The organism is Streptomyces sp. NPDC059649 (assembly GCF_042734445.1).
In the GTDB taxonomy this organism is placed as follows: domain Bacteria; phylum Actinomycetota; class Actinomycetes; order Streptomycetales; family Streptomycetaceae; genus Streptomyces.
The window spans coordinates 57,672-173,014 of record NZ_JBHWDV010000005.1 but is presented as its reverse complement, the minus strand read 5'-3'; the positions used below and the strand labels follow the sequence as shown (position 1 = coordinate 173,014).

The following is a 115,343-nucleotide window of genomic DNA, read 5'->3' as shown; positions in this document are numbered from 1 at the left end:
ATGGCGAGGAGGACGACGACGGCGGGGCGCAGGGCCGGGGGGCACATCATTTCCGCGGAGCGCCAACGGGTCGGGCCGTCGACCAGGACCCGGTGCGGGTCGAGGAGTTTGACCTGGGCGCCGAGGCGGTTGAGGTCCGTGAGGTAGATCGCGCGGTTGTCGTAGACCCAGTCGTGGATCAGGGTCTGGCCCTGGGCGCTGGCCGCGATCGCCGCGAAGAAGGGGACGTTGTCGATGTTCAGGCCCGGGAAGGGCATCGGGTGGATCTTGTCCAGCGGGGCCTGGAGTTTGGACGGGCGTACGGTCAGGTCGATCAGCCGGGTGCGGCCGTTGTCGGCGGCGTACTCCGTGCTGCGTTCGTGGTCCAGGCCCATCTCCTCCAGGACCGCGAGCTCGATCTCCAGGAACTCCACCGGCACCCGGCGGATGGTGAGTTCGGACTCCGTGACGACCGCCGCGGCCAGCAGGCTCATCGCCTCGACCGGGTCCTCGGAGGGGGCATAGTCCACATCGCGCTCGATGTGTGCGATGCCGTGGACGGTGAGGGTGGTGGTGCCGATGCCGTCGACCCGGACGCCCAACTCCTCCAGGAAGAAGCAGAGATCCTGGACCATGTAGTTGGAGGAGGCGTTGCGGATGACCGTGACGCCGTCGTGCCGGGCCGCCGCCAGCAGGGCGTTCTCGGTGACGGTGTCCCCGCGCTCGGTCAGCACGATCGCGCGCTTGGGGACCACGCTGCGGTCGACCTCGCCGAGGTACATGCCATCGGTCGCGGTGATCTCCAGGCCGAAGTGCCGCAGCGCCGTCATGTGCGGGGTGACGGTCCGGGTGCCGAGGTCGCAGCCGCCCGCGTACGGCAGTTTGAAGTGGTCCATGCGGTGCAGCAGCGGACCGAGGAACATGATGACGCTGCGGGTGCGGCGGGCCGCCTCCAGGTCCATGGAATGCAGGTCGAGTTCCGCCGGCGGCACGATCTCCAGGTCGTTGCCGTCGTTGATCCAGCGGGTGCGTACGCCGATGCTGCCGAGCACTTCGAGGATGCGGTAGACCTCCTCAATGCGGGCCACCCGGCGCAGAGTTGTGCGCCCGGCGTTCAGCAGGGTGGCGCAGAGCAGCGCCACGCAGGCGTTCTTGCTCGTCTTCACATCGATGCTGCCGGACAGCCGGCGGCCACCGACCACCCGCAGATGCATCGGTCCGGCGTAGCCGAGCGAGACGATCTCGCTGTCCAATGCCTCGCCGATCCGGGCGATCATCTCAAGGCTGATGTTCTGGTTCCCGCGTTCGATGCGATTCACCGCACTCTGGCTCGTGCCGAGCGCCTCCGCGAGCTGCGTCTGCGTCCAGCCACGGTGTTGCCGGGCGTCACGGATGAGCCTGCCGATGCGTACGAGGTAGTCGTCTGCCATGGGGCGACCGTATCTCAGATATGAGATGGATACGCAATTGATGGTGGTTGAGTTGTTCTATTAGAATGCGAATAAGTAGGGGGTGATTGAGGGTGGGTCACCGTCGGTGCGTACGCGGTGTCGTGAGGCGTTGGCGTAACGGCTCTTATCGACTGCTACCCCCTATGGCGCACTGAATAGCTCCCAAATGGTACGCATCCAGCGAAGGGCGTGAAGGGTGTGAAGGGTGTGAAGCGCATGAAGGGTGCGTCGGGGGACGGGATCGGGACCGGGGCGCGGTCGCGTTCCGGTGCGGCGTCGAACGGGCCCCTGCGGGCCCTGATCGCCGCCTTCCCCTTCGTTGCCGCGCTCGTGACCGTGGTGCTCGTGTACGCGGTCGTCGCCGGCCGGCTGCCCCAACCGCTCGCGACCCACTTCGGCGAGGGAGGCCGGGCCGACGGCTACGGCACCGGCCAGGACCTTCTGACGATGGCTCTGGGGCTGCTCGCGGTGTTCGGCGCCGTCTTCGGTGCTCTCCTCCAGGCGCGTGCCTTCCGCTCCGCATCCTCCTGGCTGATCGCCGGTGGATACGCCACGGCCGCGGGGATCGCCTATCCCAGCTGCCTCACCCTGCTCCTCAACGACGGTGTCGCCGATGCCTCGGCCGTGCGGCTGCCGTTGTGGCATGTGCCCCTGATACTGGCGGCCGCCCTGGTCGCCGGTGTGCTGGGCCGGCTGCTGGCCGGCGCACCGCCCCGATCGCCGCACCCGGCGTCCGGTGGAGCGCCCCGGCTCGACCTCCCGGCCGGCACGGCCGCCGGCTGGTCACGCACCATCAGCTCACCCCTGCTGTGCGTCGTCGGCGGCGTGCTGTTCTGCGCCGGGCTCGTCCTCGGCCTCCTCGTCGACTGGCTGCCGAGCCTGAGCCTGATCCTCGGGGCGGCCCTGGTCCTCCCCTTCGCCTCCGTACGGGTGACCGTCGACCGCCGCGGTCTGACCGTCGCGCCCACCCTGCTGTCGTCGCGCCTGCACATCCGGCGGGTGCCCCTCGACCGCATCACGGAGGCCGCCGGCCGGCCGATCGCCGCGCTCAGGGAGTACGGCGGCTGGGGCTACCGCCTCCGCCCCGGTGGCAGCGGGCTCATACTGCGCTCGGGTGACGGGATCGTGGTGACGCTCACCGGCGGCCGGACGTTCGCCGTGACGGTCGACGACGCGGCCACCGCCGCCGCCCTGCTCAATACGTACGCCGACCGCGCGCGGTCACGGCAAGGAGGCTGAGGTGCTCTTCCGCGTTGATCCCGGCTCGTCCGTCCCGCTCGGCGACCAGATCGCGGCGTCGGTCCGCGGGGCGATCGCCGACGGCACCGTCAGCGCCGGGGAGCGGCTGCCGGCCGCCCGGGAACTCGCCGCGTCCCTCGGCGTGAACGTGCACACGGTCCTGCGCGGCTACCAGCGCCTCAAGGAAGAGGGGCTGATCGAACTCCGCCGCGGCCGCGGCGCGGTCGTCACCGGCACCACCTCGCCGGCCCGCGCCCGCCTCGGGGAGTCCGCCGCCCGCCTGATCGCCGAGGCCCGCCAACTGGGGCTCTCCGACGAGGAGATCGTGGGAGTGGTGCGGGTGGGGCTGAACGGGCAGTGAGGGGTGGAAGGGCCGGGTGGGCCGGGTGGCACGGAGCCGAGAGACCCGTCCGCCCGGCCGTCCGTGACGGCCACTCCCCGCGCTGCGCCGTACGGGTCACACTGCCGCCATGGAACCCACCCAGGCCCCGCGCACCGACGCCCTCCTCCAGCGTTTCCGCACCACCCTGCACACCCACCTGCCGCTGCGGGCCCTGTGGGCGCACGGGTCGCTCGCCGGCGGTGACTACCAGGAGGGCCGCAGCGACCTCGACCTGATCGCGGTCCTCGACCGGCCGTACACCGCGGAGGAGGAACGGCACATCGGCGCGCTGCACCGCACGCTGGACGCCACCGACCCGCTCGCCCCGCATCTGCACCGCAGCTATCTGGTCGCCGACGACACCACCGCCGACCCCGGGCGCACCCACCTCACCTGGGCTCACCGGGAACTGCTGCACCGCCCGGTGAGCCCCGTCACCCGACGCGAACTCCACACGTTCGGCCGCGTCCTCTCCGGTGACGCCCCCGGCGCGCTGCTCCCGCCGGTGACCGATACCGAGCTCGCCGCCTACGTCCGTGACGACCTGCGGAGTTACTGGCGCCCCGCCCTGGACCACCCGGCGCGCTGGCTCCAGGACGCCTGGGTCGACCTCGGACTGCTGACCCTCGCCCGCGCCACGGTGACCCTGCGCGACGGCACCCTGATCATCAAGGCCGGGGCGCTGACCGTCCTCGGCGAACTCGGCGCACCGGACGCCGTCGTCACCGACATCAGAAGCCGGCGGTACGGCCCCCGGCCCCCGGTCGTCCCCGCGGACCCGGAGCGCCCCGAGCCCTCGCCCTGGCTCCTCCACCGCGCCGACCTCACCCGGGCCTTCCTCGGCCCGGCGATCGACCGCACCCTCGCGACGTACCGCGACGGTGCGGACCGAGGTGGCAACTAACCCCTACCGGGCACAACTGCCTTTGATTTACGCCTAGTTGACAGGCGGGCGGGGTCGAAAGGGCATGGCCTCCCGGGGTCGGTGAAAGCGGGCAATTGCCGTGACCTAGATTGGGCCGGGTGACCACGCGCCTCTCCCGTGACGGAGCCCCGACGCCTTCGCAGACACCCACGCCCACGCCGACGTCGGCTCCCGGTCGTTCCCGGTCCCGCGCCCGCGTACGGGGGGTCGCGCTCGGTGTCGTGCCGCTGGTGGCGCTGCTCGCCGTCGCGGGGTTCGCGCCGCTGCCGTACTCCATTGCGCGGCCCGGGCAGACCACGAACGTGCTGGGGGAGGACGGCGGCGCGGAGGTCATCTCGATCAGCGGCGCTCCGGCGCGCAAGACCCGTGGCCAGTTGCGGATGGTGGCGATCCAGGCGACCGGGCCGCATGTCGACATCCATCTGGGCCAGGTGGTCGATGCCTGGTTCCGTACGGACCGGGCGGTGATGCCCAAGGATGCCGTCTTTCCTTCCGGAAAGTCCGATGCGCAGGTCGCGGAGCACAACCTCGCGGACATGAAGTCCTCCCAGCGGGCCGCCGTCGGCGCCGCGCTCGGGCTGCTGCACAAGGACCCGGACCGGGTGAAGGTGTCCTTGCGGCTCGACGATGTGGGCGGGCCCAGCGCCGGGCTGATGTTCTCGCTCGGCATCGTCGACAAGCTGGCCGGCGACGGCAGCGGCGGCGACCTCACCGGCGGTCGCACCATCGCCGGTACGGGGACGATCGACGCCGACGGCACGGTGGGTGCGGTCGGTGGCGCGGCACTCAAGACGCAGGCGGCGCGGCGGGACGGGGCGGGCGTCTTCCTCGTGCCGAAGGAGGAGTGCGCACAGGTGCAGCCCGCACCGGCGGGGCTGCGGCTGGTGCCCGTCACCACGCTCAAGAGCGCGGTGCGGGCACTGCGCGCACTGGCCCGGGGCGGCGCGGTCCCGCACTGCTGAGGCCGCCCACCCCGGCCCTCAAGTCACCGTCCTCTTTGGCCGGTTGACCTCACTCTCCTGCGGGCGCGTTCAGTCGGTGCTCCGGTGACCCTCCGTGTCATCGTCATCGCCCTCGTCATCGCCCTCGTCGAGGATGGTCAGGTCCAGTCGCCGCAGCCGCTCCAGGTCGGCGAGGATGTTGATCTCGACGATCTTGCCGTGCGCGACGGTGAAGTCCATGACGGAGAAGAGCCGGCCGTTGTGCACCGTGATCAGCCCGGGCGCGCCGTTGACCAGGGCCGGCCGGGAGGACAGCGACAACCGGGAGAACAGCAGGGCCTGTTCGACGACCGTCCGGGCGCCGCGGACGAGCTTCGAGATGCCGCCGGGCGCGGCACCGGCGTCCGCCCGCAGCACCACATCGGGGTCGAGCACCGCGAGCAGCGCGTCGAAGTCGCCGCCGCGCGAGGCGGCGAGGAAGGCGTCGACCACCTCCCGCTGGCGGGTGAGGTCGATCTCCGGCGCCGGCGCCGTGCCCCGGACCCGCCGCCGGGCGCGGCTGGCGAGCTGCCGGGCGGCGGCCGGCGTACGGTCGATGACCGGCGCGATCTCGTCGAAGGGCATCGCGAACATGTCGTGCAGCACGAAGGCCAGCCGCTCGGCGGGGGAGAGGGCCTCCAGGACGACCAGCAGCGCGAGCCCCACCGAGTCGGCCAGCAGCGCCTCCTGCTCCGGGTCGACGCGGTCCGGGTGGCTCACGATGGGCTCGGGGACGTGCGTGTCGAGGGAGTCCTCGCGGCGCGCCTTGCGCATCCGCAGCTGGTCCAGGCAGACCCGCCCCACGACCGTGGTCAGCCATCCGCCCAGGTTCTCCACCCCGTCCACGCCGGACCGGTTCAGCCGCAGCCAGGCCTCCTGAACGGCGTCTTCCGCCTCGCTGAGCGAGCCCAGCATCCGGTAGGCCACCGCCCGCAGATGCCCCCGGTTCTGCTCGAACTGCTCCGCCAGCCACTGAGTGTCGGTCATCGGTCTCCTGCCTCCCCGTCAAGGTGCGTCATGATGATGACGTAGTGGACCGGCACGATGTGACAGTTACATGACGTCACGTGGGTGTCACGCGCTGACCGGATGGTTGACATGGCTCCGGGCCGCGGCGAGGACGACCGGGTCGCCGTCTACGAGGTGATCGCCGACCCGGCCCGCCTTTCAGCAGCTCACCCTCGGGACCCCCGGAACCGTCACTACGCGGCCGGAGCGCGGGGAAGCAGCACAGGAAAGTCGGGGCATGACCGCGCCGCCCTGATGTACTAGAGTTATCTCGACATCGAGATATCTGCCGAGGCGCACCGCAGCCGCCACCCCGGTAAGGGTTACCTAACTAAGCCTTACCTTAGCGGATCGCAGGGGAGTCGTGGCGGCAGGATTGCGGAGAGCACGCGCACATTGATGAAGGAGACTGTCGTGTCGGCGAACAGCTTCGACGCCCGCAGCACGCTGCAGGTGGGCGACGAGTCGTACGAGATCTTCCGGCTGGACAAGGTCGAGGGCTCCGCCCGTCTGCCGTACAGCCTGAAGGTGCTGCTGGAGAACCTGCTCCGCACCGAGGACGGCGCGAACATCACCGCCGACCACATCCGGGCGCTCGGGAGCTGGGACTCGCAGGCCCACCCCAGCCAGGAGATCCAGTTCACGCCGGCCCGCGTGATCATGCAGGACTTCACCGGTGTGCCGTGCGTCGTGGACCTCGCGACCATGCGTGAGGCCGTGAAGGCACTGGGCGGCGACCCGGCCAAGATCAACCCGCTGGCCCCGGCCGAGCTGGTCATCGACCACTCCGTCATCGCCGACAAGTTCGGCACGAAGGAGGCCTTCGGCCAGAACGTCGAGCTGGAGTACGGCCGCAACAAGGAGCGCTACCAGTTCCTGCGCTGGGGCCAGAAGGCGTTCGACGAGTTCAAGGTCGTCCCGCCCGGCACCGGCATCGTCCACCAGGTCAACATCGAGCACCTGGCCCGCACCGTCATGGTCCGCGGCGGCCAGGCGTACCCCGACACCCTCGTCGGCACCGACTCGCACACCACGATGGTCAACGGCCTGGGCGTCCTGGGCTGGGGCGTCGGCGGCATCGAGGCCGAGGCCGCGATGCTCGGCCAGCCGGTCTCCATGCTCATCCCGCGCGTCGTCGGCTTCAAGCTGACCGGTGAGCTGCCCACCGGCACCACCGCCACCGACCTGGTCCTCACGATCACCGAGATGCTGCGCAAGCACGGTGTCGTCGGCAAGTTCGTCGAGTTCTACGGTGAGGGCGTCGCCGCCACCTCCCTGGCCAACCGCGCCACCATCGGCAACATGTCGCCCGAGTTCGGCTCCACCGCCGCGATCTTCCCGATCGACGGCGAGACGCTCAACTACCTGAAGCTGACCGGCCGTTCGGAGCAGCAGGTCGCGCTCGTCGAGGCGTACGCCAAGGAGCAGGGCCTCTGGCTGGACCCGAAGGCCGAGCCGGACTTCTCCGAGAAGCTGGAGCTGGACCTCTCCACCGTCGTCCCGTCGATCGCCGGCCCGAAGCGCCCGCAGGACCGCATCGTCCTGGCGGAGGCCGCCCAGCAGTTCGCCAAGGACGTCCTCAACTACGTCGAGGCCCCCGTCGCGCAGTCGCCGGCCGCCGCCGCGTCGCCGGTCGACGAGGCGAGCGCGGAGTCCTTCCCCGCCTCCGACGCCCCCGCCTACGGCAGCCAGGAGAACGGTGCCGGCGCGCCGCAGCACGCCGACGGCACCGGTGCCGCCGTCCCGTCCCACCCGGTCACCGTCACCGCCCCCGACGGCTCGACCTACACCCTCGACCACGGTGCGGTGACGGTCGCGGCCATCACCTCCTGCACCAACACCTCGAACCCGTACGTCATGGTCGCCGCGGCGCTGGTCGCCAAGAAGGCCGTCGAGAAGGGCCTGACCCGCAAGCCGTGGGTCAAGACCACCCTCGCCCCGGGCTCGAAGGTCGTCACCGACTACTTCGACAAGGCGGGCCTGACGCCGTACCTGGACAAGGTCGGCTTCAACCTCGTCGGCTACGGCTGCACCACCTGCATCGGCAACTCCGGCCCGCTGCCGGAGGAGGTCTCCAAGGCGGTCAACGACCACGACCTGGCCGTGACCTCGGTGCTCTCCGGCAACCGCAACTTCGAGGGCCGGATCAACCCCGACGTCAAGATGAACTACCTGGCCTCGCCGCCGCTGGTCGTGGCCTACGCGCTCGCCGGCTCGATGAAGGTGGACATCACGCGCGACGCCCTGGGCACCGACCAGGACGGCAACCCGGTCTACCTGAAGGACATCTGGCCGACCGAGTCCGAGGTGAACGACGTCGTCGCCAACGCCATCGGCGAGGACATGTTCTCCAAGTCCTACAGCGACGTCTTCGCGGGCGACGCCCAGTGGAACGCGCTCCAGGTCCCGACCGGCAACACCTTCGAGTGGGACCCGCAGTCCACCTACGTCCGCAAGCCCCCGTACTTCGAGGGCATGACGATGGAGACCACCCCGGTCTCCGACATCACGGGCGCCCGCGTGCTCGCCAAGCTGGGCGACTCGGTCACCACCGACCACATCTCCCCGGCCGGTGCGATCAAGGCCGACACCCCGGCCGGCCAGTACCTCACCGAGCACGGCGTCGAGCGTCGCGACTTCAACTCCTACGGCTCCCGCCGCGGTAACCACGAGGTCATGATCCGCGGCACCTTCGCCAACATCCGCCTGCGCAACCAGATCGCGCCGGGCACCGAGGGCGGCTACACCCGCGACTTCACCCGCGACGGCGGCCCGGTCTCCTTCATCTACGACGCGTCGCAGAACTACCAGGCCGCCGGCATCCCGCTGGTCGTCCTGGCCGGCAAGGAGTACGGCTCCGGCTCGTCCCGCGACTGGGCGGCCAAGGGCACCGCGCTGCTCGGCGTCAAGGCCGTCATCGCCGAGTCCTACGAGCGCATCCACCGCTCGAACCTCATCGGCATGGGCGTGCTGCCGCTGCAGTTCCCCGAGGGCCGGAACGCCGAGTCGCTCGGCCTGACCGGTGAGGAGAGCTTCTCCATCGCCGGCGTGACCGAGCTGAACGACGGCACCACGCCGCGCACGGTCAAGGTCACCACCGACACCGGTGTCGAGTTCGACGCGGTCGTCCGCATCGACACCCCCGGCGAGGCCGACTACTACCGCAACGGCGGCATCATGCAGTACGTGCTGCGGTCGCTGATCCGGAAGTAACCCACCGGCAGCCGCACCCGGCAGCAGCGCCACGACGGGCCGCACTCCCTCGACCGAGGGGGTGCGGCCCGTCCGCGTGCGCGCGGTGGTGTCACCGCCCGGGATCACCGGCCGTCCGGCGCTCCCAGCAGCTCGACCTCGGCGAGCGTGGCGGTGCCGTCGGGCACCAGCCGGTAGTGCCGGTAGTCCGCCGGGCGGGCGAGCGCGAAGACCCGGGTCTGGCGGTCCCAGGCGAACGACTCGGCCGAGCGCCGGTCCAGCTGTGTCCAGTGGCTGCCGTCCGCGGAGCCCTCCAGCCGCCAGCCGGTCGGCGCGCTGCCGCGGTCGGCCGAGGTGAGGGTGTACGAGGTGATCCGGGCCGGCCGGGGCAGGTCGATCGGCGCCGCGGTGAGCGGGGCCGCCGTGTCGGAGGTGTTGTCGAAGAGCGGGCCGGCGGACGGATCGGTGGAGTCCGCGGGTGGCACCGGCACCTTGTCGTCCTCGGTCAGGGACGTGGGCGCGGCGTGCGGGCCGGTGCCCCAGGAGGACGGCCGGTCGCCCATGGCGAATTCCAGGGTGCCGCCACGGGCCAGCAGCCGGTGCGGCAGCGCGGTGGAATTCCACGGCTTTCCGTTGAACCGGAGGCCCTGGACATAGACGTTGCGGGCATTGTTGCGCGGGGCGTTGACGACGAGGTCGCGGCCGTTCTCCAGATGGATCGTGGCCTTGGTGAACAGCGGCGAACCGACCGCGTATTCGCCCTGGCCCATCACCAGCGGATAGAAGCCGAGCGCGCTGAAGACGTACCACGCGGACATCTCGCCGTTGTCCTCGTCGCCCGGATATCCCTGGCCGATCTCACTGCCGAGGTAGAGCCGGGAGAGTGCCTCCCGGACCTTCTCCTGGGTCTTCCAGGGCTGCCCGGCCGCGTCGTAGAGATAGGCGATGTGGTGTGACGGCTGGTTGCTGTGGCCGTACATGCCCATCCGGGTGTCGCGGGCCTCGGTCATTTCGTGGATCACGTCGCCGTACGAGCCGGCGAATTCCTTCGCGGCGGTTTCCGGGGTGGCGAAGTAGGCGTCCAGCTTCTTCGCCAGCGCGGCGCGGCCGCCGTAGAGGTTGGCCAGGCCCCGGGTGTCCTGGGGCGCGGTGAAGGCGGCGGTCCAGGCGTTGGTCTCGGTGTAGTCGTGGCCCCAGACGCGGGGGTCGAACTTCTCCGGGGGCAACCGCCAGTGGCCCTCGGCGTCCTTGCCCTGGAAGAAGCCGATCCGGTCGTCGAAGAGCTTGACGTAATTCCGGGCGCGGCCCAGGAAATACTCGGATTCCTCCCGGTAGCGGGGCTTTTTCGTCTTCTCGTAGAGCGCCTGGCCCATACGGGCGATGCCGAAGTCGTTGAGACAGCCCTCCAGCGCCCAGGACAGGCCCTCACGGGTCTCGGTGCTCGTATAACCGAGGAAGGGCGCGGTGTTCATGCCCTTGCGGCCGACGCCGGAGCCGGGCGGGGCGACCGTGGCGTTCTTGACGGCGGCGGTATAGGCGGCCTCGGCGTCGAATTTCACGCCCTTGACGTAGGCGTCGGCGAAGGCCACATCGGAACTCGTACCGGTCATCAGGTCCGCGTATCCGGGCGACGACCACCGTGAGATCCAGCCGCCGTCCTTGTACTGCTGGACGAAACCGTCGACCATTTTCCCGGCCCGCCGCGGGGTGAGCAGCGAATAGGCCGGCCAGGTGGTCCGGTAGGTGTCCCAGAAGCCGTTGTTGACGTAGATCTCCCCGTCGACGATCTTCGATCCGGTGCGGGTCGGGGTGTCCGGGCCGGTCTGCGGGGAGAACGGGCTCGCGTAACGGCTGCGCGAACCGGCCTGCTCGAAGCCGGAGTTGGGGTAGAGGTAGAGCCGGTAGAGGTTCGAGTACAGGGTGGTCAGCCGGTCGCGGGTGGCGCCCTGGACCTCGATGCGGCCGAGCAGCGCGTCCCACTGCGCCTGCGCCCGCTGCTCGACGGTGCCGAAGGCCGTGCCGGCCGGGATCTCCCGGTTCAGGTTCGCCCTGGCCTGGTCCACGCTGATCAGGGAGGTGGCGATCCGCATCGTCACGGTCCGGTCGGCGCCCGGCCGGAAGCGGAGGTAGCCGGTGACGTCCTTGCCGCCCCCGCCGTCCAGCCTTCCCCCGCCGGTCACCGGAGCGTCGAAGACGCCGTAGACGAAGAGCCGGGTGGCGCCGACGGACAGCCCGCTGCGGACGTCCGAGAAGCCGGTGACCACACCGCGGTCGGTGTCCAGGCTCAGCCCGCCCTTGTTGTTGACGTTGTCGAAGATCAGGCTCGCCCGGTCGCCGGGGAAGGTGAAGCGCATCAGCGCGGCGTGGTCGGTCGGGGTGATCTCCGTCTTGAGGCCGTTGTCGAAGGTCACGCCGTAGTAGTGCGGCCGGGCGGTCTCGTTGCTGTGGTGGAACGGCAGCGCCCGGCCGGTGCGGGAGGCGTCCGGGGTGCCGTCCGCGACGGACGGCATCACCTGGAAGGTCTGCCGGTCGCCCATCCAGGGACTGGGTTCGTGGCTGGCGCTGAACGCCTGGAGGGTGGGCAGGTTGTCGGCGTTGTTCTTCCGCGCGTACTCGTAGAGCCAGTCCGCGGAGCCGGCGTTGGTCACCGGGGTCCAGAAGTTGAAGCCGTTGGGGACGGCGGTGGCCGGGAAGGTGTTGCCGCGCGAGAAGCTGCCGCTGGAGAGGGTGCCGCGGGTGGTGACGGCGTAGTCCGACAGATGGGCCGGCGGCTTCTCCGGCGGGGTGGGCCGCAGGGTGATGTCGTCGACCCAGCCCCGGAAGGCGGGCGCGGCCGAGGGGGCCTTGGGCGCGTCGTAGGCCACCAGGATCCGGTCGACGGTCTTGCCGGCGGCGACCGCGCCGATCCGCGAGGTGCGCTGGTTCCACTGGTTGACGTAGAGCATTTTGGACGCGGCCTGGCCCTGGGGGGTCAGCGGGGCGCCGTGCTGGTCGACCGCGGACAGCTCGCTGAGGTACGTGCCGTCGGTGAAGGCCAGATCGACCGCGACATGGGTCGCCGGGTAGGACAGATCGGTTCTGGCCATCTCCGGGAAGACCAGGTACGACAGCGAAGTCGACGCCGTGACCGGGACGTTGACGTCAAAGATCTTGTTGTACGCGTATCCGCGGCCGTCGGCGGTGTGGGTGCCGGCGTACCGCAGCGCATGCCCGCCGGTGAAGCCGGCGTGGGCCTTGGCGGTGGGGGAGTCGGCCGGCCCGGTGTCGGTACGGGTGCTCATACCGGGCGCCGCGGGGGTGGTCTCCGGGCTCACGCCGGAGGCCCTGGGCCTGCCGTCGGGCCCGGTCTCGGCGGTGTCGGTCCAGTCCGGTCCGGGCTGGCCGGATTCGAAGGAGGAGCTGAACTCCGCGTCCGCGCGGGGGGTGTGGGGCGGCGCGGCCCGGGCCGGGCCGGGGAGGGTGAGGACGAGCAGAACGGCCGCGGTGAGGGCGGCCGGGCGGGTGATGCCCCGCAGATGACGGTGCCGGTGTCGGATCCGCACGCGAGCCCTCTCAACCAGTGTGACATCGTTGTCAGTTGAATGGCGCCAAGATAAACAGAGATAAGTAACGTGCGTGCGGACTTTGGTGTCAAGGGTGTCGCTGTGATCGGGGTGCCGGTCGTGCCGCGAGGTGATCCGGACGGCCGCCGGCGCGGATTGGCCGCATGTCGGCGAGGTCTCAACTAGGGAAAGATGCCCGCCCAACCCTGCATTCGATCTTGCCCCTTCGGCTGGAAGTGGACTATACCTGTCGGCGTCCGACCGGCCGTACGACCAAGGCCGTGGATCCGGGGGGAAGGCGGGGAACGGATGAGTGACCCGCATTTTCCCAGCGAGCCCGATGCACATCCCGTACAACTCAGCTTCATCTGACCCGCGGTGCCGGGGTGGCTCCGGTACACCGCCTGAGTCCTGAAGAAGGCGAGGACTTGAGCATGGGATCCACCTCAGAATTCAATCGTCGTGATCTGGTCAAGCGAGCCGCAGCCCTGGGGATCGTCGCCGTACCGGCCATGAGCGTGCTGTCCGCCTGTGCCAGCGGTGGGGGCGGCGGCGAGGACAAGGTCGAAAAGGGCAAGAAGTCGGCGAAGAATCCGCTGGCGGTCAACGATTCGGCCGGCCTCGACGTGGTCATCTTCGACGGCGGATTCGGCGACAAATACGCCAAGGACGCCCAGGCCCTGTACGTCAAGTCCTTCCCGAAGGCCGACGGCAAGGTCAAGCTGTCCTCCACCCAGAAGATCCAGTCGACCCTGCAGCCGCGCTTCAACGGCGGAAACCCCCCGGACCTGGTCGACAACTCCGGTGCCGAGCAGATGGATTTCGGCACGCTGGTGGCCAAGGACCAGCTGACCGACCTCACCCCGCTCCTGGACGCCCCCTCCGTCGACGACCCGAACAAGAAGGTGCGCGACACCCTGCGCCCCGGTGTCGTCGAGATGGGGCAGTTCGGCGGCAAGGAGACCTGGATCCTCTACTACGCCTACACGGTGTACGGCGTGTGGTACTCCAGGAGCAATCTGCAGAAGCTCGACGCGGAATACCCCGAAACCTGGGACGACATGCTCGCGCTGTGCGCGAAGGCCAAGAAGAAGGGCGTCGCGGGCTGGACGTACCCCGGTAAGTACCCCTACTACCTGCCCTTCAGCCTCTATCCGTTCATCGCGAAGATCGGCGGCGAAGAGGTCCTGAAGAAGATCGACAATCTGGAGCCCAACGCCTGGAAGGACCCGGCGGTCAAGGCGGCCTTCGAGGCCTATTACGAGCTCTACCGCAAGGGATATGTGCTGAAGGGCTCGCCCGGCCTGGACCACCTCCAGTCGCAGAAGGCCTGGGCCGAGGGCAAGGCGCTGTTCATCCCCAACGGCTCGTGGGTGGAGAACGAGTCGGCCAAGCAGATCGCGAAGAACCCGAACTTCGACCTCGCGGTGGGCGCCCCCTCCAGCCTGTCCTCCTCCGACAAGATGCCGTACGGCACGATCTGGGCGTCCGGCGGCGAACCGTACATCGTCCCGAGGAAGGCGCGGAACGCCGAGGGCGGAATGGAATTGCTGCGCATCATGCTCAGCAAGCGGTCCGCCCAGAACTTCATCAAGCAGGTGTCCTCGCTGACCTCGCTCAACGGCGGAACGGAAGGACTGAAGCTGCCGCCGGGTCTGGCATCGGCGCAGGCGGTGCTGCAGAAGGCGGGCCAGAACATCGTCAATCCGCGGCTGCAGGACTGGTACGTGGCGCTGCAGAAGGAACGCATCGGCGTCGGTGCGCTGGGCGAGATGATGGCCGGCCGGATGACGCCCGACGAGGCCATCACCAAGATCCAGAAGTACGCGGACGAAACCCGCGATGATTCCAGCGTGAAGAAGTACAAGCGCTGACCGATACATCGTCCGACGCGTCACCGGCGGTGGGAACGCAGGCAGAGAGCGGGATCGGTAGTCATGAAGCACGGTAAGTACCGTTTCATCGCGGGGTTCTTGGTGCTCCCGCTGGCGATTTATGCGATCTTCGTGATCTCGCCATTCGTCCAGGCCATCTACTACTCCTTCACGGACTGGACCGGACTGAGTCCGGACCTGAAGGTGGTCGGCTTCGACAATTACGCCCGTCTCTTCCAGGACGAGGTGTTCTGGGCCGCGGTGGGCAACAGCGTCACGCTGTTGCTGCTGCTGCCGGTGGTGACGCTCTCGCTCGGCCTGTTCTTCGCGTTCATGCTCAACGTCGGTGGCCGCCGCCGGAAGAAGGCGGTCATCGGCGGAGTGCGCGGCTCGGGGGCTTACAAAATCCTCTACTTCTTCCCGCAGGTGCTGTCGGTCCCGATCGTGGCACTGCTGTTCCAGTTCGCCTACAACCCGGAGAGCGGCGCCCTGAACGCGTTCCTCCAGGCGATCGGGCTCGACAGCGTGCAGCCCGACTGGCTGGGAGATCCGCAGATCGCGCTGTGGTGCGTGATGGCCGCCATGGTGTGGGCCAATGTCGGTTTCTACGTCGTGCTGTTCTCGGCCGGGATGAGTTCCATTCCGAAGGACTTCTACGAGGCCGCGCTGCTGGACGGCGCGAACCGCTTCAACACCTTCTTCCGGATCACCCTGCCGCTGCTGTGGGACACCGTGCAGACCGGCTGGATCTACATGGGAATCCTCGCCCTGGACGTTTCGGCCTTCGCGTTCGTGCAAATCATGAGCGTCGGCCCGGGCGGCCCCGACTATTCGACCGAGGTCCTTCCGCTGTACGTGTACCAGAAGACGTTCCGCGACGGTCAGGCCGGCTATGCGACCGCCATCGGCGTTTCCCTGCTGATCGTGACCCTGATCTTCTCGGGCATCGTCATGCGGCTGGGACGCCGCGAGCGACTGGAGTTCTGATGAGCGCGCAGACCGACCCCGCGGACCTCCCGGGCGTCACCAAGGAGCAGGGGCCGCCCGGCGGGGCCACCTCGCCGGTGCCCGGACCGCGCGCCGGACGCGGCGGCACGGACGGTACGGCCGGCCGGAACGGCGGCGGCGAGGGCCGGGTCCTCAACGTCTTCTCGCACGGAGTCCTGGTCATCTGGGGCCTGTTGGTGACCATGCCGCTGCTCTGGGCGGTGGTCAGCTCCTTCAAGGACGACACCGAGATCTTCGGTTCGCCCTGGAGCCTGCCCTCGGTCCTGCACGTCGACAACTGGGCCCGCGCCTGGGACAAGGCGAACATGGGCCAGTACTTCCTCAACTCGCTGATCGTGGTGGGCGGTTCACTGATCGGCACGATGCTGCTCGGGTCGATGGCGGCCTATGTGTTGGCCCGCTTCGACTTCCCCGGCAACCGCTTCCTCTACTTCTTGTTCGTCGGCGGTATGGGCTTCCCGGTCATCCTGGCGCTGGTTCCGCTGTTCTTCGTCATGAAGAACATGACGCTGCTGGACAGCTACCACGGCCTGATCCTGGTCTACATCGCCTACTCGCTGCCGTTCACGGTGTTCTTCCTCAGCGGGTTCTTCCGGACGCTGCCCACCTCGGTGGCCGAGGCCGCGCTGATCGACGGCGCCTCGCACACCCGCACCTTCTTCCAGGTCATGCTGCCGATGGCCCGGCCCGGCCTGATCAGCGTCGGGATCTTCAACTTCCTCGGGCAGTGGAACCAGTACCTGCTGCCGACGGTGCTCAACGTCGGCGACCCCGACAAGAAGATGCTCACCCAGGGACTGGTGGCCCTCGCGGTGAGCCAGGGGTACAAGGGCGACTGGTCGGGGCTGTTCGCGGGTCTGACGATCGCGATGCTCCCCGTTCTCGCCGCGTACATCATCTTCCAGCGTCAGGTGGTGGCCGGGCTGACCGCCGGCGCGCTCAAGTAGTGCCTGATCAGACCGTGCCTCCCACCGGATTGCCGGTGGGAGGCCGGTGCGTTGTGCTGGTCTCAGGAGCGTTGAAGGACTTGACGGGAGGTGTCCCGGGCAGCTCAGCTTAGATTCACATGTTGGAGACAAGCCGGGCCCCGCTGCTGTGGTCCGGTCCGGCGGGCGGTCGTCGCGCTGTCCGCCCCAGGCGGGAGTGGATGAGTCGATGGAGACTCCGGGGTCGCAGTCCTCGCTGCACCGGGCCAATCTGGAGCGGGTGGTACGCGCCGTACGCATGGCGGGCTCGCTCACCCAGGCGGAGATCGCCCGGAGCACGGGGCTGTCCGCGGCCACCGTCTCCAACATCGTCCGGGAACTGAAGGACGGCGGCACCGTCGAGGTCACCCCCACCTCGGCGGGTGGCCGCCGGGCGCGCAGCGTCTCGCTCTCCGGCGACGCGGGCATCGTCGTGGGCGTCGACTTCGGCCACTCCCACCTGCGCGTGGCGGTCGGCAACCTGGCGCACCAGGTGCTCGCCGAGGAGGCCGAGCCGATCGATGTGGACGCCTCCGCCGCGGAGGGCTTCGACCGCGCGGAACAGCTGGTCAACCGGCTGATCGAGGCGACCGGAATCGGCGCCGACAAGGTCATCGGCGTCGGCCTGGGCGTGCCCGGACCGATCGACGTGGAATCCGGGACGCTGGGCTCGACCGCGATCCTGCCGGGCTGGACGGGGACGAACCCCAGGCAGGAGCTGTCCGGGCGGCTCGGCGTCCCCGTCTACGTCGACAACGACGCCAACCTCGGCGCGCTGGGCGAGCTGGTCTGGGGCGGTGGCCGCGGGGCCGCCGACCTCGCGTACATCAAGGTCGCCAGCGGTGTCGGTGCCGGGCTGGTGATCAGCGGGCAGATCTACCGCGGGCCGGGCGGTACCGCGGGCGAGATCGGGCACATCACGCTGGACGAGTCCGGGCCGGTCTGCCGTTGCGGCAACCGCGGCTGCCTGGAGACCTTCACCGCGGCCCGGTACGTGCTGCCGCTGCTGCAGCCGAGCCACGGGCCCGATCTGACCATGACGCGGGTGGTCCAGCTGGCCCGCGAGGGCGATCCGGGTTGCCGACGCGTCATTGCGGACGTAGGCCGCCATATCGGTAGTGGTGTGGCGAACTTGTGTAATCTGCTCAATCCCAGCCGAGTGGTACTCGGCGGCGATCTCGCCGACGCCGGTGAGCTGGTGCTGGCACCGATCCGCGAGTCCGTGTCGCGCTACGCAATTCCCAGCGCGGCACGGCAGTTGGGGATTGTCACGGGCACGCTCGGTGGCCGCGCCGAGGTGCTGGGCGCGCTCGCGCTGGTGCTGAGCGAGATGGGCGATTCGACACTGCTCGACGGTGCGCAGACCGTGGATGCGCCTGCCCTGGCATAAGCGCTCTGCGTTCACACTGCTAACGCATGGCACCGTTGCCATCTCGTTAAGGATTTACTTCTTGACGGTCGGCTGGCGGCCGAGTTGACTTCCAGCCACCTCGGCCGCAACGACGCGGCCACGTCAGGGAGGCAACCCCAATGAACGTTTGGACGCGTCGCGTCGTCATAGGTACCGCTGCCGTTTCGATGGCGCTCTCCGTGGCCGCCTGCGGCAAGGCCGGAGACGGCGCCAAGGGCGGCGGTGGCGACAACAAGACCATCGGCCTGCTTCTGCCGGAGAACAAGACCACGCGTTACGAGACCTTCGACCGCCCGATGATGGAGGCGAAGATCAAGGAACTGTGCAGCGACTGCACGGTCAAGTACAACAACGCGGCGCAGGAGACCGAGACCCAGAAGAAGCAGTTCGACGCGCTGATCACCCAGGGTGTGAAGGTGATCATCCTGGACGCGGTCGACTACAAGGCCACCCAGTCGTGGGTGAACCAGGCCGCCAAGAAGGGCGTCAAGGTCATCGCCTACGACCGTCTGGCCGAGGGCAACATTTCGGCCTATGTCTCCTACGACAACGAGAAGATCGGCCGCCTCCAGGGGCAGGCGCTGGTCAAGGCGCTCGGCGACAAGGCCAAGGACAGCAATGTCGTCATGATCAACGGCTCGCCGACCGACCCGAACATGCCGTTCTTCAAGAAGGGCGCGCACAGCGTCCTCGACAAGCAGGTCAAGAAGATCGCGTACGAGCAGGACATCCCGGACTGGTCGTCGGACGAGGCCAACAAGAAGATGAACGCGGCCCTCGACTCGCTGGGCAAGGACGGCATCCAGGGCGTCTACTCCGGCAACGACGGCATGGCCGGCGGCATCATCACCGCGCTCAAGCAGAAGGGCGTCAAGGTCCCGGTCGGTGGCCAGGACGCCGAGCTCGCGGGTCTGCAGCGGCTCCTCAAGGGCGACCAGGCGTTCACCATCTACAAGCAGATCAAGCCGCAGGCCGACTCCACGGCCGAGATCGCGGTCAAGCTGCTCAAGGGCGAGAAGATCGACTCCCTGACGTCCACCAAGGTGGACAGCCTCAGCGGCGCGGTCAAGGGCATCCCCGCCAAGCTCTACGACGCGCAGATCGTGACCAAGGACAACATCGCCTCCACGATCATCAAGGACAAGGTCTACAAGGCGAGCCAGATCTGCACCGGCGACGTCAAGAAGGCCTGCGAGGCGGCCGGCATCAAGTAGCCGGCAGCACCGCCGCGGCACCCCGTACCCGGTACCGCGTACTCGCTGTCAGGTAAGGCCCCCGGCCCTTGGCCCGGCCTTCGGCCCCGGCCCGCGCCGACCCGTTCCGGGCGCGGGCGGGGCCGCCCTCAGCATCCTCGGCTCGCAGAGCACCCCTCTTCGCACCACCATGCCCCCCCGCCGTTGTGACGGCGGCGAAGGAGATGATTCACGTGTCCGCTACGCCTGTGCTGGCGTTGCGCGGAATCTCCAAGCGGTTCGGCGCCGTCCAGGCACTCACGGACGTCACGCTGGAGATCCACCCCGGTGAGGTGGTCGCCCTCGTGGGCGACAACGGCGCCGGCAAGTCCACCCTGGTCAAGACCATCTCGGGCGTCCACCCGGTCGACGACGGCAGCATCGAGTGGGAGGGTGAGGCGGTCCGCATCAACAAGCCGCACGACGCCCAGGAGCTCGGCGTCGCCACCGTCTACCAGGACCTCGCGCTCTGCGACAACCTCGACGTCGTCGCCAACCTCTTCCTCGGCAACGAGCGCCGCACCGCCGGCGTCCTCGACGAGATCGCCATGGAGAAGCGCGCCAAGGAGCTGCTCGACACCCTCTCCATCCGCATCCCCAGCGTCCGTATCCCGGTCGCCGCGCTCTCCGGCGGTCAGCGGCAGGTCGTCGCCATCGCCCGTGCGCTGATCGGCGACCCGAAGGTCGTCATCCTCGACGAGCCCACCGCCGCGCTCGGCGTCGAGCAGACCGCGCAGGTCCTCGACCTCGTCGAGCGGCTGCGCGAGCGCGGGCTGGGCGTCATCCTCATCAGCCACAACATGGCGGACGTGCAGGCCGTCGCGGACCGGGTCGCGGTGCTGCGGCTGGGCCGCAACAACGGTGTCTTCGACGTCGAGGGCACCTCCCACGAAGAGATCATCGCCGCCATCACGGGTGCCTCGGACAACGCGGTGACCCGCCGCAAGGCGCGCACGGACCAGGGGAAGAAGGAGGTTGGGGCATGAGCGACCTCACCAAGGAGCCGGCCGGCGAGGCGACGGAGACCGCGGCCGACAGCGGGACGGACACCGTGACGGAGACCTCGGCCGACGCCACCACGGAGACCGAGACCGAGACCGCGCAGGCCGCGGCCGCCGACGCGCCCCAGCCCGCCGCCGTCGACCCCCGGCTGCTGGTCCGGGAAGCGGGCTTCGCCGGCTACCTCGCCGACTTCAAGCGCCGGGTGCGCGGCGGTGAGCTGGGCTCGCTGCCGGTCGTCATCGGCCTGATCGTCATCGCGATCGTCTTCCAGATCAAGAACAGCAGCTTCCTGTCGGCGGACAGCCTCGCCAACATCGGCGTCTACACCTCCGGCCTCGGCATCATGGCCGTCGGCATCGTCTTCGTCCTGCTGCTCGGTGAGATCGATCTCTCCGTCGGCTCGGTCGCCGGTGTCGGCGCGGCCGTCTGGGCGGTGCTCAGCGTCACTCATGGCGTCAACGACTGGCTCGCGGTCCTGATCGCCATCGCGACCGGTGTGGTCATCGGCGTCCTCCATGGCTTCTTTTTCGCCAAGATCGGCGTGCCGGCGTTCGTCGTCACCCTGGCCGGATTCCTCGGCTGGAGCGGTCTGCAGATCTGGATGATGGGCAAGGAAGGCTCGATCAACACGCCGAGCGGCAGCCTGGTCGAGAACCTCACCGGCTACTACTTCGAGGACAAGGGCGCCGCGTACGGCCTCGCGGTGGTCGCGGTCCTCGCCTACGCCGGCTCGCTGCTGCTGGACCGCAAGCGCCGTAAGGCCGCCGAGCTGCCGTCCCGGCCGCTCAGCGAGATCCTGCTGCGCACCGGTGTGGTCGCGGTGATGGCCTTCGTGGTCGCCTACGTCCTCAACGAGCCGGCCGGCGCCCGCGGGCTCCCGCTGGCCCTGGTGCTGTTCCTCGCCGTCCTGGTCCTCGCCGACTTCGTGGTGCGCCGTACCACCTACGGCCGGCAGATCTTCGCGGTCGGCGGCAACGCCGAGGCGGCCCGCCGGGCCGGTATCAACGTGAACAAGATCCGGATCAGCGTCTTCGCGATCTCCGGGATGCTCGCCGCCTTCGGCGGGCTCTTCATCGCCAGCCTTTCCGGTGGCGCCACGAAGAACCTCGGTTCCGGCAACACCCTGATGAACGTCATCGCGGCGGCGGTCATCGGCGGCACCAGCCTCTTCGGCGGCCGCGGAAAGATCTGGTCCGCGCTGCTGGGCATGCTGGTCATCCAGTCCATCCAGCAGGGCCTGAACCTGCTGGGCATGGCCAGCGAGATCCAGTACATGATCACCGGCGCGGTGCTGCTGGCCGCCGTCGTGATCGACTCGGTGTCGCGGCGGACCCAGAAGACCGCTGGGCGCACGTAACCGCGGGTTGTTCGCCCGGCTGCGGCAGCGCCGTCGGCGCACGTAACCGCGGGTTGTTCGCCCGGCTGCGGCAGCGCCGTCGGCGCACCTGACCCCACACCGCCGTCCCCGACGGCTGGTACCGGCCCCCACCGGGCGCAACCCGGTGGGGGCCGAATCGCGTTCCCACGGCCATTTCAGGGGCGGCCGAAAGTCGGCTTCACCCGAGTGACATACATCGCAAGGCCCGGGCGTCGCCGCAGCGGGCGCGACATTAGACTCATCTGATCGGCAAGCTCGATCGATCGACGGCAGCAGCAGCAAGCAGCAAGGAGGCAGGGGTGGCGTTGCTTTCCCGTATCAGGGGACCGCGCGATCTGGACCGACTGGGCCCGGAGCAGCTGGAGCAGCTGGCGGGGGAGATCCGTACCTTCCTTGTCGACGCGGTTTCCAAGACCGGCGGCCACCTCGGCCCGAATCTCGGTGTGGTCGAGCTGACCATCGCCCTGCACCGGGTCTTCGACTCACCCAAGGACCGGGTGCTCTTCGACACCGGCCACCAGTCGTACGTGCACAAGCTGCTCACCGGTCGTCAGGACTTCTCCAAGCTGCGCGTCAAGGGCGGTCTGTCGGGCTATCCGTCGCGGGCGGAGTCGGCGCACGACGTCATCGAGAACAGTCATGCCTCGACGGTCCTGGGCTGGGCGGACGGTCTGGCCAAGGCCAACCAGGTGCGCGGGAAGAAGGACCATGTCGTCGCGGTGATCGGCGACGGTGCGCTGACCGGCGGTATGGCCTGGGAGGCGCTGAACAACATCGCGGTCGCGAAGGACCGTCCGCTGGTCATCGTCGTCAACGACAACGAGCGTTCCTACGCGCCGACCATCGGCGGGCTGGCCAATCACCTGGCCACCCTGCGCACCACCGACGGCTATGAGCGTTTCCTGGCCCGCGGCAAGGACCTGCTGGAGCGCACCCCGGTCGTCGGCAAACCGCTCTACGAGACGCTGCACGGCGCCAAGAAGGGCCTGAAGGACTTCATCGCCCCGCAGGGCATGTTCGAGGACCTGGGCCTGAAGTACGTCGGCCCGATCGACGGCCACGACATCGAGGCCCTGGAGTCCGCGCTGCAGCGCGCCAAGCGGTTCGGCGGCCCGGTCATCGTGCACTGCCTCACCGAGAAGGGCCGCGGCTACAAGCCGGCCGAGCAGGACGAGGCGGACCGCTTCCACGGCATCGGCGTCATCCACCCCGACACCGGGCTGCCGGTGGCCTCCGGCGGCGCCAGCTGGACCTCCGTCTTCGGCGACGAGATGGTCAAGCTGGGCCGGGAGCGCGACGACATCGTGGCGATCACCGCGGCGATGCTGCAGCCGGTCGGCCTGGGCAAGTTCGCCGAGGCGTTCCCGGACCGGGTCTACGACGTGGGCATCGCCGAGCAGCACGCGGCCGTATCGGCGGCGGGCCTGGCCACCGGCGGTCTGCACCCGGTCTTCGCGGTCTACGCCACCTTCCTCAACCGCGCCTTCGACCAGGTCCTGATGGACGTCGCGCTGCACAAGTGCGGCGTCACCTTCGTCCTGGACCGGGCCGGCGTCACCGGCGACGACGGCGCCTCGCACAACGGCATGTGGGACATGTCCCTGCTCCAGGTCGTCCCGGGCCTGCGGATCGCCGCGCCGCGCGACGCCGACCAGGTGCGTGCGCAGCTGCGCGAGGCCGTCGAGGTCAAGGACGCGCCGACCGTCGTGCGCTACTCCAAGGGCAAGGTCGGCCCCGCCGTCGAGGCGGTGGGCCGGGTCGGTGGCATGGACGTGCTGCGCGAGCCCGCGGTCGGCGTCCAGCGGCCGGACGTGCTGCTGGTGTCCGTGGGCGCGCTCGCCCCGATGTGCCTGGAGATCGCCGACCTCCTCGACAAGCAGGGCATCTCCACGACCGTCGTGGACCCGCGGTGGGTCAAGCCGGTCGACGAGGCGCTGCCCGGCCTGGCCGCGCGGCACCGGGTCGTCATCACGGTCGAGGACAACTCCCGTAGCGGCGGCGTCGGTTCGGCGATCGCCCAGACACTGCGGGACGCCGGTGTGGACATGCCGCTGAGGGACTTCGGCATCCCCGAGCGGTTCCTCGACCACGCCTCCCGCAAGGAGGTCATGGCGGAGATCGGGCTCACCGCCCCCGACATCGCCCGCCAGGTGACCGGCCTGGTCGCCAAGATCGACAACCGCGACGAGGACGCCGCCGGCACCGCGTCGACCGAGGACGCGGAGCCCGCCGAGGTCGCCCGCGACTGAACCTCGTGCGCTGAACCTCGTGCGCTGAACCTCGTGCACTGAACCCGTGCACTGAACCCGTGCACTGGACGGCGATGGGCCGGCCGGTCATCCGTACGGATGTGCCGCCCGGCCCATCGGTATGACGGCAACCGCACCCCATCGGGTGAATCCCCACCGCCCGGGGGCCCGCCGAAGCTGACTGTTTCACGCCATTGCGGAGACTCGGTCAGTTCAGGAGAGTTGCCAGGGTCGTCCAGGCGGAGGTTCGCCCATGAGCACACAGCACGGACCACACATCGGACCACGACACACTGCACGGCGGGACAACGGCCTGTTCCGCACCAAGTCCGTCGAGCAGTCGATCCAGGACACCGAAGAGCCGGAACATACCCTCAAGAAGTCCCTCTCGGCGCTCGACCTGACCGTGTTCGGCGTCGGTGTCATCATCGGCACCGGCATTTTCGTCCTCACCGGAAAGATCGCCAAGGAGACGGCCGGACCCGCCGTCGCGGCGTCCTTCGTCGTCGCCGGCGTGGTCTGCGCGCTGGCGGCGCTGTGCTACGCGGAGTTCGCCTCCACCGTGCCGGTCGCCGGATCGGCCTACACCTTCTCCTACGCCTCGCTGGGCGAACTACCCGCCTGGATCATCGGCTGGGACCTGATCCTGGAGCTCGCCCTGGGCTGCGCGGTGGTCGCGGTCGGCTGGTCCGGGTACATCCGCTCCCTGCTGGACAGCGCCGGATGGCATCTGCCGCCCGGACTGGCCGGCACCCACGAGGGGCAATTCGGGTTCGACCTGCTCGCCTGCGTCCTCGTCCTGGTCCTGACCGGAATCCTGGTCCTCGGGATGAAGCTGTCCTCCCGGGTGACCGGCGTGGTCGTGGCGATCAAGGTGACCGTGGTCCTGCTGGTCATCATCGCCGGGGCCTTCCTGATCAGCGGCGCCAACTACGAGCCGTTCGTGCCGCCCAGCCAGCCGAGCCCGACCGGCGGCGGGGTGTCCGCACCGCTGGCCCAGCTCCTCTTCGGGTTCGCGCCGTCCAACTTCGGCACCATGGGCATCTTCGCCGGGGCGGCCGTGGTCTTCTTCGCGTTCATCGGCTTCGACGTCGTGGCCACCGCCGCGGAGGAGACCCGGCATCCCCAGCGGGACGTCCCCCGCGGCATCCTCGGCTCGCTGGCCATCTGCACCCTGCTGTACGTCGCGGTGTCGGTGGTGGTCACCGGCATGGAGAGGTACGACAAGCTCTCGGTCGACGCCCCGCTCGCGGACGCGTTCAAGGACCTCGGCAAGCCGTTCTTCGCCGATGTCATCAGCTTCGGCGCCGCGGTCGGCCTGACCTCGGTGTGCATGATCCTGCTGCTCGGCCAGAGCCGGGTGTTCTTCGCGATGAGCCGGGACGGGCTGCTGCCGCGGGTGTTCTCCCTCGCCCACCCGCGGTTCGGCACGCCCTACCGCTCGACCATCGCCCTGGGCGTCGTCGTCGCCGTCGTCTCCGGCTTCACCTCGATCGACGTGCTCGCCGAACTCGTCAACATCGGCACGCTGTTCGCGTTCGTCGTCGTCGCCATCGGCGTCGTCCTGCTCCGCCGCTCCCGCCCCGACCTGCCGCGCTCCTTCCGCACCCCGTGGGTTCCGGTGGTGCCCGTGCTGTCGGTCCTCGCCTCGCTGTGGCTGATGCTCAACCTGCCCGCCGAGACCTGGATCCGGTTCGCGATCTGGATGGCCATCGGTTTCGTCGTCTACTTCCTCTACGGCAGATCCCACAGCCGCCTCGGCCTGCGCAACCGGCAGAACAACGGCTAGCGGCCCGTCTCACGGATCACCCGGGCCGGCCGGGAGCCGACCGGACCTGCCCGGCCCGGGTGATCCGAGAGAACCACTGACGCACCGGCCCTACGCACCGGCCCCTACGCACCGGCCGCCGTCGGGTTGACCGTGCTCCAGTCCTCCTTGCCGCGGCCCTCGGCCAGTGCCGTGGCGAACAGGGACAGCACGCCGTCCAGGACCGGGTGCGGGAGCCCGCCGGCCATGCGGGCCGCGTACGCCAGGTCCTTGTGGGCCCACTCCGCCGAGAAGTTGACCGGCTCCGGCGGGGTCAGATAGCTGTTCCAGGCCAGTTCGGTGACCACACCGCCGGGGCGGTCCAGCAGCGCCGCGCCGACCTGCGCGGTGTCCAGCCCGGCCGCCCGGGCCAGCCGCAGCGCCTCCCCGAAGCCCGCCAGGTGGATCGCCTGGAGGGCGTTCAGCACGAGCTTGAAGCGGGTGCCGGCGCCGGCCGGCCCGAAGTGCTTGACCTCCTTGGCGACCGCGTCGAACACCGGCGTGAGCGGCGGCAGCGCCTGCTGGTCACCGCCGGCGAGCAGCACCAGGTTTCCGGTCCGGGCGCCGGCCGCGCCGCCGGTGAGCGGCATGTCGAAGAAGACGGACCCGCGGTCGGCGCACGCCGCGGCGAGCTCCTCCACCCACCCCACGGACAGCGTCGCCGAGGTGATCAGCACCGCCGACGCCGGGGCCCCCGCCAGGATGCCGTCGGCCGCCAGCCACACCTCCCGGGAGGAGCTGTCGTCGGCCGTCACCTCGAAGACCACCTCCGCGCGGGCGGCCGCGGCCGCCGGGCTCCCGGCCACCACGGCCCCGGCCGCCACCAGGTCCGCGGCCCGCTCCGGGGTGCGGTTCCAGACCACCACCTCGTGCCCGTTCTTCAGCAGGTTCTCGGCCATGCCCCGGCCCATGATGCCCAGGCCCACCACTGCGACGCTCGCCACTTCGACTCTCCCGTTCCGCCGTTCCGCCGACGCGGTCCGGCACCTCCTCGGTACGGAAGAAGTCTGGGCCGCAGGGCCCCGGACGTGGAGACCCGCCCAAGGGGGGCCCTCGCAGGGCCCCGCAACCGGACCTCGGGCCGGGGCATACTCAACGGGTGGAGAACAACACGGGGTTGGGAGAGTTCCTGCGCACCCGCCGGGCCCGGGTGGCGCCGCAGGACGCGGGTCTGCCGGGCACCACCGGCCGGCGCCGCACCGCGGGCCTGCGCCGGGAGGAGGTGGCGATGCTCGCCGGGGTGAGCATCGAGTACTACCGGCGCCTGGAGCAGGGCAAACAGAACCGTCCGAGCGCACCGGTCCTGGAGGCCATCGCGGGCGTGCTGCGCCTGGACGACGACGAGCGGGCGCATCTCTTCGCGCTCGCCCGTACGGCGTCCCCGGCCGCCGCCCCCGGCCCGTCCCGGGGCCCGGAGCCCCCGTCGCGCACCCTGCGTCCGGACGTCCTGCGGATGCTCGACATCGTCGCGCCCTGCCCGGCGTACGTACTGGGCCGCTCCAACGACCTGCTGGCCGCCAACACCGCCGGGATGCGGCTGCTGCCCGGCATCGAGGAGTGGCCGGTCCGGCAGCGCAACACCGCGCGCTACACCTTCCTGCACCCGCGGGCCCGCACCCTCTACGGCAACTGGGACGAGGTCGCCGCGGCCACGGTGGCCCATCTGCGGGCCGTCGCCGGCGCCCATCCGGACGCGCCCGACCTCACCGGCCTGATCGGTGAACTCACCGTCAAGAGCCCGGAGTTCGCCACCCTCTGGCAGCGCTACGACGTACGTTCGCGGACCAACGGCCGCAAGTGCTTCGCGGATTCCCCGGTCGGGCGGATGGACCTCAGCTACGAGGCGTACACGGTGGCCCGCACCGACGGCCACCGCCTCGTCGTCTACCAGGCCGAGCCCGGCACCCCGGACCACGACGCGATGCTCCTGCTGAGCCTCACGGCCGCACCGGCCGCCCCGTCGGCCCCCTGACCACGGCCGCGGGCGTCAGGCGCGGCCGCGTCCCCGGACCGCCCGCGGCCCGGTCACCCGGGCGCCCAGCGCCTGGACGCGGTCGCGCAGTCCACGGTCCGCGGTGACCACCAGGCAGTCCCGCCCGGCGCCCTCGTCCGCGACCAGTTCCACGATCCGGTCGTCGCCGCTGCCGGCCGCCGGAACCACCCGCACGCCCTCCACGGACGTCACCCCGCGCGCCGCGCCCTCGACCACGAGGACCAACTCCAGGGGCGGGTCGGCCAGTCCCGGCAGCCCGCCCGCGGCATAGGCCGGCAGGGAGTCGCGCAGCCGTTCCGCCGCGCCGTGCCGGTCCCGCCACCAGCCGTCGGGGACCGAGCCGACGACGTTCGCGGCATCGACGATGACCAAGGTATCCATGGCGCCACCCTGCCATGCCGGGGCGCCGACGGACCCCGCCCGGACATACGGCAGCGCGGGCCGGCTCCGCCGAGCCGGCCCGCGCCTTCGTACCGAGCCGCGTTACGCGGGCACGCTCGCCACGCCCGGGGCCAGGAACTTCTTGCCGGTCACCCGCTCGGAGACGCCCGCACGGTCCAGGTACGGCGTGATGCCGCCCAGGTGGAAGGGCCAGCCGGCACCGGTGATCAGGCACAGGTCGATGTCCTGGGCCTCGGCCACCACGCCCTCGTCGAGCATGATGCCGATCTCCTCGGCGACCGCGTCGAGCACCCGGTCGCGGACCTGGGCCTCGGTCAGCACCGAGTCGCCCTGCTTGAGCAGCGCGGCGACCTCGGGGTCCAGCTCCGGCTTGCCGCTGTCGTAGACGTAGAAGCCGCGCTTGCCGGCCTCGACGACCGCCTTGAGGTTCGGCGACACCTTGAAGCGCTCGGGGAAGGCGCCGTGCAGCGTCTCGGAGACGTGCAGACCGATCGCCGGGCCGACCAGCTCCAGCAGGACCAGCGGCGACATCGGCAGCCCGAGCGGCTCGATGGCCTTCTCGGCGACCTCGACCGGGGTGCCCTCGTCGATGACGTTCTGGATCTCGCCCATGAAGCGGGTCAGGATGCGGTTCACCACGAACGCCGGGGCGTCCTTGGTGAGGACCGCGGTCTTCTTCAGCTTCTTGGCGACAGCGAAGGCCGTGGCCAGCGCGGCGTCATCGGTCTTCTCACCGCGGACGATCTCCAGCAGCGGGAGGATCGCGACGGGGTTGAAGAAGTGGAAGCCGACGACCCGCTCGGGGTGCTGGAGCTTGGAGGCCATCTCCGTGACGGAGAGCGAGGAGGTGTTGGTGGCGAGGATCGCGTGCGCCGGCGCCACCGCCTCGACCTCGGCGAAGACCTGCTGCTTGACGCCGATCTCCTCGAAGACGGCCTCGATGATGAAGTCCGCGTCCGCGAAGCCCTCGGCCTTGTCCAGGACACCGGTCACCAGGGCCTTGAGGCGGTTGGCCTTGTCCTGGTTGATCCGGCCCTTGCCCAGCAGCTTGTCGATCTCGCCGTGGACGTAACCGACGCCCTTGTCGATGCGCTCCTGGTCGATGTCGGTGAGGACCACCGGCACCTCCAGGCGGCGCAGGAACAGCAGCGCCAGCTGAGAGGCCATCAGGCCGGCGCCGACCACGCCGACCTTGCTGACCGGGCGGGCCAGGCTCTTGTCCGGGGCGCCGGCGGGCCGCTTGGCGCGCTTCTGCACCAGGTTGAACGCGTAGATGCCGGCGCGGAGTTCGCCGCCCATGATGAGGTCGGCGAGCGCCTGGTCCTCGGCGTCGAAACCGGCCTGCAGGTCACCGCTCTTGGCGGCCGCGATGATGTCCAGCGCGCGGTACGCGGCCGGGGCGGCGCCGTGCACCTTGCCGTCGGCGATGAACCGGCCCTTGGCGACGGCCTGGTCCCAGGCCTCGCCGCGGTCGATCTCCGGACGCTCGACGCTGACGTCACCCTTGAGCACCTGCGCGGTCCAGATCAGCGACTGCTCCAGGAAGTCCGCGCCCTCGAAGATCGCGTCCGCGATGCCGAGGTCGAAGACCTGCTGGCCCTTGAGCTGCTTGTTCTGGTTGAGCGAGTTCTCGATGATGACCGAGACGGCCTTGTCCGCACCGATGAGGTTCGGCAGCAGGGCGCAGCCGCCCCAGCCGGGGACCAGACCGAGGAAGACCTCGGGCAGCGAGAAGGCCGGCAGGGCCTTGGAGACCGTGCGGTACGAGCAGTGCAGACCGACCTCGACGCCACCGCCCATCGCGGCGCCGTTGTAGTACGCGAAGGTCGGCACGGCCAGCCCGGAGAGCCGCTTGAAGACCTCGTGGCCGCCCTTGCCGATGGCCAGCGCGTCCTCGTGCCGCTTCAGCAGCTCGACGCCCTTGAGGTCGGCGCCGACCGCGAAGATGAACGGCTTGCCGGTGATGCCGGCGCCGACGATCTCGCCGTCCGCGGCCTCCTTCTCGACCTGGTCGAGCGCCGCGTTGAGGTTCGCGAGCGAGGCCGGGCCGAAGGTGGTCGGCTTGGTGTGGTCGAAGCCGTTGTCCAGCGTGATGAGGGCGAACCGGCCCGCACCGAACGGCAGGTCGAGGTGGCGCACGTGCGCCGACGTCACGACCTCGTCCGGGAACAGCTCGGCCGCGCCCTTGAGCAGCTCGGCGGTGGTGGTGGTGCTCACTTGCTGCCTCCGGCGTCCTTGTGGTTCGGGTTCTCCCAGATGACCGTCGCGCCCATGCCGAAGCCGACGCACATGGTGGTCAGGCCGTAACGGACCTTGGGCTGCTCCTCGAACTGGCGGGCCAGCTGGGTCATCAGCCGGACACCGGAGGAGGCCAGCGGGTGGCCGAAGGCGATCGCGCCGCCGTACTGGTTGACGCGCTCGTCGTCGTCCGCGATGCCGTAGTGGTCGAGGAAGGCGAGGACCTGGACGGCGAACGCCTCGTTGATCTCGAACAGGCCGATGTCGCCGATGCCCAGGCCCGCCTTGGCGAGCGCCTTCTCCGTCGCCGGGATCGGGCCGTAGCCCATGACCTCGGGCTCGACGCCCACGAAGGCGTAGGAGACCAGGCGCATCTTCACCGGGAGGTCGTGCTCCCGGGCGAAGTCCTCGGAGGCGATGATCGAGGCGGTGGCGCCGTCGTTGAGACCGGCGGCGTTACCGGCGGTGACCCGGCCGTGGGTGCGGAACGGGGTCTTGAGGCCCGCGAGGTTCTCCAGGGTGGTGCCCGGGCGCATCGGCTCGTCGGCGGTCACCAGGCCCCAACCGGTCTCGCCCACCTCGGCGTTGGTGTTGCGCACCGAGATCGGGACCAGGTCCTGCTGGATCTTCCCGTTGGCGTACGCCTTCGCGGCCTTCTCCTGCGAGCGCACCGCGTAGGCGTCGGTGCGCTCCTTGGTCAGCTGCGGGTAGCGGTCGTGGAGGTTCTCCGCGGTCATGCCCATGAACAGCGCGGACTCGTCGACCAGCTTCTCGCTGACGAAGCGGGGGTTGGGGTCGACCGCCTCGCCCATGGGGTGACGGCCCATGTGCTCGACACCGCCGGCGATGACGGCGTCGTAGGCGCCGAAGGCGATGGAGCCCGCGGTGGTCGTGACGGCCGTCAGCGCACCGGCACACATACGGTCGATGGAGTAGCCGGGCACCGACTGCGGGAGGCCCGCGAGGATGCCGGCGGTGCGGCCGAGGGTCAGGCCCTGGTCGCCGATCTGGGTGGTGGCGGCGATGGCGACCTCGTCGATCTTCGCCGGGTCGAGACCGGGGTTGCGGCGCAGCAGCTCCCGGATCGACTTCACGACCAGGTCGTCGGCGCGGGTCTCGTGGTAGATGCCCTTCGGGCCCGCCTTGCCGAACGGGGTGCGGACGCCGTCGACGAAGACGACGTCCCTAGCGGTACGAGGCACGTTGGCTCTCCTCCAGGTGCGGGATGGCACTGCTGCGGGCGCGCCCCAGGGACGCTTCCCACCGACATGCTACTTACGGGTAACCAGCCTGCCCACCCCCACCGCCGGGAGCGGTGAAGGTCACACCGGATGGAGGTGCGGGGCGCCCGCCGCGGCGCGCCGCCCAGGGGGAATCGCGCGACCGAAACCGATGATCGAAAACGACCGGATGCCGTCGGGTCCTGGCGCAAATAGCACTACATCCCACCTAAAGTGACCGTATGGACACAAAGAGGAGTGCGGTGCTCTGTATCGCCGTCGCCCTGGGCGGCGCCCTGCTGACGGGCTGCGGAAACGGGAGCACCAACGGCACCGGGACGCCCGGCCGGGACAGCGCGGCCCCGTCCCGGGCGGTGCCCGCCTCGGTCCCCGGCTCACCGGGCACCACGCTCACCGCGGACCAGACCGAACGGAAGGCGCTGATCCCCGCCGCCAAGGTGGACTACGAGCGGGCGCTGCGCGCGGCGGTCGCCGCGGTCCCGGCCTCGGAGCCGATCGCGGCGGAACTCAAGGGCACGCCGAAGAGCCCCTACTGGCAGACGGCGGTCGCGACGTCCGACGGGACCGCGCACTCGGTCCGCGTCAACGCGGTTTCCGGCAAGGCCGATCCGCCGCGCACCGAGTCGGACGACGTCGACGACAAGAAGCAACTGGCCGCCCGGCTCGCCGAGGCCACCGTCACCGCCCAGCAGGCGGTCGAGACGGCCACCGCGAAGACGAAGGGCACGGTCACCGCACTGGAGCTGGGCGAGGCCGACAACGGCGGCAAGCAGGCGGCCTGGTCCGTCGACGTGGTCACCACCGACGACTGGAACAAGACCACCTACGACATCGACGCGACCAACCGCAAGGTGCTCCGGATGCACGTCGACCAGGACTGATCCCCTGGACCGGTCCTGGTCGACCTGGTGGCGGAGCGGGCGGCTCAGCCGTTCTCGGCGTCCGCCAGCAGGGCCTCGGTGAGGATCGGGGCGACCTGTTCGATCTGCCAGGGGCGGGCGCCGTAGCCGGTGAGGATCTCGACGACCGCCTCGCGGCTGGGCACGGCGGGCGGCTCCCAGCACAGCCGGCGCACCGTGTCCGGCGTGATGAGGTTCTCCTGCGGCAGGTTGAGCTCCTCGGCCAGCGCGCTGACCGCGGCGCGGGCGGCCGCCAGCCGGGCCGCCGCGGCCGGGTCCTTGTCGGCCCAGGAGCGGGGCGGCGGGGGGCCGTTGAGCGGCTGACCGGGCTGCGGCAGCTCGCTCTCCGGGAGCGCGCGGGCACGGTCGACGGCCGCCTGCCACTGCTCAAGCTGGCGCCGGCCCATGCGGTGGCCGAAGCCGGGCAGCGCGGCCAGTGCGTGGCTGTTGGGCGGGAGGTTCAGCGCCGCCTCCACGATCGCGGCGTCACCCAGCACCTTGCCGGGGGAGACGTCGCGCCGCTGGGCGACCTGGTCGCGGGCCGTCCACAACTCCCGTACGACCGCCATCTGGCGGCGCCGGCGGACCTTGTGCATCCCGGACGTGCGGCGCCAGGGGTCCTTGCGGGGCGGCGCCGGGGGAGCGGCGGCGATCGCCGCGAACTCCTGGCGGGCCCACTCCAGCTTCCCCTGCCGGGTCAGCTCCTCCTCCAGCGCGTCGCGCAGGTCCACCAGCAGCTCCACGTCGAGCGCGGCGTAGCGCAGCCAGGGCTCCGGCAGCGGGCGGGTGGACCAGTCGACCGCGGAGTGGCCCTTCTCCAGCGCGAAGCCGAGGACCTTCTCGACCATCGCGCCCAGCCCGACCCGGGCGAAGCCGGCCAGCCGCCCGGCCAGCTCGGTGTCGAAGAGCCGGGTGGGGACCATCCCTATGTCGCGCAGACACGGCAGGTCCTGGGTGGCGGCGTGCAGCACCCACTCGGTGTCGCCGATCGCCTCGCCCAGGGCCGAGAGGTCGGGACAGCCGACCGGGTCGATCAACGCGCTGCCGGCGCCCTCGCGGCGCAGCTGCACGAGATAGGCGCGCTGGCCGTAGCGGTAGCCCGAGGCGCGCTCGGCGTCGACGGCCACCGGACCGGTGCCGGCCGCGAAGGCCGCCACCACCTCGGCGAGCGCCTCGTCCGTCGCGACCACCGGGGGGATGCCCTCACGGGGCTCCAGGAGAGGGACCGGCGCCGGTCGGGTATCCGGAGGGGAGTCTCCGGGGGCTCGCAGTGTCGTGTCTGCTGCGGTCTTTTGGGCGTCGGTCACCAGTCAAGGGTATCTGTGTATGCACGTCGCCCGTCGAGGGGACGTTCCCTCGACGGGCGAGCGGGTCGTGTGAACGGGTCAGTGGATGATGCCGGTGCGCAGCGCGACCGCGACCATTCCGGCCCGGTCGCCGGTGCCGAGCTTGCGGGCGATCCGGGCGAGGTGGCTCTTGACGGTGAGGGCGGACAGCCCCATCGACACGCCGATGGCCTTGTTGGACTGGCCCTCCGCCACCAGCCGCAACACCTCGACCTCACGGCCCGACAGCTCCCGGTAGCCGCCCGGGTGCCCGGGCGCGCCCGGTGGACGGCGCTGCATACGGGCCGCGTTGGCGCCGATCGGAGAGGTGCCCGGACGGCCCGGGATGCCCAGGTTGGTACGGGTGCCGGTGACGACGTAGCCCTTGACGCCGCCGGCCAGGGCGTTGCGGACGGCGCCGATGTCGTCGGCGGCGGAGAGGGCGAGGCCGTTGGGCCAGCCGGCGGCCCGGGTCTCGGACAGCAGGGTGAGGCCGGAGCCGTCGGGAAGGTGGACGTCGGCAACGCAGATGTCACGCGGGTTGCCGACGCGGGGGCGCGCCTCCGCGATGGACGACGCCTCGATCACGTCACGTACTCCGAGCGCCCACAGGTGGCGGGTGACGGTGGAGCGGACGCGGGGGTCGGCCACGACGACCATGGCCGTCGGCTTGTTCGGGCGGTAGGCGACCAGGCTCGAAGGTTGCTCAAGGAGAACAGACACCGGGCCTCCTGGGGGAGTGGCGGGGACGGAAGCCGACTGGGGGGAGCCGGAATGATCCGTGTTTGAAGGGTCACTGACCTCTTCGGCAGCAATACGGCGGGACTTTAGACTTTGATCACGATTTAGTTAGGGGCAATTCGGGCAAATCGGATGCGTGATCGATCAGGTGGGCACCCACTGCATACCGAGGTGATCAGAGCCGGCGCGAACGTGATCAATACGGCCGGTGCGCGGCCGGCCGCCACGACGCTCAGCGGGGATGGGCACCGCGGCGCTGCGGCAACGGGACGACCCCGCCGCGCGGCCCCGCGTCCGGCGCGGCCGGCGGCAACCCCGCGACCTGCGCCAGCAGATCGCACCACGCCACCAGGTGCGCGCCCAGGTCCACCGCCCCGCCGGGCCCCTCGGCCGGCGTCCAGGACGCCCGGATCTCGATCTGGGTCGCCGGCTCCCGCGACGCGAGTCCGCCGAAGTAGTGCGAGCCGGCCCGGGTCACCGTGCCGCTCGGGGCGCCGTACCGCACCCCCCGGGCCTCCAGCGCACCCGTCAGCCAGGACCAGGACACCTCCGGCAACAGCGGATCGGCGCCCATCTCCGGCTCCAGTTCCGCCCGTACCAGCGTCACCAGACGGAACGTGCCCTGCCAGGTGTCCTCGCCGGCCGGATTGTGCAGCAGCACCAGCCGGCCGTCCGCCAGGTCCCGGTCCTCGGCGCCCGGCGCCGACGTCCGCTCGACGACCGCCGCTTCCAGTGCGTACGCGTACGGGGCGAGCCGCTTCGGCGCGGGTGCCGGGTCGATCTCGATCTCCGGCCGCAGTCGTGTCGCGCGGAGCGCCTCGACCGCCTGCCGGAAGGGGATCGGGGCCTCGTCCGCGCCGTCCGCGAGGTGTTCGTGAGCCGCAGCCATGCCCGGAAGATTAGGCGGAACCGGGCCCGCATACGCGGAGGACACCCGGTACACGCGTCGCCCGTTCGGAGGCGCCCCGGAGCCCATGCGAAGATTTGGGGCGTGAGCGCCAACCAGACCCCCTCGGGCCAGCAGCAGACCGGTACCCACGACTCGGCCTTCCTCCGGGCCTGCCGGCGCGAGCCGGTACCGCACACGCCGGTGTGGTTCATGCGGCAGGCCGGGCGCTCGCTGCCCGAGTACCTCAAGGTGCGCGAGGGCATCCCGATGCTGGAGTCGTGCACGCGGCCCGAGCTGGTCGCCGAGATCACCCTGCAGCCGGTGCGCCGGCACAACGTCGACGCGGCCATCTACTACAGCGACATCGTCGTGCCGCTCAAGGCCATCGGCGTCGACCTCGACATCAAGCCCGGTGTCGGCCCGGTCGTCGCGAACCCGATCCGTTCGCGCGCGGACCTGGCCCAGCTGCGCGACCTGACCCCGGACGACGTCTCCTACGTCACCGAGGCCATCGGCCTGCTCACCGCCGAGCTCGGCTCCACGCCGCTCATCGGCTTCGCGGGCGCGCCGTTCACGCTGGCCAGCTACCTCGTGGAGGGCGGCCCGTCCCGCAACCACGAGAACACCAAGGCCCTGATGTACGGGGACCCGCAGCTGTGGGCCGATCTGCTCGACCGGCTCGCCGAGATCACCTCCGCGTTCCTCAAGGTGCAGATCGAAGCGGGCGCGAGCGCCGTGCAGCTCTTCGACTCGTGGGTGGGCGCGCTCTCCCCGGCCGACTACCGGCGCTCCGTGATGCCCGCATCCGAGAAGGTCTTCACGTCGGTCGCGTCGTACGGCGTCCCGCGCATCCACTTCGGTGCGGGCACCGGCGAACTCCTCGGCCTGCTGGGCGAGGCGGGCGCGGACGTGGTCGGCGTCGACTGGCGGGTGCCGCTCGACGAGGCGGCCCGCCGGGTCGGCCCCGGCAAGGCGCTCCAGGGCAACCTCGACCCGGCCGTCCTCTTCGCCCCGCGCGAGGCCGTCGAGACCAAGGCCGACGAGGTCCTGGACGCCGCCGCCGGTCTCGAAGGCCATGTCTTCAACCTCGGCCACGGCGTCCTGCCGACCACCGACCCGGACGCGCTCACCCACCTCGTCGAGTACGTCCACACCCGGACGGCACGCTGACCGGCCGCACGCCGACCGGTACGTGAGCGGTGCGCCGCGCCGCGGTCAGGCACCCGCGGCCCGTACCGCGCCCGCGGCCTTGCGGGCGGCCACCAGGATCGGGTCCCAGACCGGGGAGAACGGCGGGGCGTAGCCGAGGTCGAGGGCGGTCATCCGCTCCACGGTCATCCCGGCGGTGAGCGCGACCGCGGCGATGTCCACGCGCTTGCCGGCGCCCTCCCGGCCGACGATCTGCACGCCCAGCAGCCGGCCGGTCCGGAGCTCGGCGAGCATCTTGACGTGCATCGGCCGGGTGCCGGGGTAGTAGCCGGCACGGCTGGTGGCCTCGACGGTGACCGCGACGAACCGCAGTCCGGCGGCGTGCGCCTGGCTCTCCAGCAGCCCGGTCCGGGCGATCTCCAGATCGCAGACCTTGCTGACCGCCGTGCCGACCACACCCGGGAAGGTCGCATAACCACCGGCCACATTGGCGCCGATGACCTGGCCGTGCTTGTTGGCGTGGGTGCCCAGCGCGATATGGCGGGTGCGGCCCGAGACCAGGTCCAGGACCTCGACGCAGTCGCCGCCGGCCCACACGGTGTCGTGACCGCGCACCCGCATCGCCAGATCGGTGAGCAGCCCGCCGGACTCGCCCAGCGGCAGCCCGGCCGCCTCGGCCAGTGTCGTCTCCGGCCGTACGCCCAGCCCCAGAATCACCACGTCCGCCGGGTACTCGGCGTCCTCGGTGGTGACCGCGCCGACCCGGCCGTCCTCATCGGTCGATACGCCGGTGACGGTGGCGCCGAGCACCGTCTCGATGCCCATCCGGCACATCGCCTCGTGGACCAGCGCACCCATGTCCGGGTCGAGGGTCGACATCGGCTGGTCGGCCTGCTCCAGGACGGTGACCTCGTAACCACGGTGGATCAGCGCCTCGGCCATCTCCACGCCGATGTAGCCCGCCCCGACGACCACGGCCCGCCGGCCCGCGGACTTCTCCAGCGTGTCCAGCAGCGCCTGGCCGTCGTCCAGGGTCTGCACCCCGTGCACGCCGGGGGCGTCGATGCCCGGCAGCGGGGGCCGCTTGGGTGTCGCGCCGGTCGCCAGCACCAGCTTGTCGAAGCCGGTCCAGGTCTCCCGCCCGCCGTTGTCCAGCTCCCGGCTGCGCACCCGCCCCCGGTCCAGGTCGAGTTCGGTGACCTCGGTGCGCATCCGCAGATCGATGTCCCGGGCCCGGTGCTCCTTCGCCGTACGGGCGATCAGCGCGTCCGGTCCGTCGACCTGGCCGCCCACCCAGTACGGGATGCCGCAGGCGGAGTAGGACGTGAAGTGGCTGCGCTCGAACGCGGTGATCGCGAGCTCCTCGGGCTTCTTCAGCCGGCGCGCCTGCGACGCGGCCGCCATCCCCGCCGCATCGCCCCCGACGATCACCAGCCGCTCGGCCGTCGCCATGCCATGTCCCTTCGCCGGATGTGCCTGATGTGTGTGATGTTCCTGATGTATCTGATGTGCCGGTCTGTGTCCCTGCTGGATACCCGGTCGTCCCCCGCGTCTACCGCGTGCCCGTGCGAGCACGCCGGATCCGCCCGGGGCGGGCCGTGTTCCGCCGCGACGGGGGAGGGGGCGGAGGGGGCGGCGATGCGCCCGTGGGGCGATGGGCGGCACTGCTGACGGCCTGTTGGCTCGCGCTGCTGGCCTGGGGGGCGTTGGTGGGCGGGCTGGCGTACGCCCACCAACGGCGCTGGGCGGGCACCTGAGGCGGGCGGCCGGCCCGCCGTCAGGGCGGTCCCGGCACCGTTCCGGACGGTGCCGCTCCGGCTACCGCTCCAGTACGAGCGCCAGGCCCTGGCCCACGCCGATGCACAGGGCGGCCAGACCGGTGCCCGAGCCCGCGGCGGCGAGCTGGTGGGCGACCGCGCCGGCCAGCCGGGCGCCGGAGGCGCCGAGGGGATGGCCGATGGAGATCGCACCGCCGCGCGGGTTCACCACGGACGGGTCGAGGTCCGGCCACTGGCCCAGGCAGCCCAGCGCCTGGGCCGCGAACGCCTCGTTCAGCTCGAACGTGGTGAGGTCGGCGAAGCCGCGCCCGGACCGGTCCAGCGCGCGCCGGACCGCCTCCACCGGGCCCAGCCCGAACAGCTGGGGCTCGATACCGGTCACCGCGCTCGCCCGGACCCGGGCCAGCGGCTCCCGCCCGGTGGCGCGCAGCCCCTCCTCGTCGACCAACAGGAGCGCGGCCGCACCGTCGTTGAGCGGGGAGGAGTTGCCGGCGGTGACCGTGCCCCCGGCCGTCCGGAACACCGGCTTCAGCTTGGACAGCGCCTCCAGGGAGGAGCCCTCGCGGATCGTCTCGTCACGGACCAGATCGACGCCCGGGAGCGGGACCACCTCGGCGTCGTAACCGCCCTCCCGCCAGGACCGTACCGCCTTCTGGTGACTGGCCAGTGCGAACACGTCCTGCTGTTCCCGGGTGATGCCTTGCGCGTCGGCGATCAGCTCGGCGCCCTCGCCCAGTGCCACCGTCCACTCCGGGCGCATCTCCGGATTGACCATCCGCCAGCCCAGCGTCGAGGAGAACATCTCCTGATGGCCGGCGGGGAAGGCCCGTTCGGGCTTGCGCAGGACGTACGGCGCGCGGCTCATCGACTCCACCCCGCCCGCCACCACGACCTGCGCATCGCCGTGCGCGATCGCCCGGGCCCCCTGGATGACCGCTTCCAGACCGGAGCCGCACAGACGGTTGACGGTCACGCCGGGCACGGTCACCGGCAGCCCGGCGAGCAGCACGGCCATCCGCGCGACGTTGCGGTTGTCCTCGCCGGCGCCGTTCGCGTCGCCGAAACAGACGTCGTCGATCCGCGCCGGATCGAGGTCCGGGGTGCGGTCGACCAGGGACCGCACCACATGGGCGGCCAGGTCGTCGGGCCGGATGCCGGCCAGCGCGCCGCCGTATTTGCCGACGGGGGTCCGTACGGCGTCGACGATGTAGACATCCCGCAGGCGTGGCTCGGTCATCAGGCGCTGTCCTCGCTGTCCCGGCTCTCGAACGGTCGGCGGACGGTACGAAGATCGCCGCCGCCGAACCGAGTCTTTGCCCGCCGCCGCCCGCTGTCAACGGGGTCCTCGGTCACCCTCCCCGGCCGGTACGGTCCGCCCGGGGTCCTGCGGGTCGTCCGCCGTCCCGTCGGCCGGGGCGCGCTCCCCCTCGCCCGGTCCCGGTGCGTCCCGGGTGTCCGCGGCCCGGGGCCGGCGCCGGAACGCCGACGGCAGCCGGCCGCGCACCAGCCGCCCCAGGCCGTACAGCAGCCCCACGGCCACCGCGAACGGCAGCACCGCGCCGAGCGCCACCAGCAGCCACTTCACGGCCGCCAGGAAGGCGTGCCAGCCGCCGGACAGCGCGTCCCCGAAGGACCTCGCGTCGTCGTCGGACGCGCCGTCGGGGGCGGCGTCCGGCTGCCGCAGCAGCAGCGTGACGGTGGCCATCGCGGTCCGGTCCTTGAGCGACTTCAGCTGCGCCTCCAGGGACTCCAGATCCGCCTGGCGGCTGCTGAGTTCGGACTCCAGCGAGACGATGTCGCCGATCGACGTCGCCTTCTCCATCAGCGCCCGGACCCGCGCCACGCTCGCCCGCTGCGTCCGGACCCGGCTGTCGATGTCCACCACCTGAGCGGTGACGTCCTTCGCCGAGGCCTCACGGGACACCACGGTGCCCAGGCGGGCCAGCCGCCCCAGGACGGCGTCGTACTCCGCCGGCGGCACCCGCAGCACCAGCCGCGACCGCTCATGGCCCTCCGGGTCCCGGTCGGTGGACTCGGCGGCCGGGTAGCCGCCCGCGCCGTCCACGACCGCCCGCGCCCTGGCCAGCGCCCCGGAGACGTCCTCGGTCCGCACGGTGAGCGTCGCGGTCCGGACGATCTGCGCCGCCGCTGCCCCGGGCACTTTGGCGAGCCGGCCACCCGGGCGGGCGGCGGCGCCCTCCGCGGGGCCCCGGGCACCGGTCCGGCCGTCGGCCGCCGCCCGGTTCGGCGCCCCCTTGCCGGGCAGCGCCGCCTCCGTCGTGCTCGGGCCGGTCGCGGCGCCGCACCCGGCAGTCGTGAGGGCGACGGTGAGCAGCAGCCCCGCCGTCGCCGTTCGCCCCGCTCGTGCTGTTCGCCGCATCTGCGCTCCCACCAAGTGACGTGCCGGTGGCGCTTCTTCGACCGGCGCTTCTTCGACGGGGGCGCCCGGGGAGGGGTTGCGCTTTCCCGGGTCGCGATCCGGTCACGGCGTTGTCGGTGCCCTTTGAGACAGTGGAGCCATGAGCGCAGCGCACACGAGTACGGCCCCCGGTCCCGGCGACGCCGGGCATGTCGTCGTCATCGGCGGCGGCATCTCCGGACTGGCGGCCGCCCACCGGCTGCTCGAAGGCGGCGCCCGGGTGACCGTCCTGGAGGCGTCGGACCGGCTCGGCGGCAAGCTGCGGGCGGGCGAGATCGCCGGCGTCCCGGTCGACCTCGGTGCCGAATCGATGCTGGCCAGGCGGCCGGAGGCGGTGGAGCTCGCGCGCGCCGTCGGGATCGGCGACCGGCTCCGGCCGCCCACGACGGCCACCGCGTCCCTCTGGACCCGCGGTGCGCTGCGGCCCATGCCCAAGGGCCATGTCATGGGCGTCCCCGGGGACCTCGCCCCGCTCGCCGCCTCCGGTGTCGTCTCCCCGGAGGGCCTCGCCCGCATCGAGCAGGACACCGAGCTGCCCCGGACGGAGATCGGCGCGGACGTCGCGGTCGGGGAGTACGTCGCCCGGCGCCTGGGCCGCGAGGTGGTCGACCGCCTGGTGGAGCCGCTGCTGGGCGGGGTGTACGCCGGCGATGCGTACCAGATCTCCATGCGGGCCGCCGTACCGCAGCTGTTCGAGGCCGCGCGGAGCAGCCGTTCGCTGCTGGAGGGGGTCCGCGGCATCCAGGCCCAGGCCGCCGCCGCGATGCACCAGATCGGCCCGGCGGCCGGTGGTGGCGGCCCGGGCGCCCCGGTGTTCATGGGGATCGAGGGCGGGATCGGGACGCTGCCCGGCGCGGTCGCCGAGGCCGTCCGGGCCAAGGGCGGCGAGATCCGGACGGGCACACCGGTCGGCGCGGTCCGGCGGTCCGCCGACGGCTGGCGGATCGAGCTCGACGGCGCGGCGCTCACCGCCGACGCGGTCGTCCTCGCCACCCCCGCGCCGGACACCGCCCGGCTGCTCGCCCAGGACTGCGCGCCCGCCGCCCGCGAACTGGCCACCGTCGAATACGCCTCGATGGCCCTGGTCACCATGGCCTTCCGCCGCTCCGAGCTGGCGCGGCAGCCCACCGGCAGCGGCTTCCTCGTCCCGCCCGTGGACGGCCGCAAGATCAAGGCCGCCACCTTCGCCGGCAACAAGTGGGGCTGGATCGACCGCGCCGACCCGGACCTCTTCGTGCTCCGCACCTCCCTCGGCCGCTACGGCGACGAGGCGGACCTGGCGCGCGAGGACGCCGAACTGACCACCCTGGCCCGCGCCGACCTGCGCGCGGCGATCGGGCTGACCGCCGCGCCGGTCGCCGCCCGGATCACCCGCTGGGAGGGCGGCCTGCCCCAGTACCCGGTCGGCCATCTGGAGCGGGTGGCCCGCATCCGGGAGGCCGTCGGCCAGCTGCCGGGCCTGCGGGTCTGCGGTGCGCTCTACGACGGCGTCGGCATCCCCGCGTGCATCGCCTCGGCCCGCACGGCCGCCGAGGACATCCTCGGCACCCTGCGGCCGGCCGGCCTGCCCGGCGAGCGAGAATGGACGACATGACAGACGCTTCCACCCCCGCTTCCGCACCGCAGACCCCTGCGGCGCCCGACAAGGCACCGAACGCCGGCAAGAAGGCCAAGGACCTCAACGAGGTCATCCGCTACACCCTCTGGTCGGTGTTCAAGCTGCGTGACGTCCTCCCCGAGGACCGCACCGGCTACGCCGACGAGGTCGAGGAGCTGTTCGCGCAGCTCGCCGCCAAGGACGTGGTGGTCCGCGGCACCTACGACGTCTCCGGCCTGCGCGCCGACGCCGACGTCATGATCTGGTGGCACTCCGAGAGCTCGGACGCCCTCCAGGACGCCTACAACCTCTTCCGCCGCACCCGGCTCGGCCGCGCGCTCGACCCGGTGTGGTCCAACATGGCGCTGCACCGCCCCGCCGAGTTCAACAAGTCGCACATCCCGGCCTTCCTGGCCGACGAGCGTCCCCGCGCCTATGTGAGCGTCTACCCCTTCGTGCGCTCCTACGAGTGGTACCTCCTCCCCGACGAGGACCGTCGCCGGATGCTCGCCGACCACGGCAAGATGGCCCGCGGCTTCCCGGACGTCCGCGCCAACACCGTGCCGTCCTTCTCGCTCGGTGACTACGAGTGGGTGCTCGCCTTCGAGGCCGACGAGCTCTACCGCATCGTCGACCTGATGCGTCATCTGCGCGGCTCCGAGGCGCGGATGCACGTCCGCGAGGAGATCCCGTTCTACACCGGCCGTCGCAAGGCGGTCGCCGAGCTGGTCGCCGGGCTGGCCTGACCTCCCTGCACGGACGAGCGGGCCGCCCCTGCCCCGGGGCGGCCCGCTCGTCGGTCGTGCTGGTTACTTCCCCGGGAGGGCGTGCTGGGCCCGGGTCGTCTGCTGGCCCGGCACCGGCTCCGCGCGCGGCGCGCAGTACACCTTGTGCGCCGGGATCTTCCCGCGCAGCAGATACGCCTCGGCGTAACGGGTCACACAGTCGTTCTCGCCGAAGCCGATGCCGTGGGTGCCCGCACCGTTCTCGGTGACCAGCGACGAGCCGGGCAGCCGGCGCTGCAGCTCCAGCGCGCCCCGGTACGGCGTGGCGGCGTCCCGTTCGGCCGCCAGCAGCAGCACCGGCGGCAGCGCACCGGGCTCGGTGTGGACGTCGAGCGGGAGGCGCCGGCCGTGCAGCGCACCGTCCAGCTCGGTGGCGGCGGCATGGCCGGCGGCGTCCGTCAGCTCCTGGCCCGACCCGTGCTCCGCCCGGTGGGCCGCCGCCTCGACCCCGGCCGCCGCGGACTGCGTCCGCTCCGGCCAGTACGCGCACGGCAGGTTCATCCAGGCGTTGTCCCAGGTCTCGAACGGTGCGATCTCGGCGACGTCGGTGTTGTCCCGGTCCCAGGTCCGCCACGACCGCGGCCAGGGCGCGTCATTGCACTCCACGGCCGTGTAGACGGCATTGGCGTTCTCCGCGTCCTTGGCGCCGGTCTGCTGGGGCAGGGCCTGGGCGATCAGCGGTTTGGGATCGCCGTGCAGATAGCTCGCGAGCGCCTCGGCGCGCAGCGGCCAGAAGCCGTCGTTGTAGCCCGTCTTGAGGAAGGCGGCCTGCAGCTCACCGGCGCCGATCTTGCCGTTGACCGGGTGGCGGCGCAGCTTCCCGGCGGCCGTGTCGTACGCCTGCTGCACGGCCTTCTTGGTCTTGCCGAGGTGGTAGTGGTCGTCGTGCTTGGCGACCCAGCGCAGCCAGTCGCCCCAGCGGCGCTCGAAGGCGATGTCCTGGTCGAGGTTGTTGCGGTACCAGATCTGCCGGGGCTCGGGATTGACCACGCTGTCGAAGATCATCCGCCGTACGTGGCCCGGGTAGAGCGTCGCGTAGACCGCGCCGAAGTACGTCCCGTACGAGGCGCCGATGAAGGTCAGCTTCTTCTCGCCGAGGGCGGCCCGCAGCATGTCCAGGTCCCGGGCGTTGTTGACCGAGTTGTAGAACGGCAGGTCGGCGCCGGCCCGCCGGGCGCAGCCGCGGGCGTACGCCCTGGCCTGCTCCCGCTTCTTGCGCTTGAACGCCGCGTCGGGGTACATCCGGCTGTCGGTGGGCGCCTTGCCGAACTCCTTGGGGTCCTGGCACGACAGCGGCGCCGAACGGCCGACCCCGCGCGGGGCATAGCCGACGAAGTCGTAGGCCCGGGCCAGCCGGGTCCACTTGGGCAGCGCGCCGTAGAGCGGGAATTCCAGGCTGGAGGCGCCGGGGCCGCCCGGATTGAACACCAGCGAGCCCTGCCGCTCACGGTGTGCGGTGGCCCGCGCCCGGCTGACCGTGAGCTGGATCTTCTTGCCGTCGGGGCGCGCGTAGTCGAGGGGGACGGTGAGCTTGCCGCACTCGACGGACGACGGCAGATGCTCCACCGGCGCGCACCGGCCGAAGTCGATGCGGTGCGCGACGGGCGCGGGCGGTGCCCCGGCCGCCTGCGTGGTGCCGCCCGCCGGGGCAGTGGCGAGGGCGGTCACGATCAGCGACCCGATGGTGCCGTACAACGCAAGTGCTCTCACTGGCCGTCCCTTCGTGTGTGCATACAAAAGGGATAGTTGGGGCGGTGATTGGCGATGTAAAGCACCGGGCACCGGTGTCGGACGCTATGCCCCGGAAGAGTGGAGCGCGGCGCGAAGGGCGGGATCGGTGAGGGCGGTGGGGCCGTGCAGGGCAAGGGAGAGAAGGGAGGTGAGGGGTGCCAGGGGGCCGGAGGAGGGCCGTGAGTCAGACCGTTCGGCGCTCCCGGGAAGGCGCTGTTCGCCCGCCTCGGTGGCCCAGTCGCGGTACGGGTGGAGCTCGAAGCGGGCCACGGCCAGGGTCCCCAGACAGAGCACCAGCGGCAGCGAGAACCACCCCAGGAGCAACGCGGTGTTCGCGTGGGGCGGTGCCATCCAGTAGGCCGCGGCGGCGGCCAGTACGACCAGGAGGGCGGCGGCCCACACCTGGCGGACGCCGCTGCGGATGCCCGGGCGGGCCGCGGCCGGCAGCGCCAGCCCGTCGGCCACCAGCTTGTCGGCCACCGCCCGCACCGCCTCGTCGGCCACCAGGGCCTCCCGCACCGCGGGTATCGGGCGCTGTCCGTCCGGCCCTATCGCGCTGAGCGTCGCCCGCTCGAACGGGTCCTGCGCGACCGGCTCGACGACGGTGGCCCAGCCGGTGTGGGCGAGCAGCAGCCGCCGCTTCTGGGCCATCAGCACCAGGACCACATCGGCGAGCCGCTGCGGCCCGCCGGAGAGGTAGGCCATCTCGTAGAGGGTCAGTCCGGGCGCGGGCCCGTCGTCACCGGCCGGATCCGGGACGGGCGCGGAGACCGGCGGCCGGGCCGGCCGTCCGGTCCGGGCCGCGGCGACCGCGGCCCGGCACACCCGCGCACAGGAAAACACCGCCACCACCGCGGCGACGAGGAGGAAGAGGAGCCACATAGCCCATTTTCTACGGGAAGGTCCATGACAATGGCCATTAATTTTCCTCTTGTGTGGATCACATCACGCCCCTTCCTTGCCTGCTCAGGGCCGGTGCGGCCAATTTCCGGGACCGGGACTCCGCCGCCCGTGGCGGCGTCTTCCCGGGCAGGCCGGCAGCAGGGCGACACCCCGGCGGCGGCCGCCGCTCAGCTGCTGCCGCAGCCGCCGCCCCCGCCGCAGGACGAGCCGCCGCCGCACGAGGACCCGCCGCCACAGGACGAGCCGCCACCGCACGACGAGCCGGAACCGCAGGACGAACCGCCGCTGCCGCAGCCCGAGCCCGTGCCCGAGCCGCCGTCGGACGAGCCGCACCAGAAGGAGCTGTCGCCGCCCGCGTCGCCCCCGGAGTCATAGCCGGACGCCGCACTGCCGGACGACGACGAGCCGCCGGCGGTGGCCAGTGCGGTGGTCCGCTGCGCCTCCTCGAACTGCTGCCGGAGCAGCTCGTCCGCTATCAGCGCCGTACCGCCGAGCGCCACCACCAGGCCGGCGGCCTGCCATGCGCCGCCCGCGCCGCCCTGGGAGTGGGCGGCCTGCGCGGAGCGCAGCGCGCGGGCACCCGCCTTGGTGACGCGGTTGCGGAAGGCCGACCGGCACAGCGCGGCCACGATCAGGGCGCCGGCCAGCGCAGGTATGACCGTGACCACCACCGGCGGGCCGAACCCCTCGCCCAGGCCGTCGTCGTTGCCGGCGTCCGCGACCGAGAGCAGCACCCCGAGGGCGAACAGCACGACCACTGCCGCCATCTGCGTGCTCGCCAGCTGGCGCCAGCCGTGCCCCCGCCGCGGATGACGCATCAGTCCGCGGGCCGCCAGCCGGTCGCCGATGCCCTGGACCGCGGGGCTGCGCATGGCCTCGGCGCGCACCGCGGCCAGCGCCCCGCCGGGCGTCCGGGCGACCGCGTCCAGGACGGCGGTCTCGACGTCGTCCTGTGCGGTGGCCTGACGAACCGTCACCACACCCGGGCCGCCCACCGCCAGCCGGCCGTCCTCGCACATCCCGGCGAGCGCGGCGTCCACCACCCGGCCGGGGCCGCCGGCGAGGAACGCCATCTCCCACACGTCGCGGGCCTGCGCCTCCGCTCCGCGCACGGACGGGGTGCCGCGCCGCACCAGGACCGTGCCGAGCAGCAGCACCAGCGAGGAGGCACCGAGGCCCACGTACACCCACTGCGTGAAGGACATCACCGCCACCATCCCTTCAGCGCCCGGCGGACGGTGTGGACGGCGCGGGCGAGGCGGGCCGCGGGCCCGGCGGACGGCGGGGTGGGGCCCGCGCGGTCCCGCCACCAGCGGGTCAGTCGCTGCCGGGCGGCGGGGTCCACGGGACGGCCCTGCGCCAGCAGATGCGCCGCGAAGTCCAGGGCGTCCTGGCGGTAACCGCCGCGCATCGGCCGGTTGCGGGCATAGCCGGCGAACGCCGGACGGTAGTCGGCACCGAGGATCTCGGCCAGCTCGGGCGCGACCTTGGCGACCACCGCGGACCGCTTGGCGGTCAGCGCCCGGCTCTGCACGCCCAGCCGGGTGCGGTCGAAGCCCTCCGGCGCCGGGGTGCCGGCGACCAGCGCGGAGAGCAGCGCGGTCTGCGCCAGGGCCAGCCGCTGCCGCGCCGCGTCGGTGCCGCTGCCGGGCGCGGTGGCGCGGGCCGTGCCGGCCACGGTGGTGCGGCCGCCGGTGGCGGGGGAGTCGACGGCGGGGGAGCCGGCGCCCGGCTCCCGTACGGGCTCAAGCAGCCTGGACATGGCGGGCCTCCTTCAGGACGGTGCGGATCGCGTCGAGTTCCCCGGCCAGCTCGCCGGCCTCGGGGAAGTCGTCATCGCGCTCCAGCAGCACACCGGGCGGGGTGATACGGGCACACAGCTCGGCGAGCACGTCCAGCACCGGGCGGGTCACCGGGTGGGCGTGGCTGTCGTGCCAGACCCCGTCCCGCTCGACCCCGCCCGCCACATGGACGTAGGCGATCGCCTCGACCGGCAGCTCGTCCAGCGCCACGGCCGGGTCCTCACCGCGGTTGACGTGGTTGGTGTGGAGATTGGCGACGTCGATCAGCAGCCGCACCCCCGTCCGCTCGACCAGCTCGGCCAGGAACTGACCCTCGGTCAGCTCCTCGTCCGGCCAGTTGATCAGGGCCGCGATGTTCTCCAGAGCCAGCGGCACCGGGAGCGCGTCCTGGGCGATGCGGACGTTCTCGCAGAGCACGTCCAGCGCGTCGCGGGTGCGCGGGACCGGCAGCAGATGCCCGGCCTCCATCAGCGGCGAGGCGGTCAGCGGCCCGCCGGCCCGGACGAACGCGATGTGCTCGGTGACCAGCGGGGCGTCCAGCATTCCGGCGCGCTCGGCGAGGGCGGCCAGCCGGCCGGCGTCCGGACGGTCGGCGCCGCCGAGGCCGAGCGAGACGCCGTGCGGGACGACGGTCGTCCCGCGTTCGCGCAACTCCCGCAGGGCGTCCGGCAGATGGCCGGGGCAGATGTTCTCCGCCACCACCTCGACCCAGTCCACACCGGGCAGCCCGGCGATCTCCGCGGCGATTTCCGGCCGCCAGCCGATGCCCGTCCCCAGGCGCTCGATGTCCGTTCCCGGACGCTCCATGGTTCCCCCTCTCGCTCCGTGGTCGCGGTACTCATGGCCCCGTCATGACGGCCCGAATCCTGCACCTGCCGAGTTCAGAGCTTCATTTGAGCTTCCCGGCCAGGGCCCCCGCCCCCGGGCCCCGCCGCCCTACGGGACCCGTCGGCCACCCCCGCCGGTCAGCGCGCGGTCTCGAACCCCACCGCGGCACCGAGCGCCAGCAGCACCCCACCGGTGGCCTGATCCAGCCGCCGCCGTATGCGCGGCCGTTGGAAGACGGCCCGCGCGCGGTGCACCGCCAAGGCGACACCGCCGAGCCACAGCACGCCCAGCGCGGCATGAACGGCGACCAGCAGCAGCGTCGCCGCGATCACCGGCGCACCGTGCGGCACGAACTGCGGCAGCAGCGACATGTAGACCACCCCGACCTTGGGGTTGAGGACATTGGTCAACAGCCCCGTCCGCAACGCCCGCAACGGGCTCGCCGGCCGGGCACCTTCGCCGCCACCGGACCGCTCCCGCACCGCGGCGGGCACCTCGGCCCCGGGCGCGCCGGCGGCGGTCCCGGCGGGCGGCTCGGCCTCCGCGGCTCCAGCGGTCCGTATGCGCCGGGCGCTGCGCAGCGCCTGTATCCCGAGCCACATCAGATACAGCGCGCCGGCCACCCGCAGGACGTCGTACGCCGTCCTCGACGCGGCGAGCATCGCCGTCAGCCCGACCGCACCGGCCAGCCCCCACACGAAACATCCGGCGGCTATGCCCAGCGCACTGCACAGCGCGGCGCGGCGCCCCGAGCCGAGCGCGGTCCGCAGGACCACCGCGAAATCGGGGCCGGGCGAAATGGTCAACAGCGCGGCCACCACCGTGAAGCCGAGCAGGGACGTCAGCACGGCCGCCTCACCGCCCCCGCGCCGATGCGCCGCGCAGCGCCGGGTGGTCCGCGACGACCGTGCAGGATCCCGGCGCGATCTCCGTGAACCCGGCATCGCGCACCACCGGCAGTCCGCTGCGGGTCAGCGCCTCCCAACGCGCGGGATCCGCGGACCGGATGGCCAGGGGGAAGCCGGCCGCGCGCCAGGCCGCCCGTTCCTCCTCGGACAGCTCCCACCACGCCAACTGCGCGGCGTGGCCGGCCTGCGCCATCTCCTTGCCCGCCGACATCTCCAGCGCCGGATTCAGCCACAGCACGGGCACACCGTCGGCGGGCGGGCCGGGCGGCTCGGGGTCGTCCAGCTCCGTGCCGGAAACCTGGAGCTTCACCAGCTCCTTGGGCCAGCCGTCCAGCGGCACCGGGGGATAGACCCGCACCTCGGCGCGGCGCCCGGTGACCGTGATCCCGGGCAGCGCCTCGGCCCGCCGCCACTCCGCGCCGCGCGCCCGCCGCACCACCTTCCGGATCCGGGCGTCCTGCCAGTCCCGCACCGCCGCCGCCCACGCGCCGTCCCCGGCCGACCGCTCGTCCGACAGCAACACCAGCACCGCCCGGGCCGCCGTCTCCAGCGCGTCCGTACGCGCCGGAGGCTCGGCCCGCTCCAGCCGCACGACGAGCGGCAGCACGAACTGCGGAGCCGCGTCCCGGTCGCTCTCGTCGGGCCGGAACGGGCTGGTGGAATCGTTGCCGGACTGTCCGGCGGTCTCGGTCCTGGTCACATCGATCAGTCTGCCAGCCGCCACTGACAACGCCCCTGGCGACCGCCTGTGCCAAGGCCCACGCCCGCCCGCCCCGACCTGTCCGCCCCGACCTATCCGCGTCGGCCTGTCCGCCCCGGCCGGTCTGCGCAGGCCCGTTCGCGCAGGTCCGCCCGGTCAGGCCCGGTCCGCGCCCACCTGCGCACGCGGCCCCGCCCGCGCGGACCCTTCCCCGCGTGGCTCCGGCCGCCCCGCCCCACCCCACTCCGCAAGGCCCGCAGTGCTCCACCGGCGTTGCGCTCGCCGCGTCCCCGAGCGGGCATCGGGCGGACGGGCCCGCTACCGTCGGGCTCGGTGGGCGGACCGAGGCCGCACGGCGGTGGGCCGAGGACGTACGCCAACGGGCGTGCCGGCAAGGCCGCGACGCGCCGGACCGGGCAGTGCGGGGGAGACGGGGAGGCAGCGGGTGCCGGAGCGGATGCGGCTGGACGGGGTGGGACGACGCTACGGGGTTCGTGGCCCCTGGGTGCTGCGCGAGGTCGATCTCACGGTGCCGGCAGGCGCGTTGGTGCGCATCGAGGGGACCAACGGCACCGGGAAGTCCACCCTGCTGCGGCTGCTCGCCGGGATCGACCGGCCCAGTACCGGACGCATCACCGGCCGGCCGCGCCGCGCCTACGTCCCCGAACGCTTCCCCGCCGCCATGCCGTTCACGGCCGCCGGCTACCTCACCCACCTCGGCCGCGTCCACGGCCTGACCGGCGCGGAAGCGGCCCGGCGCGCCGCCGAGTGGCTGGCACGCTTCGGCGCGGCCGGGCACGCCCGTACCCGGCTGGCCGAGCTGTCCAAGGGGACCAGCCAGAAGGTCGCGGTCGCCCAGGCGCTGCTCGCCGAGCCCGAACTCCTCGTCCTGGACGAGGCGTGGACCGGCTTGGACCGCGGCGCCCGTGAGGTGCTCGACCGCGCGGTCGCCGAACGGGTCGCGGACGGCGGCACCGTGGTGTTCGTCGACCACGACCCGCAGCGGCTGGCCGGCGTGGCCGACGCCCGCTACCGGGTCGCGGACGGGCGGCTGCTGGCCCAGGAGGAGCGGCCCGGTACGCCCCTGGATCCGGGCGCCGCGACCGGCCCCCGGGTGACCATCGAGGCCGAGGGCCCACCGGGCGCCGCCCCGCCGACCGGGCAACCGGGTACGGCCGGCGGCCCCGCGCGGCTGCCCGGCAACCCGGGTACGGCCGGCGCCGCCGCGCCGCTGCCCGGCAACCCGGAGATCACGCCCGGCCCGGACGGCACGTTCCGGCTCACGGTCCTCGCCGCCCACTCCGACGCGCTGCTCCGCGCCCTGCTCACCGTCCGCCCGCCGTGGCACATCCGCGCCGTGACCACCGCCCCGGGACCGGCCGTACCACCGGGTCCGGCAAGCCCGCCCACCCCCGACCCCGACCCCGACGAGGCTCCTCTCCCGTGACCGCTCTCCTCCGCTATCAGGTGGCGCTGCTCGTCGGCTCGCACCGCTGGCTGCCGCCGGTCATCCTCTACGCGGCCTTCCTGGCCATCGGCATCCAGGGCGGCGGCCCGATCCTCGACGCGTTCGGCTACGCCGCGGTCGGTGTACTGCCGGTCGCGGTCTGGCTGACCCGGATCTGCGTCACCAACGAGCCGCCGGGCGCCCGTAGTTGCGCGGCGGCTGCCGCCGGGCCCGGCCGGGCGCACCTCGCCGGTGTGCTGACCGCGGCCGGTGCCGCGCTGCTGCTCGGGCTGCTCGGTACGGCCCTGGTCGTACTGCTGTCGGATCCGCACTCCGCCGACCACCAGGTGGCGGTGCCCGTCCTGCCCGCGACCGGCGCCGGCCTGTGCGCCGTGCTGACCTGTCTGCTGACGGGCGTGGCGCTCGGCGCGCTGTGCACCTGGCCGGTGCTGCGTACGCCCGGCTGGGGCATTCCGGCCGGGCTGCTCGGCTCACTGCTGCTGCTCGTCCTGGGCGGCTCGCCCGCCAACGCCGCGATGACGGGCCTGGTCACCGGCTCCCTGCACGGCACGATCACCGTCCCCTGGATCCCGGTCGCCGCGGCCGCCCTGCTCGCGGCCGCCGCCACCGCCGCCGCCTGCGCCCTGGCCTCCCGCCGCGGCTGAACCACGGACGGTGGGCGGGGGCCCGGGCCGGGCCGCAGGGCCCCGGCGAGGACGCCCGAGCCCCGGGATCGGCGCCCCCGGTACGGCCGGGCGTACGCTCGGTCTCATGCCGAACACGCCCGCCACTGCCGGTCCCGGCCCCGCCGCCACCGAAGCCCCCACCCCCGAACCCGCCCTCGCCGACTGCCTGCACTGCGGCCGGCCCACCGAGTACCCGGTCGACCGGCCGGGGATCGTGCTCTGCCCGGTGTGCGAATGGCAGGAGGCGCAGCGGACCGCGTGCTCCGGCTGACCCGGAGGGCGGGGCGGACGCGGCAGGCGGCCGTCAGTGGGGCCAGGGCCCGGTCACCGCGAACTCGTGCCCGGTGTCCAGCAGTTGAGGCCGTGCCGTCGCAGTTGCTGGGCGCCTTGCCCCCGCCGGAGTGCGGTGGATCGCCCTCCCGGGAGGGGATCCGATAAAGGAAGCCCTCGGGGGGCGAGCAGGCCGCTTGTGTGTCCCGCGCACCGCTCGCCCGGGAACCAGGCGGACCGATGGCCCCGGGAGGCCCCTTGACGGACCTTGGCTAGCGGACCTCGCCGGTCACCAGGGACTTCGCGTCGCGCGCCAGGGCCGTCAGCCGGGAGATCGCCCGGAAGTACTTCTTGCGGTAGCCGCCGCGCAGCATCTCCTCGCTGAACAGCTCGTCGAAGGGCTTGCCGGAGGCCAGCACCGGCACCTCGCGGTCGTAGAGCCGGTCCGCGAGGACCACCAGGCGCAGCGCGGTGGATTGGTCGGGCACCGCCTGGACGTCGGTCAGGCAGACCGCCTCGATGCCGTCGCACATCGCGCCGTACCGGCTGGGGTGCACCTTCGACAGGTGGTCCAGGAGGGAGGGGAAGTCGTCGAGCGAGGCCCCGGGCGTGCGGTACGCGGTGCGGGTGACCGTCTCGTCGTCGAACGGCGCGGGTGCCTCCGGCAGACCGCGGTGGCGGTAGTCCTCGCCGTCGATCCGCAGCGGGCGGAAGTGGGCGCTCAGGCCCTGGATCTCGCGCAGGAAGTCGGCGGCGGCGAACCGGCCCTCGCCGAGCTTGCCGGGCAGCGTGTTGGACGTGGCGGCCAGCGCCACACCGGCCTCCACCAGCTTGCCGAGCAGCGTGGAGACCAGCACCGTGTCGCCGGGGTCGTCCAGCTCGAACTCGTCGATGCACAGCAGCTTGTGCTCGCCGAGCGTGCGGACGGTCTGCTGGAAGCCGAGCGCGCCCACCAGGTTCGTCAGCTCGACGAAGGTGCCGAAGGCCTTCTGTTCGGCTGGCGCCGGGGCGGCGTGCCACAGGGAGGCGAGCAGGTGGGTCTTGCCGACGCCGTAGCCGCCGTCCAGATAGACACCGCGCGGGCCCTTGGGGGCGGAGGCCTTCTTGGGGCTCCTGGCGAACCAGCGGCGCTTGCCGCCACCGGTGTCCGCGCCGGCGCCGATGCCGTCCGCGAAGTCGCCCAGGACCTGCACCGCCTCGGCCTGGCTGGGCTGCTTCGGGTCCGGGATGTACGTGTCGAACCGGGCGTCCTGGAAGCGCGGCGGCGGCACCATCTCGGCGACCAGGCGGTCGGCGGGGACGTGCGGGGCGCGGGCGGTGAGCGCGGCGGGGGCCGCGTCGCCCGGGTCGGCTGCGTCGGCCGGGTCGGCCGACGGTCCGGCTATCGGGTCGGGCTGCGGCGCGGAGGGCTGGGAAGGTGACACAGCTGTCCAGCCTATCTCCTTCGCCCGAGGGCCCGGACCGTGCCGCGAGGCATGTCACACTGCCGCCATGCGACGCCTGTTCCCCCTCCCCGCCCCGCCCGCCTCCGCCACCGGCGGCGCGGCCGCCGCGCCCGCGGTGACCGGTGCCGACGACCGTGAGTGGACGCTGGACGAACTGGCCGACGCCTACGCCTACCCGGCGGCGGACGACCCGGCGCGCGCGGGCCGCCCCGGCTGGCTGCGCGCCAACATGGTGTCCTCCATGGACGGCGCGGCCCACCACGAGGGGCACTCGCAGCCGCTCTCCAGCGACGCCGACATGCGGATCTTCGGGGTGCTGCGGGCCGTCGCCGACGTCGTGGTGGTGGGCGCGGAAACGGTGCGCCAGGAGGGCTACCGGCCGGCCCGCGCCCGGGAGGCGTTCGCCGCCCGCCGGGCCGCCGCCGGACAGTCCCCGGCGCCCGCCATCGCGGTGGTCACCGCCGGGCTCGGGCTGGACTTCGGGCTGCCCCTGTTCACCGAGGCGCTGGCGCCGACCGTCGTCCTGACCGGCGCGGGCGCCCCCGCCGACCGGGTGACCAAGGCCCGGGCGGCCGGCGTGGAGGTGCTGTTCGCCGGCGAGGGGCTGGGCGTCGACCCGGCGCGGGTGGCCGGTGTCCTGGCCGAACGCGGTCACACCCGGCTGCTCACCGAGGGCGGACCGATGCTGCTGGGGCAGTTCGCGGCGGCCGGTGCGCTGGACGAAATGTGTCTGACGCTCGCTCCTGTGGTAACGGTCGGAGACGCACCGAGGATCATGAAGGGGCCGGCCGTCGAGGTTCCCGAGCGGTTCACCCTGGCATCCGTATTGGAGGAGGCCGGGTTCCTGTTCACTCGCTACCGTCGGTCCTGACAAACAGCGGAATTATCTGTTCCGCTTAGCTTCCTTTGGGCACACTAAAAGCCAACAGGTCCCGCGTGGCGACGGGGCAGGATGGTGTCTGTCGGGCTCCGCACAATGCGGCCTGAGGAGAAGAAGGGCGTCCGTCGTGTTCACGAGCGTATTGATGATCGAGAAACCTCTGACGCCCGCCGACGTGGAGTTCGTGACCACCCTGCACGGCGACGACCAGGTCTCCTTCGTCGTGCTCATGCAGCCCCGCGGCAAGCAGGACGTCCTGCTGCGGGCCATCGACGACGTGGCCCTCGGCGAGTTCGACGACGCCGTGCGCGAGGGCGCCGAACCGGCCGGGGCACAGGCCGAGCCCCCCGCCGAGGTCGGGCTCGCGCACACCCTCAAGGCACTGCGCGAGTCCGGTGCCCAGGCCGTCGGACAGGTGGTCGAGGACCATCCGCTGGACCTGCTGCGCTCCGTCGTGGACGAGACCGGGGCGGACGAGGTGATCGTGCTGACCGCCCCGCACTTCGTCGAGGAGTTCTTCCACCGCGACTGGGCCTCCCGCGCCCGCCACAAGGTCGGCGTCCCGGTCCTCAAGCTCTTCTCGCACGCCGCCGACGACCAGCCCCAGGGGACGCCCGGGGGCTGACCGCACCCGGGGGACGCCCGGGGCTGAGCGCGCCTCGGGGGCCGATCGCCGGCGTGGTCACAGCCGGGCGGCCGGGCGGGGCCGCAGCCGCCCGTCCTGCACCTCCGCGATCTTGTCCGCCACGTCCAGATGGCTGTGGTCGTGGGTGACCAGCACCGTCGCCGTCGCCCGCTGATGGGTCAGGGTCAGCAGCAGCTCCAGCACCGCGGCGCCCCGCTCGTGGTCCAGGGCGCTGGTCGGCTCGTCCACCAGCAGCACCGCGGGGTCGTTCATCAGCGCCCGGGCGATGTTGATCCGCTGCCGCTGACCGCCCGACAGCTGGTGCGGCCGCCGGCCGGCCAGCCCCTCCAGACCGACCGCCGCCAGCAGCTCCCGCGCCCGGGCGCGGGCCTTGCGCGGCGAGCGGCCGTCCAGATGGGCCATCACCTCCAGCTGTTCGGCGGCGGTCAGGGACGGCAGCAGGTTCGGCTGCTGGAAGACCATGCCGAGGGCCGTCCGGCGCAGCGCGGTCAGCTCGGCGCGGCCGAGGCCCGTGGTGTCCGTGCCGTCGACCACCACCCGCCCGCGGTCCGGGCGGATCAGCGTGGCGGCGACCGCCAGCAGGCTGGACTTCCCCGAGCCGGACGGCCCGATCACCGCGGTCAGACAGCCGGCGGGCACGGTCAGCGAGACCGCGTCCAGCGCGGTCAGCCGGTCCTCGCCGTCGGGGTAGGTCAGGGTCACTTCGGTCAGTTCGAGGCTCATCGGGCACTTCCCAGGGCGGTCAGCGGGTCGACGGACGTGATGCGGCGGATCGAGAGCGCGGCCCCGGCGGCGCCGAGCGCGATCATGACCAGGGCCGGGACCAGCACCGTCGGCGGATCGAGTACGAACGGCACCGCGCCGCCGATCCCCGCCCCCACCCCCGCCGCCACGACGGTGCCCAGGCCCGTCCCGATCACCAGCAGGACGACGGCCTGCCCGAGCGCGTCCCGCAGCAGATAGCGGGTCGAGGCGCCCAGCGCCTTCAGCACCGCGACATCACCGCTGCGCTGGATCGTCCACACCGTGAAGAACGCGCCGATCACCAGCGCGGAGATCGCGAACAGAAAGCCGCGCATCAACTGGAGCGAGCCGTTCTCGGCGGTGTACGAGCCGATGGCCTGCAAGGCGTCGTCGAGGGGCACCGTCTTCGTGCCGAGCCGCCCGTCGGCGGCGGCGAGGCCCTGCGTCCCCGTGGTGGAGAGCGCCAGCACCGTCGCGCCGGGGGAGGAGCCGCCGCCCCCGGCGCCGCCCGTCATCCCCCGCCAGTCGGCGAGCGACGTCCAGACCACCGGGGTGTGGCTGTACATCCCCGCTCCGGACACCGCCGTCACCCGGAACGTGCGCCCGCCCAGCGACACCGAGCCGCCGGCCCGTACCCCGAGCGAGGCCGCGGCCTTCTCCGAGAGCACCACCGCGCCGTCCCCGGCCCGCCCCTGCGCCGGGGCCAGCGGCGACCCGGGACGGACCCCGAACGCCGACACCGCGGCCGCCCGGTCGCCCGCCTCCGCCTTCGTCGTGGCGATCCCCAGCGGCTCGGCCCGCCGTACGCCCGGCACCCGGGCCCACTCCCGTACGGCGTGCTCGGTCAGCCGGGAGTCGGTGAAGGCGACCGCACGGCCCTCCAGGGGCGCCGAGAACACCAGGTGGTCGGCGGGCAGGCCGGTGATCGCCGAGGTGTTCTCCCGGCCCAGGCCCGCCGTCAGGCCCGACAACAGACCCACCAGCACGGTGATCAGCACCACGACGGTGCCCATCAGGGCGAACCGCCCCTTGGCGAATCTCAGATCTCTCCAGGCGACGAACACAGGCTCGGCCATCCTCCGGGTAACGGCGCCGGACCCACTGCCCGGCGGCCGGACCCCACCGTCGCCCGCCGAAGGGGCCCGCGGCATCGCGCCGCGGAGTGGTCCGCGGAGATCGAAAGGTGAGCCTCGGCATCAACCCTTCGGTTGATGCCGGGGGCCGGACCCGCCCGTAGCCTGAAGAGGCCGTGACCGAAGAAGCCGTGACCGCCCACTCCCTCACCCCCGTCCTGCGGGTCCTGCGCAGCTGCCTCCATCTGATGGTGGCCGCGCTGCTCGGGCTCGCCGCCGTCCGCGCGGTCGCCGATCACCGCGCGCACGCGCCCGCGGTCCTCGCCACCGCCGTCGTACTGTTCGCGCTCTACGTCACCGGCCCCCGGCTGCCCCGACTGCGCGCCTCCACCGGCGCCGCCGCCCTCTGGCTCACCGCCGTCGGGCTGGTCTGGCTGGTGCTGCTGGCCCTCACCCCGGACGGCGTCTGGCTGGCCTTCCCGCTCTTCTTCGTCCAGCTGCACCTGCTGCCCCTGCGCTGGGCGCTGCCCGCCGTCGCGGCCACCACCCTCGCCGCCGTCGCCGGCTTCGGATGGCACACCCACACCCTCAGTGTCGGCACGGTCCTCGGCCCCGCCCTCGGGGCGGCGGTCGCGGTCGCCGTCGTCCTCGGATACCAGGCCCTCTACCGCGAGAGCGAACAGCGCCGCCGGCTCATCGAGGAGCTGACCGCGGCCCGCAGCGAGCTGGCCGCCGCGGAGCACGCCGCCGGGGTCCTCGCCGAACGGGAGCGGCTGGCCCGCGAGATCCACGACACCCTCGCCCAGGGCCTGTCCAGCATCCAGCTGCTGCTGCGCGCCGCCGAACGCGCCCTGCCCGAACGGCCCGGGGCGGCGCTCGGGCACGTCCGGCAGGCCCGTACGGCCGCGGTCGACAACCTCGCCGAGGCCCGCCGGTTCGTCCGCGCGCTCAGCCCGCCCGACCTGGAGACCGGATCGCTGCCCGCCGCCCTGGAGCGGCTGTGCGCCACCACGGCGCGCACCTCCGGCCTGGCCGTGCACTGCCAGGTCTCCGGCGCGCCCACCGCGCTGCCCACCCCGCACGAGGTCGCCCTGCTGCGCATCGCCCAGTCCGCGCTCGCCAACACCGTCCGGCACGCCGCGGCCGGCCGGGTCGAGCTGACCCTCAGCTACATGGACACCGAGGTCGCCCTGGACGTCGTCGACGACGGCACCGGATTCGTCCCGGCGGAGGTGCCCGCACCGGGCTCCGCGGCGGCCTCCGGCACCGGCTTCGGGCTCGCCGCGATGCGCGCCCGGGCCCGCGCCCTCCAGGGCACCCTCGCCGTCGAGTCCGCCCCAGGGGAGGGCACCGCCATCGCCGTCACCCTGCCCTGCCCGGCAGCGCCCGCCACCCCGGAGGCCGCCCCGTGACCAGCCCCGCAACCCCCATCCGGCTGTTGCTCGCCGACGATCACCCCGTCGTACGGGCCGGGCTGCGCGCCGTCCTGGAGACCGAACCGGGCTTCGAGGTCGTGGCGGACGTGCCCACCGCCGAGCAGGCCGTCGAGCTCGCCGGCCGGTGCGAGGTGGACGTGGTCCTCATGGACCTCCAGTTCGGCGGGCGGATGCTGGGCTCCCAGGCCACCGCCGCGATCACCGCCCGGCCCGCCGCCCCCCGCGTCCTGGTCCTGACCACGTACGACACCGATGCCGACATCCTCGCCGCCATCGAGGCCGGCGCCACCGGCTATCTCCTCAAGGACGCCCCGCCCGAGGAACTGGCCGCCGCGGTGCGCACCGCCGCGGCCGGGAAGTCCGCGCTCGCGCCCACCATCGCGCTGCGCCTGATGGACCGGATGCGGACGCCCGCCACCGCGCTCTCCCGCCGCGAGACCGAGGTGCTCCAGCTCGTCGCGGACGGCCTGTCGAACGCCGCGATCAGCAAACGGCTCTTCCTCAGCCAGGCGACCGTCAAATCCCACCTTGTCCACATCTACTCAAAGCTGGGGGTGGACTCCCGTACGTCCGCGGTCGCCGCGGCCACCGCGAAGGGCCTGATCCGCCGCTGACCTGGCCGGCGGTCGACTGCTGACCCGCCGGCCGATGACCGTCGGCGGCTGACCGCCGGCCGCTGACCGTCGGCGACTGACCGTCGGGGCGAGACCGGGCACCATGGGTCCGCAGCGGTCGGGGGCCGTCCGCGGCCGTCCGGGGTCGTCCGTGGCCGACGTCCGGGGTCCGCGGACGGGCGCTGTCAGTGCCGGGTGCGACAATCTTCGGCAGCAGGGCAGCCGTACCGGCAGCATGACCGCCGGCACCGGCAGCCCGACCGCAGAACCGCACGACAGCAGAACCGCACCACCGCACCACCACCGCAGAACCGCACCACCGCTCGCGATGATCGACGATCAGGGAGACCCGCCCATGGCACCCGCCATCCCAGCCTCGATGGACCGACCGCACTTCATCGGTATCGGCGGAGCCGGCATGTCGGGCATCGCCAAGATCCTCGCCCAGCGCGGCGCCCGGGTGGCCGGCAGCGACGCCAAGGACTCCCCGACCGCCGAGGCCCTGCGCGCCCTCGGCGTCACCGTTCACCTCGGTCACGCCGCCGAGCACCTCGCCGCCGACGCCACCAGCGTCGTGGTCTCCTCCGCGATCCGCGCCGACAACCCCGAGCTGGCAGCCGCTCATGAGCGCGGCATCCCCGTCGTGCACCGCTCCGACGCGCTCGCCGCCCTCATGGAGGGCCTGCGCCCGATCGCCGTGGCCGGCACGCACGGCAAGACGACGACCACCTCCATGCTCGCCGTCTCCCTGGGCGCCCTCGGCCTCAAGCCGTCCTACGCCATCGGCGGCGACCTCGACGCCCCCGGCTCCAACGCCGAGCACGGCGCCGGCGAGATCTTCGTCGCCGAGGCCGACGAGAGCGACCGCAGCTTCCACAAGTACGCCCCCGAGGTCGCCATCGTCCTCAACGTCGAGCTGGACCACCACGCCAACTACGCCTCGATGGACGAGATCTACGAGTCCTTCGAGACCTTCGTCGGCCGCATCCGCCCCGGCGGCACCCTGGTCATCGCCGCCGACCACCCCGGCGCCCGCGAGCTGACCGCCCGGGTCTCCGGCCGCGAGGACCTCGAGATCGTCACCTACGGCGAGTCCAAGGACGCCGACGTCCGCATCCTCCAGATCACCCCGCACGGTCTGACCAGCGACGTCACCGTCAGCCTCACCAGCGGCAAGATCCTCACCTTCACCGTCTCCGTGCCCGGCCGGCACTACGCCCACAACGCCGTCGCCGCCCTCGCCGCCGGGGTCGCCCTCGACCTGCCGCCGCACAACCTCTCCACCGCCCTCGGCAAGTACACCGGCGTCAAGCGCCGCCTCCAGCTCAAGGGCGAGGCGGCCGGCGTCCAGGTCATCGACTCCTACGCCCACCACCCGACGGAGATGACCGCCGACCTCGAAGCGATCCGAGGCGCCGCCGAGGGCTCCCGCGTGCTGGTCGTCTTCCAGCCGCACCTCTTCTCCCGCACCCAGGAGCTCGGCACGGAAATGGGCCAGGCGCTGGCCCTCGCCGACGCGTCCGTCGTGCTGGACATCTACCCGGCCCGCGAGGACCCGATCCCGGGCGTCACCAGCGCCTTGATCATCGACGCCGCACGCGCCGCCGGCGCCGAGGTCACCGCCGAGAACGACAAGTCCGCCGTCCCGGACGTCATCGCAGGAATGGCCAGGCCCGGTGACCTTGTTCTCACCATGGGCGCGGGCGATGTCACCGACCTCGGCCCCGCCATCCTGACCCGCCTGGGCAGCTGAGCCGGAGGAGGCCCCCAGATGCCGTACGAGATCGACAAGCCCGACGAGCAGTGGCGCGCCGAGCTGACCCCCGCCGAATACCAGGTGCTCCGCCAGGCCGGCACCGAGCCCGCCTTCGTCGGCGAATACACCGACACCAAGACGGCGGGCATCTACTCCTGCCGCGCCTGCGGCGCCGAGCTCTTCCGCTCCGACACCAAGTTCGAGAGCCACTGCGGCTGGCCGTCCTTCTACGACCCCAAGGACTCCGACGCCGTAGAGCTCCTGGCGGACCGCTCCCACGGCATGGTCCGCACCGAAGTGCGCTGCGCCCGCTGCGGATCCCACCTCGGCCATGTCTTCGAGGGCGAGGGATACCCGACGCCTACGGACCAGCGGTACTGCATCAACTCGATCTCCTTGCGGCTGACCCCCGACGAGGGCTGATCCCCGCGACTCGCGTCGCTGCGCTCGCGGAACGCGGCGGCGTGGAATGCGGAGGCGTGGAACACGGCGTTCCCGCCTGCCCTGGCTACCGCTCGGCGGTAGCCAGGGCAGGCGGCAACGGCGCCAGTAGACTGGCCACGACAATCGAATGGGCGGGGCTGGGGGGCTGCGCGATGGTCAGATACGAGGGCGCGGGCGGCTGGGTCGAGATCGGGCCGGCGTCGCTCACCGTATGCCGGACGGACCAGCGGCCGAGTCCCCTTCCTCCGCGTGTCCTGCCCCTCCAGGCGCTGTCCGGCGTTGAGTTGAAGGACGCGACGAGGCTGCGGCGCGGGCACCTCCACCTGTGGTTCGGCGGTGGCGTCCTGGTTCCGGTGGGGTCCGACGAGGACCCCAACACGATTGGATTCACGTACGGGCAGCGGGAGACGTTCCGCGGCCTCCACGAGTATCTGTGGAACGTCGTGAGCACGAACGAAGCCCAGGACATCGACGTCGCCGCCGCCTATGAGGCCGCGAACGACCCCCTGGTCGCCTGGCTGGCCCACCGAGAACGCGCCTTGGAACGGGCCGCGGAGGACCGGGCCGCACGCGAACACGCTGCGGAGCAGCAGCACATCGACCGACTCGCTCGCAAGGTCGGCCCCGAGGCCGCCGCCCGCGAGGACATCATGGCCGCCGGGCTCGCCTCGGCAACGGGGGACCGCTGCTGGCTGGTCCTCAAGCGGTTACCCGGCCTCCTCCTCGGCGGGGAGCAGGTCTTCGTCGTGGCGGAGTGCTTCCTGGGCAGCGACCTGGGCACGGTCGTCCTCACGAACCAGCGGCTCATGTTCGTCAATACCAAGTTCTCCGGGCCGGAGCTGAACACGCTGCACCTCGGGGAGATCAGGGCGGTGGCGGGGACCCAAAAGGTGACCCAGGGCGTTCTGCGGGTGGAGACCCTGCGAGGTCTCGTCGTCGAGTTCGGAGGCCTCAAGGGCGAGGACCTGGCACGGCTCGACGAGGCGTTGCGCCTGGCCGTGGGCTCCCTCGGGCGGACCGCCCCAGCTCCGTCCGCCGCCCCCGCCGTACCCTCGGCCCCGTCCCAGGGTGTCCTTGACCAGATAGCCAAGCTCGGTGAGCTGCACGCGGCCGGCGTCCTCACCACCGCCGAATTCGAGCAGAAGAAACGGCAGTTGCTCGACCGGCTATGACGAGGCGTCCGTTCTGACCTGGCCCCGGGTGGTCACGCACCGCTGATCGCTGCCCCTCCCCTCGTAGCCTCTGGCGGCAAAATTCTCGAGAAATGCGTTTCGGTGCGGCAGCTGCCATTCGGTCAGTGTTGGCCGATTTCGGTTTGAAAGTTGCCTGGTGCGCCAGGTGTACATACTGTGTGCGCTGCAGCTACGGGGGGCTGGCCGGGAAGGCCAGTTGGTTGCGTCGATGCGCATTTCCCCGTGGTGTGAAGCAGAGGCTTTGGATCTCTGCGCCAGACATGGGGGTGGAAAATGCGTAACAAAATCAAGCGCCTTGCTGTCATAGCCATCGGCGGCGCCTTCGTAGTAGGGGTTGCCCCAGCTCAGGCAGCGGAGCTTTACGCCAGCACCTATGGGTCTTCCGGGTGGGTGAGCTTGCAACACGTCTATGCCTACGCGAAGGACAAGAAGGCGGACGGTGATCCCGTCTACAGCCAGTACGGCCGGGAAGGCCTTGGGGATTACTACCTCCACAACAAGAGCGGCGAGGGTACGACCGCCACGAGCAATGCCGGAAAGTACATCTATACCCTCAGGACGTGCGTCTCGGTGGACTGGCAGCCCGACCCGTGCACCGACGCCAACTAAATCCTTCCCCAGTTGACCCTGGTGCTCGGTGGCCAGGGTGCTCACTACTGACGGCCCGGCAGCAGCGCTGCCGGGCCGCAGCGGCATCCAGCGAGGCAGAACAGCATGGTTCAGACGAACGCAGCCACTCAACCGATTCTCAGACTGACAGATTTGCGATTCGGCATCCGTGACCGCCAGTTGCTCAACGGCGTCAACCTCGCACTGGCAGCTGGCGAGTCCGCCGCGATTACCGGCCCGAGTGGCAGCGGAAAGAGCACGCTGCTGTCACTGATCCTGGGGCTCATTCCCGCAGACAAGGGACAGGTATGGGTTGCCGGCCGCGACATGTCCGCGCTACGCGGCAAGCGCCTTGCGCGACACCGCGCCCGGCACCTGAGCATGGTCTTCCAATTCGGGGAGTTGCTTCCGGAGCTGACTCCCACGGAGAACGTGGCACTTGCAGGGCTGCTCGCCGGTGAGTCCCGGCAGGCTGCCCATGAGCGGGCGGCGGAGCTTCTGCACGAGATGGGCGTCACCGGCACCACGGCCACGACGGGCGAGCTGTCGGGTGGGGAGCGCCAGCGCACGGCGCTGGCCCGCGCGTTGATGAACAAACCGTCACTGATCCTGGCCGACGAGCCCACCGGCTCACTGGACGACACCAACCGCAGCCTCGTGGCCGACCGGTTGTTCTCGCTGCCGCAACGCCGGGGCTGTGCCCTCCTGGTGGTCACCCACGACGGCGGCCTGGCCGCACGCGCCGACCGTCAATTCAGCCTCATTGACGGGGCTCTGCGCATCGCGGAGGTCACCACATGACCGGGGCACGGCGCGGCAGTGCTCTCGCCACGGCCTGGCAGATGCTGCGGATCGGACGAGCAGCTCGGCGCGGCCGGTCCGGGGGCGCGAACCGTTTCGCGGCGCTGGTGTTCGCGACAGCCTCCTTGTGTGTGGCCCTCACGGCGATAGTGGCGGTCTTCGCGGGCTACGCGGGCACTGAACAGCGCTCCGCGGCCCGCAGTCCTCAACGCGTGTCCGGGAGCCACGCCACGGCGCTGGGCCGCTACCTGCTCGCGAACGACACCTTGAGCGACGCCCGTTCCTACACCGTTGCCTACATCGAACCGACCAGCCCCGACATCGCTCCGCCGCCTGGCCTGAGCAGGTGGCCCGCACCCGGTGCGGCGGTGCTCTCCCCAGCCCTGCTCAAGGCGGGTGCTGACGAAGGCATCGCCGAGCGGTACGGGAAGCTCGCAGGCACGATCAGCCCACAGGGACTTGCGTCTCCCGGTGAACGCTACGCGTACGTCCGGCCGGCGCACACCATGCGCGGTATCACCGAGGCCCGCCCCATTCACGGCTTCGGTGCCGAGCCGGAGTGGGGTAACGGAGACTTCACTCATCAGCGGCCCCTCTGGAACCTGCTGCTCGTCATCGTCGGCTTCGTGCTGGTGCCGGCGGCCGCCTGCCTGGTACTCGCCGCCCGCATGGGGGCTGACGAGCGGGACCGTCGCACCGCCCTGGTCACCGCCCTGGGGGCCCTGCCGGTCCATCGCCGCCTCATCGTGCTGGGCGAAGCGGTCCTGCCTGTGACGCTGGGTGCGGTGCTCGGGGCGTTGCCGGCCGCCGGGGGTTGCCTGTTCGACGTACCGATTCCCCTTGCGCATTTCACCCTCCACGCCCCGGACCTGCGGGAACGTGCCCCGTGGCTTGTCGCCGCCGCCATTCTGGCGGGGCTCTTGGCGCTCGCCGCGGTGTCGGTCCTGCATCGTCACCGTCGATCAGCTGCGGCCACCCGGCCTCGGGTATCGCGCGGAGCGCTGTCCAGGCTCGCCTGCTGGGCCTGCCCGGTGTTGCTGTTGATCGCCTCCTACGGGCCCGGACTCGCACCGTCCCCCGCACTGCGAGTGCTGCTGCAGGTTGGCGGCACGCTTGGTGGCTTCGCCACGTTGCCGGCGCTCATCGCAGCGGCCTGCACCGCCGCCGGCGCGGCGCTGGCCGAAGCATCCCGACGCTGGGGCGGGCCCGCCGCACTGATCGCCGGACGGTGGATGACCGCGTCCGCGGCTACCACCGCGCGGCTGGTGTGCGCGGTGGTGATCGCCATCGGACTCACCGGCGAGGCGCAACTGTGGATGTCACGCATGGCCGAGCCGGTACGACAGGCCACCGCCGCACACGATCTCGTAGGGGACAGCCTCCTGACGGTGAAAAGCCCAAGGGAGATCACGCCCCAGTTCGGGACGGCGTTGCCGCCCCACGCATTCCTGCTCTCCGTGCGCGAGGGACAGGACGGCGTGCACCTCTCCGGCACATGCACCGACCTCAGGGCCGTACGCCTCCCGTGCCGATCAGCAGCGACCACATCGACACACCGAGCAGATCAACGCCTGCAGTACGCCCTCGGCCACGATGCACGCATCGTCATCGAAGTCACCACACCTTCGGAGCGCACCGGCAAGGCCGCGCTCGTCCTCACCCGTGACGGGACCGCACTTGACGTCTCTACGATCAAGCGCACGGCCGGTCACACACTCGCACCCGGAACCCGTGTCAGTTCCCTGGGCGCCGGATGGATCAGTGGAGGGAAGGTCCTCAGCGACCAGTCCGGCTGGCTGCTGTTCTTCGGCCTGCTGGGCAGCGCCGTCCTCGCCGTCGGCTTCGCACTCAACGCTCAGGCCGAGTTCCTGCGCCGAGGCCACGCTGCCGCGCCTTTGACAGTGCTCTGCGGCCGTCGCACGCTTTTCTACGGGCTCAGCGGGTGGGGCCTGCTCGCCCCCCTCGTCGTTTCCGGAGCCATCGGAGTTCTCGTCCATACCTGGCTGGCCAGGCCCTTGGTCGCAGATGGATACGCGAGCATCTCCCCGGCACTGGTGCTCGCCGCTCTCGCAGGGAGCACCGTGCTGGGCCTTGTGCTGTGGATCTGCGGAGGAGCCAGCGCTGCCCGAATCTCCCGCCGCTGGCGCCCCACTGCCGACTGACTGCTCACGGAATTCTGCTGACAGGCGCCGACTGCCGGGACGGTCCCCTCATGCGGTGAGGCGCGCGCGGATCACGAGTCGGTCCGCTGCCGCTCAGCGCACCGCGCGAGGTCGGTGCCCCCGGGAAGCGTGGTTCCCGGGGGCATCGGTGGGGCGCGCCCGGCGGGGGGTCGGTTCAGGCCGGCATGGTGATGGACGTGACCACCAGGCCCTCCTCGACCAGCCAGCGGCCGGTGAATTCGGTGAGTTCGGTGCCGTTGACGAGTGGGCCGGGCACGAGCAGGCGGGCGGTGAACGTGGCGTCGGTGGGGTCGAGGGTGAGCAGTGCGTCCTCGAAGCCGAGCCAGCGGTGGGCGAGCGGGTACCACGCCTTGTAAACGCTCTCCTTCGCGCTGAAGATCAGGCGGTCCCAGGCGATCTCCGGTTCCAGGTCGGCCAGATGGCGGAGCTGGGCGCGTTCCTCGGGGAGGGTGACGAGGTCCATGACGCCGGGGTCGGAGACCGGGAGGTTGGGCTCGGCGTCCAGGCCGACGGTGAGCACGTCCCGTTGGCGGGCCACCGCAGCGGCGCGGTAACCGGTGCAGTGCGTCATCGCGCCGACGATGCCGGCCGGCCACTCCGGCGCCCGGTCGCGGCCGGGGAGCAGCGGCGCCGGGGCGATGCCCAGCCGGGACAGCGCGGCCCGGGCACAGCCCCGTACCGTGCCGAACTCCCGCTGGCGCTTGGGCACGGCGCCGGCCACGAGCGCCCATTCCTCGGGGAACATCTCGGACAGCGGGGCGTCCTCGAAGGCCTCGGCGGTCACGATCGGCGCCGGCAGCAGCTTGTCGATCATGTCCGGACCCCCGTGGTGCCGGAGCCGACGGTGGCCGGGACCGGCAGGATCTGCACCGGACGGCCCGGTGTGCCGGAGCGGCGCCGCCACTCCCGGGGATAGCCCAGCGAGACCTCCTGGTGCGGAACGCCGTCGCAGATCAGCAGGCGGGGGATGTGCAGATGGCCGTAGACGACGGTGGCGGCGCGGAACCGGCGCGGCCAGTCGGCGGTCGCCTCCGTACCGCACCACAGCGCGAAGTCCGGGTACCACAGCGGGTCGGTGGGTTCCCGGACCACCGGCCAGTGGTTGACCAGGATGGTCGGCAGGTGGTCCGGCAGGGCCGCGAGCCGGGCCTCGGTGGCCGCCACCCGCGCCCGGCACCAGTCCTCGCGGGTCGGATACGGGTCCGGGTGCAGATGGAACTCGTCCGTGCAGACCACCCCGGCGCGTTCGGCCCGGGCGAGCGCCTCCTCCTTGGACGTCACGCCCGGCTGCCGGAAGGTGTAGTCGTAGAGCAGGAACAGCGGGGCGAGGACGACCGGGCCGCCGGCCCCCTCCCAGACCGGGTACGGGTCCTCGGGCGTCAGGACGCCCAACTCCCGGCAGATCTCCACCAGATGCTCGTACCGCGCCACCCCGCGCAGCTGCACCGGATCGTCGGCGGGGGTCCACAGCTCGTGGTTGCCCGGCACCCACACCACCTTGGCGAAGCGTTCGCTGAGCAGGCCGAGTGCCCAGCGGATGTCGGCGACGTACTCGCCCACGTCGCCGGCGACCAGCAGCCAGTCGTCGGCGGACTCCGGTCTTAATTGCTCGACGATCTCGCGGTTCTCGGCATAGCGGACGTGCAGATCGCTGACCGCGACCAGCGTGCCGGGGCCGCCGGCAGGTGCGGTGGGCGGGGACGGGGCGGGGACCGGGGGCGGTGTGTCGGTGCCCGCGGCGGGGGTGCGGATCTCGTAGGTCACCCTCGCAGTAAAGACGGTGCGCACAGCAGAGTGAAGGGCGGGCCGGGGGACGGGCGGTGCGTCACCGGTCCGGGCGTGCCGGGGGCGGCGCGGCGGCGGTCCGGCCGGCGGACCCGGGGGAGGGCGCGCCGCCGCGGCGGATACGGGTGGCCAGCCACAGGTCGAAGCGGTCGTCCGGGTCGTCCAGTCGACGCCCCGTCAGATCCATGGCCTTGTCGAGGCGGTTGCGCACGGTGTGCCGGTGTACGCCGAGCCGGCGGCTGGTGGCGTCCCAGGCGCCACCGGTCTCCAGCCAGGCCGCCAGGGTGGCGATCAGCTCCTCGCCGTGGTCCGCGAGGTCGAGCGGCCCGAGCACGGTGTCGGCGTAGCCCTGCAGCGTGCGGCGGTCGCCGAGGTCGAGCAGCAGCCGGCTGGCCTGGCTCTGCCGGGCCTCGGCCGGCTCGCCCGACGCCCGGCTGACGGCCAGCAGACCGGCCGCCTGCCGCAGCGACACCCGCACCGCTTCCGGGGCGGTGACCGGCCCGATACCGGCCGGCCGGTGCGGGGCGAAGCGGGCGAGTACATCCCGGATGTCCAGGTCCTCGCCGACCACCGCCTCGACCATCCGGCCGGCCGGCCCGCCCGGGGTGCCGCCCGGTGCGCCGGCCGGTGCATTGGCCGTGCTACCCCCCGGGGTGCCGCCCGGAGCGCCGCTCACCACCCGGACCAGCCCGCCCGGCATCGCCAGCGCGAGATCGGCGGCCATCTCCTGGGCGGCGGACTCGGCGGCCCCGTCCGCGGTCCCGGGCGCCACCGCGCCGGACCCGGCTCCCGCCGCCCGCCGGCGCGCGTCCTCCCCGCCCACCGCCTCCACCACCACGCCGCGCACCCGCTCGGTCGTCAGCCCCACCGAGTGCAGCATGTCGCGGGCCCGGCCGGGTGCCGGATGCTCCTCGGCCAGCAGCTCCGAGAGCAGCGCCGACCGGCGCCGGCGCTCCGGCTCGTCGCGCAGATGGCGGCGCTCCAGCTCCAGCGAGAGCAGCGAGACCAGACCGGGGACCACCGACCGGGCGGCGTCGTCCGGCCGGCCGGTGAGCAGCAGCAGTCCGCGCAGCCGCCGCGCGCCCAGCGGCTGCACCTCCAGCTGCTGCCCGCCGGCCGTACTGGACGCGCTGCCGCGCAATCCGCGCGCGGCGACCCGGTCGAGCAGATCGCGGGCCCGGTCCAGCGGGGTGCGTGGCTCCCGCTCGCCCGCCGCCAGCAGTCGCCCGAGCGGATCGAGCACCGCGGCGCCCACCCCGGTGGCGGCCGTCCACTCCTCCAGCATCGGCCGCAGCCCGTCGCCGGCCGCCGCCGCGGTCAGCCGCCGCTGGGTGGCGAACGCCCGGTGCAGCGCCTCGCGCTGCTCGGTGGCCCGGGCGTCGAAGACCGCCTTGGTGACCGCGATGAACGGCACCTCGTCCGGCACCGTCAGCAGCGGCAGCCCGGCCTCCTCGGCCGCGGTGACCAGCGGCTCCGGCGCCTCCTGGTACGGCAGGCCCTGCCCCAGCCCGAGCGCCAGGCAGGCCGCCCCGCCCTCGGCGACATCGCGGACGTACGCCCGGCAGGCGGCCGGCTCCATGGGCAGCAGCAGGCCGATGGTCATCAGCAGTTCGCCGCCCTGCAGCCACTTGCCGGGCGCCGGCAGGTCCGAGACGGTCGCGGCCTCGATCGTGCGGGCCAGCAGGTGCGGCGGCACGTCGTAGGTGACCGAGAGATGGAGATCGGGCCGGGCGAGCAGGTCCGAGAGATGCAACGGCATAGACGTAGTGTCCATCACATACCTCTTGGATGGACGATCGGGCGATCGGGCGACCGGGGGATCGGGCGACCGGAAGCTCGGACGATCGGGCGACCGGCGGGATCGAGGGATCGGGCGATCGGGTCCCGATGGCGGGGCACCCCGAGCCGGCTCACGGCCCCAGGATCACCACCGACTCCGGTGGCAGACGGAGGATGCCGTCCGCCCCCGGCAGCCGGGCCGCCGGCCAGCCCGCCAGGGCCTCGAACGCCGGTCGCCGGCCGCCGTCCCCCTCCGGGAGCGGCACCGCGGCCGTCGCCTCCGGTGACAGATTGACCGCCACCCGCAGCGGACCGCGGCACAGCAGCAGCCAGCGCGCCTCCTCGTCGAAGCGGACCGAGGTGTGCCGGGGGTCCGGATCGGTCAGCGCGGGCAGTTCACGGCGCAGCGTCAGCAGGGTGCGGTACCAGGCCAGCAGCCCGGCGTGCGGGGCCACGGCCGGCTCGGACCAGTCCAGGACGCAGCGGTCGCGGGTGGCCGGATCCTGCGGGTCGGGCCACTCGGCGCTGTCGCCCGCCCAGGCGTGTTCGGCGAACTCCCGCCGCCGGCCGGCCCGTACCGCCTCCGCCAGCTCGGGATCGGTGTGGTCGGTGAAGTACTGCCAGGGCGTGCGCGCCCCCCACTCCTCGCCCATGAACAGCATCGGCGTGAACGGCGCACACAGCACCAGCGCACCGGCGCAGGCCAGCAGGCCCGGGGAGAGGCCGGCGGCGAGCCGGTCGCCGAGCGCCCGGTTGCCGATCTGGTCGTGCGTCTGGGCGTACGCCAGCAGCCGGTACGCCGGGGTCACCCGCAGGTCCAACGGGGCGCCGTGCGGCCGGCCGCGGAAGCTGGAGTACGTACCGTCGTGGAAGAAGCCGCTGGTCAGGGTCTTGGCGAGGGCGGCGAGCGGGGCCCGCGCGAAGTCCGTGTAGTAGCCCTGGGACTCACCGGTGAGCGCGGTGTGCAGGGCGTGGTGGAAGTCGTCGTTCCACTGGGCGTGCAGCCCCTGGCCGCCGCTGCTGCGCGGTGCGGTGGTGCGCGGGTCGTTGAGGTCGGACTCGGCGATCAGGAACAGCGGGCGGTGCAGCCGGCCGGCCAGCGCGTCCACGGCGGCGGACAACTGCGCCAGGAAGTGCGGGGTCCGGTCGTCGTGCAGTGCGTGCACGGCGTCCAGCCGCAGCCCGTCGAGCCGGTAGTCGCGCAGCCAGGACAGCGCACTCCCCAGGAAGTAGGCGCGCACCTCGTCGGAACCGGGTGCGTCGAGGTTGACCGCCGCGCCCCACGGCGTGCGGTGGGTCTCGGTGAAGTACGGGCCGAATTCCGGGAGATGGTTGCCGGACGGGCCGAGGTGGTTGTGCACCACGTCCAGGACCACACCCAGGCCGTGGCCGTGCGCCGCGTCCACGAACCGCTTCAGCCCCTCCGGCCCGCCGTACGGCTCGTGCACCGCCCAGGGCGCGATCCCGTCGTAACCCCATCCGTGGACGCCCGGGAAGGGGCAGACCGGCATCAGTTCGACGTGGGTGATGCCCAGGTCGGCCAGGTGCCGCAGGCGCGCGGCGGCGGCGTCGAACGTGCCCTCCGGGGTGTACGTCCCGATGTGCAGCTCGTACAGGACCGCGCCGGGCAGCGGGCGGCCGGACCACGGATGGCGCCAGCCGAACCGGTCGTGCTCGACGACCGCGGCCGGGCCGTCGGGCCCCTCCGGCAGCCGGGCGGCACGGGGGTCGGGCAGCGGCGGCCCGTCGTCGAGCCGGAAGGCGTAGCGGTCGCCGTCGCGGGCCGGCGCCTCGGTGCGCCACCAGCCGGCGCGGGCGTCGTCCGGCTCCATCGGAATCTCCGGTTCCGTCGCCCGGTCGCCCGCCCACCGGAGAGCCACCCGCCCGGCACGCGGCGCCCACACCTCGAACAGCACGGCCGTCCTCCTTCGTTCGCACCCGGTCCGGACGACCCAAGCATGCCCGCGCGCCGCCGGACAGCCCGACGTGGCGGCACGGGCCCACATCGCGCCACCGCGCTGGTCCGTTCCGGCGAGGTGACGGGCCGTCCGGTGCCGCCCGAGCCGCCCGCTGCCGCGCACCGGCCTCGCCTGGACAGCGGCTCGTGGGAGTCCGACAATCACGGCATGACATCGCTGGAGTTCCCCGCGCGTCCGGCGCGGCCGTCGGACGCCGACCGGGAACGCGCCCTTGACCTGCTGCGGGACGGCGCGGCACAGGGGCGGCTGTCCCAGGACACCTTCCTGCGGCGGCTGGAACTCGTCCTCACCGCCCAGGAGAACGCCGAACTCGACCTGCTGACCGCCGACTTGGCCGGCCGCGGCAAGGTCCAGGGCGGCCTGCTGCGGATGGTCGGCCGGGTCTCGGCGTTCCACCTCCGGGTGCGCCGGGCCTGGCGGATGGAGCGGCTGCCCAAGCTGCTGCTGCCCGAACCGAGCCCGTTCCCGCTGGTCATAGGGCGGGCACCGGGCGTCGGCCTGCGACTCAACCACGAGACGGTCTCCCGCGCGCACGCCGAGCTGCGCAGCGCCGGCAAGGGCTGGGTGCTGCGCGACCTCGGCTCCACCAACGGCACCTGCGTCAACGGCCGCCGGGTGGTCGGCGAGGTCCCGGTCGGCCCCGGCGACCACATCACCTTCGGCCACGTCGACTACGTCCTGACGGAGCGCTGAACCCCCGCCTCCGGAACGTCGGAGCGCACCGGACGGTCCCCCGACGGGCTGGACGTCCACACTCCCTCGCCGCGCGTCAGCCCCGGCAACTCCCGCTGGATCTCCGGCACATGGCGGGCCGCGAGGGCCCCGCTGATCAGCCAGGACCGCCGCCCGCCGGTGGTCTCCGCGAGCTCCGCGCCGAGCGCCGCCAGCCGGGCGGTCACCGCGGCCAGCGCATCCACCGGAACCTCGGCCTCGAAGGCGTGGTACGGCTCGTAGACCCGCGTACCGGCCCGGTCGAGCGCCCGCAGCAGGACGCCCGGGGTGACCGCCCGGAAGTCCCCGGCCGTGCTCAGCGGGCCGATGAACCCGGACCGGGTCAGCACGACCCGGCAGTCCGTCACCGCCCGGCCGCGCGGACCGCTGTGCAGGGTGGCCAGCACGGTCTCCTCGATGGCCTGGTGGAAGCCGAGCGGCAGGGCGCCCAGTTCCGTCTCGTAGGTGAAGACCGGGCCGGAGCCGCGGGCGCCCGGCTCGACCCGCAGTCCGACCGTGGCCCACGGCCCGGTGTGCCCGCGCCGGGCGATCTCCGCCAACGCCTCGCCGACCCCGCAGGGCCGTTCCACGCACACCACCCGGCTCGGCGCGAAGTCCGCCTCGATGCCGTACTCCTGACGCAGCGTCGCCGCCAGTACCTCCTTCTGCACCTCGCCGTGCAGCAGCACCGACGTCGCGCCGTCCGGCGCCGGGCGGACCGCCAGCAGCGGGTCCTGGTCGGCCAGCGTCAGCAGCGCGGCGCGCAGGGCCGCGGCGCGCTCCGGATCACGGGCGTGCACCACGGATTCCAGGGTGGGGGAGGGGAAGTGGGCGGAGCCGTCCGCGGTGTCGCCGGGCGGGCCCAGCCGGTCGCCGGTCCGGACGCCGGGCAGTCCGCGGACCACCGCGATGTTGCCGGCGGTCAGCGGCCCGTCGTCCCCGGGCGGCCGTCCGACGACATCGAGCGCGGTGATCCGCCCGGTGAGCGGTCCGCCGCCGGCGCGGTGCAGCTCGATCCGCTGCCGGGCCCGCAGCTCGCCCGAGAACAACCGGAGGTACGCGGTCCGTTCGCCCCGCGGCGGCTGGTGCACGGCGAAGACCGTGCCGCGCGGCGGACCGCCCGGCGGCACCGGAGCCGGCGGAATCAGCCGGACCATGCCGTCGACCAGCGCCCGGACGCCCTGACCGCCGAGCGCCGAACCGAAGAACAGCGGATGCAGCGACCCGTCGGCCGTCCGGGCGGACAGCGCCGCCCGCACCCGCTCCGCGTCCGGCGGCGTCCCCTCGACGAGCTGGGCCAGCACCGACTCGTCCACCTCCGCCACGGACTCCGCGATCCGCTCGCGGACCTCCGGATCCGTCAGGGCGTACGGCACCGCGCGGGCCTCGGGGGTGCCGAGCCCGGTCACGGACGTCAGGGGCACGACGGCCGGGGTCAGCAGCCGGCGGATGTCCGCCACCAGCTCCTCCCCACGGGCGCCCCGCCGGTCGATCTTGTTGACGAAGAGCAGGGTGGGCATCCGCAGCCGCCGCAGCGTCCGCATCAGCACCCGGGTCCTGGCCTGCACGCCCTCCACCGCGGACAGCAGCAGCACGGCGCCGTCGAGCACGCCGAGGGCCCGCTCGACCTCGGCGATGAAGTCCGAGTGGCCGGGGGTGTCGATCAGATTGACCTGGACGTCGCCGACGGTGAAGGAGGCGACCGCCGAGCGGATCGTGATGCCGCGCTGCCGCTCCAGCTCGCCGGTGTCGGTCCGGGTGTCACCGGCGTCCACACTGCCGAGCCGGTCGATGGCGCCGGTGTCGAACAGCAGCCGCTCGGTGAGGCTGGTCTTACCCGCGTCGACGTGGGCGAGAATCCCGATGTTCAGGGTGTGCGAAAGGTGCATGGAAGGGGGTGTCCTCGAAGACGGTCGTCCGGATGGGGCGATGAGTCGATCCGAGGAATCCGCGCATTCCGTTGCTCCTGTTCAGTCATGCCTGCGTACCGGGCCATGGTGACAGCCGTGTGCCGGACCGCAACCGAATTAAGCGGGCGGCCCGGCGCACGGGTGCCGGCGCTCAGTGCTGGTGCAGCCCCCGCCCGGCCAGCGTCAGGAACGTCTCGCCGACCGCCTCCGACAGCGTCGGATGCGCGTGCACGAGCTGCGCCACATCGGACGGTTCGGCGTCCCAGGCCACGATCAGCTGGCCCTCCGCGATCATCTCCGAGACGTGCGGACCCACGAGGTGCACGCCCAGCACCGCCCCGGTGGCCGCACCCGCCGCCCCCTCGGCCGCCGCGATCACCTTCACCATGCCGCCCTTGCCGTGCACCATGCCCTTCGCGGTGGCGGTCAGCGGCAGGGTGTTGACCTGGACCGCCAGCCCCCGGGCGCGCGCCTCCTCCTCCGTCAGGCCGACCGAGGCGGTCTGCGGCGAGGAGTACGTCACCCGCGGCACCGTCGCGTAGTCCACCGGCCGGGACGGCACCCCCGCCAGCGTCTCGGCCACCAACAGCCCCTCGGCGAACGAGGCATGGGCCAGCCCCAAGGACGGCGGCGGCAGCAGGTCCCCCACCACATGGATGCCCGGGACCGCGGTCTCCAGCCGCGACCAGTCCGCCGGCACCACGAACCCCCGCTCATCGGTGGCCAGTCCGGCCGCCTCCAGCCCCAGCCCGTCCGTCACCGGGGCCCGCCCCACCGCCACCAGCAGCCGCTCCGCCTCGACCACCGCCTCCTCCCCCTTGGCGGACCGCACGGTCGCCCGGACACCCGCCGCGGACAACTCCGTACCGACGACCACCGCACCCGTCCGTACCGCGATACCGCGCTTCTTCAGCCCCCGCGCCAGATGGCGGCCCACATCGGCGTCATCCAACGGCAGCAGCCGCTCGGCCGCCTCGACGAGCGTGACCTCGGCCCCCATGGACCGGTGGAACGAGGCGTACTCGACACCGATCGCGCCCCCGCCCAGTACCAGCACCGACCCCGGAAGGTCCTCGGCGAACAGCGCGTCATCACTGGTCACGACGGTCCGCCCGTCCGCCACCAGCCCCGGCAGCAGCCGCGGCCGGGACCCGGTGGCCAGTACGATGCCGCGCCCGGCCGTGAACTCCCCGACGCCCTCCACCCGCACGGTCCGCGGCCCGGTCAGCCGGGCGCTGCCCCGCAGCACCCGCACCCCCGCGGATCGCAGATGCCCCTCCACGCCCTGGTGGTTACGCGACACGATGCCGTCCCTGGTGGCCACCAGCGCCGGCCAGTCCAGCGCGTCGACACTGGCCTTGACGCCCCATCGCTCGCGGGCCTCCGCGATCCCGTCCACCAGCTCCGCGGCGTGCAGCATCGCCTTGCTGGGGATGCAGCCGCGGTGCAGACAGGTGCCGCCGATCAGCTCTCGCTCGGCCAGCACCACCCGCAGCCCCAGAGAAGCGGCCCGCAGCGCCGTGCTGTACCCGCCGGTGCCCCCGCCGATCACGATGACGTCGGTGAAATGCTCCCTCTCACTCATGCAGCCACCCTCCGCCCACCTGCACTCATGAGTCCAAGGCAATGTTTTTATGGACCTGATGAACACCCGTCATACCCGGACCCCTGAGGTGCGGCCCACCTGCTTCTCCTGAACCGCGAGGCTCCGCCATGACCCTGCGCCAGATGGAATACCTCGTAGCCGTGGTGGAGGAAGAGTCCTTCACCCGCGCCGCCGAGGCCCTGCACGTCACCCAGTCCGCCCTCTCGCACCAGATCAAGGCCCTGGAACGGGAGGTCGGCGGCCCGCTGCTGGAGCGGATGCCGCGCGGCGTACGGCTGACCGCGATGGGCCGCGCCTACTTCCCGCACGCCGAACTCGCCGTGCGCAGTGCCCGGCAGGCCCGGCGCGCCGCACTCGCCGCCGGCGGCGCCCGGACCGGAGAACTCCACATCGCCACGGTGCACGCGCACGCCCTCGGAGTGCTGCCGGAGGTCTGCGCCCGCTGGGCCGGGTCCCGCCCCGGCGTACGCCTGGTGCTGCACGAATACGCCACCACCGAGGAACTGGAGGAGCAGATGGCGCGCGGGGTGGCCGACATGGCGCTGGGGCCCCGCCCCAAGGACTGGCCGGGCCCGGTCACCGTCGTCGGGCGCGAGCGCATGGTGCTCGTGGTCCCGCACGGCGATCCGCTCGCCGCCCGGCCCTCGGTGCGACTGGCGGACCTGGCGGACCGACCCTGGGTGCGCTGCAGCCTGGAGCCGGTGGTCGACGGCCGGCGCTGGCTGGACCTGGAGTGCGAACGGGTCGGCTTCACCCCGCGCACCGCGGTCCGCACCCAGCACACCTCGACCGCCGTCCGGATGGCCTCGGCGGGCGTCGGAGTGCTGCTCACCGCCGCCCATGAACTGACCGGCCTGGACTGCGCCTCGGTGCCCACCGACCCCCCGTGGCGCCGCGACATCACGGTCTTCTCGCGTGTCCAACTGACCGGCGCCGCCGCGGAGTTCACCGAACTCCTGCGCACGACCGGCCCCGCGGCCACCGACCCGGCGGACACTCCTTAGGGACCGCTCACTCCCGTACGAACAACCCCACCGGCGACCGGGACAGCAGCTCGCTCAGCCCCACCACCTCGCCGCCCGGCAACGCCCGCCCGGTCCGTCCGGTCAGCGCATCGCGCCAGGGGCCGCCGGGCGGCATCCGCAGCCCGGTGTCCCACCAGCCGCCGGTCTCCACCAGGCGGAGCGACAGCCGGGTCACCACCGTCAGCACCCGCCCACCACGGCAGAAGGCGACACAGTGCTCGGCCGCCGGCCCCTCCGCGTACACCGGGGTGTACGAGCCGGCCGCGCCGAACCACTCCGGATGCGCCCGCCGCAGCCGCAGCGCCGCGACGGTCAGCCGCAGCTTCTCACCGGCGAGATCGAGCGGCCCACCGCCGCCGCCCGGCCCGCCGTCCGCCCACGCGCCCACTCCGCCGTCCGCCCCGCCGTCCAGCTCGGCGAGCAGCTCGGGCCGGAAGGTGGCCGGCCGCCGGTTGTCGGGGTCGACCAGTGCGGAGTAGGTGAGTTCGGTCCCTTGGTAGAGGTCCGGGACGCCCGGCATCGTCAGATGCAGCAGCGCCGCGCCCAGGATGTTGGCGCGGATGTACGGCGCGAGCTGCGCCGCCAGCGCGGCCAGCGGTGCGGCCGTGGCGCCGCACGGCCCGGTCCGTACGAACTCCGTCACCGCCTCCTCGTACTGCGCGTTCGGCTCCGTCCACGAGGTGCGCAGCCCGGCCTCCCGCACCGCCTTGAGGACCGCGGGCGCCACCCTCCCCCAACTGTCACCGGGGGGTGCCCCCATGGCCGCGGCCCCGTCGGCGGGCGTGCCCAGCCCGAACGCGGTCTGCCAGGCCAGCCAGGAGACCATCGGATCGGCCGGCCCGGCACCGGGCAGCAACGCCGCCCCGGCGCCGCACACCGCGTCCTCGCCGATCCCGGCCAGCACGTCCCGCCACCGGTCCGGGCACTCCGACAGCACCGCGATCCGCGCCCGGACGTCGGCGCTGCGCTTGGTGTCGTGCGTGGAGAGCACCGTGCCGGTCGCCGGCCAGTCCCGCTGGATGCGGGCGCAGTACGCATGGAACGCCTCCGGGCCGAGCGCCGGCTCCCCGGGATCGCCGCCCACCTCACAGGCCGACAGCAGCACCGGATAGCGGTAGAAGGCGGTGTCCTCCACGGACTTGGCGTGCAGCGCGGACGCGGTCTGCGCGAACCGGGCGGCGAAGTCGGCCCGGTCGCGACGGTCGGCCCGGTCGGGATCGTCGGGGTCGGGGTCGTCGGCCCGGTCGGGACCGTCGGCAGGGCCCGCGGCCTCCGCGAGCGCGGCGTCACCGTCCGCGCAGATCCCCAGCGCCAGATCGTGCACCAGATCCACCGCCCGGGCCTCCTCCGGCACCCGGAAAGCGGTGCGCGCCCCGACCGCGGCCCGGCCCAGCATCGCCGCGTCCTGCACCGCCCGCGTGGCATCAGCGGCGTACGGCCGGTAGACCGGCAGCCGGACCAGCAGTTCCTGGATCGCGTGCCGCAGCGCCCACGACGCATGGTCGCCCGGCCGCGGATCGCGCGCACTGATCCGCGCCGCGGTGCGCACCAGCCGCTCCACCTCGGCGGCCAGATCATGGCTGACCACCTCGTAGGCGGCCCGGCGCACCGTCTCCTCCCAGTCGCCGCCCTCGTCGGCCAGCGGCGTGACGAAGTCCCGGTAATGGGAGAAGAGCCGGCCGGCGCCCTGCGGGCAGACGAACAGGCCGTCGATATGGCGCAGCGCGTCATAGCCGGTGGTGCCCGCGCAGGCCCAGCTGCCGGGCAGCCGCTCCTCGCCGGTGAGGATCTTCTCGACGACCGTCCAGCGCCCGCCGGTGGCCTCGGCCAGCCGCGCCAGATAGCCGGTGGGATCGGCCAGCCCGTCCGGGTGGTCGATGCGCAGCCCGTCGATGACGCCCTCGCGGATCAGCCGCAGCACCGTCGCGTGCGTGGCCTCGAAGACCGCCGGCTCCTCGACGCGCACCCCGATGAGGTCCGAAATGGTGAAGAAGCGGCGGTAGTTCAGCTCGGTACGGGCCAGCCGCCACCAGGCGAGGCGGTACCACTGCGCCTCCAACAGGCGCGGCAGCGGCAGTTCCTCGGTACCGGGGCGCAGCGGGAAGGCCTTGTCGTGGTAGCGGAGCACCCCGTCCTCCGGTTCGACGCGGAGGTGCCGTGTCTCCTCGCCGATCCGCCCGCCCAGCACCGGCAGCAGCAGCCGGCTGCCGTGCCCGCCGTCCCAGTCGACGTCGAACCAGCGGGCGTACGGGGAGGCCGGGCCGTCCCGCAGCACCTCCCACAGCGGCGTGTTCAGGAACGTCGGCCCCGGCACCGCCATGTGGTTCGGCACGATGTCGACGACCAGCCCGAGGCCGTGCGCCCGGGCCGTCGCCGCCAGCGCCCGCAGGCCCGGTTCACCGCCCAGTTCGGCCCGTACCTCCGCGTGGTCGACGACGTCGTAGCCGTGCGTGGACCCCGGCACCGCCTCCAGCACCGGGGACAGGTGCAGATGGGAGACGCCCAGCGCGGCCAGATGGGGGACCACCCGCTCGGCGGCGGAGAACGGGAAGTCCGGCTGGAGCTGCAGCCGGTAGGTGGCGGTCGGCGACGGAGATGAGGGCTGCGTCATGGGAACACCCGTACCCCGCCGGGCGCCCGTTCTGTCATCGCTGCGCGGCATTCGCGTCGTCGCTTTCTCCCCTGTGGTGGGCGGCCAGGCGCTCTCCCCGGCCGCCTCCGGCGCCACCGGGACCCGGCCCCGGCGGCCGCGGCCGCTACGCGGGCCGCTGCAGCACCAGCAGGCTCCGGTCGGTGAGCGTCAGCCGGTCGCCCGCCTTGACCTTCGCGCCGCCGCCGTCCGCCACCGTCCGCGGCCGGTCGGTGTCCACCACGACCTGCCACTGCCGGCCGAGGTGCTCAGGAACGGTGAACTCCTTCTCCTGGTCGTGGGCGTTGAACATCAGCAGGAACGAGTCGTCGGTGACCGGCTCACCGCGGGGCCCCGGCTCCGAGATCGAGCTGCCGTTGAGGAAGACGGTCAGCGACTTGGCGTGCGCCGACTGCCAGTCCCGCGGCCCCATCTCCCGGCCGCCCGCGGTGAACCAGGCGATGTCCGACAGCTCGTCGTGGGTGCCCTCGATCGGGTGACCCTGGAAGAACCGCCGGCGCCGGAAGACCGGATGGTCGCGGCGCAGCCACACCATCTGCCGGACGAACTCCAGCAGCTCCAGCTGGTCCTCGTCGCTCCACTCCGCCGCCGTCGCCTCCGCCTCGTCCGGCCCCTCCTCGTTCTCCCCGCTCTCCCCGTCCTCCCCGTTCTCCTCCTCCGCATCGTCCGCCTCGTCCGTCCCGTAGGTGTCCTCCTCCGGGCCCGCGGACTCCGGCCAGTGCACCCACGACAGCTCGTTGTCCTGGCAGTACGCGTTGTTGTTGCCGCCCTGGCTGCGACCGAACTCGTCGCCGTGGCTGAGCATCGGGACGCCCTGCGACAACATCAGCGTGGCGATGAAGTTCCGCATCTGCCGGGCCCGCAGCCGCCGCACCCCGGGGTCGTCGGTCGGCCCCTCGGCACCGCAGTTCCAGGACCGGTTGTAGCGCTCCCCGTCGCGGTTGTCCTCGCCGTTGGCCTGGTTGTGCTTGTCGTTGTACGAGACCAGATCGCGCAGGGTGAAGCCGTCGTGGCAGGTCACGAAGTTGACCGAGGCCAGCGGGCGGCGGCCGTCCTCCTGATAGAGGTCCGACGAGCCCGTCAGCCGGGACCCGAACTCCGCGAGGGTGCGCGGCTCGCCCCGCCACAGGTCCCGCACGGTGTCGCGGTACTTCCCGTTCCACTCGGTCCACAGCGGCGGGAAGTTCCCCACCTGATAGCCGCCCTCGCCGACGTCCCACGGCTCGGCGATCAGCTTCACCTGGCTGACGACCGGATCCTGGTGCACCAGGTCGAAGAACGACGACAGCCGGTCCACCTCGTGGAACTGGCGGGCCAGCGTCGCCGCCAGATCGAAACGGAAGCCGTCCACCCGCATCTCCTGCACCCAGTAGCGCAGCGAGTCCATCACCAGCTGGAGCACATGCGGACTGCGCATCAGCAGGGAATTCCCGGTGCCGGTGGTGTCCATGTAGTACTGCCGGTCGTCACAGAGCCGGTAGTACGACGCATTGTCCAGCCCCCGGAACGACAGCGTCGGCCCCAGATGGCTGCCCTCGGCCGTGTGGTTGTAGACCACGTCGAGGATCACCTCGATACCGGCCTGGTGCAGCGCCCGCACCGCCGTCTTGAACTCCAGCACCTGCTGCCCCCGGTCGCCCCAGGAGGCGTAGGCGTTGTGCGGGGCGAAGAAGCCGATGGTGTTGTAACCCCAGTAGTTCGTCAGCCCGGCGTCCACCAGCCGGTGGTCCTGCACGAACTGGTGCACCGGCATCAGCTCCAGGGCGGTCACCCCGAGCTTCGTCAGGTGCTCGATGATCGCCGGATGCGCCAGCGCGGCATAGCTGCCGCGCAGCTCCTCGGGGAGCTCCGGATGACACATCGTCAGGCCCTTCACATGGGCCTCGTAGAGCACGGTCTCGTGGTAGGCGGTCCGCGGCGGACGGTCGTCGCCCCAGTCGAAGTACGGGTTGACCACCACGGAGGCCATGGTGTGCGGCGCCGAGTCCAGGTCGTTGCGGACCTCGGGCCGCCCGAAGTGGTAGCCGTAGACCGCCTCGTCCCAGTCGATCACCCCGCTCATGGCCCGGGCGTACGGGTCGAGCAGCAGTTTCGCGGAGTTGCAGCGGAGCCCCCGCTGCGGTTCGTAGGGACCGTGCGCCCGGAATCCGTAGCGCTGTCCCGGCATCACCCCCGGAAGATAGGCGTGCCGCACAAAGGCGTCACTCTCGCGCAGCTCGACGGCGGTCTCCGAGCCGTCGTCGTGCAGCAGACACAGTTCGATGCGGTTCGCGGCTTCGGAGAACACCGCGAAGTTGGTGCCCGCCCCGTCATAGGTGGCACCCAGCGGATACATCTGTCCCGGCCAGACCTGCATGCGTAGACTCTTCCACTTTCTCGTCGGGCGCTGCGGCGACTCCACGACACACGTCCGCGGACCGAGGGGAATTCCTTCCCCAACTTGTCGCAACTTGTCCCTCACAGAGGGATTTTCGCGAGATTCCCGCTGAATGGTGGCAACCCGTCGGGATGTCGGATCGTCCTAATGGTCGTCCTACTGGAGGACCGACGGGGGACCGCTACCGCATGTCACGGACGTGACAACAGGGGGGAACCGTGCACCGACTGTTGCACCGCCACCTCGGGAAGGCCGTCGCGGGCGCCGCCCTGGCGCTGACCGGCACCGCCGTCATGACCGCCGTCACCCTGCCCGCCGGCGCCGACGCCACCGGCCCCACGGACACCCGGCCCGCCGCGGCCGGCGCCTTCGCCCCCGGACGGGATCCGGGCGCGCCGCCGCCGGGCGTCGTCGAGCCGGCCGGCACCCAGGGCGAACGCGGCCACGGCCGCGACCCGCTCACCGATGCCGAGCTCCGGCGCGCCCAGGACCTGGCGCGGCCGCGCGCCCTGCGCACCGCCGCCAGGAACGTCACCGGCCGCCGGGGGCCCGAACCGCTCCTCACCGATCTGGCCGAAGCCCGTCCCTCGGAAGCCGGCCTGGCCGACCCGCCGCGCCGCGCCCTGGTCTCGTTCTACGACTACGCGACCGACGGCTACGTCACCACGACGGTCAATCTGACCACCTCCCAGGTCGAGGCCACCGACACCCAGCACGGCGTCCAGCCGCCGCCCAGCCACGCCGAGGCCCTCGAGGCGGCCCGGCTGCTGATCGCCGACCCGCTCGGCGCCGGACTGCGGCAGGACTACCGCCACGCCACCGGCCACGGCCTCACCGGGCCCGACCCGCTCGCGGTCACCGGCTTCGTCTACCGCGGCCGCGCCGAAGGCGACGCCCCGGGCGCCCTGGCCGCCTGCGGACGGCACCGTTGCGTCCGCCTCTTCACCAAGGTCAAAAACGGCCCGTGGATCGACACCCGCCGTCTGGTGATCGACCTCAGCGCCCGCACCGTCGCCCGCCTCGGCTGACCGCCCCCGCCACCCCTCTTCACCCGGAGCCGCCTCCATGCCCGGACGACGCACCGTCGGCGCCCGCCTCCGCCGCCGCACCGCCGCCCTCGCCGCCGCCCCCGTACTGCTCGCCGCGACCGCCCTGCTGACCGCCCCGGCCGTCCAGGCCGCCCCCGAAGCCGCACGTGTCCCCGCCGCCCGCGCCGCCGCGGCCGGCCCGCCCTGCTCCGCCGCGTTCCGTATCACCCGGACGCTGGACGGCGGCACCACCTGGCGGATGTGCTGGCACTACGAGGGCAACGCCGGCCTGGTCCTGGACGACGTCTCGTACCAGCCCAAGGGCGAGCCCGCCCCGGTCAAGGTGCTCACCAGCGCCCGGCTCGGCCAGATCCACGTCCCCTACGACGACGGCAGGAACGAGTACGACGACCTCACCGGCCAGGGCTTCGCCCAGGGCCTGCAGAAACTCACCCCCGCCGAATGCCCCGGCGGCACCGTCAAGACCGTCCGGGTGCCCGGCGCCTACGACCCCGCCCACCCCGACGTCAGCGGACTGTGCACCACCACCCGCGCCCGCGGCCACGCCTACCGCATGGGCCCCTACCCCGGCGAGGACGCCCCGACCTACCAGCTCCAGGGTCAGGACCTGCTGGTCTACACCGTCAACAAGGTCGGCTGGTACGAGTACCTCACCGAATGGCGGTTCGCCGGCGACGGCACCATGACGTTCCAGGTCGGCGCCACCGGCACCGTCTCACCCGGCGACTACGACGCCGGCGACGGCCGCGGCATGCCGCTCGGCAAGGGCGCCAAGGACTACGCCACCAGCCACAGCCACAACGTCTTCTGGCGCCTCGACTTCGGCCTGGACGGATCCACCGCCAACAAGGTCGAGCAGTTCGATTCGGCCACCACCACCCGCCCCGGCGGCAACACACCCACCATTCGCACCACCCGTACCCCCGTCACCCGGGAACTGGCCGGCGACGCCGGACCGCTGCGCTGGTGGCGCGTGGTCAGCCCCAACGGCCGCAACAAGGACGGTCATCCGCGCTCGTACGAGATCGTGCCGGGCCACACCAGCAAGTACACCGGCCGCGGTTACACCCGGCACGATGTCTACTTCACCGACTACAACACCTGCGAGCGGTTCGCCAGCAACAACCTGGCCAACTGCGGGCAGCACGCCGGGCGGAGCGTGGACACCTGGGTCAACGGGCAGCCGCTGAAACACCCCATCGCGTGGGTCAACATCGGGTTCCACCACATCGCCAGGGATGAGGACCAGGAGCCGATGCCCGTGCACTGGCAGGGCTTCCAGCTGGTCCCGCGCGACGTCACGGCTATGAATCCGCTCACTCCGCCCGCCCTGTCGGGTCACAACGGGCACTATGGATAAGGGGAGTTGGTAGACGACTCGACCCATCCTGCTGCACCGCCTCCCGCACCGCAGTAGTCTGCCTTGATCGTTGGCACGGGGGTTCGGAAGGCGGTGGCAGGTGAGCGGCGGGCTGGAGTTGCCCCCTGGTGACGAGAGTCACGAGGGGCATGAAGGCGGCTCCGTCGACGCACCACCCGGCGCGGTGTCCCTGGCACGACCGCTGGAGATCGGGGCGGAACTGGACTGGGGCCCCGAGGCATGGAGCGAGGTGCGCACCCGTGCCCGCCGGGCCGGACGTGCCTACATCTGGCTGAATCTCGTCGAGCAGCGGCTGCGGGCCGTGGTGGCGGCCGTGCTGCGGCCCATCTACGAGCCGGTGCACGGCGACGAATGGGTGATCGCCGCGGCCGGGCCCGCCGGTCACGAATGGGTACAGCGGGCGGTCGCGGTCCGCGAGGTCAGCCGCCGCAAGGGCTACCTCCTCGACCCCGCGGACGACAACATCGTCAGCTTCCTGACCCTGCCGCAACTCCGCGAACTGATGGTCCAGCACTGGCCCTGCTTCGCACCGTACTTCGACGACCGCCGCGAGGTCGAGCTGGCGCTCGACGAGCTGGAGGTCGCCCGCAACATCGTCTCCCGCAACCGCGCGCTGTCCGAGACCGTCCTCGCCCAGGCCGAGCGCGCCTCCGCCCGGCTGCTGGACATACTCGGCTCCGGTGCCGGCACCCGTATCTCCGGGCGGCTGCCCATCGACGCCGTCGAGGACCTCGTCGGGGACCGCTACGCCGACGTCATCGGCGTCCACCCCGACCGGGTCCGCCTCCAGCGCCAGCTGCCCGCCGAGGACCTCTTCGGCGGCGCCCGCCGGCTCGACGCCGTCGGCATCGGGCTCAACCTCCTCGTCCAGAACTACTCCGGCCGCCGCCTGGTCCGGCTCGCCGAATCCGGCTGCCGGGTCCGGCTGCTCTTCCTCAACCCGGCGAGCAGCGCGGTCCGCCGCCGGGAGCGGGAAATCGGCCTGAAGAAGGGCGAGATGAGCCGTTCCATCGAGATGAACATCCTGCACATGCGACGGGTGCGCGCCCGGCTGCGCGACCCCGGCGCCTTCGAGATCCAGGTCTTCGACGAGACCCCGCGGTTCACCGCCTACCTCGTCGACGGCGACGGGGCGGACGGCCTGGCCGTCGTCCAGCCGTACCTCCGCAAGAGCCGCGGCATGGAGTCCCCGGTCTTCGTGCTGCGCGGCGGCTCCCGGGACATCGTCCGCCAGGACACCCGGGAGGGACGCGACGGCGACCACGGGCTGTTCGAGACCTACCGGGAGGAGTTCGAGGGCATCTGGGCGGACTCGCGGCCGGTTTCCTGACGCACCTCGTACGGTTGTGCGTATGCACTTCCGCGTACTGGGCCCTCTGGACGTGCGGTCCGCCGACGGCCGCCCCGCCCCCGTCCCGGAGAAGAAGGTACGGGCCCTGCTCGCCGCTCTCCTGGCGCACCACGGCCGTCCGGTGTCCGCCGGCCGGCTCGTCGAGCACCTCTGGGGCCCGCGGCCGCCCGCCCACCCCACCGCGTCCCTCCAGAGCAAGGTCTCCCAGCTCCGTCGCGCCCTGGACACCGCCGAACCCGGTGCCCGCCGACTGGTGGCCACCGCCCCGCCCGGCTACCGGTTGGACATCACCGCCGACGCCCTCGACGCCGGCCGCTTCACCGCGCTCACCACCCGCGCACGCGCCGCCCGTTCCGCGGCGGACCGGGCCGGGCTGCTCGCCGAGGCCCTCGACCTGTGGCAGGGCCCGGCGTTCGCCGGCTGCGCGGACGACGACCTGATCCGCCCGGTGGCCGAGGGCCTGGAGGAACAGCGGCTGACCGGCCTGGAGGAGCACGCCGCCGCCCGCCTGGAACTGGGCGAACACACCGCGCTGACCGCCGAACTGGCCGCCCTCGTGGCCCGGCACCCGCTGCGCGAACGGCTGCGCGCGCTCCAGCTGACCGCCTTGTACCGCTCCGGCCGCCAGAGCGAGGCGCTGGCCGCGTACGACGAGATCCGTACCCGGCTGGCCGAGGAACTGGGCGTCGACCCCGGCGCCGAACTGACCGCGGTCCACCAGGCGATCCTGCGCCAGGAACCCTGGCACCCCCAGCCCGCGAGCGCCCCGGCGCCGGCGCACACCCCGGGCGCGCAGCCGGCCCGGCACCCCCTCCCGCGCACCAACCTCCCCACCCCGCTCACCGAACTCCTCGGCCGCGAGGACGCGGTGCGCAAGGTCGGGCAGGCCCTGGCGGCGCACCGCCTGGTGACGCTCACCGGTCCGGGCGGCGTCGGCAAGACCCGCCTGGCGCTGGAGACCGCCGGCCAGCTGGCCGACGATTTCCCCGACGGCATCTGGCTGGTGGAGCTGGCCGCCCTCGGCCGCCCGGACGATCCGGAAGGCGGCCGCCGCGCCAAGTGCACCGCCGCGGAGGTCGCCGAGGCGGTGCTGGCCGTGCTCGGCGTCCAGGAGGGCACGGCGGCCGGACCGGTGGCCGGACGCCTGGTCGCGGCGGTCCGCGGCAAACGCCTGCTGCTGGTCCTGGACAACTGCGAGCACCTCGTCGACGCGGCCGCCGAGGTCACCGCCGCACTCCTCGCCGCCGCAGCGCAGTTGCGCATCCTGGTGACCGGCCAGGAACCGCTGGGCCTCGCCGGCGAGCGGATCCGGCCGGTGCCGCCGCTGGCGCCGGACGGCGCGATCGCCCTGTTCGCGGCCCGCGCGGCCGCCGCCGACCCCGGCTTCGTCCTGGACGCCGACAGCGCCCCCGCGGTCGCCGAGATCTGCCGCCGGCTGGACGGCATCCCCCTCGCCCTGGAACTCGCCGCCACCCGTGTCCGCGCCCTGGGCGTGGGGGAGTTGAGCGCCCGGCTGGACGACCGGTTCCGGCTGCTGGCCGCCGGCCGGCGCGGCGCCCCACGCCGACAGCAGACCCTCCGCGCCATGATCGACTGGAGTTGGGAGCTGCTGCCCGCCCCCGAGCGCACCGTACTGCGCCGGCTGGCCGTCCACGCCGACGGCTGCACCCTCCAGGCCGCCGAAACGGTCTGCGCGGGCGACGACACCGCCCGCGAGGACATTCCGGAGCTGCTGGCCCGGCTCGTCGACCGCTCGCTGGTGACGGTCGCCCGGACGCCGTACGGGACCCGCTACCGGCTCCTGGAGACCGTCGCCGCGTACTGCCTGGAACGGCTCAGGGAGGCCGGCGAGCTGTCCGCGATCCGCCGCCGGCACCAGCTCCACTACACCGAACTCGCCGAACGCGCCGCCCCGTTGCTCTACGGATCCGCCCAGCGGGAATGGCTGGAGCGGCTCGACCAGGAGACCGCCAACCTGCGCGCCGCCCTGGACGGCGCGGTCCTGCACGGCGCCGCGGACCGGGCACTCCGGCTGGTGAACGCCCTGGCCTGGTACTGGTTCCTGCGCGGCCGGCTCGCGGAGGCGGGCCGCTCGCTGGAGGCCGCGCTGACCGCGTCCGAAGGGGCACACCCGGACGTCCCGGCGGGCCGGCGGCTGCGGGCGGCCGCCTGGCAGGTCGGCATGGCCTCCCTGGCGGGCGGGGACACCGACCCGGTCACACGGGCGGCCGCCGTCCTCCGCCGCTACGAAACCCATGACGACCCCGGCGAACGCGCCTGGGCCCAGTGGTTCCTGGGCCACGCCCAGGTGGGCCTCGGCGACCCGGGCGTGGCGGCGGACCGGATGGTGCGGGCGCTGACCGCGTTCCGGGCGCTCGGCGACCGCTGGGGCACCGCGGCGGCGCTGAGCAGCCGCGCCCAGGGCACCGGCGGTGAGGACCTGCCGGCCCGCCGCCGCGCCGCCGAGGAGAGCGCCGCGCTCTTCGCCGAACTGGGCGACCGCTGGGGCCAGTTGCAGGCCACCGACGCACTGGCCGCGATCGCCGAGATCACCGGCGACTACGACCGCGCGGCCCGGCTCCACCAGGAGGGACTGCGCAGCGCCGAGGAGCTGGGCCTGCGGATCCAGGCCTCCTACAAGCTCTCCGGACTCGGCCGGATCGCGCTGCTGACCGGCGACCTGGCGGCGGCCCGGGACCACCACGAACGGGGACGGCGGCTGGCCGCCGAACAGTCCCATCTGCGCGGCGAGATGTTCGCCGAGTGCGGACTCGCCCTCGGCGCAAGGAGGGAGGGCCGGCTCGACGCGGCCGAGGCGCATCTGCTGCCCTGGCTGGAGTGGTGCCGCGGCCGGGAGGGCGACCCGGGAACCGCGTTCGTTTTGGCCGAACTGGGCTTCCTCGCCGAGCTCCGGGGGGACGCCGCCACCGCCCGCGAGCGCCACCTCGACGGGTTCGCCGCGGCCCGCGCCACCGGCGACCCCCGCGCCGTCGCCATGGCCCTGGAGGGCCTGGCCGGCGCCCAGACGCTGACCGGCCGCCTCGCCTCCGCGGCCCGACTGCTCGGCGCGGCGGACGCCCTGCGCACCGCCGCCGGGGCACCCCAGCCGGCCGCGGAACGCGCGGACGTGACACGCAGCACGACCGCCGCACGCCGCGGACTGGGCGCCACGGCCTTCGGGGCGGCGTACGCGCGCGGGGCGGAGGCGACTCCGGAGGATCTGGTGGCCGAGGTGACCGCGGGGGCAGACGTGACCGGGGCGGCAGACGTGACGGGGGCGGCAGACGTGATCGAAGCGGCAGGCATGACCGGGGAAGCGGCCGTGGTACGAGGGTGAGGTGGTGCTGCGCTACGGCGTCCCCGTGATGCCGCCGTCCACCCGCAGTTCGATCCCGTTGACGTAATCGGCGCGCGGGCTGGCCAGATAGGCGACCGCGGACGCGATGTCCTCCGGGCGCCCCAGCCGTCCGGTCGGGTTCGCGGCGTACGCGGCAACGAGGTCCGCCTCGTCGACGGCGCCCGCCGTCCCCTCGGCCGCCATGGCGCCGTTCCCCTCAACCGCCGTGTCCGTCATGTCCGTCGTGTCCGCCGCCCGTTCCTCGAACATCCGGTACATCGACGGGCTGACGATCACCCCCGGACTCACACAGTTCGCGGTGACCCCCGTCCCGGCGAGGTGCCGGGCCAGGCTCGTGGTCATGTTCACCACGGCGGCCTTGGCGGCGGAGTACGTCACCATGTTGGGCAGCGGCGTCCGCACGGCCCGGCTGCCGATGGTGATGACCCGGCCCCAGCCGTGCGCGCGCAAGGAGGGCAGCAGCGTCTGGCTGACCCGCACCGTGGGCAGTACGTTCCCCTCGAAGGCGGCCCGCCAGTCGGACGCCCGGGAGCTCTCCCAGTCGTGCTCGGCGAACGGCCCGGCGTTGTTGACGAGGATCTGGACGCCGAAGTCCCGTGCGGTCAGGGCGACCTGCTCCGCCACGCCCGGTTCCGTCAGATCCCCGAGCACCACTTCCGTCCGTACGCCGCGCGCCGCGACCCGTTCGGCGACGGCCGCCGCGGCCCCCGCGTTCCGGCCGTGGACGAGGACTTCGCACCCCTCGTCCGCCAGTGTCTCGGCGATCGTCGCCCCGATCCCCGAACTGCTGCCCGTCACCAGCGCCCCGCGCCCTGCCAGCCGTAGGTCCATGCGGCCAGCCTAGGGGGACGCCGCCCCGCTCGTGCCCGGCTCACGGTGGTTCCCCGTGGGCCCGGTTCGCCGGGTGGTGACGGGCGGCCGGTCGATTGTCAGTGGTGCGTGCGAGAGTGGGCGAGCAACGGGGGAAGTACCACCGAAGGAGGCCGCATGGGCGAGCGTGGCGAGCTCGGCACCGTAAGGGACGCGCCGGGCGCGCGCCGGACCGGGCGAAGCGAGGTACCGGCATGAGCTGGCATCAGGAGCTGTTGGTCGGCTTCGACCTGGAGACCACGGGCACGGACGTCGAGCAGGACCGCATCGTCACCGCCGCCCTGATCCGGCTGGAGGGGGACGGCCGGGCGGCCGGGAAGCAGACCTGGCTGCTCGACCCGGGAGTGCCGATACCCGACGAAGCGGCGGCGATCCACGGCATTTCGACCGCATATGTCCAGGCGCACGGCCGCCCGCCCGCGACCGCGATAGAGGAAATCACCGAGGCGCTGGCCGAGGCCCTGCGCGCGGACATCCCCCTCGTGGTGATGAACGCCCGCTACGACCTCTCCCTCCTGGACCGCGAGTGCCGGCGCCATGGCGTACGGACCCTGACCGGGCGGCTCGGGCGCGCGCCCGCACCGGTCATCGACCCGCTGGTGCTCGACAAGCACGTGGACCGCTACCGCAAGGGACGCCGCGCGTTGCAGGCGCTCTGCGGTCACTACGGCGTCCGGCTGGAGGGGGCACACGAGGCGGGCGCCGATGCCGCGGCCGCGGCGGGGGTCGCCCGGCGCATCGGCGAGCGGTATCCGGCGGTCGCCCTTCCGTCGCCACGCGCGCTGCACGCCCTCCAGGAGCAGGCGGCCGCCGAGCAGGCCGCGTCCTTCCAGGAGTACTTGCGGCGCACCGGCGACCCGGAGGCGATGGTCGAGCCGGCCTGGCCGCTGATCCCGTATCAGGCGGCGAGGGTCTGATCCGGCGGCCGTCGGTACGGGGCAGGGGTCGGCCGACCGCTGTGCCGTCGGTCCGGGGCAGGGACCGGCCGACCACCGTGACGCCGGCCCGGGGCTGGGGCCGGCCCGACCGTCACGACGCCGGGCACGGCAGGCGCAGGGGCCGGCCGGTCGCCGCGACGTCGGGTCAGAAGGGGTACCACCGCACGGTCGCGTCCTTCTCACGAAGGGAGGCGATCCGGCGCTGGAACTCCTTCAGGGCCGCCGGATTTCCCGGCGCGTGCTGGGACACCCAGGCGCAGCTCGCGGTCTCCCGCGAACCGCGCAGCACGGCGCAGCCCTCCCAGTCGCGCACGTCCCAGCCGTAGACGGACACGAAGGTGTCGTAGGCGTCCGCGGCCAGGCCGTAGCGGTCCCGGCTCAGCGCCATCACGACCAGGTCGTGCTCCCGCAGGTCGACGGAGAAGGTCTCCAGGTCGACGAGCACCGGCCCGTCGGGCCCGACATGGACGTTGCGGGGCAGCGCATCACCGTGGATCGGCCCGCGCGGCAGATGCGGCTCCAGCGCCGTGGCGGCGGCCGCGAACGCATCCCGGCGACCGCGCAGATACTCCGCGTCCGGCGCCGAGACGGCGTCACCCGCCAGCCGCAGCCAACGCTCCACCCCGCCGAGCAGTTCGCGGCGGGGGAGTGCGAAGGGCGGCTCCGGCAGTGCGTGGACGAGCTTGAGCAGCGCGGCGAGATCCTCCGGACCGGCCGGTCGGACGGCCTCCGGCAGCCGCTGCCAGTACGTCACGGGATGCCCGTCGACGAGCGTGGCCACCGGCTCCGCGGCCCGGACGGCCGGCACGCCCTCGGCCGCCAGCCACTGCGCCACGGCCAGTTCCCGCTCGGCGCGCTCCAGCAGATCGGCGCTGCGGCCCACGCGTACGACCGGACCGCGCTCGCCGAGGGCGAAGACGGCGTTCTCACCGAGCGCGAGCAGCCGGGCGTCGGCCGCCGCCTCCGGTCGGCCGGCCGCGGCGAGGACGTCCCGGGCGCGCGCCTCCGTGAAGGCGGCCGGGCTCGGTTCGGTCATGGTGCTGCCTCCTGCGAAACGTGCCGGCCCCCAGTGTCGCAGGTGACCCCGGTGCCCCGGTTGCGGAGATCCTTCGCCAAATCCGGCCGGGACCTTGACGGCGGCAGCCACCCTCACGACGATGACGGCGGCCGAGTGGGGAGCGGCCACCGGGGGCGGGGACGGGGGGACCACGATGGCAGCAGCGCCGACCGCGGTGACGCGGCGGTCCACCACGCCGGGCCCCGGCCGCCCCGGCCGGCCGCGGCGCGACCACGGCGTCTGGTTCCTCGTGCTGCCCGCGCTGCTCCCGATCCTGGTGCTGAGCGTCGGACCGCTGCTGTACGGCATCGGGCTGTCGTTCACCGACGCCCAGTCCGGCCGGACCCGGGCCACCGGGTTCGTCGGACTGCTGAACTTCTCCGACCTCCTCCACGACTCCCTGTTCTGGGAATCCTTCCGGATCGGTCTGATCTGGGCGTTCGGCGTCACCGTCCCGCAGTTCCTGCTTGCCCTCGGCCTGTCCCTGCTGCTGAACCTCGACCTCCGGCTGCGCTGGCTGGCCCGGGCGCTGGCGATCATTCCGTGGGCGATGCCCGAGGTCGTCGTCGGCATCATGTGGCGGCTGGTCTACCACCCGGACGCCGGTGTGCTGAACGAGACCCTGCGCGGCCTCGGCCTGTCCGGAGCCGAGGGGCGGGACTGGCTCAGCGGCCTGGCCACCGCGCTGCCCGCGGTCCTGGTCGTCGGGGTCTGGGCCGGGATGCCGCAGACCACCGTCACGCTGCTGGCCGGTCTGCAGAACGTGCCGCGTGAACTGCACGAGGCCGCCGCCCTCGACGGCGCGGGCGCCTGGCGCCGGTTCCGCACCGTCACCTGGCCCGCCCTCCGACCGGTCGCCCTCGCCGTCACCGCCCTGAACTTCATTTGGAACTTCAACTCCTTCGCCCTGGTCTTCGTGCTGACCGACGGCGGTCCCGGCGGCCGTACGAGACTGCCGATGCTCTTCGCGTACGAAGAGGCGTTCCGCTACGGCCAGTTCGGGTACGCCGCCGCGATGGGCCTGGCGATGGTCGCGGTGATCTCCGTCCTGCTGGCCCTCTATCTGGCCGGCCGGCTGAAGGGGGACGACGACCGATGACCGCCTTCCGCCGCACCGCCACCCGCACCGGTCAGTACGCCGCGCTCCTCGGCTATCTCGCCTTCCTCGCCTTCCCCTTCCTCTGGCTGGTCTCCACCGCCTTCAAACCGCCCCGTGAGCTGGCCGCCGCCCACCCCACCTGGATCCCCGAGGCGCCCACGCTGGAGAACTTCCGGCAGTCCTTCGCCCAGCAGCCGCTCCTGTCCGCCGTCGGCAACAGCCTGCTGGCCGCGGCGGTTTCCGCTCTGCTCGCCGTCGTCCTGGCGACCCCGATGGCGTACGTTCTCGCCCGTTACCGCACCCGCCTCGCCCGGGCGGCCACCGGCTGGGTCATCGTCAGCCAGGCGTTCCCCCTGGTGCTGGTGATCATCCCGCTGTTCCTGATCCTCAAGGGGCTCCATCTGGTCGACTCCCGGATCGGGCTGATCCTCGTCTATGTGGTCTGGTCGCTGCCGTTCGCGCTGTGGATGCTCACGGGTTACGTCCGGGCCGTCCCCCGCGAACTGGAGGAGGCGGCGGCCGTGGACGGCGCCGGCCGGCTGCGTACGCTGCTGTCCGTCACCGGGCCCCTGCTCGCCCCGGGCATCGTCGCCACCGCACTGTTCGCCTTCATCACCGCCTGGAACGAGTTCTTCTTCGCACTGGTCCTGCTCAAGTCGCCCGAAAAACAGACCCTCCCGGTGGTGCTGACCCACTTCCTCGGGGCGGAGGGCGTCGCCGACCTCGGGCCGCTGGCCGCCGCCGCCCTGCTCGCCACCCTCCCCGGTCTGCTGCTCTTCGCCGTCATCCAGCGCCGGATCACCGGTGGCATGCTCGCCGGGGCGGTGAAGAGCTGATGCCCGCCGCCCGTGCGCCGAGGCCCCCCGCCCGATGGAGCCGCCGGGGACTGCTGACGGCCGCCGTCGCGCTGCCCGCCGCGGCCCTGCTCCCGGGCTGCTCCGCCGACCGCCCGCGGCGCCGGTCCGGTGGCCGGACCACCCTGCGCTTCCAGTCGCTGGCCTGGCAGCAGGACTCCGTCAAGGCCAACAAGCAGCTGGTCGCCGAGTGGAACAGCCGGCATCCCGCCGTCCAGGTGCAGTACGTCCAGGGCGCCTGGCCGACCGTCCACGACCAGCTGCTGACCTCCTTCGAGGGCGGCGAGGCGCCGGACATCATCCATGACGCCTCCGACGACCTCGCGGACTTCGCCTACGGTGGCGAGCTGGCTGACCTCACCTCCCTCCTGCCGGCCCGCCTCAAGGCGGACATCCCGGACCGCAGCTGGGAGACCGCCACCTTCGGCGGCCGTATCCACGGCGTCCCGTTCCTCCAGGAACCACGGGTCCTGGTGGCCAACCGCGCGAAGCTGCACCGCTCCGGCGTCCGCGTCCCCACCCCGGAAGAGCCCTGGAGCTGGGAGGAGTTCGCGGAGGTGGCCCGGCGACTGACCCGCGGCACCGACCACGGCGTGGCCTGGCCGCTCAAGGAACCGGTCTCGGCCACCCTCAACCTCTCGCTGTCCACCGGCGGTCGGGTCTTCCACCGCCGCCCGGACGGCACGGTGGAGGTCCGCTTCGACGCCGTCGACCAGGTGGTGCCGCGGATCGTCCACGACCAGGTGAACGTCGACCGCAGCGCCGCCCGTACGACGCTGGGCATGGGCGGGTCCGACACCCTCCCCGGCTTCTTCGCCGGGCGCTACGCGATGGTGCCGCTGGGCTTCTCGTACCGTCAGCAGATCGCCCAGCAGGCGCCCAAGGGCTTCGACTGGACGGTCCTGCCGGCGCCCAAGGGGGCGACGCAGGACCAGGGCGTCAGCCCGCAGACCCTGTCGATAGCCGCGGACTGCCCGTACAAGGAGGAGGCCATGGCGTTCATCGACTTCTTCCTTCAGCCGCCCAACATGGTCCGACTGGCCCTGGGGGACTGGATGTTGCCGACGGGCCAGGAGGCACTACGCCACCCCGCACTCCGGGTACCGCGGTACGACTGGGCGACCGGCACCGCGCTCGCCGGAACCCTCCGCTCCGCCCCGGCCCAGTCCGTCCGCGGCTATCCGGAGTGGAAGGACAAGATCGCCACCCCGGGCCTGCAGGAGTACTACAGCGGCGCGATCGACCTCGCCACCCTCCGCAAGCGGCTGATCAGGGACGGCAATCTGGTGCTGGCGCGGTACCAGCGCTGAGCACACCCGGGGATCAGGGCAGGCTCCGCGCGAGCCGGTGCGGTCCTTGGCGGACGCCCTTGAAGTCGCCGTAGAGCATGCGCAGTTGCCGCAGAAAAGACGAACGAGAACGGCACCCGGCAGGCGGCGTCTCATTTCCCTCCATTACACGAAAGTAAACGGAGTTGAGTCGCCTTGCTTCAAGTCGGCGGCTTGCTTTGCCCAATTCTGGGCGCTTTTGCATTTTTAGAGGGTTGTTGCCTATCTCACACGACGGGGTCTCCCTTGAATTGAACCCATCAATCAGACAGGGTTTCGAGTCAGCCCGACGCAGATTTTCCTGTGTCCAGGGGCTGTTGGCGCAACGCTTTCCCCCCACACCACGAACGAGGAGAACCCTCGCAATGGCTCACAAGCGTTCCAGCAAGAAGCGGCTCGTTACGGCGATAGCCGCAGCGGTGGCCGCGACTGGCATCGCCACCGTTACCGCGGTGACCGCGGGCGCCTCGCCCGCCCCCGCCGAAGGCAAGATCTACGGCGCCGAGGCCAAGGGCGCCGTGAACGGCAGCTACATCGTCATGCTGAAGAAGTCGATCCGTACGGCCGAGAGCGGCGACCTCGCCGCCAAGTACGGCGGAAAGGTGAAGCGCACCTTCTCCTCCGCCATCGACGGCTTCTCGGCCAATGACCTGAGCGCCGATGAGGCCAAGCGCCTCGCCGCCGACCCGGCCGTCGACAAGGTCGTCCAGAACAAGAAGTTCCACATCGACGGCACCCAAACCAACCCGCCGTCGTGGGGCCTGGACCGCATCGACCAGGCGGACACCAAGGGCGACAAGAAGTACAACTACCCCGACAGCGCTGGTGAGGGCGTCACCGCGTACGTCATCGACACCGGCGTCCACATCAGCCACAAGGACTTCGGCGGCCGCGCGTCGTACGGCTTCAACGCCATCGACGGCAGCGACAAGGCCGAGGACGACAACGGCCACGGCACCCACGTCTCCGGCACCATTGCCGGCGAGGCGCACGGCGTCGCCAAGAAGGCCAAGATCGTGGCCGTCAAGGTCCTGGACGGCCAGGGCTCCGGCACCACCGAGCAGGTCGTCGCCGGCATCGACTGGGTCACCAAGAACCACAAGGGCCCCTCGGTCGCCAACATGTCCCTGGGCGGCGGCGCGGACGAGGCGCTCGACGCGGCCGTGAAGAAGGCCATCGACTCCGGTGTCACCTTCGGTGTCGCGGCGGGCAACGAGTCCAGCGACGCGGGCCAGAGCTCCCCGGCGCGCGTCAAGGAGGCCATCACGGTGGCCTCCAGCACCGACAAGGACGAGCAGTCCGACTTCTCCAACTTCGGCAAGGTGGTGGACCTCTACGCCCCCGGCTCCGACATCACGTCGGACTGGAACAGCGGCGACGACGCCACCAAGACCATCTCGGGTACGTCGATGGCGACCCCGCACGTGGTCGGTGCCGCGGCGGTCTACCTGGCGGGCCACAAGGACGCCAAGCCGGCCGACGTCGAGAAGGCGCTGACCGGCGGCGCCACCGCCGACAAGATCAGCAACCCGGGCCAGGGCACGCCCAACAAGCTGCTCAAGGTCGTCGAGTAGGACCTCGGCTTCCCGTTCTCCACGCCGGCCGTCGCGCTCGCCCCCACGGGGCGCGGCGGCCGGCGTCGTCGTGCGCGGACACGCGAGCTTGAGTAGACACTGTCTACCACCTCCTGGTAGACAGTGTCTATGCCTGTGCCTGCCTCTACGAACTCCGCGAACGCTGCTGCGAACTCCCGGAATGCTGCTGCGCACTCCGCGAACGCCCCTGCGCGCTCCAGAAACACGTCTGCGCACTCCGCGAACGCCTCTGCGCGCTCCAGAAACACGTCTGCGCACTCCCCGGACGAGGAAGCCGCGCAGGACGCGGGGCTGCGTGCCCGGCTGGTCGAGGTCGGTGCCGAGCTGCTGGCCAGAGAAGGCGTGCAAGCGCTGTCACTGCGCGAAATCGCCCGCCAGGCAGGGGTTTCGCACGGTGCACCGCGCCGTTACTTCCCGACGCACCTCGATCTGCTCTCCGCGATCGCCCGCCGGGGCTTCGCCGACCTGGCAGCCCGGACCGCCGAGGTGCTCGACGGCAACGAGGCGTCCCCCCGGGCCCGGCTCACCTCGCTCGCCCGGACCTATCTCGACTTCGCCCTGGCCGAACGCGGCATGTACGAGCTGATGTTCCGTCACGACCTGTTGGAGAGCAACCGGCTCGGCCTACGGGACACCAGCCTCCCGCTCTTCCAGGTACTCGTCGACCTGATCGCCCAGATACGGCCGTCCGCGGATACGCCGCCCTCGGTGATCGCGGGTGCCCTGTGGGGAAACCTGCACGGCGTCGCCCAATTGTGGGGATGGGGCAGCCTCCCGCTCGCCACCGGCTCCGACGACCTCGAACCGCTGCTGCGCGCCACCCTGGACGCACACCTCGGCCCGGAGTCCCGATGACCGGCCTCCCGCGCTCCTCAAGGGCGCGCGGCAATGCTGACGGATCCTCAAGTAGCCGTGGAAGCCGCGACGCTGCCCGCTGTCCCTCAGGAGGCCGCGGGGGTGACGTACGCGCCTCGGGAGGCCGCGGAGGCAGCCGTGCCGGGGGCCCCGGACACCATCCGCCCGCAGAATCACGCCGCAATCGCCGGCCCCGCTACCTCTCCTCCGCCCGCCACCGCCGTCTGATCCTCACCGGAAGCATCACCGGAGCCGTGATCGTCGCGCTCGACGGCACCGTATTGACCATCGCCCAGCCCGCCCTCCAACGGGATCTGCACGCCTCCTTCGTACAGGTCCAATGGACCAGCACCGGCTACCTCATCGCCGTGGCGAGCCTGCTCGTCCTCGCCGGCCGGCTCGGTGACCGCTACGGCCACCAACGGATCTTCGCCCTCGGCATCCTGGGCTTCGGTGCCGCCTCCGCGGGCATCGGACTGGCGCCCGGCATCGGCTGGGTGATCGCACTGCGCCTCGCGCAAGGCGTCTTCGGCGCGCTGCTGCAACCGGCCACCCTGGGCATGCTGCGCGCCACGTACCCACCGGACCAGCTCGCCATGCCCCTGGCGCTCCGTACCAGCGCCATCGGCCTCGCGGCCGCGGCCGGCCCGGTCCTCGGCGGCGCACTCTCCGCCCACTTCGGCTGGCGCGCCGTCTTCTTCCTCAACGTCCCGCCCGCCCTGCTCGTCGGAGTCCTGGCCCTCGCCGCCCGCCTGCCGACCCCGCCCCACCCTCACGACCCCACCGAAGCCGGCGCACAACCCCCCACGCCCACCTCACCCCCGCCCGCACGCTCCCCCCTTGACCTCCCCGGAGCCGCCCTCCTCTCCCTCACCTTGCTGTGCCTGGTCCACACCCTCGTCGCCCTCCCGGAATCCGGCTGGACCGTGGTCACCCTGCTCACCATCGGCGTGGGGACGGCCGCCTGCGCCGCCTTCGTCCGTCACGAACGCCGCACCGCGAGCCCCCTCATCCCGCCGACCGTCCTCACCTCACGAGCCGTGGTCTCGGCTCTCTCCGTCCTGCTGTGCGCTTCCGCCGGCCTGTTCGGCGCACTCTTCGTCGGCTCGTACTTCCTGCAGGACGTCCTCGGGCTCGACCCGCTGCAGAGCGGTCTGCGGGTGCTGCCCCTGGCCGTCATGATGGTGCTGAGCGCGCCCGCCTCGGCCGTAGTCCAGCGCCGCCACGGCTCCCGCCGGACCTCCTTCACGGCCATGACCCTCCTGGCCGCCGGCATCCTCGTGCTCTCCCAACTCACGTCTGCCTCCGGCCCCTTGGCGATCGGCGGAGGTTTCGCGCTCCTCGGTGCGGGATTCGGCACGGTGATGGTCACGGCAACGGCGGTCATCGTGCGCCAGGTGTCCGTCGATCACGCGGGAGTGGCCGGCGGACTCCAGCAGACCGCGATGAACATCGGCCCGACGCTGGGGGTCGCCCTCGCGACCATGCTGACCACCCTCACCTCCGCGATGAGCGCCACGCTCCTCGTCCTCGCAGTCATCGCCGCCACCGGCGCCCTCGCAACCTACGGCTTCCCCAACCGCCACGTCCCCAACGTCCCTAACGCCCACAACGGCGCGCAAGGAACTGAGAAGGAAACCAAGGAGGTCGGTAAGTGCGGCCCCGGGTCCTCATGATTCTCGCCGTCACGTAACAGCGTCATCTGGTGGACAACCCGCCTCAGCGGAAAGCAAGTTATCCACAGGAGGATGCCTCCGGAACCAATATCCGCTCCCTCCGACTACCGTCGGTGACATGCACGGAGGACTGCCGTTCATCGGCATCAGCACCATCGTCTACGGCGTCATCGGTCTGACCGGCGTCGTGATCACCGCGATCCGCACCAAGGGGGGAGCCCGTCATGCGCACCATCACCGCCATCGTTCCTGCTCATAACGAGGAGGAGGGCCTGCCGGCCACACTGGAATCACTCGCCCGGCAAACGGTCCCGCCCGACCGCGTCCTGGTCGTGGACGACGCCTCCACGGACCGTACGGGCGAGGTAGCGGCCTCACACGGCGTCACGGTCTTACGTCCGCCCCGCAACCTCGGCAGCAAGGCCAAGGCCCAGAACTACGCCCTTCCGCACTGCACCACGGACCTCGTCCTGGCCGTCGACGCGGACACCGTCCTCGCCCCGGACTACCTCGAAACCGTTCTGCCCGTCTTCGACGACCCCACCGTCTCGGTCGCGGCCGGCACGGTCCGCACCCGCCACACCCGCACGCTCTGGGAACGGGGGCGGTCCACGGAATACCTCTTCGGGTTCCACTGGCACCGCCCCATCCAGGCCCGCGCCAACAGCCCCATGGTCTGCTCGGGTTGCTGCTCGGTCTTCCGCCGCGACGACCTGATGTCCTTCGGCGGCTTCCCCGAACGCACCATCGTCGAGGACATGGATTACACCTGGTCCCAGCAGATCGCCGGCAGACGCGCGGTCTACGTCTCCGACGCCGTCGCCCTCGCCGCCGACCCGGAAGACCTCACCTACCTCCGCAAACAGGTCTGGCGCTGGATGGCCGGCTTCTGCCAGAACGTCCGCCTCCACCTGGGCAGCCTGATCCGCCACAAACCCCTGCTGGCCCTATGGGTGTTCCTCGCGCTCCTGGAGATCGTCACCGCGCCCTTCTGGTGGGCGACCCCTTTCCTGACCGCCGCGACCACCGGCCAACCGCTCGCCGTCACCTTCGCCTGGTGGGTCGGAGCCGAACTCCTCCTGACCGCCCCACCCCTGATCTACGCCGCCCATCGTCGCCAACTCCCGCTCGGCGGCGTCCTCTTGAACCTCCCCTGCGTCTACGCCACCAAGACCGTCAACCTCCTCTACGCCTGGAAGGCCCTCATGGTCGAACTGATCCTGGTCCCACTCCACCTGTCCCGCGGCCTCACCGTGTACGAAAAGGGCCGCGCCGACACCCCAGCAGGGCACACGGTGCGAACGGCACCTGCTGGGGCGGGGTAGGGAGGCGGCGGGCGAACGCGCCCGAGATCTGTCCCGGTGGCCGCGTCCCGACGGCCCGCGCCACGGCGGCCGCGTCTTGACGGCCTGCATCGCGACGGTCGCGTCCCGACGACCTGAGCCACGACGACCTGCGCCACAACGATCGCGTCCCGACGATCGCGTCCTGACGACCTGCGTCCCGACGACCTGCGCTACGACGGCCGGGTCCCGACGGCTGCGTCCCCACGACCAGCGCCACGACGCCCGGGTCCCGACCGCCACGGTCTGCGTCCCGACGGTGCGTCGTCCCGACCCGCTACGCGCCTCTCGCCGGCTACGGGCCCGTCGGCGGTGGTGCCGTGGTGCGGCGGGGGACGAGTTGGGTGGGGAGGATGATGTGGCGTTGGGGGTCGCCGTCGGTGTCGTCGATCACCGAGCGGGTGAGGCGGACGGCGGTGCGGCCCAGTTCGGCGGCGGGTTGGGCGAGGGTGGTCAGGCCCATGAGGGCGGACATGACGTGGTCGTCGAAGCCCATGACGGAAACCCGGCCGGGGACCGGGATGTTGGCCTCGCGGAGGGCGGCCAGGAGGCGGAAGGCCAGGTCGTCGGTTTCGGCGAAGAGTGCGGTCGGCGGGGCCTGGAGACTCAGCAGCCGGCCCACCGCGGCGGCCATACCGTTGCCCTTCCAGTCGGGCACGCTCATGACGAGATCGTCCTCGTGCTCGATCCCCGCCTCGGTGAGGGCACGCAGATGGCCGGCGAGCCGGTTCTTGCTGCTCCAGGTGAAGCCCGTCGCGTCGGTGGTCTGGAGGTACGCGATCCGCCGATGCCCGAGGTTGAGCAGATGGCGGGTGCCGCGCAGGGCGGCCTCCTCGTCGTCCACGTAGACGCTGGGCCGGTCGGGGGCGTGCTGGCTGACGAAGACGAGCGGCATGCCGAGGTCGTCGAGGCGGGCGCGTTCGGCGGGGGAGAGCGCGAAACTCACCACGAGCAGGGCGTCGGCGTTGCGGCGGGCGGGCAACCGGTCGAAGAAATCGGCGCGTTCCTGGACGTCGGTCACGCTGTAGACCAGCAGCTCGAGGCTGGCGTCGCGCAGGGCCGGGGCCATACCGGACAGGGTGGCGCTGAGGAACCACGACTCCAGGTGGGGCATCAGGACGGCCACCCGGCCGGTGCGGCCGGTGACGAGGCTGGAGGCGCTGCGGGTGATGGCGAAGGAGAGCTCGCGGGCGGCCGCCTCCACCCGGGCCCGGGTGGTCTCCGACACGGTCGGCAGGCCGCGCAGGGTGCGCGAGACGGTCGACACCGACACCCCCGCCCGATGGGCCACATCGGCCATCGTGGCCTCGCTGCGAGCTGAGGACATGCCGGGACGCTAGCACAGACGGGCGATGACAGCGTTGGCAGGAGATCCCTTGAGGAATATCTGGTTCGTCGGCCGTTGACCTGACAGTGAGCCCGCTTCTAGCCTGCAAGCGCTGTCATGAAGTACCCAGGCAGCCAAGACGTGAGGAGCGCTCATGGCCTTGAGCCGCAGAAGCCTGCTCGCCGGCGGCCTCGCCGTGGGAGCCGGGTTCACCGGCGGTTGCGCGGGCAAGCCCTTGGGCGCTGCTGACCCGGGCCGCGCACGTCCCGCGTTCCACGGCCGCCCTCACCTGGGCCGCGCACGTCCCGCGTTCCCCGGCCGCCCTCACCTGGTGGGTGACCGAAGTTCCCTACCGGCACGGCCCGGTGGTGTCCGACCTGATCATCCGCGCCCGCCGGCGCGGCCATCCACCTCTCCGCGTCCGGGAAACGGACGCCCTCCGTGCGCCGGACGGCAACCGTGCCGCCGTCACCACCCAGTTCGGGGGGCTTCATCGATCCCCGACGCCCGTCTCGGCGACACGACCTGGCCGGCCCAGTTCGGCACCAACGCGCTCGCCCTGCCGTTGCGGAGCCTGCTGCCCAAGGACTTCTGGGACGGGTACCCCGAGGTGCTGCGGCGGGCGAGTGAGTACCGAGGAGCCATCTACCCGCCGCCGTTCTTCACCGACAGCGCCATCCCTAGCGCCTTCCCTGGCGCCACACCTAGTGCCATCCCTAGCGCCATCCGTAGCGACTTCCCTAGCGTCTTCCTACGGGACGCTGTTCGCGGGGGCCGTGGTGGCCGCCGTTGTCCATCGGCGTCCTGGTCGTGATCTTCCGCCGCTCGATCGTCTCGGGCATGACCTCAGGGCGGTCAAGGGATGACCTCCCCACAGGGACGCCACCCCTTCCCACCCCTCGACTCATCTGGTGACCCACCCGTCGACCCCTCCGATGACCCACCGTCGACTCATCCGGTGACCCGCCCGTCCACCCATCCGGTGACCCACCCGTACCGAAAGGCAGCCACGTGACCGCACAGCACCTCGGCCCGGACCCCGGAACGGCCGGCCGTAGCAGCCGCGACTGGTGGCGGCAGGCCGTCGTCTACCAGGTGTACCCGCGCAGCTTCGCCGACTCCGACGGCGACGGGATCGGCGACCTCCCCGGCGTGACCTCCCGGCTCGGCCACCTCGCCGACCTGGGCGTGGACGCCGTCTGGCTGAGCCCCTTCTACCCCTCCGAACTGGCCGACGGCGGCTATGACGTCGCCGACTACCGCGACGTCGACCCACGGCTGGGCACCCTCGACGACTTCGACCGGATGGTCACCGAGGCCCACCGCCTGGGGCTCAAGGTGATGGTCGACATCGTGCCCAACCACTCCTCCGACCAGCACATCTGGTTCCAGGAGGCGCTGCGGGCCGGCCCGGGGTCCGCCGCGCGGGAGCGCTATGTCTTCCGCGAGGGCAAGGGCGCACACGGCGCGGAGCCGCCCACCGACTGGGTCTCCTGCTTCGGCGGCCCCGCCTGGACCCGGCTGCCGGACGGCTGGTGGTACCTCCACCTCTTCGCCCCGCAGCAGCCCGACTTCAACTGGGACAACCCCGAGGTCCGCGCGGAGTTCCGGAAGACCCTGCGCTTCTGGTCCGACCGCGGCGTGGACGGCTTCCGGGTCGACGTGGCGCACGGCCTCGCCAAGGACCTGGCCGCGCCGCTCCGCGACATCGGCACCGTCGAGAGCTACCAGCCGGACGACCTGCCCGAGGACGGCAGTCACCCCTTCTGGGACCGCGACGAGGTGCATGAGATCTTCCGCGACTGGCGGAAGGTCTTCAACGAGTACGACCCGCCGCGGATCGCGGTCGCCGAGGCCTGGGTGCGCAACTCCCGGCGCACCGCCTACGCCACCCCGCAGGAGCTCGGCCAGGCCTTCAACTTCGACTTCCTCAGGGCGTCGCTGCACGCCGGGGAGCTGCGGTCGTCCATCGACACCGCGCTCGCCGACGCCCGGGCGGCCGGTGCGACCGCGACCTGGGTGCTCTCCAACCACGACGTGATCCGGCACGCCTCCCGGCACGGCCTGCCCGACGGCTGCGACGAGGAGGCCTGGCTGCTCTCCGACGGCCAACTCCCCGTAGTGGAACGGGAGTACGGCCTGCGCCGGGCACTCGCCGCGACCCTGCTGATGCTGGCGCTGCCCGGTTCCGCCTACGTCTACCAGGGCGAGGAACTCGGCCTGCCCGAGGTCGCCGACCTCCCCCGCGAGGCCCTCCAGGACCCGGTGTGGACCCGCAGCCGCGGCCGGTCGAAGGGCCGCGACGGCTGCCGGGTGCCGCTGCCCTGGCAGCGCGAGGGAAGCTCGTACGGCTTCGGCAGCGGCGTCTCCTGGCTGCCGCAGCCGGCGGGTTGGGGCGAGCTGTCCGTGGAGGCCCAGCAGGGCGATCCGGCCGCGCCCCTGGAGCTGTACCGCGCCGCGCTGCGCATCCGCCGCGGACTGCTCGCCGACGAGGTGCTGGAGTGGATCGGCGGCCCCGAAGCGGTGGCCGACGGGCTGCTGCACTTCCGCCGCACCGGCGGCTGGGAGTGCCTGACCAACCTGTCGGACACCGCCCGCCCGCTGCCCGACGGTGAACTGCTGCTGTCCTCCGCACCGCTGAGCGGCGACCAACTGCCGCCGTGGACGACGGCCTGGGTGCGTACGGAGGGCTGAGCCCCGGTGCCGTGGCCCGTGGCCCTCAGGCGGTCAGGGACGACAGATCGCCGCGGGCCCGGGCCATCAGCGACTGGTCGTAGCGCCGCAGCAGCAGCCGGGCCAGCTCGGGGGCGTCGCCGAGGACCGGCGCGAGGATGTCGGCCCGGGCCTCCCGGGCGCCGGCCACGATCCGGTCCGGGAGGAAGCCGGGGGCGATGACGTAGGGGGCGACGGCCACCCGCGCCACGCCCTCGGCCCGCAGGGCCCGTACGGCATCGGCCGTACGGGGCAGAGATGCGGAGGCGAACGCAGGTCGCACGGCACACCAACCAGTGGTGCGCCGCCACTCCCGCGCGATTTCAGCGATCACTGCGATCGCCTCCGGGTCTGAGGAGCCCGCCGAGGCCAGTACGACCCCGGTCGAGCGGCGGTCGCCGGGCCGCAGCCCGGCCTCCGTCAGTCGCCGCTCCAGCGCGGCGGTCAGGAGGGGCGACGGGCCGAGCACCTCGGCCTGACGGATCGTCAGCAGAGGCAGTCGGGCCGTCGCCTCGCGCAGCACCGCCGGGATGTCGGACTTCGCATGGAACGCCCGGGTCAGCAGCAACGGCAGCGCCACCACCTCCCGTACCCCCTCGGCCGCCAGCCGCTCCAACACCCGGTGGACCCGGGGCGCGTTGAAGTCCAGGTGGCCGACCTCGACGCGCAGCCCCGGCCGCAGCGACCGGAGGCGCGCGCAGAGCGCGGCGACGGTCGCCGCGTGCCGTGGGTCGCGGCTGCCGTGGGCGATGACGAGGAGAGTGGGACGTGCGCTCATGGGATCAGTTCTTCACCAGGAGACCGCGGCTGCGCAGCACCCGCCGCTCGATCGGCGCGAAGATCAGCAGCTCGATGCCGATGCCGACGACGAGGATGAGGAAGATCGCGGCGAGCACCCAGGACATGTCCTGCAACTCCCGGCCCTGCTCCAGCAACTGGCCCAGACCGGTGCCCAGGTCGGGCGCGTTGACGATCAGCTCGGCCGCCATCAGCGAACGCCAGGAGAACGCCCAGCCCTGCTTCAGGCCCGCCAAGTAGCCCGGCAGCGCGGCCGGCAGCAGTACGTGCCGCACCCCGGCCAGGCCCGTCGCGCCGATGGTGCGGCCCGCGCGCAGGTAGAGCGGCGAGATCTGGTCGACGCCGGACACCAGGCCGTTGGCGATGGAGGGGACGGCGCCGAGCAGCACCACCGCGTAGATCGTGGCGTCGCTCAGCCCGAACCAGATGATCGCGGCCGGCACCCAGGCCACCGACGGCAGCGACTGCAGACCGCTCAGGATCGGCCCGATCGCGGCCCGAACGGCCTTGACCCGGGCCACGATCAGCCCGAGCACCGTACCGATCGCCACCGAGGCCACGAAGCCCAGGGCACCGCGCGAGACGCTGGTCCACACGAAGCCGAGCAGCGTGCCCTCCAGCCACTTCTGCTGCAGCGAGCGGCCGACGTCGACGGGACTGGGCAGCAGATAGTGCGGCTTGAGCTGGAGGTGGTAGGCGAGCTGCCACAGCGCCAGCACGATGACGATCGCGACGACCGGCGGGAGGGCCTTCGACGCGGCGGTCCGCAGCCACGGCTGCCGGTGCACGACGCTGGATTCCAGGGCGTCGAGCCCGGCCTCCAGACCGGCGAGGTCCGCGGCGTCACCGCCCTTGGCGGCGGTGCTGCCGGAGGCGGCCGGGTCGTCGCCGGCCCGGGTGTTCGTGGACCCGGCCCGGGTCTCAGTGCTGGCCATGGCGGCGGATCTCCCCACGCAGCTGTTCGGTGATCTCGATGGACAGGTCGGCGACCGCGGCGTCCTCGATGCGCCGCGGCTGCGGGATGTCCACCTGCCACTCGCGGGCGACCCGGCCCGGCCGGGAGGACAACAGGACCACCCGCTCGGCCAGCCGCACCGCCTCGCGGACGTTGTGCGTGACGAACAGGACCGACAGCTGCGTCTCCTGCCAGATGCGGGTCAGCTCGTCGTGCAGCACGTCCCGGGTGATCGCGTCCAGCGCCGCGAACGGCTCGTCCATCAGCAGCAGTTGACTGTCCTGGGCGAGCGCCCGGGCCATCGCCACCCGCTGGCGCATGCCGCCGGACAGCTCGTGCACCCGCTTGCCGTAGGCGCCCTTGAGACGGACGAGTTCGAGCAGCCGCTCGGCCTCGTCACGGCGCTCGGCCCGCGGCACCCCGCGCAGCCGCAGCGCAAGTTCGATGTTGCGGCCGGCGGTCAGCCACGGGAACAGCGCATGCTCCTGGAACATCAGGGCCGGTCGGCCGCCCGGCGTCTCGATGCTGCCGGCGGACGGCGCGTCCAGGCCGGCCACGAGGTTGAGCAGGGTGGACTTGCCGCAGCCGGACGCCCCCAGGAGGCAGACGAACTCGCCGGGTGCCACCTCGATGTTGATGTCGTCCAGCACGTGCTGCTGCGAGCCCGGGCGGCCGAACGACTTGGAAACGTGATCGATGCGAGCCGCGTACGGCACGGTGGTGCCCGTGTCCGCCGTGGCGGGCTGCTTGGTGAGCGTGGTGGTCGTCATCGGTGTCACCTCCTGGGGGAGTGCGGTGCTACGGGCTTACTTGCTGCCGAGACCGGCGTCGTCGACCGGCTGCTTGCCCTCGGACTTGAGGACCTTGTTCAGCAGCGTGAGGTCGTAGATGCCCTGGAGGTCCGGCTTCTTCAGCAGGCCCGCCTTGACGGCGTGGTCGGCCTCCTCCTGGAGGGTGGCGGCCAGCGGGTCGTCGGTGATGTCGATGTTCTTGAAGGCCGGGTCGAGGACGTTGGACGGCAGCGCCTTACCGGCCACCTCCGGCTCGGCGAGCTTGGCGTTGAGCGCCTTCTTCGCCGCTTCCGGGTTCGACCGGATCCAGGCGTTGGTCTTCACCGAGGCGCGCAGCACCGCCTCGACGGCCTTCGGGTGCTCCTTGAGGAACTTCTGCGAGACGATCACGTTCGTGATGACGAACTTGCCGTCCTTCCACAGCTTCTTCTCGTCCAGGATGGTCTTGCCACCCGCCGCGACCAGCTTGGAGGCGGTCGGCTCGGGCACCCAGGCACCGTCGATGGAACCCTGCTCGAAGGCGGTCGGCGTCACCTTGTTGTCGGTGCGCTGGACGGTGACGTCACCCTTGCCGGTCGTGGCGTCGACCTTGTAGCCCTTGTCCGAAAGGAAGTTGAGCAGCGCCACGTCCTGGGTGTTGCCCAGCTGCGGGGTCGCGATCTTCTTGCCCTTGAGGTCGTCCAGCCCCTTGACCTTCTTGGGGTTGACGACGAGCGAGACACCACCGGACGCCGAACCGGAGATGATCTTCAGGCTCTTGCCGTGCGACTTGGCGTAGCCGTTGATGGCGGGGGAGGGGCCGATCCAGCCGATGTCGATCGCGCCCGAGTTGAGCGCCTCGATCTCGGCGGGGCCCGCGTTGAAGAGGGAGGTCTTCACCTCGGTGCCGCCCAGCTCCTTCTGGAACCGGCCGCTCTGCAGGCCGACCAGCGGGGTGGCGTGGGTGGTGTTGCCGAAGAAGCCGAGCTTGATCTGGTCGAGCCCGTCGGTCTTGGGGCCCTTGGGGGCGACCTGGGCGGAGGTGTCCTTCTTGGCCTCGGAACCGTAACCGCAGGCGCCCAGCGCGCCGATCAGTACGGGCACGGAGACGGCGGCCGCCAGCAGGCGGTATCGAACGGCAGACACGGAGGTGGTTCCTCTCGGAGGGCCGGGAACTACGCGCCCTTTAAGGCGCGCCCGGCGGAGCTGTGGATCTTCGGAAAGGGGGCGTGGGGGGTACGGAGTCGAGCATCGTCAGCACACACATCGGCCGACTCCGCCCTGTCCGCTCCCCAGGGCGCCGCTGCCGATGCGGCCGCCCTCCTTGGCGAAGGTCGAGAACACGTCCTTGGTCATGCTCAGAAGTCCCATCCGTCGTCGTCGGTCCCGTCGGCCGGCGCCGCCTCGGCGGCCGCCTCCGCGAACGCGTTGCCCGCCATCCCGGCGGTCAGCGTCGTCCCGTCCGCCGGGTCGATCAGCAGGAACGAACCGGTGCGCCGGGAGTCCGCGTACGCGTCCAGGGCCAGCGGCTCGGCCGTCCGGACCACCACCCGGCCGATGTCGTTGGCGGCCAGCTCACCGGGCGCCGGGTGCTGCGAGAGGTCGTCCAGCGTCAGCCGGGACGGGATGTCCTTGACGATCGCCTTGACGGTGCGGGTGGTGTGCTTGAGCAGCACACGCTGTCCGACGGTCAGCGGACGGTCCGCCACATGGCACACGGTCGCCTCGATGTCCTGCGTGGTGGCCGGCGCGGCCGCGGTCGGGGCGATCAGATCACCGCGCGAGACGTCGATGTCGTCGGCGAGCCGGACGGTCACCGACTGCGGCGCCCAGGCGACGTCCACGGCATCCCCGAGCGCGTCGATCCCCTCGATGGTGCTCGTACGCCCCGAGGGCAGCACGGTCACGGCGTCGCCGACGCGCAGCACACCGGCGGCGATCTGGCCCGCGTAACCGCGGTAGTCGGGGTGCTCGGCGGTCTGCGGCCGGATCACGTACTGCACCGGGAAGCGGGCCGGGTCGTCCGACGGGTCGGCGACCACCGGCACGGTCTCCAGGTGCTCCAGCACCGTCGGGCCGCCGTACCAGTCCATGTTGGCCGACGGGGACACCACGTTGTCGCCGGCCAGCGCGGAGATCGGGATCGCGGTGATCTCCGGGACGCCCAGCGAGCCCGCGTAGGTCGTGAACTCCTCGGCGATCGCGGCGAACACGGACTCCTCGTAGCCGACCAGGTCCATCTTGTTGACGGCCAGGACGACGTGCGGGACGCGCAGCAGGGCGGCGACCGCGGCGTGCCGGCGGGTCTGCTCGACCACGCCGTTGCGGGCGTCGACCAGCACCACGGCCAGCTCGGCGGTGGAGGCGCCGGTGACCATGTTGCGGGTGTACTGCACGTGCCCCGGGGTGTCCGCCAGGATGAACCGGCGGCGCGGCGTGGCGAAGTAGCGGTAGGCGACGTCGATGGTGATGCCCTGCTCACGCTCGGCGCGCAGCCCGTCGGTCAGCAGCGCCAGGTCCGGCGTCTCCTGCCCGCGGCCCAGCGAGGCCCGCTCGACGGCCTCCAGCTGGTCGGCCAGCACCGACTTGGAGTCGTGCAGCAGCCGGCCCACCAGCGTGGACTTGCCGTCGTCGACGGAACCGGCGGTGGCGAAACGCAGCAGCGAGGTGGCGCCGGCGTCCACGACACCGGTGGCGGCATTGGTGGTGCTCATGGTTAGAAGTACCCCTCGCGCTTGCGGTCCTCCATGGCGGCCTCGGACATCTTGTCGTCGGCCCTCGTCGCGCCCCGCTCGGTCAGCCGGGACGCGGCGATCTCGGCGATCACCTTCTCGATGGTGTCAGCGTCCGAATCGACGGCACCGGTGCAGGACATGTCGCCGACGGTGCGGTAGCGCACCAGACGGGTCTCGACCGTCTCGCCGTCCTTCGGGCCGCCCCACTCGCCCGGCGCCAGCCACATACCGCTGCGGCCGAAGACCTCGCGCTCGTGCGCGTAGTAGATGGCGGGAAGTTCGATCTTCTCCCGGGCGATGTACTGCCAGACGTCCAGCTCGGTCCAGTTGGACAGCGGGAAGACCCGGACGTGCTCACCCGGCGAGTGCCGGCCGTTGTAGAGCTGCCACAGCTCCGGGCGCTGCCGGCGCGGGTCCCAGCCACCGAACTCGTCGCGCAGCGAGAACACCCGCTCCTTGGCGCGCGCCTTCTCCTCGTCCCGGCGGCCGCCGCCGAAGACCGCGTCGAAGCGGTTCTTCTCGATGGCGTCCAGCAGCGGCACGGTCTGCAGCGGGTTACGGGTCCCGTCGGGGCGTTCGCGCAGCTCACCGCGGTCGATGAAGTCCTGCACGGACGCCACGTGCAGCCGCAGCCCGTGCCGTTCGACGGTGCGGTCGCGGTAGTCGAGGACCTCGGGGAAGTTGTGCCCGGTGTCGACGTGCAGCAACGAGAACGGCACCGCGGCCGGCGAGAACGCCTTCAGCGCCAGGTGCAGCATGACGATGGAGTCCTTGCCGCCGGAGAACAGGATCACCGGCCGCTCGAACTCGCCCGCCACCTCGCGGAAGATGTGCACCGCCTCGGACTCCAGCGCGTCCAGGTGCGACAGCGCGTACGGGGAGTCGCCCTCGTGCCCCGGGCCGGTCTCGGTGATGGAAGCAGCCGTGGTCACGCCAGTCCCCTTTCGGTGAGCAGCTCGTACAGCGCCGCGGCGGACTCCTGCACGGTCTGGGTGTGCGACTCGATGCGCAGATCGGGCGACCCGGGAGCCTCGTACGGGTCGTCCACGCCGGTCAGCCCGGAGATCTCGCCGGCCGCCTGCTTGGCGTACAGGCCCTTCACATCGCGCTCGGAGCACACCTCGACGGGGGTCGCCACATGCACCTCCAGGTACGCGGTGCCCTCGGTCTGGTGGCGCTTGCGCACCGCCTCGCGGCTGTCCGCGTACGGCGCGATCACCGGCACCAGCGCCTTGACGCCGTTGCTGGCCAGCAGTTCGGCGACGAAGCCGATCCGCTGGACGTTGGTGTGCCGGTCCTCGCGGGTGAAGCCGAGGCCCGCGGAGAGGAACTCGCGGATCTCGTCCCCGTCGAGCACCTCGACGCGGTGGCCCTCGCCGCGCAGCTTGCCGGCCAGCTCGCGCGCGATGGTCGTCTTGCCCGCGCTCGGCAGACCGGTCAGCCAGATCGTGGCGCCCGTCATGGATATCTCCTGATGCCTCGTCATCCGTGCAGCCCGCACTCGGTCTTGTTGCTCCCGGCCCAGCGGCCGGCCCTGGCGTCCTCGCCCGCCAGCACCCGCCGGGTGCAGGGCGCGCAGCCGACGGAGGCGTAGCCGTCCGTCAGCAGCGGGTTGGTGAGCACACCGTGCTCGGCCACGTACGCGTCCACGTCGGCCTGCGTCCAGCGGGCGATCGGCGAGACCTTCACCTTCTGCCGCTTGGCGTCCCAGCCGACGACCGGGGTGTTCGCCCGGGTCGGCGACTCGTCCCGGCGCAGCCCGGTCGCCCACGCGTCGTACCCGGTCAGGCCCTCTTCGAGCGGCTTGACCTTGCGCAGGGCGCAGCACAGGTCCGGGTCGCGGTCGTGCAGCTTCGGCCCGTACTCGGCGTCCTGCTCGGCCACCGTCTGACGGGGCGTCAGGGTGATGAGGTTGACGTCCATCACCTCGGCGACCGCGTCCCGGGTCCCGATCGTCTCGGGGAAGTGGTAGCCGGTGTCCAGGAAGACCACGTCCACGCCCGGGAAGGCCCGCGAGGCCAGGTGCGCGACGACCGCGTCCTCCATGGAGGAGGTGACGCAGAAGCGCGGACCGAAGGTCTCGGCGGCCCAGGTGAGGATCTCCAGGGCGGACGCGTCCTCCAGGTCGCGGCCCGCCTGCTCGGCGAGCTGCTGAAGATCGGTAGCGGTGGTCACGACGTACCTCCGTCAGTGGCAGGGGAGGGGGCGGAAGCCCCGGGGGCCAGCAGCCCCAGGAACTTCAGCCGGAACGCACGGCTGCAGGACCGGCATTCCCATGCGCCGTGGCCCTCCTCGGAGGGCCGCAGGTCCTCGTCCCCGCAATACGGGCAGTAGAACGGCGCGGCACGTTCACTCACTTCAGCGCACCCTCTTCCGCCCGAGCGGCCCAGGTGGCGAAGCGCTCGCCGTCCTCGCGCTGCTCCTGGAAGTTGCGCAGCACCCGCTCGACGTAGTCGGGGAGTTCGTCGGCGGTGACCTTCAGGCCGCGGACCTTGCGGCCGAAGCCGGGCTCCAGGCCCAGTGCGCCGCCCAGGTGCACCTGGTAGCCCTCGACCTGATTGCCGTCCTCGTCCAGGACCAGCTGGCCCTTGAGACCGATGTCCGCGACCTGGATGCGGGCGCAGGCGTTGGGGCAGCCGTTGAGGTTGATGGTCAGCGGCTCGTCGAAGTCCGGGAGGCGGCGCTCCAGTTCGTCGATCAGGGACGCGCCGCGGCCCTTGGTCTCCACGATCGCCAGCTTGCAGAACTCGATGCCGGTGCAGGCCATCGTGCCGCGGCGGAACGGCGAGGGGTTGACCTGGAAGTCCAGCGCCTCCAGGCCCGCGACCAGCGCGTCGACCTGGTCCTGCTCGACGTCGAGGATGATCATCTTCTGCTCGACGGTGGTGCGCAGGCGGTCCGAGCCGTGCGCGGCGGCGAGTTCGGCGATCTTCGTGAGGGTGGCGCCGTCGACCCGGCCGACGCGCGGGGCGAAGCCCACGTAGAAGCGGCCGTCCTGCTGCCGGTGCACGCCGACGTGGTCACGCCACTTCTGGACCGGCTCCTCGGGCGCCGGGCCGTCGATCAGCTTCCGGTTCAGGTACTCGTCCTCCAGCACCTGGCGGAACTTCTCGATTCCCCAGTCGGCGACCAGGAACTTCAGCCGGGCGCGGGTGCGCAGGCGGCGGTAGCCGTAGTCACGGAAGATGCCCACCACACCGGCCCAGACGTCCGCGACCTCGTCCAGCGGGACCCAGGTGCCCAGCCGCTGGGCGAGCTTGGGGTTGGTGGACAGTCCGCCGCCGACCCACAGGTCGAAGCCCGGGCCGTGCTCGGGGTGGACGACACCGACGAACGCCACGTCGTTGATCTCGTGGACCACGTCCTGCACCGGGGAACCGGAGATCGCGGTCTTGAACTTGCGCGGCAGGTTGGAGAATTCCTTGCTGCCGATGTAGCGCTCGTGGATCTCGTCCACGGCCGGGGTGCCGTCGATGATCTCGTCCTCGGCGATACCGGCCACCGGGGAGCCGATGATCACGCGCGGGCAGTCGCCGCAGGCCTCGGTGGTGGACAGCCCGACGCCCTCCAGCTTCTCCCAGATGGCGGGGACGTCCTCGATCCGGATCCAGTGCAGCTGGATGTTCTGCCGGTCGGTGATGTCCGCGGTGCCACGGGCGTACTGCTCGGAGACCTCACCGATGGCCCGCAGCTGGGCGACCGTCAGCCGGCCGCCGTCGATCCGGACCCGCAGCATGAAGTACTTGTCGTCCAGCTCCTCCGGCTCCAGGACCGCGGTCTTGCCGCCGTCGATCCCGGGCTTGCGCTGGGTGTAGAGGCCCCACCAACGCATGCGCCCGCGCAGGTCGTTGGGGTCGATCGAGTCGAAGCCGGCCTTGGAGTAGATCGTCTCAATGCGTGTCCGCACATTGAGACCGTCGTCGTCCTTCTTGAACTGCTCGTTTCCGTTGAGCGGCGTGAAATGACCTACGGCCCACTGGCCCTCGCCGCGGTGGCGTCCGGCCTTGCGGCGGGTCGAAGCGGCAGCGGGTCGGTCGGGGGAGGCGGCCATGGGTGTACGTCCTTCTAGGCGGGCTCAAGGGGTCGGGACCGGCGCCCGACGCCCATGCTGACCTGCGCAGACATACCGAAGCGCGGCGCGTGGGCGACGCGTCGGCGACAGCTGCGGGTCAAAGGGGGTCCGGGCGCGTCCGCGACGATGGGGACGGCGGGTGAATCGGTGGTGCCGGGAGCTGTCCAGGGCCATCGGCCCCGGCTGGGAACAGCCTCAGCCCGCCCGACAAATGGCGCTGGACATGCGGCCGAGGTCGACGTGCCGCCGACTCACCAAGGCAATTCCAGCTCTGGACATGACGGAAGCGTGGCACGCCGCTCTCCGGCCAGTCCACCGCTATCCAGGATTTGGACACCCCAGTCCCGTTTGGTGAGACGGAGTGAGGTCGGTCACTCTCCGGCCGGCTGCTGCGGCAGAGGCGCGAGCGGTCCGGCGCCCGGCCACGGGCCCGGCGCCGGCTCATCGGGCTCCTCGGTCACCGTGGTGTCGTACACCCGGAAGCCGCGGCGCTCATAGTTGGCCATCGCATGCTCACCGTCCAGGGTGCAGGTATGCAGCCAGACCCGCTTCGTCGGCGGCTGCGCCGGCCACCGTTCGCCCAGGTCCCAGGCCCGCTCGATGCCGTACGTCAGCAGATGGCCACCGATCCGGCGACCCCGGAAGGCCGGTATCAGGCCGAAGTAGACGATCTCCACCGAACCGTCCGGGGTGGCCGCCAGCTCGACGAACCCGGCGGGGGTGCCGCGCTCGTACGCCACCCAGGTCTCGGTCCCCGGGCGTCCCAGGTGCTCCGCCCACTGCGCATGCGACCACGGCAGCCGGTCGGTCCAGGTGACGTCCCCGCCCACCGCCGTATAGAGGAAGCGGCTGAATTCCGGCGAAGGCACCTCGGCCCGGACGATCCGGACGCCCTGCTCGGCGGGCGGTACCTGTCCGGGGGCCAGATCGGCGCGCGACGTCTGTTCGAGGTACCAGGTGGTGACCGAGATGCTCATGCGGCCAGCACATCACACCGGGGGGCGGGGGACGGAGCCGGGCGGAGCCGGGTGGGCCGGGCCCGCGGGGGAGGGGGCAGGGGAGAGGGGGAGGGGAGGGCGTAGGGGAGGGGGCGTTCGGTGGCTCGGTGTTCCGGATGGTGAGACGGTGGTTCGCATCGTGGGGGATACGGCACCGGAGGGTGCCTGTCGGGGACGGTGCCTGTCCGGGACGGTGCCTGTCCGGGAGGGGGCCTGTCCGA

At 72.2% G+C, this 115,343-nt stretch carries 91 protein-coding genes and 2 pseudogenes (1 of these 93 only partly in view); 48 read left to right on the top strand and 45 right to left on the bottom strand.

Going from position 1 to position 115,343, the window contains the following annotated elements; genetic code table 11:
• Nucleotides 1–1,409: the 5' portion of a helix-turn-helix domain-containing protein gene (locus ACFV1J_RS10420; protein WP_385856886.1), read on the bottom strand. 121 nt of this gene lie to the left of the window's left edge; the window shows 1,409 of its 1,530 coding nt (coding positions 1–1,409); its start codon is at nucleotides 1,407–1,409; its stop codon lies beyond the left edge, outside the window.
• Between the two features lie 237 nt (nucleotides 1,410–1,646).
• Here ACFV1J_RS10420 and ACFV1J_RS10415 point away from each other — a divergent pair, with 237 nt between their 5' ends.
• From ACFV1J_RS10415 to ACFV1J_RS10400, 4 genes are all read left to right on the top strand, one after another.
• Nucleotides 1,647–2,669, top strand: a complete 1,023-nt coding sequence (locus ACFV1J_RS10415; protein WP_385856960.1) for a DUF1648 domain-containing protein — start codon at nucleotides 1,647–1,649, stop codon at nucleotides 2,667–2,669.
• A 1-nt stretch (nucleotide 2,670) separates the two neighbouring features.
• Nucleotides 2,671–3,030: a GntR family transcriptional regulator gene (locus tag ACFV1J_RS10410; protein WP_385856885.1), complete on the top strand. Its 360-nt coding sequence runs from the start codon at nucleotides 2,671–2,673 to the stop codon at nucleotides 3,028–3,030.
• 109 nt (nucleotides 3,031–3,139) lie between these two features.
• Entirely contained in the window at nucleotides 3,140–3,955 is an 816-nt protein-coding gene (locus tag ACFV1J_RS10405) for a nucleotidyltransferase domain-containing protein (protein ID WP_385856884.1), read from the top strand.
• Between the two features lie 251 nt (nucleotides 3,956–4,206).
• Nucleotides 4,207–4,938: a S16 family serine protease gene (locus tag ACFV1J_RS10400; RefSeq protein WP_385856959.1), complete on the top strand. Its 732-nt coding sequence runs from the start codon at nucleotides 4,207–4,209 to the stop codon at nucleotides 4,936–4,938.
• Nucleotides 4,939–5,007: 69 nt separating this feature from the next.
• Here ACFV1J_RS10400 and sigJ read toward each other — a convergent pair whose 3' ends face one another.
• The gene (sigJ, locus tag ACFV1J_RS10395) at nucleotides 5,008–5,943 is read right to left on the bottom strand and encodes an RNA polymerase sigma factor SigJ (RefSeq protein ID WP_385856883.1); all 936 of its coding nucleotides are present in this window, start codon (nucleotides 5,941–5,943) and stop codon (nucleotides 5,008–5,010) included.
• Nucleotides 5,944–6,378: 435 nt separating this feature from the next.
• Here sigJ and ACFV1J_RS10390 point away from each other — a divergent pair, with 435 nt between their 5' ends.
• Entirely contained in the window at nucleotides 6,379–9,177 is a 2,799-nt protein-coding gene (locus ACFV1J_RS10390; RefSeq protein WP_385856882.1) for an aconitate hydratase, read from the top strand.
• 104 nt (nucleotides 9,178–9,281) lie between these two features.
• Here the strand turns inward: ACFV1J_RS10390 and ACFV1J_RS10385 are convergent, their stop codons facing one another.
• The gene (locus ACFV1J_RS10385) at nucleotides 9,282–12,698 is read right to left on the bottom strand and encodes a GH92 family glycosyl hydrolase (protein ID WP_385856881.1); all 3,417 of its coding nucleotides are present in this window, start codon (nucleotides 12,696–12,698) and stop codon (nucleotides 9,282–9,284) included.
• Nucleotides 12,699–13,132: 434 nt separating this feature from the next.
• Between ACFV1J_RS10385 and ngcE the strand changes: the two genes are divergently transcribed.
• The 9 genes from ngcE (at nucleotide 13,133) to ACFV1J_RS10340 (ending at nucleotide 25,606) form a co-directional block, all read left to right on the top strand.
• Entirely contained in the window at nucleotides 13,133–14,572 is a 1,440-nt protein-coding gene (gene ngcE, locus ACFV1J_RS10380; RefSeq protein WP_385856880.1) for an N-acetylglucosamine/diacetylchitobiose ABC transporter substrate-binding protein, read from the top strand.
• A 63-nt stretch (nucleotides 14,573–14,635) separates the two neighbouring features.
• Nucleotides 14,636–15,559: a carbohydrate ABC transporter permease gene (locus ACFV1J_RS10375; protein WP_385856879.1), complete on the top strand. Its 924-nt coding sequence runs from the start codon at nucleotides 14,636–14,638 to the stop codon at nucleotides 15,557–15,559.
• Complete coding sequence (locus ACFV1J_RS10370; protein WP_385856878.1) at nucleotides 15,559–16,527, top strand: carbohydrate ABC transporter permease; 969 nt, start codon at nucleotides 15,559–15,561, stop codon at nucleotides 16,525–16,527. Before ACFV1J_RS10375 ends, ACFV1J_RS10370 begins: the two co-directional genes overlap by 1 nt.
• A 208-nt stretch (nucleotides 16,528–16,735) precedes the next feature.
• A complete protein-coding gene (locus ACFV1J_RS10365) occupies nucleotides 16,736–17,935 on the top strand; it encodes an ROK family protein (RefSeq protein WP_385856877.1) in 1,200 nt (399 codons plus the stop codon).
• Between the two features lie 140 nt (nucleotides 17,936–18,075).
• Nucleotides 18,076–19,170, top strand: a complete 1,095-nt coding sequence (locus ACFV1J_RS10360) for a substrate-binding domain-containing protein (RefSeq protein ID WP_385856876.1) — start codon at nucleotides 18,076–18,078, stop codon at nucleotides 19,168–19,170.
• 203 nt (nucleotides 19,171–19,373) lie between these two features.
• Complete coding sequence (locus ACFV1J_RS10355; protein WP_385856875.1) at nucleotides 19,374–20,174, top strand: ATP-binding cassette domain-containing protein; 801 nt, start codon at nucleotides 19,374–19,376, stop codon at nucleotides 20,172–20,174.
• Nucleotides 20,171–21,547, top strand: a complete 1,377-nt coding sequence (locus ACFV1J_RS10350; RefSeq protein ID WP_385856874.1) for a sugar ABC transporter permease — start codon at nucleotides 20,171–20,173, stop codon at nucleotides 21,545–21,547. The genes ACFV1J_RS10355 and ACFV1J_RS10350 overlap by 4 nt, the downstream gene beginning before the upstream one ends.
• Before the next feature lie 320 nt (nucleotides 21,548–21,867).
• Nucleotides 21,868–23,817: a 1-deoxy-D-xylulose-5-phosphate synthase gene (gene dxs / locus ACFV1J_RS10345; protein ID WP_385856873.1), complete on the top strand. Its 1,950-nt coding sequence runs from the start codon at nucleotides 21,868–21,870 to the stop codon at nucleotides 23,815–23,817.
• Between the two features lie 253 nt (nucleotides 23,818–24,070).
• Entirely contained in the window at nucleotides 24,071–25,606 is a 1,536-nt protein-coding gene (locus ACFV1J_RS10340; RefSeq protein WP_385856872.1) for an amino acid permease, read from the top strand.
• A 104-nt stretch (nucleotides 25,607–25,710) separates the two neighbouring features.
• On the opposite strand, the pseudogene ACFV1J_RS10335 reads toward ACFV1J_RS10340, so the two are convergent.
• A pseudogene (locus tag ACFV1J_RS10335) lies at nucleotides 25,711–26,583 on the bottom strand (NAD(P)-dependent oxidoreductase); the annotation flags it as partial.
• 140 nt (nucleotides 26,584–26,723) lie between these two features.
• Here ACFV1J_RS10335 and ACFV1J_RS10330 point away from each other — a divergent pair.
• Nucleotides 26,724–27,596: a helix-turn-helix transcriptional regulator gene (locus ACFV1J_RS10330; RefSeq protein ID WP_385856871.1), complete on the top strand. Its 873-nt coding sequence runs from the start codon at nucleotides 26,724–26,726 to the stop codon at nucleotides 27,594–27,596.
• A 15-nt stretch (nucleotides 27,597–27,611) separates the two neighbouring features.
• Here the strand turns inward: ACFV1J_RS10330 and ACFV1J_RS10325 are convergent, their stop codons facing one another.
• The 3 genes from ACFV1J_RS10325 to ACFV1J_RS10315 all read right to left on the bottom strand — a co-directional run bounded on the left by ACFV1J_RS10325 (nucleotide 27,612) and on the right by ACFV1J_RS10315 (nucleotide 31,459).
• Nucleotides 27,612–27,998 (bottom strand): NTP pyrophosphohydrolase, encoded by a 387-nt coding sequence (locus tag ACFV1J_RS10325; RefSeq protein ID WP_385856869.1) that lies wholly within the window; start codon nucleotides 27,996–27,998, stop codon nucleotides 27,612–27,614.
• Between the two features lie 102 nt (nucleotides 27,999–28,100).
• On the bottom strand, nucleotides 28,101–30,236 hold the full coding sequence (locus ACFV1J_RS10320) for a 3-hydroxyacyl-CoA dehydrogenase NAD-binding domain-containing protein (RefSeq protein WP_385856867.1): 2,136 nt from the start codon (nucleotides 30,234–30,236) through the stop codon (nucleotides 28,101–28,103).
• Nucleotides 30,233–31,459 carry a thiolase family protein gene (locus ACFV1J_RS10315; RefSeq protein ID WP_385856866.1) on the bottom strand — a complete coding sequence of 409 codons (1,227 nt, stop codon included), beginning with the start codon at nucleotides 31,457–31,459 and terminating at the stop codon, nucleotides 30,233–30,235. Before ACFV1J_RS10315 ends, ACFV1J_RS10320 begins: the two co-directional genes overlap by 4 nt.
• Before the next feature lie 260 nt (nucleotides 31,460–31,719).
• Here ACFV1J_RS10315 and ACFV1J_RS10310 point away from each other — a divergent pair, with 260 nt between their 5' ends.
• Nucleotides 31,720–32,379 carry a PepSY domain-containing protein gene (locus ACFV1J_RS10310; RefSeq protein WP_385856865.1) on the top strand — a complete coding sequence of 220 codons (660 nt, stop codon included), beginning with the start codon at nucleotides 31,720–31,722 and terminating at the stop codon, nucleotides 32,377–32,379.
• A gap of 44 nt (nucleotides 32,380–32,423) precedes the next feature.
• On the opposite strand, the gene ACFV1J_RS10305 is transcribed toward ACFV1J_RS10310, so the two are convergent.
• From ACFV1J_RS10305 to ACFV1J_RS10295, 3 genes are all read right to left on the bottom strand, one after another.
• Nucleotides 32,424–33,704, bottom strand: coding sequence for an HRDC domain-containing protein (locus tag ACFV1J_RS10305; protein ID WP_385856864.1), 1,281 nt, complete (start codon nucleotides 33,702–33,704; stop codon nucleotides 32,424–32,426).
• 78 nt (nucleotides 33,705–33,782) lie between these two features.
• Complete coding sequence (locus ACFV1J_RS10300; protein WP_006602452.1) at nucleotides 33,783–34,445, bottom strand: response regulator transcription factor; 663 nt, start codon at nucleotides 34,443–34,445, stop codon at nucleotides 33,783–33,785.
• A gap of 250 nt (nucleotides 34,446–34,695) precedes the next feature.
• Nucleotides 34,696–35,352, bottom strand: a complete 657-nt coding sequence (locus tag ACFV1J_RS10295) for a DUF3000 domain-containing protein (protein WP_385856863.1) — start codon at nucleotides 35,350–35,352, stop codon at nucleotides 34,696–34,698.
• A 102-nt stretch (nucleotides 35,353–35,454) separates the two neighbouring features.
• Here ACFV1J_RS10295 and hemE point away from each other — a divergent pair, with 102 nt between their 5' ends.
• Nucleotides 35,455–36,522, top strand: coding sequence for a uroporphyrinogen decarboxylase (hemE, locus tag ACFV1J_RS10290; protein ID WP_385856862.1), 1,068 nt, complete (start codon nucleotides 35,455–35,457; stop codon nucleotides 36,520–36,522).
• A gap of 45 nt (nucleotides 36,523–36,567) precedes the next feature.
• Here the strand turns inward: hemE and ACFV1J_RS10285 are convergent, their stop codons facing one another.
• From ACFV1J_RS10285 to ACFV1J_RS10275, 3 genes are all read right to left on the bottom strand, one after another.
• The gene (locus ACFV1J_RS10285) at nucleotides 36,568–37,953 is read right to left on the bottom strand and encodes an FAD-dependent oxidoreductase (protein WP_385856861.1); all 1,386 of its coding nucleotides are present in this window, start codon (nucleotides 37,951–37,953) and stop codon (nucleotides 36,568–36,570) included.
• 366 nt (nucleotides 37,954–38,319) lie between these two features.
• Entirely contained in the window at nucleotides 38,320–39,516 is a 1,197-nt protein-coding gene (locus tag ACFV1J_RS10280; RefSeq protein ID WP_385856860.1) for a thiolase family protein, read from the bottom strand.
• A gap of 96 nt (nucleotides 39,517–39,612) precedes the next feature.
• A complete protein-coding gene (locus tag ACFV1J_RS10275; protein ID WP_385856859.1) occupies nucleotides 39,613–40,659 on the bottom strand; it encodes a DUF4349 domain-containing protein in 1,047 nt (348 codons plus the stop codon).
• A gap of 139 nt (nucleotides 40,660–40,798) precedes the next feature.
• On the opposite strand from ACFV1J_RS10275, the gene hemG reads away from it, so the two are divergent.
• Both hemG and hemQ read left to right on the top strand, forming a co-directional pair.
• Nucleotides 40,799–42,292: a protoporphyrinogen oxidase gene (gene hemG, locus ACFV1J_RS10270; RefSeq protein ID WP_385856858.1), complete on the top strand. Its 1,494-nt coding sequence runs from the start codon at nucleotides 40,799–40,801 to the stop codon at nucleotides 42,290–42,292.
• Complete coding sequence (gene hemQ, locus ACFV1J_RS10265; protein WP_385856856.1) at nucleotides 42,280–43,041, top strand: hydrogen peroxide-dependent heme synthase; 762 nt, start codon at nucleotides 42,280–42,282, stop codon at nucleotides 43,039–43,041. The genes hemG and hemQ overlap by 13 nt, the downstream gene beginning before the upstream one ends.
• Nucleotides 43,042–43,104: 63 nt before the next feature.
• Here the strand turns inward: hemQ and ACFV1J_RS10260 are convergent, their stop codons facing one another.
• The 6 genes and pseudogenes from ACFV1J_RS10260 to ACFV1J_RS10235 form a co-directional block, all read right to left on the bottom strand.
• A complete protein-coding gene (locus tag ACFV1J_RS10260) occupies nucleotides 43,105–44,790 on the bottom strand; it encodes an alpha/beta hydrolase (RefSeq protein ID WP_385856855.1) in 1,686 nt (561 codons plus the stop codon).
• Between the two features lie 84 nt (nucleotides 44,791–44,874).
• Complete coding sequence (locus ACFV1J_RS10255; protein WP_385856853.1) at nucleotides 44,875–45,693, bottom strand: TIGR04222 domain-containing membrane protein; 819 nt, start codon at nucleotides 45,691–45,693, stop codon at nucleotides 44,875–44,877.
• Between the two features lie 188 nt (nucleotides 45,694–45,881).
• Nucleotides 45,882–46,919, bottom strand: a complete 1,038-nt coding sequence (locus ACFV1J_RS10250; RefSeq protein ID WP_385856852.1) for a TIGR04222 domain-containing membrane protein — start codon at nucleotides 46,917–46,919, stop codon at nucleotides 45,882–45,884.
• 29 nt (nucleotides 46,920–46,948) lie between these two features.
• Nucleotides 46,949–48,323, bottom strand: a pseudogene (locus ACFV1J_RS10245) (DUF692 domain-containing protein); the annotation flags it as partial.
• A gap of 158 nt (nucleotides 48,324–48,481) precedes the next feature.
• On the bottom strand, nucleotides 48,482–49,192 hold the full coding sequence (locus ACFV1J_RS10240; protein ID WP_385856851.1) for a LysE family translocator: 711 nt from the start codon (nucleotides 49,190–49,192) through the stop codon (nucleotides 48,482–48,484).
• A 7-nt stretch (nucleotides 49,193–49,199) separates the two neighbouring features.
• A complete protein-coding gene (locus tag ACFV1J_RS10235) occupies nucleotides 49,200–49,952 on the bottom strand; it encodes an aminoacyl-tRNA hydrolase (RefSeq protein ID WP_385856850.1) in 753 nt (250 codons plus the stop codon).
• 457 nt (nucleotides 49,953–50,409) lie between these two features.
• Here ACFV1J_RS10235 and ACFV1J_RS10230 point away from each other — a divergent pair, with 457 nt between their 5' ends.
• The 3 genes from ACFV1J_RS10230 to ACFV1J_RS10220 all read left to right on the top strand — a co-directional run bounded on the left by ACFV1J_RS10230 (nucleotide 50,410) and on the right by ACFV1J_RS10220 (nucleotide 52,356).
• Nucleotides 50,410–51,399 (top strand): ATP-binding cassette domain-containing protein, encoded by a 990-nt coding sequence (locus ACFV1J_RS10230; protein WP_385856958.1) that lies wholly within the window; start codon nucleotides 50,410–50,412, stop codon nucleotides 51,397–51,399.
• Nucleotides 51,396–52,064 carry an ABC transporter gene (locus ACFV1J_RS10225; protein WP_385856849.1) on the top strand — a complete coding sequence of 223 codons (669 nt, stop codon included), beginning with the start codon at nucleotides 51,396–51,398 and terminating at the stop codon, nucleotides 52,062–52,064. The genes ACFV1J_RS10230 and ACFV1J_RS10225 overlap by 4 nt, the downstream gene beginning before the upstream one ends.
• A gap of 106 nt (nucleotides 52,065–52,170) precedes the next feature.
• Nucleotides 52,171–52,356: a hypothetical protein gene (locus ACFV1J_RS10220; RefSeq protein WP_385856848.1), complete on the top strand. Its 186-nt coding sequence runs from the start codon at nucleotides 52,171–52,173 to the stop codon at nucleotides 52,354–52,356.
• Nucleotides 52,357–52,627: 271 nt separating this feature from the next.
• Here ACFV1J_RS10220 and zapE read toward each other — a convergent pair whose 3' ends face one another.
• The gene (gene zapE, locus ACFV1J_RS10215) at nucleotides 52,628–53,779 is read right to left on the bottom strand and encodes a cell division protein ZapE (RefSeq protein ID WP_385856846.1); all 1,152 of its coding nucleotides are present in this window, start codon (nucleotides 53,777–53,779) and stop codon (nucleotides 52,628–52,630) included.
• Between the two features lie 67 nt (nucleotides 53,780–53,846).
• Here zapE and ACFV1J_RS10210 point away from each other — a divergent pair, with 67 nt between their 5' ends.
• Nucleotides 53,847–54,671: a dihydrofolate reductase family protein gene (locus ACFV1J_RS10210; RefSeq protein WP_385856845.1), complete on the top strand. Its 825-nt coding sequence runs from the start codon at nucleotides 53,847–53,849 to the stop codon at nucleotides 54,669–54,671.
• 136 nt (nucleotides 54,672–54,807) lie between these two features.
• A complete protein-coding gene (locus ACFV1J_RS10205) occupies nucleotides 54,808–55,305 on the top strand; it encodes an indole-3-glycerol phosphate synthase (RefSeq protein WP_385856844.1) in 498 nt (165 codons plus the stop codon).
• Nucleotides 55,306–55,362: 57 nt separating this feature from the next.
• On the opposite strand, the gene ACFV1J_RS10200 is transcribed toward ACFV1J_RS10205, so the two are convergent.
• Both ACFV1J_RS10200 and ACFV1J_RS10195 read right to left on the bottom strand, forming a co-directional pair.
• On the bottom strand, nucleotides 55,363–56,049 hold the full coding sequence (locus ACFV1J_RS10200) for an ABC transporter ATP-binding protein (RefSeq protein WP_385856842.1): 687 nt from the start codon (nucleotides 56,047–56,049) through the stop codon (nucleotides 55,363–55,365).
• The gene (locus ACFV1J_RS10195) at nucleotides 56,046–57,134 is read right to left on the bottom strand and encodes an ABC transporter permease (protein WP_385856957.1); all 1,089 of its coding nucleotides are present in this window, start codon (nucleotides 57,132–57,134) and stop codon (nucleotides 56,046–56,048) included. The genes ACFV1J_RS10200 and ACFV1J_RS10195 overlap by 4 nt, the downstream gene beginning before the upstream one ends.
• A 185-nt stretch (nucleotides 57,135–57,319) precedes the next feature.
• On the opposite strand from ACFV1J_RS10195, the gene ACFV1J_RS10190 reads away from it, so the two are divergent.
• The 8 genes from ACFV1J_RS10190 (at nucleotide 57,320) to ACFV1J_RS10155 (ending at nucleotide 66,158) form a co-directional block, all read left to right on the top strand.
• Complete coding sequence (locus ACFV1J_RS10190) at nucleotides 57,320–58,555, top strand: sensor histidine kinase (RefSeq protein ID WP_385856841.1); 1,236 nt, start codon at nucleotides 57,320–57,322, stop codon at nucleotides 58,553–58,555.
• Nucleotides 58,552–59,193, top strand: coding sequence for a response regulator (locus tag ACFV1J_RS10185; RefSeq protein WP_385856840.1), 642 nt, complete (start codon nucleotides 58,552–58,554; stop codon nucleotides 59,191–59,193). The genes ACFV1J_RS10190 and ACFV1J_RS10185 overlap by 4 nt, the downstream gene beginning before the upstream one ends.
• A gap of 355 nt (nucleotides 59,194–59,548) precedes the next feature.
• Complete coding sequence (murC, locus tag ACFV1J_RS10180) at nucleotides 59,549–60,946, top strand: UDP-N-acetylmuramate--L-alanine ligase (protein ID WP_385856839.1); 1,398 nt, start codon at nucleotides 59,549–59,551, stop codon at nucleotides 60,944–60,946.
• 18 nt (nucleotides 60,947–60,964) lie between these two features.
• Nucleotides 60,965–61,372, top strand: coding sequence for a peptide-methionine (R)-S-oxide reductase MsrB (gene msrB / locus ACFV1J_RS10175; protein WP_385856838.1), 408 nt, complete (start codon nucleotides 60,965–60,967; stop codon nucleotides 61,370–61,372).
• A gap of 173 nt (nucleotides 61,373–61,545) precedes the next feature.
• Complete coding sequence (locus ACFV1J_RS10170) at nucleotides 61,546–62,565, top strand: SHOCT domain-containing protein (protein ID WP_385856837.1); 1,020 nt, start codon at nucleotides 61,546–61,548, stop codon at nucleotides 62,563–62,565.
• 294 nt (nucleotides 62,566–62,859) lie between these two features.
• Complete coding sequence (locus ACFV1J_RS10165) at nucleotides 62,860–63,195, top strand: hypothetical protein (protein ID WP_385856836.1); 336 nt, start codon at nucleotides 62,860–62,862, stop codon at nucleotides 63,193–63,195.
• Nucleotides 63,196–63,300: 105 nt separating this feature from the next.
• Nucleotides 63,301–63,996 (top strand): ABC transporter ATP-binding protein, encoded by a 696-nt coding sequence (locus ACFV1J_RS10160; protein ID WP_385856835.1) that lies wholly within the window; start codon nucleotides 63,301–63,303, stop codon nucleotides 63,994–63,996.
• The gene (locus ACFV1J_RS10155; protein WP_385856833.1) at nucleotides 63,993–66,158 is read left to right on the top strand and encodes a hypothetical protein; all 2,166 of its coding nucleotides are present in this window, start codon (nucleotides 63,993–63,995) and stop codon (nucleotides 66,156–66,158) included. Before ACFV1J_RS10160 ends, ACFV1J_RS10155 begins: the two co-directional genes overlap by 4 nt.
• Before the next feature lie 175 nt (nucleotides 66,159–66,333).
• Here the strand turns inward: ACFV1J_RS10155 and ACFV1J_RS10150 are convergent, their stop codons facing one another.
• The 4 genes from ACFV1J_RS10150 to treZ all read right to left on the bottom strand — a co-directional run bounded on the left by ACFV1J_RS10150 (nucleotide 66,334) and on the right by treZ (nucleotide 71,659).
• Complete coding sequence (locus ACFV1J_RS10150; protein WP_385856832.1) at nucleotides 66,334–66,993, bottom strand: 4'-phosphopantetheinyl transferase; 660 nt, start codon at nucleotides 66,991–66,993, stop codon at nucleotides 66,334–66,336.
• Nucleotides 66,990–67,943 (bottom strand): metallophosphoesterase family protein, encoded by a 954-nt coding sequence (locus ACFV1J_RS10145; protein ID WP_385856831.1) that lies wholly within the window; start codon nucleotides 67,941–67,943, stop codon nucleotides 66,990–66,992. Before ACFV1J_RS10145 ends, ACFV1J_RS10150 begins: the two co-directional genes overlap by 4 nt.
• A 61-nt stretch (nucleotides 67,944–68,004) precedes the next feature.
• Nucleotides 68,005–69,723, bottom strand: a complete 1,719-nt coding sequence (locus ACFV1J_RS10140) for a PucR family transcriptional regulator (protein WP_385856830.1) — start codon at nucleotides 69,721–69,723, stop codon at nucleotides 68,005–68,007.
• A 151-nt stretch (nucleotides 69,724–69,874) separates the two neighbouring features.
• Nucleotides 69,875–71,659 carry a malto-oligosyltrehalose trehalohydrolase gene (treZ, locus tag ACFV1J_RS10135; protein WP_385856829.1) on the bottom strand — a complete coding sequence of 595 codons (1,785 nt, stop codon included), beginning with the start codon at nucleotides 71,657–71,659 and terminating at the stop codon, nucleotides 69,875–69,877.
• Nucleotides 71,660–71,869: 210 nt separating this feature from the next.
• Here treZ and ACFV1J_RS10130 point away from each other — a divergent pair, with 210 nt between their 5' ends.
• On the top strand, nucleotides 71,870–72,415 hold the full coding sequence (locus tag ACFV1J_RS10130) for an FHA domain-containing protein (protein ID WP_385856828.1): 546 nt from the start codon (nucleotides 71,870–71,872) through the stop codon (nucleotides 72,413–72,415).
• Here ACFV1J_RS10130 and otr(A) read toward each other — a convergent pair.
• Together otr(A) and lpdA are read right to left on the bottom strand one after the other, a co-directional pair.
• Complete coding sequence (gene otr(A), locus ACFV1J_RS10125; protein ID WP_385856825.1) at nucleotides 72,394–74,322, bottom strand: tetracycline resistance ribosomal protection protein Otr(A); 1,929 nt, start codon at nucleotides 74,320–74,322, stop codon at nucleotides 72,394–72,396. The two genes, ACFV1J_RS10130 and otr(A), sit on opposite strands and share 22 nt — an antisense overlap.
• 172 nt (nucleotides 74,323–74,494) lie before the next feature.
• On the bottom strand, nucleotides 74,495–75,928 hold the full coding sequence (lpdA, locus tag ACFV1J_RS10120) for a dihydrolipoyl dehydrogenase (protein WP_385856824.1): 1,434 nt from the start codon (nucleotides 75,926–75,928) through the stop codon (nucleotides 74,495–74,497).
• A gap of 128 nt (nucleotides 75,929–76,056) precedes the next feature.
• Between lpdA and ACFV1J_RS10115 the strand changes: the two genes are divergently transcribed.
• Nucleotides 76,057–76,953 (top strand): LysR substrate-binding domain-containing protein, encoded by an 897-nt coding sequence (locus ACFV1J_RS10115; RefSeq protein ID WP_385856823.1) that lies wholly within the window; start codon nucleotides 76,057–76,059, stop codon nucleotides 76,951–76,953.
• A 7-nt stretch (nucleotides 76,954–76,960) separates the two neighbouring features.
• Here ACFV1J_RS10115 and treY read toward each other — a convergent pair whose 3' ends face one another.
• Together treY and glgX are read right to left on the bottom strand one after the other, a co-directional pair.
• Nucleotides 76,961–79,585: a malto-oligosyltrehalose synthase gene (treY, locus tag ACFV1J_RS10110; protein WP_385856822.1), complete on the bottom strand. Its 2,625-nt coding sequence runs from the start codon at nucleotides 79,583–79,585 to the stop codon at nucleotides 76,961–76,963.
• A 145-nt stretch (nucleotides 79,586–79,730) separates the two neighbouring features.
• Complete coding sequence (gene glgX, locus ACFV1J_RS10105) at nucleotides 79,731–81,980, bottom strand: glycogen debranching protein GlgX (protein ID WP_385856821.1); 2,250 nt, start codon at nucleotides 81,978–81,980, stop codon at nucleotides 79,731–79,733.
• 239 nt (nucleotides 81,981–82,219) lie between these two features.
• Here glgX and ACFV1J_RS10100 point away from each other — a divergent pair, with 239 nt between their 5' ends.
• The 4 genes from ACFV1J_RS10100 to ACFV1J_RS10085 all read left to right on the top strand — a co-directional run bounded on the left by ACFV1J_RS10100 (nucleotide 82,220) and on the right by ACFV1J_RS10085 (nucleotide 89,119).
• Nucleotides 82,220–83,029 carry a Tat pathway signal sequence domain protein gene (locus ACFV1J_RS10100; RefSeq protein WP_385856820.1) on the top strand — a complete coding sequence of 270 codons (810 nt, stop codon included), beginning with the start codon at nucleotides 82,220–82,222 and terminating at the stop codon, nucleotides 83,027–83,029.
• Nucleotides 83,030–83,066: 37 nt separating this feature from the next.
• Nucleotides 83,067–84,410: a copper amine oxidase gene (locus tag ACFV1J_RS10095; protein WP_385856819.1), complete on the top strand. Its 1,344-nt coding sequence runs from the start codon at nucleotides 83,067–83,069 to the stop codon at nucleotides 84,408–84,410.
• A gap of 100 nt (nucleotides 84,411–84,510) precedes the next feature.
• On the top strand, nucleotides 84,511–85,761 hold the full coding sequence (locus ACFV1J_RS10090; protein WP_385856818.1) for an SAV2148 family HEPN domain-containing protein: 1,251 nt from the start codon (nucleotides 84,511–84,513) through the stop codon (nucleotides 85,759–85,761).
• Nucleotides 85,762–85,783: 22 nt separating this feature from the next.
• Entirely contained in the window at nucleotides 85,784–89,119 is a 3,336-nt protein-coding gene (locus ACFV1J_RS10085) for a BTAD domain-containing putative transcriptional regulator (RefSeq protein ID WP_385856817.1), read from the top strand.
• A 12-nt stretch (nucleotides 89,120–89,131) separates the two neighbouring features.
• Here the strand turns inward: ACFV1J_RS10085 and ACFV1J_RS10080 are convergent, their stop codons facing one another.
• Nucleotides 89,132–89,971, bottom strand: a complete 840-nt coding sequence (locus ACFV1J_RS10080) for an SDR family NAD(P)-dependent oxidoreductase (RefSeq protein WP_385856816.1) — start codon at nucleotides 89,969–89,971, stop codon at nucleotides 89,132–89,134.
• Between the two features lie 233 nt (nucleotides 89,972–90,204).
• On the opposite strand from ACFV1J_RS10080, the gene ACFV1J_RS10075 reads away from it, so the two are divergent.
• On the top strand, nucleotides 90,205–90,927 hold the full coding sequence (locus tag ACFV1J_RS10075) for an exonuclease domain-containing protein (RefSeq protein WP_385856815.1): 723 nt from the start codon (nucleotides 90,205–90,207) through the stop codon (nucleotides 90,925–90,927).
• A gap of 166 nt (nucleotides 90,928–91,093) precedes the next feature.
• Here the strand turns inward: ACFV1J_RS10075 and ACFV1J_RS10070 are convergent, their stop codons facing one another.
• Nucleotides 91,094–91,984, bottom strand: a complete 891-nt coding sequence (locus ACFV1J_RS10070) for an aminoglycoside phosphotransferase family protein (RefSeq protein ID WP_385856814.1) — start codon at nucleotides 91,982–91,984, stop codon at nucleotides 91,094–91,096.
• Nucleotides 91,985–92,159: 175 nt separating this feature from the next.
• On the opposite strand from ACFV1J_RS10070, the gene ACFV1J_RS10065 reads away from it, so the two are divergent.
• From ACFV1J_RS10065 to ACFV1J_RS10030, 8 genes are all read left to right on the top strand, one after another.
• Nucleotides 92,160–93,104 (top strand): carbohydrate ABC transporter permease, encoded by a 945-nt coding sequence (locus ACFV1J_RS10065; RefSeq protein ID WP_385856955.1) that lies wholly within the window; start codon nucleotides 92,160–92,162, stop codon nucleotides 93,102–93,104.
• A complete protein-coding gene (locus ACFV1J_RS10060; protein ID WP_385856813.1) occupies nucleotides 93,101–93,940 on the top strand; it encodes a carbohydrate ABC transporter permease in 840 nt (279 codons plus the stop codon). Before ACFV1J_RS10065 ends, ACFV1J_RS10060 begins: the two co-directional genes overlap by 4 nt.
• Nucleotides 93,940–95,268 carry an extracellular solute-binding protein gene (locus ACFV1J_RS10055; protein ID WP_385856811.1) on the top strand — a complete coding sequence of 443 codons (1,329 nt, stop codon included), beginning with the start codon at nucleotides 93,940–93,942 and terminating at the stop codon, nucleotides 95,266–95,268. The genes ACFV1J_RS10060 and ACFV1J_RS10055 overlap by 1 nt, the downstream gene beginning before the upstream one ends.
• Nucleotides 95,269–95,651: 383 nt before the next feature.
• Entirely contained in the window at nucleotides 95,652–96,860 is a 1,209-nt protein-coding gene (locus ACFV1J_RS10050) for a S8 family peptidase (RefSeq protein ID WP_385856810.1), read from the top strand.
• Nucleotides 96,861–97,184: 324 nt separating this feature from the next.
• A complete protein-coding gene (locus tag ACFV1J_RS10045) occupies nucleotides 97,185–97,736 on the top strand; it encodes a TetR/AcrR family transcriptional regulator (protein ID WP_385856954.1) in 552 nt (183 codons plus the stop codon).
• Between the two features lie 254 nt (nucleotides 97,737–97,990).
• Nucleotides 97,991–99,412, top strand: coding sequence for an MFS transporter (locus tag ACFV1J_RS10040; protein WP_385856809.1), 1,422 nt, complete (start codon nucleotides 97,991–97,993; stop codon nucleotides 99,410–99,412).
• Nucleotides 99,413–99,530: 118 nt separating this feature from the next.
• On the top strand, nucleotides 99,531–99,671 hold the full coding sequence (locus ACFV1J_RS10035; protein ID WP_158744977.1) for a hypothetical protein: 141 nt from the start codon (nucleotides 99,531–99,533) through the stop codon (nucleotides 99,669–99,671).
• Nucleotides 99,637–100,737 (top strand): glycosyltransferase family 2 protein, encoded by a 1,101-nt coding sequence (locus ACFV1J_RS10030; RefSeq protein WP_385856808.1) that lies wholly within the window; start codon nucleotides 99,637–99,639, stop codon nucleotides 100,735–100,737. Before ACFV1J_RS10035 ends, ACFV1J_RS10030 begins: the two co-directional genes overlap by 35 nt.
• 313 nt (nucleotides 100,738–101,050) lie before the next feature.
• On the opposite strand, the gene ACFV1J_RS10025 is transcribed toward ACFV1J_RS10030, so the two are convergent.
• Nucleotides 101,051–102,082: a LacI family DNA-binding transcriptional regulator gene (locus tag ACFV1J_RS10025; protein WP_385856807.1), complete on the bottom strand. Its 1,032-nt coding sequence runs from the start codon at nucleotides 102,080–102,082 to the stop codon at nucleotides 101,051–101,053.
• A 1,011-nt stretch (nucleotides 102,083–103,093) separates the two neighbouring features.
• Between ACFV1J_RS10025 and ACFV1J_RS10020 the strand changes: the two genes are divergently transcribed.
• Nucleotides 103,094–104,776: an alpha-amylase family glycosyl hydrolase gene (locus tag ACFV1J_RS10020; protein WP_385856806.1), complete on the top strand. Its 1,683-nt coding sequence runs from the start codon at nucleotides 103,094–103,096 to the stop codon at nucleotides 104,774–104,776.
• 25 nt (nucleotides 104,777–104,801) lie between these two features.
• Here the strand turns inward: ACFV1J_RS10020 and ACFV1J_RS10015 are convergent, their stop codons facing one another.
• The 12 genes from ACFV1J_RS10015 to ACFV1J_RS09960 form a co-directional block, all read right to left on the bottom strand.
• Nucleotides 104,802–105,572, bottom strand: coding sequence for a sirohydrochlorin chelatase (locus tag ACFV1J_RS10015; RefSeq protein ID WP_385856804.1), 771 nt, complete (start codon nucleotides 105,570–105,572; stop codon nucleotides 104,802–104,804).
• A gap of 4 nt (nucleotides 105,573–105,576) precedes the next feature.
• Nucleotides 105,577–106,527, bottom strand: a complete 951-nt coding sequence (locus ACFV1J_RS10010; RefSeq protein ID WP_385856803.1) for an ABC transporter permease — start codon at nucleotides 106,525–106,527, stop codon at nucleotides 105,577–105,579.
• A complete protein-coding gene (locus tag ACFV1J_RS10005) occupies nucleotides 106,514–107,317 on the bottom strand; it encodes an ABC transporter ATP-binding protein (RefSeq protein ID WP_385856802.1) in 804 nt (267 codons plus the stop codon). The genes ACFV1J_RS10010 and ACFV1J_RS10005 overlap by 14 nt, the downstream gene beginning before the upstream one ends.
• 36 nt (nucleotides 107,318–107,353) lie before the next feature.
• On the bottom strand, nucleotides 107,354–108,463 hold the full coding sequence (locus ACFV1J_RS10000; RefSeq protein WP_385856801.1) for an aliphatic sulfonate ABC transporter substrate-binding protein: 1,110 nt from the start codon (nucleotides 108,461–108,463) through the stop codon (nucleotides 107,354–107,356).
• Nucleotides 108,464–108,675: 212 nt separating this feature from the next.
• The gene (locus tag ACFV1J_RS09995) at nucleotides 108,676–110,031 is read right to left on the bottom strand and encodes a sulfate adenylyltransferase subunit 1 (protein WP_385856800.1); all 1,356 of its coding nucleotides are present in this window, start codon (nucleotides 110,029–110,031) and stop codon (nucleotides 108,676–108,678) included.
• A gap of 2 nt (nucleotides 110,032–110,033) precedes the next feature.
• Nucleotides 110,034–110,984, bottom strand: coding sequence for a sulfate adenylyltransferase subunit CysD (gene cysD / locus ACFV1J_RS09990; RefSeq protein WP_385856799.1), 951 nt, complete (start codon nucleotides 110,982–110,984; stop codon nucleotides 110,034–110,036).
• Nucleotides 110,981–111,514 (bottom strand): adenylyl-sulfate kinase, encoded by a 534-nt coding sequence (gene cysC, locus ACFV1J_RS09985; protein ID WP_030803558.1) that lies wholly within the window; start codon nucleotides 111,512–111,514, stop codon nucleotides 110,981–110,983. Before cysC ends, cysD begins: the two co-directional genes overlap by 4 nt.
• Nucleotides 111,515–111,534: 20 nt before the next feature.
• Nucleotides 111,535–112,227 carry a phosphoadenylyl-sulfate reductase gene (locus tag ACFV1J_RS09980; RefSeq protein ID WP_385856798.1) on the bottom strand — a complete coding sequence of 231 codons (693 nt, stop codon included), beginning with the start codon at nucleotides 112,225–112,227 and terminating at the stop codon, nucleotides 111,535–111,537.
• Complete coding sequence (locus ACFV1J_RS09975) at nucleotides 112,224–112,409, bottom strand: hypothetical protein (protein ID WP_385856797.1); 186 nt, start codon at nucleotides 112,407–112,409, stop codon at nucleotides 112,224–112,226. Before ACFV1J_RS09975 ends, ACFV1J_RS09980 begins: the two co-directional genes overlap by 4 nt.
• On the bottom strand, nucleotides 112,406–114,103 hold the full coding sequence (locus ACFV1J_RS09970; protein ID WP_385856796.1) for a nitrite/sulfite reductase: 1,698 nt from the start codon (nucleotides 114,101–114,103) through the stop codon (nucleotides 112,406–112,408). The genes ACFV1J_RS09975 and ACFV1J_RS09970 overlap by 4 nt, the downstream gene beginning before the upstream one ends.
• 216 nt (nucleotides 114,104–114,319) lie before the next feature.
• On the bottom strand, nucleotides 114,320–114,403 hold the full coding sequence (locus ACFV1J_RS09965) for a putative leader peptide (protein WP_350257049.1): 84 nt from the start codon (nucleotides 114,401–114,403) through the stop codon (nucleotides 114,320–114,322).
• 92 nt (nucleotides 114,404–114,495) lie between these two features.
• Nucleotides 114,496–115,101, bottom strand: coding sequence for a GNAT family N-acetyltransferase (locus ACFV1J_RS09960; RefSeq protein WP_385856795.1), 606 nt, complete (start codon nucleotides 115,099–115,101; stop codon nucleotides 114,496–114,498).
• Nucleotides 115,102–115,343 lie beyond the last annotated feature (242 nt).

What these genes read in the sequence shown, in the direction of transcription:
- ACFV1J_RS10165 (WP_385856836.1), top strand. Translation starts at nt 62,860, where the DNA reads ATGCGTAACAAAATCAAGCGCCTTGCTGTCATAGCCATCGGCGGCGCC.
- ACFV1J_RS10070 (WP_385856814.1), bottom strand. Translation starts at nt 91,984, where the DNA reads ATGACCGAACCGAGCCCGGCCGCCTTCACGGAGGCGCGCGCCCGGGAC.
- ACFV1J_RS10360 (WP_385856876.1), top strand. Translation starts at nt 18,076, where the DNA reads ATGAACGTTTGGACGCGTCGCGTCGTCATAGGTACCGCTGCCGTTTCG.
- ACFV1J_RS10025 (WP_385856807.1), bottom strand. Translation starts at nt 102,082, where the DNA reads ATGTCCTCAGCTCGCAGCGAGGCCACGATGGCCGATGTGGCCCATCGG.
- ACFV1J_RS10350 (WP_385856874.1), top strand. Translation starts at nt 20,171, where the DNA reads ATGAGCGACCTCACCAAGGAGCCGGCCGGCGAGGCGACGGAGACCGCG.
- ACFV1J_RS10085 (WP_385856817.1), top strand. Translation starts at nt 85,784, where the DNA reads ATGCACTTCCGCGTACTGGGCCCTCTGGACGTGCGGTCCGCCGACGGC.
- ACFV1J_RS10250 (WP_385856852.1), bottom strand. Translation starts at nt 46,919, where the DNA reads ATGTCCTTCACGCAGTGGGTGTACGTGGGCCTCGGTGCCTCCTCGCTG.
- ACFV1J_RS10220 (WP_385856848.1), top strand. Translation starts at nt 52,171, where the DNA reads ATGCCGAACACGCCCGCCACTGCCGGTCCCGGCCCCGCCGCCACCGAA.
- lpdA (WP_385856824.1), bottom strand. Translation starts at nt 75,928, where the DNA reads ATGAGTGAGAGGGAGCATTTCACCGACGTCATCGTGATCGGCGGGGGC.
- ACFV1J_RS10170 (WP_385856837.1), top strand. Translation starts at nt 61,546, where the DNA reads ATGGTCAGATACGAGGGCGCGGGCGGCTGGGTCGAGATCGGGCCGGCG.
- ACFV1J_RS10095 (WP_385856819.1), top strand. Translation starts at nt 83,067, where the DNA reads ATGCCCGGACGACGCACCGTCGGCGCCCGCCTCCGCCGCCGCACCGCC.
- msrB (WP_385856838.1), top strand. Translation starts at nt 60,965, where the DNA reads ATGCCGTACGAGATCGACAAGCCCGACGAGCAGTGGCGCGCCGAGCTG.
- sigJ (WP_385856883.1), bottom strand. Translation starts at nt 5,943, where the DNA reads ATGACCGACACTCAGTGGCTGGCGGAGCAGTTCGAGCAGAACCGGGGG.
- ACFV1J_RS10115 (WP_385856823.1), top strand. Translation starts at nt 76,057, where the DNA reads ATGACCCTGCGCCAGATGGAATACCTCGTAGCCGTGGTGGAGGAAGAG.
- ACFV1J_RS10030 (WP_385856808.1), top strand. Translation starts at nt 99,637, where the DNA reads ATGCGCACCATCACCGCCATCGTTCCTGCTCATAACGAGGAGGAGGGC.
- ACFV1J_RS10200 (WP_385856842.1), bottom strand. Translation starts at nt 56,049, where the DNA reads ATGAGCCTCGAACTGACCGAAGTGACCCTGACCTACCCCGACGGCGAG.
- ACFV1J_RS09965 (WP_350257049.1), bottom strand. Translation starts at nt 114,403, where the DNA reads ATGTCCAGAGCTGGAATTGCCTTGGTGAGTCGGCGGCACGTCGACCTC.
- ACFV1J_RS10325 (WP_385856869.1), bottom strand. Translation starts at nt 27,998, where the DNA reads ATGGATACCTTGGTCATCGTCGATGCCGCGAACGTCGTCGGCTCGGTC.
- ACFV1J_RS10295 (WP_385856863.1), bottom strand. Translation starts at nt 35,352, where the DNA reads ATGGCTGCGGCTCACGAACACCTCGCGGACGGCGCGGACGAGGCCCCG.
- ACFV1J_RS10130 (WP_385856828.1), top strand. Translation starts at nt 71,870, where the DNA reads ATGACATCGCTGGAGTTCCCCGCGCGTCCGGCGCGGCCGTCGGACGCC.
- ACFV1J_RS09970 (WP_385856796.1), bottom strand. Translation starts at nt 114,103, where the DNA reads ATGGCCGCCTCCCCCGACCGACCCGCTGCCGCTTCGACCCGCCGCAAG.
- ACFV1J_RS10140 (WP_385856830.1), bottom strand. Translation starts at nt 69,723, where the DNA reads ATGCCGTTGCATCTCTCGGACCTGCTCGCCCGGCCCGATCTCCATCTC.
- ACFV1J_RS09995 (WP_385856800.1), bottom strand. Translation starts at nt 110,031, where the DNA reads ATGAGCACCACCAATGCCGCCACCGGTGTCGTGGACGCCGGCGCCACC.
- ACFV1J_RS10050 (WP_385856810.1), top strand. Translation starts at nt 95,652, where the DNA reads ATGGCTCACAAGCGTTCCAGCAAGAAGCGGCTCGTTACGGCGATAGCC.
- ACFV1J_RS10015 (WP_385856804.1), bottom strand. Translation starts at nt 105,572, where the DNA reads ATGAGCGCACGTCCCACTCTCCTCGTCATCGCCCACGGCAGCCGCGAC.
- ACFV1J_RS10370 (WP_385856878.1), top strand. Translation starts at nt 15,559, where the DNA reads ATGAGCGCGCAGACCGACCCCGCGGACCTCCCGGGCGTCACCAAGGAG.
- ACFV1J_RS10275 (WP_385856859.1), bottom strand. Translation starts at nt 40,659, where the DNA reads ATGCGGCGAACAGCACGAGCGGGGCGAACGGCGACGGCGGGGCTGCTG.
- cysC (WP_030803558.1), bottom strand. Translation starts at nt 111,514, where the DNA reads ATGACGGGCGCCACGATCTGGCTGACCGGTCTGCCGAGCGCGGGCAAG.
- ACFV1J_RS10080 (WP_385856816.1), bottom strand. Translation starts at nt 89,971, where the DNA reads ATGGACCTACGGCTGGCAGGGCGCGGGGCGCTGGTGACGGGCAGCAGT.
- ACFV1J_RS10005 (WP_385856802.1), bottom strand. Translation starts at nt 107,317, where the DNA reads ATGACGACCACCACGCTCACCAAGCAGCCCGCCACGGCGGACACGGGC.
- ACFV1J_RS10075 (WP_385856815.1), top strand. Translation starts at nt 90,205, where the DNA reads ATGAGCTGGCATCAGGAGCTGTTGGTCGGCTTCGACCTGGAGACCACG.
- ACFV1J_RS10255 (WP_385856853.1), bottom strand. Translation starts at nt 45,693, where the DNA reads ATGTGGCTCCTCTTCCTCCTCGTCGCCGCGGTGGTGGCGGTGTTTTCC.
- ACFV1J_RS10160 (WP_385856835.1), top strand. Translation starts at nt 63,301, where the DNA reads ATGGTTCAGACGAACGCAGCCACTCAACCGATTCTCAGACTGACAGAT.
- ACFV1J_RS10365 (WP_385856877.1), top strand. Translation starts at nt 16,736, where the DNA reads ATGGAGACTCCGGGGTCGCAGTCCTCGCTGCACCGGGCCAATCTGGAG.
- ACFV1J_RS10230 (WP_385856958.1), top strand. Translation starts at nt 50,410, where the DNA reads ATGCGGCTGGACGGGGTGGGACGACGCTACGGGGTTCGTGGCCCCTGG.
- hemG (WP_385856858.1), top strand. Translation starts at nt 40,799, where the DNA reads ATGAGCGCAGCGCACACGAGTACGGCCCCCGGTCCCGGCGACGCCGGG.
- ACFV1J_RS10155 (WP_385856833.1), top strand. Translation starts at nt 63,993, where the DNA reads ATGACCGGGGCACGGCGCGGCAGTGCTCTCGCCACGGCCTGGCAGATG.
- ACFV1J_RS10065 (WP_385856955.1), top strand. Translation starts at nt 92,160, where the DNA reads ATGGCAGCAGCGCCGACCGCGGTGACGCGGCGGTCCACCACGCCGGGC.
- ACFV1J_RS10340 (WP_385856872.1), top strand. Translation starts at nt 24,071, where the DNA reads ATGAGCACACAGCACGGACCACACATCGGACCACGACACACTGCACGG.
- ACFV1J_RS10060 (WP_385856813.1), top strand. Translation starts at nt 93,101, where the DNA reads ATGACCGCCTTCCGCCGCACCGCCACCCGCACCGGTCAGTACGCCGCG.
- ACFV1J_RS10375 (WP_385856879.1), top strand. Translation starts at nt 14,636, where the DNA reads ATGAAGCACGGTAAGTACCGTTTCATCGCGGGGTTCTTGGTGCTCCCG.
- ACFV1J_RS10355 (WP_385856875.1), top strand. Translation starts at nt 19,374, where the DNA reads ATGATTCACGTGTCCGCTACGCCTGTGCTGGCGTTGCGCGGAATCTCC.
- ACFV1J_RS10010 (WP_385856803.1), bottom strand. Translation starts at nt 106,527, where the DNA reads ATGGCCAGCACTGAGACCCGGGCCGGGTCCACGAACACCCGGGCCGGC.
- ACFV1J_RS10405 (WP_385856884.1), top strand. Translation starts at nt 3,140, where the DNA reads ATGGAACCCACCCAGGCCCCGCGCACCGACGCCCTCCTCCAGCGTTTC.
- ngcE (WP_385856880.1), top strand. Translation starts at nt 13,133, where the DNA reads ATGGGATCCACCTCAGAATTCAATCGTCGTGATCTGGTCAAGCGAGCC.
- ACFV1J_RS10210 (WP_385856845.1), top strand. Translation starts at nt 53,847, where the DNA reads ATGCGACGCCTGTTCCCCCTCCCCGCCCCGCCCGCCTCCGCCACCGGC.
- hemQ (WP_385856856.1), top strand. Translation starts at nt 42,280, where the DNA reads ATGGACGACATGACAGACGCTTCCACCCCCGCTTCCGCACCGCAGACC.
- ACFV1J_RS10310 (WP_385856865.1), top strand. Translation starts at nt 31,720, where the DNA reads ATGGACACAAAGAGGAGTGCGGTGCTCTGTATCGCCGTCGCCCTGGGC.
- ACFV1J_RS09960 (WP_385856795.1), bottom strand. Translation starts at nt 115,101, where the DNA reads ATGAGCATCTCGGTCACCACCTGGTACCTCGAACAGACGTCGCGCGCC.
- ACFV1J_RS10285 (WP_385856861.1), bottom strand. Translation starts at nt 37,953, where the DNA reads ATGGCGACGGCCGAGCGGCTGGTGATCGTCGGGGGCGATGCGGCGGGG.
- ACFV1J_RS10150 (WP_385856832.1), bottom strand. Translation starts at nt 66,993, where the DNA reads ATGATCGACAAGCTGCTGCCGGCGCCGATCGTGACCGCCGAGGCCTTC.
- glgX (WP_385856821.1), bottom strand. Translation starts at nt 81,980, where the DNA reads ATGCAGGTCTGGCCGGGACAGATGTATCCGCTGGGTGCCACCTATGAC.
- ACFV1J_RS10280 (WP_385856860.1), bottom strand. Translation starts at nt 39,516, where the DNA reads ATGACCGAGCCACGCCTGCGGGATGTCTACATCGTCGACGCCGTACGG.
- ACFV1J_RS10415 (WP_385856960.1), top strand. Translation starts at nt 1,647, where the DNA reads ATGAAGGGTGCGTCGGGGGACGGGATCGGGACCGGGGCGCGGTCGCGT.
- murC (WP_385856839.1), top strand. Translation starts at nt 59,549, where the DNA reads ATGGCACCCGCCATCCCAGCCTCGATGGACCGACCGCACTTCATCGGT.
- ACFV1J_RS10055 (WP_385856811.1), top strand. Translation starts at nt 93,940, where the DNA reads ATGCCCGCCGCCCGTGCGCCGAGGCCCCCCGCCCGATGGAGCCGCCGG.
- ACFV1J_RS10035 (WP_158744977.1), top strand. Translation starts at nt 99,531, where the DNA reads ATGCACGGAGGACTGCCGTTCATCGGCATCAGCACCATCGTCTACGGC.
- treY (WP_385856822.1), bottom strand. Translation starts at nt 79,585, where the DNA reads ATGACGCAGCCCTCATCTCCGTCGCCGACCGCCACCTACCGGCTGCAG.